Origin of the sequence: Rugosimonospora acidiphila, from assembly GCF_039543385.1 — a bacterium.
Lineage (GTDB): Bacteria > Actinomycetota > Actinomycetes > Mycobacteriales > Micromonosporaceae > Rugosimonospora > Rugosimonospora acidiphila.
Map to the genome: position 1 here is coordinate 115,344 of NZ_BAABJQ010000009.1, position 115,343 is coordinate 230,686.

At 71.6% G+C, this 115,343-nt stretch carries 98 protein-coding genes (2 of these 98 cut by a window edge); 52 read left to right on the plus strand and 46 right to left on the minus strand.

Annotated features, from left to right (window positions below; translation table 11 throughout):
• Positions 1 to 914, minus strand: the 5' portion of a protein-coding gene (locus ABEA87_RS17535; RefSeq protein WP_345630824.1) for a cytochrome P450. Its footprint begins 277 nt before the window's first position; only the first 914 of its 1,191 coding nucleotides appear in the window; the start codon lies at positions 912 to 914; its stop codon lies beyond the left edge, outside the window.
• 104 nt (positions 915 to 1,018) lie between these two features.
• Here ABEA87_RS17535 and ABEA87_RS17540 point away from each other — a divergent pair, with 104 nt between their 5' ends.
• Positions 1,019 to 1,654 (plus strand): TetR/AcrR family transcriptional regulator, encoded by a 636-nt coding sequence (locus tag ABEA87_RS17540; RefSeq protein ID WP_345630826.1) that lies wholly within the window; start codon positions 1,019 to 1,021, stop codon positions 1,652 to 1,654.
• 62 nt (positions 1,655 to 1,716) lie between these two features.
• Here ABEA87_RS17540 and ABEA87_RS17545 read toward each other — a convergent pair whose 3' ends face one another.
• The gene (locus ABEA87_RS17545; protein ID WP_345630828.1) at positions 1,717 to 2,415 is read right to left on the minus strand and encodes an HAD family hydrolase; all 699 of its coding nucleotides are present in this window, start codon (positions 2,413 to 2,415) and stop codon (positions 1,717 to 1,719) included.
• A 147-nt stretch (positions 2,416 to 2,562) separates the two neighbouring features.
• On the minus strand, positions 2,563 to 3,213 hold the full coding sequence (locus ABEA87_RS17550; protein WP_345630829.1) for a TetR/AcrR family transcriptional regulator: 651 nt from the start codon (positions 3,211 to 3,213) through the stop codon (positions 2,563 to 2,565).
• Positions 3,214 to 3,368: 155 nt separating this feature from the next.
• Between ABEA87_RS17550 and ABEA87_RS17555 the strand changes: the two genes are divergently transcribed.
• The 4 genes from ABEA87_RS17555 to ABEA87_RS17570 all read left to right on the plus strand — a co-directional run bounded on the left by ABEA87_RS17555 (position 3,369) and on the right by ABEA87_RS17570 (position 8,050).
• A complete protein-coding gene (locus tag ABEA87_RS17555; RefSeq protein ID WP_345630831.1) occupies positions 3,369 to 4,703 on the plus strand; it encodes a cytochrome P450 in 1,335 nt (444 codons plus the stop codon).
• Positions 4,700 to 5,677, plus strand: a complete 978-nt coding sequence (locus tag ABEA87_RS17560; protein WP_345630833.1) for an alpha/beta fold hydrolase — start codon at positions 4,700 to 4,702, stop codon at positions 5,675 to 5,677. The genes ABEA87_RS17555 and ABEA87_RS17560 overlap by 4 nt, the downstream gene beginning before the upstream one ends.
• 19 nt (positions 5,678 to 5,696) lie before the next feature.
• Entirely contained in the window at positions 5,697 to 6,509 is an 813-nt protein-coding gene (locus tag ABEA87_RS17565) for an SDR family NAD(P)-dependent oxidoreductase (protein ID WP_345631040.1), read from the plus strand.
• A gap of 62 nt (positions 6,510 to 6,571) precedes the next feature.
• Complete coding sequence (locus ABEA87_RS17570) at positions 6,572 to 8,050, plus strand: flavin-containing monooxygenase (RefSeq protein ID WP_345631041.1); 1,479 nt, start codon at positions 6,572 to 6,574, stop codon at positions 8,048 to 8,050.
• A gap of 45 nt (positions 8,051 to 8,095) precedes the next feature.
• On the opposite strand, the gene ABEA87_RS17575 is transcribed toward ABEA87_RS17570, so the two are convergent.
• The 6 genes from ABEA87_RS17575 to ABEA87_RS17600 form a co-directional block, all read right to left on the minus strand.
• Positions 8,096 to 9,310 carry an ROK family protein gene (locus ABEA87_RS17575; RefSeq protein WP_345630834.1) on the minus strand — a complete coding sequence of 405 codons (1,215 nt, stop codon included), beginning with the start codon at positions 9,308 to 9,310 and terminating at the stop codon, positions 8,096 to 8,098.
• Complete coding sequence (locus ABEA87_RS17580) at positions 9,307 to 10,275, minus strand: substrate-binding domain-containing protein (RefSeq protein WP_345630836.1); 969 nt, start codon at positions 10,273 to 10,275, stop codon at positions 9,307 to 9,309. Before ABEA87_RS17580 ends, ABEA87_RS17575 begins: the two co-directional genes overlap by 4 nt.
• 8 nt (positions 10,276 to 10,283) lie before the next feature.
• The gene (locus ABEA87_RS17585; protein WP_345630838.1) at positions 10,284 to 11,420 is read right to left on the minus strand and encodes a mandelate racemase/muconate lactonizing enzyme family protein; all 1,137 of its coding nucleotides are present in this window, start codon (positions 11,418 to 11,420) and stop codon (positions 10,284 to 10,286) included.
• A gap of 70 nt (positions 11,421 to 11,490) precedes the next feature.
• Positions 11,491 to 12,750: a sugar ABC transporter permease gene (locus ABEA87_RS17590; protein ID WP_345630840.1), complete on the minus strand. Its 1,260-nt coding sequence runs from the start codon at positions 12,748 to 12,750 to the stop codon at positions 11,491 to 11,493.
• Positions 12,747 to 13,562, minus strand: coding sequence for an ATP-binding cassette domain-containing protein (locus ABEA87_RS17595; protein ID WP_345630842.1), 816 nt, complete (start codon positions 13,560 to 13,562; stop codon positions 12,747 to 12,749). The genes ABEA87_RS17590 and ABEA87_RS17595 overlap by 4 nt, the downstream gene beginning before the upstream one ends.
• A 68-nt stretch (positions 13,563 to 13,630) precedes the next feature.
• Complete coding sequence (locus ABEA87_RS17600) at positions 13,631 to 14,722, minus strand: substrate-binding domain-containing protein (protein WP_345630844.1); 1,092 nt, start codon at positions 14,720 to 14,722, stop codon at positions 13,631 to 13,633.
• Positions 14,723 to 15,126: 404 nt separating this feature from the next.
• Here ABEA87_RS17600 and ABEA87_RS17605 point away from each other — a divergent pair, with 404 nt between their 5' ends.
• Positions 15,127 to 15,897 carry a HEAT repeat domain-containing protein gene (locus ABEA87_RS17605; RefSeq protein ID WP_345630846.1) on the plus strand — a complete coding sequence of 257 codons (771 nt, stop codon included), beginning with the start codon at positions 15,127 to 15,129 and terminating at the stop codon, positions 15,895 to 15,897.
• A 26-nt stretch (positions 15,898 to 15,923) separates the two neighbouring features.
• Here the strand turns inward: ABEA87_RS17605 and ABEA87_RS17610 are convergent, their stop codons facing one another.
• Entirely contained in the window at positions 15,924 to 16,484 is a 561-nt protein-coding gene (locus tag ABEA87_RS17610) for a dihydrofolate reductase family protein (protein ID WP_345630848.1), read from the minus strand.
• Between the two features lie 61 nt (positions 16,485 to 16,545).
• Between ABEA87_RS17610 and ABEA87_RS17615 the strand changes: the two genes are divergently transcribed.
• Positions 16,546 to 16,899, plus strand: a complete 354-nt coding sequence (locus ABEA87_RS17615) for a VOC family protein (protein WP_345630850.1) — start codon at positions 16,546 to 16,548, stop codon at positions 16,897 to 16,899.
• A gap of 14 nt (positions 16,900 to 16,913) precedes the next feature.
• Here ABEA87_RS17615 and ABEA87_RS17620 read toward each other — a convergent pair whose 3' ends face one another.
• Positions 16,914 to 17,231 carry a YciI family protein gene (locus ABEA87_RS17620; protein WP_345630852.1) on the minus strand — a complete coding sequence of 106 codons (318 nt, stop codon included), beginning with the start codon at positions 17,229 to 17,231 and terminating at the stop codon, positions 16,914 to 16,916.
• A 132-nt stretch (positions 17,232 to 17,363) separates the two neighbouring features.
• Here ABEA87_RS17620 and ABEA87_RS17625 point away from each other — a divergent pair, with 132 nt between their 5' ends.
• A complete protein-coding gene (locus tag ABEA87_RS17625) occupies positions 17,364 to 18,167 on the plus strand; it encodes a rhomboid family intramembrane serine protease (protein ID WP_345630854.1) in 804 nt (267 codons plus the stop codon).
• An 89-nt stretch (positions 18,168 to 18,256) separates the two neighbouring features.
• On the opposite strand, the gene ABEA87_RS17630 is transcribed toward ABEA87_RS17625, so the two are convergent.
• Positions 18,257 to 19,894, minus strand: coding sequence for an RICIN domain-containing protein (locus ABEA87_RS17630; RefSeq protein WP_345630855.1), 1,638 nt, complete (start codon positions 19,892 to 19,894; stop codon positions 18,257 to 18,259).
• 408 nt (positions 19,895 to 20,302) lie between these two features.
• Between ABEA87_RS17630 and ABEA87_RS17635 the strand changes: the two genes are divergently transcribed.
• From ABEA87_RS17635 to ABEA87_RS17655, 6 genes are all read left to right on the plus strand, one after another.
• A complete protein-coding gene (locus ABEA87_RS17635; protein ID WP_345630856.1) occupies positions 20,303 to 20,629 on the plus strand; it encodes a PadR family transcriptional regulator in 327 nt (108 codons plus the stop codon).
• Positions 20,629 to 22,659 (plus strand): hypothetical protein, encoded by a 2,031-nt coding sequence (locus ABEA87_RS17640; RefSeq protein ID WP_345630857.1) that lies wholly within the window; start codon positions 20,629 to 20,631, stop codon positions 22,657 to 22,659. The genes ABEA87_RS17635 and ABEA87_RS17640 overlap by 1 nt, the downstream gene beginning before the upstream one ends.
• 43 nt (positions 22,660 to 22,702) lie before the next feature.
• Positions 22,703 to 23,035, plus strand: a complete 333-nt coding sequence (locus tag ABEA87_RS42650; protein WP_425570907.1) for a dihydrofolate reductase family protein — start codon at positions 22,703 to 22,705, stop codon at positions 23,033 to 23,035.
• Positions 23,036 to 23,181: 146 nt separating this feature from the next.
• Positions 23,182 to 24,447, plus strand: coding sequence for an HNH endonuclease signature motif containing protein (locus ABEA87_RS17645; protein WP_345630858.1), 1,266 nt, complete (start codon positions 23,182 to 23,184; stop codon positions 24,445 to 24,447).
• 314 nt (positions 24,448 to 24,761) lie between these two features.
• The gene (locus ABEA87_RS17650; RefSeq protein WP_345630860.1) at positions 24,762 to 25,277 is read left to right on the plus strand and encodes an NUDIX hydrolase; all 516 of its coding nucleotides are present in this window, start codon (positions 24,762 to 24,764) and stop codon (positions 25,275 to 25,277) included.
• A 134-nt stretch (positions 25,278 to 25,411) separates the two neighbouring features.
• Entirely contained in the window at positions 25,412 to 26,329 is a 918-nt protein-coding gene (locus tag ABEA87_RS17655) for a sugar nucleotide-binding protein (RefSeq protein WP_345630861.1), read from the plus strand.
• 242 nt (positions 26,330 to 26,571) lie between these two features.
• Here ABEA87_RS17655 and ABEA87_RS17660 read toward each other — a convergent pair whose 3' ends face one another.
• Positions 26,572 to 27,240, minus strand: a complete 669-nt coding sequence (locus ABEA87_RS17660) for a MarR family winged helix-turn-helix transcriptional regulator (protein ID WP_345630863.1) — start codon at positions 27,238 to 27,240, stop codon at positions 26,572 to 26,574.
• Between the two features lie 108 nt (positions 27,241 to 27,348).
• Here ABEA87_RS17660 and ABEA87_RS17665 point away from each other — a divergent pair, with 108 nt between their 5' ends.
• The 3 genes from ABEA87_RS17665 to ABEA87_RS17675 all read left to right on the plus strand — a co-directional run bounded on the left by ABEA87_RS17665 (position 27,349) and on the right by ABEA87_RS17675 (position 35,459).
• Positions 27,349 to 29,664 carry an LLM class flavin-dependent oxidoreductase gene (locus tag ABEA87_RS17665; RefSeq protein WP_345630865.1) on the plus strand — a complete coding sequence of 772 codons (2,316 nt, stop codon included), beginning with the start codon at positions 27,349 to 27,351 and terminating at the stop codon, positions 29,662 to 29,664.
• Between the two features lie 262 nt (positions 29,665 to 29,926).
• The gene (locus ABEA87_RS17670) at positions 29,927 to 33,550 is read left to right on the plus strand and encodes an NHL repeat-containing protein (protein WP_345630867.1); all 3,624 of its coding nucleotides are present in this window, start codon (positions 29,927 to 29,929) and stop codon (positions 33,548 to 33,550) included.
• Positions 33,551 to 33,623: 73 nt separating this feature from the next.
• Positions 33,624 to 35,459 (plus strand): pentapeptide repeat-containing protein, encoded by a 1,836-nt coding sequence (locus ABEA87_RS17675; RefSeq protein WP_345630869.1) that lies wholly within the window; start codon positions 33,624 to 33,626, stop codon positions 35,457 to 35,459.
• A 125-nt stretch (positions 35,460 to 35,584) separates the two neighbouring features.
• On the opposite strand, the gene ABEA87_RS17680 is transcribed toward ABEA87_RS17675, so the two are convergent.
• From ABEA87_RS17680 to ABEA87_RS17695, 4 genes are all read right to left on the minus strand, one after another.
• Entirely contained in the window at positions 35,585 to 36,886 is a 1,302-nt protein-coding gene (locus ABEA87_RS17680) for a hypothetical protein (protein WP_345630871.1), read from the minus strand.
• 62 nt (positions 36,887 to 36,948) lie between these two features.
• Positions 36,949 to 38,490: an alkaline phosphatase D family protein gene (locus tag ABEA87_RS17685; protein ID WP_345630873.1), complete on the minus strand. Its 1,542-nt coding sequence runs from the start codon at positions 38,488 to 38,490 to the stop codon at positions 36,949 to 36,951.
• A 104-nt stretch (positions 38,491 to 38,594) separates the two neighbouring features.
• Entirely contained in the window at positions 38,595 to 38,987 is a 393-nt protein-coding gene (locus tag ABEA87_RS17690) for a DUF4259 domain-containing protein (RefSeq protein WP_345630875.1), read from the minus strand.
• Between the two features lie 144 nt (positions 38,988 to 39,131).
• Positions 39,132 to 39,977: a patatin-like phospholipase family protein gene (locus ABEA87_RS17695; RefSeq protein WP_345630876.1), complete on the minus strand. Its 846-nt coding sequence runs from the start codon at positions 39,975 to 39,977 to the stop codon at positions 39,132 to 39,134.
• A gap of 303 nt (positions 39,978 to 40,280) precedes the next feature.
• Here ABEA87_RS17695 and ABEA87_RS17700 point away from each other — a divergent pair, with 303 nt between their 5' ends.
• Complete coding sequence (locus ABEA87_RS17700) at positions 40,281 to 40,904, plus strand: hypothetical protein (RefSeq protein ID WP_345630878.1); 624 nt, start codon at positions 40,281 to 40,283, stop codon at positions 40,902 to 40,904.
• Between the two features lie 15 nt (positions 40,905 to 40,919).
• Here the strand turns inward: ABEA87_RS17700 and ABEA87_RS17705 are convergent, their stop codons facing one another.
• Together ABEA87_RS17705 and ABEA87_RS17710 are read right to left on the minus strand one after the other, a co-directional pair.
• Complete coding sequence (locus ABEA87_RS17705; protein WP_345630879.1) at positions 40,920 to 41,834, minus strand: NADP-dependent oxidoreductase; 915 nt, start codon at positions 41,832 to 41,834, stop codon at positions 40,920 to 40,922.
• A 271-nt stretch (positions 41,835 to 42,105) separates the two neighbouring features.
• Positions 42,106 to 42,678 carry a nucleosidase gene (locus ABEA87_RS17710; protein ID WP_345630881.1) on the minus strand — a complete coding sequence of 191 codons (573 nt, stop codon included), beginning with the start codon at positions 42,676 to 42,678 and terminating at the stop codon, positions 42,106 to 42,108.
• A 380-nt stretch (positions 42,679 to 43,058) separates the two neighbouring features.
• Between ABEA87_RS17710 and ABEA87_RS17715 the strand changes: the two genes are divergently transcribed.
• Both ABEA87_RS17715 and ABEA87_RS17720 read left to right on the plus strand, forming a co-directional pair.
• Entirely contained in the window at positions 43,059 to 43,679 is a 621-nt protein-coding gene (locus tag ABEA87_RS17715) for a ClpP family protease (protein ID WP_345630882.1), read from the plus strand.
• Positions 43,680 to 43,681: 2 nt separating this feature from the next.
• The gene (locus ABEA87_RS17720; protein WP_345631042.1) at positions 43,682 to 44,302 is read left to right on the plus strand and encodes a ClpP family protease; all 621 of its coding nucleotides are present in this window, start codon (positions 43,682 to 43,684) and stop codon (positions 44,300 to 44,302) included.
• Between the two features lie 104 nt (positions 44,303 to 44,406).
• Here the strand turns inward: ABEA87_RS17720 and ABEA87_RS42655 are convergent, their stop codons facing one another.
• A complete protein-coding gene (locus tag ABEA87_RS42655) occupies positions 44,407 to 44,820 on the minus strand; it encodes a helix-turn-helix domain-containing protein (protein ID WP_425570902.1) in 414 nt (137 codons plus the stop codon).
• A gap of 666 nt (positions 44,821 to 45,486) precedes the next feature.
• Here ABEA87_RS42655 and ABEA87_RS17730 point away from each other — a divergent pair.
• Positions 45,487 to 48,111, plus strand: coding sequence for a S8 family serine peptidase (locus tag ABEA87_RS17730; protein ID WP_345630884.1), 2,625 nt, complete (start codon positions 45,487 to 45,489; stop codon positions 48,109 to 48,111).
• Positions 48,112 to 48,245: 134 nt separating this feature from the next.
• Here the strand turns inward: ABEA87_RS17730 and ABEA87_RS17735 are convergent, their stop codons facing one another.
• Positions 48,246 to 49,262 (minus strand): extracellular catalytic domain type 1 short-chain-length polyhydroxyalkanoate depolymerase, encoded by a 1,017-nt coding sequence (locus ABEA87_RS17735; protein ID WP_345630886.1) that lies wholly within the window; start codon positions 49,260 to 49,262, stop codon positions 48,246 to 48,248.
• 688 nt (positions 49,263 to 49,950) lie between these two features.
• On the opposite strand from ABEA87_RS17735, the gene ABEA87_RS17740 reads away from it, so the two are divergent.
• On the plus strand, positions 49,951 to 50,277 hold the full coding sequence (locus ABEA87_RS17740; RefSeq protein WP_345631043.1) for a TetR-like C-terminal domain-containing protein: 327 nt from the start codon (positions 49,951 to 49,953) through the stop codon (positions 50,275 to 50,277).
• Positions 50,278 to 50,329: 52 nt separating this feature from the next.
• Here ABEA87_RS17740 and ABEA87_RS17745 read toward each other — a convergent pair whose 3' ends face one another.
• A complete protein-coding gene (locus ABEA87_RS17745) occupies positions 50,330 to 51,160 on the minus strand; it encodes a hypothetical protein (protein WP_345630888.1) in 831 nt (276 codons plus the stop codon).
• Positions 51,161 to 51,553: 393 nt separating this feature from the next.
• On the opposite strand from ABEA87_RS17745, the gene ABEA87_RS17750 reads away from it, so the two are divergent.
• Together ABEA87_RS17750 and ABEA87_RS17755 are read left to right on the plus strand one after the other, a co-directional pair.
• Complete coding sequence (locus ABEA87_RS17750; RefSeq protein ID WP_345630890.1) at positions 51,554 to 52,345, plus strand: maleylpyruvate isomerase family mycothiol-dependent enzyme; 792 nt, start codon at positions 51,554 to 51,556, stop codon at positions 52,343 to 52,345.
• A gap of 68 nt (positions 52,346 to 52,413) precedes the next feature.
• On the plus strand, positions 52,414 to 53,271 hold the full coding sequence (locus ABEA87_RS17755; RefSeq protein ID WP_345630892.1) for an aldo/keto reductase: 858 nt from the start codon (positions 52,414 to 52,416) through the stop codon (positions 53,269 to 53,271).
• A 132-nt stretch (positions 53,272 to 53,403) separates the two neighbouring features.
• Here the strand turns inward: ABEA87_RS17755 and ABEA87_RS17760 are convergent, their stop codons facing one another.
• Positions 53,404 to 55,161: an amidohydrolase gene (locus tag ABEA87_RS17760; RefSeq protein WP_345630894.1), complete on the minus strand. Its 1,758-nt coding sequence runs from the start codon at positions 55,159 to 55,161 to the stop codon at positions 53,404 to 53,406.
• A gap of 92 nt (positions 55,162 to 55,253) precedes the next feature.
• Positions 55,254 to 56,753 carry an FAD-dependent monooxygenase gene (locus tag ABEA87_RS17765; RefSeq protein WP_425570903.1) on the minus strand — a complete coding sequence of 500 codons (1,500 nt, stop codon included), beginning with the start codon at positions 56,751 to 56,753 and terminating at the stop codon, positions 55,254 to 55,256.
• Between the two features lie 79 nt (positions 56,754 to 56,832).
• Between ABEA87_RS17765 and ABEA87_RS17770 the strand changes: the two genes are divergently transcribed.
• From ABEA87_RS17770 to ABEA87_RS17785, 4 genes are all read left to right on the plus strand, one after another.
• Positions 56,833 to 57,462, plus strand: a complete 630-nt coding sequence (locus tag ABEA87_RS17770) for a TetR/AcrR family transcriptional regulator C-terminal domain-containing protein (RefSeq protein ID WP_345630898.1) — start codon at positions 56,833 to 56,835, stop codon at positions 57,460 to 57,462.
• A gap of 309 nt (positions 57,463 to 57,771) precedes the next feature.
• A complete protein-coding gene (locus ABEA87_RS42660) occupies positions 57,772 to 58,002 on the plus strand; it encodes an NAD(P)-binding domain-containing protein (protein ID WP_425570904.1) in 231 nt (76 codons plus the stop codon).
• A gap of 108 nt (positions 58,003 to 58,110) precedes the next feature.
• A complete protein-coding gene (locus tag ABEA87_RS17780) occupies positions 58,111 to 58,500 on the plus strand; it encodes a hypothetical protein (RefSeq protein WP_345630901.1) in 390 nt (129 codons plus the stop codon).
• 425 nt (positions 58,501 to 58,925) lie between these two features.
• On the plus strand, positions 58,926 to 60,203 hold the full coding sequence (locus ABEA87_RS17785) for an MDR family MFS transporter (protein WP_345630902.1): 1,278 nt from the start codon (positions 58,926 to 58,928) through the stop codon (positions 60,201 to 60,203).
• Between the two features lie 354 nt (positions 60,204 to 60,557).
• On the opposite strand, the gene ABEA87_RS17790 is transcribed toward ABEA87_RS17785, so the two are convergent.
• The 4 genes from ABEA87_RS17790 to ABEA87_RS17805 all read right to left on the minus strand — a co-directional run bounded on the left by ABEA87_RS17790 (position 60,558) and on the right by ABEA87_RS17805 (position 65,765).
• Positions 60,558 to 61,058, minus strand: coding sequence for a Rieske (2Fe-2S) protein (locus ABEA87_RS17790; RefSeq protein WP_345630904.1), 501 nt, complete (start codon positions 61,056 to 61,058; stop codon positions 60,558 to 60,560).
• A gap of 937 nt (positions 61,059 to 61,995) precedes the next feature.
• Positions 61,996 to 62,544, minus strand: coding sequence for a GNAT family N-acetyltransferase (locus ABEA87_RS17795; RefSeq protein WP_345630906.1), 549 nt, complete (start codon positions 62,542 to 62,544; stop codon positions 61,996 to 61,998).
• Positions 62,545 to 63,104: 560 nt separating this feature from the next.
• Entirely contained in the window at positions 63,105 to 64,748 is a 1,644-nt protein-coding gene (locus ABEA87_RS17800) for a glycosyltransferase family 39 protein (RefSeq protein WP_345630907.1), read from the minus strand.
• 246 nt (positions 64,749 to 64,994) lie between these two features.
• Positions 64,995 to 65,765, minus strand: a complete 771-nt coding sequence (locus tag ABEA87_RS17805; RefSeq protein WP_345630908.1) for an SIR2 family NAD-dependent protein deacylase — start codon at positions 65,763 to 65,765, stop codon at positions 64,995 to 64,997.
• A gap of 496 nt (positions 65,766 to 66,261) precedes the next feature.
• Between ABEA87_RS17805 and ABEA87_RS17810 the strand changes: the two genes are divergently transcribed.
• The 4 genes from ABEA87_RS17810 (at position 66,262) to ABEA87_RS17825 (ending at position 71,081) form a co-directional block, all read left to right on the plus strand.
• Positions 66,262 to 66,846, plus strand: a complete 585-nt coding sequence (locus ABEA87_RS17810) for a TetR/AcrR family transcriptional regulator (RefSeq protein WP_345630909.1) — start codon at positions 66,262 to 66,264, stop codon at positions 66,844 to 66,846.
• Between the two features lie 5 nt (positions 66,847 to 66,851).
• Complete coding sequence (locus ABEA87_RS17815; protein WP_345630911.1) at positions 66,852 to 67,586, plus strand: alpha/beta fold hydrolase; 735 nt, start codon at positions 66,852 to 66,854, stop codon at positions 67,584 to 67,586.
• A 192-nt stretch (positions 67,587 to 67,778) separates the two neighbouring features.
• Entirely contained in the window at positions 67,779 to 69,278 is a 1,500-nt protein-coding gene (locus tag ABEA87_RS17820; protein ID WP_345630913.1) for a serine hydrolase domain-containing protein, read from the plus strand.
• 192 nt (positions 69,279 to 69,470) lie between these two features.
• The gene (locus tag ABEA87_RS17825) at positions 69,471 to 71,081 is read left to right on the plus strand and encodes a replication-relaxation family protein (RefSeq protein WP_345630915.1); all 1,611 of its coding nucleotides are present in this window, start codon (positions 69,471 to 69,473) and stop codon (positions 71,079 to 71,081) included.
• 95 nt (positions 71,082 to 71,176) lie between these two features.
• On the opposite strand, the gene ABEA87_RS17830 is transcribed toward ABEA87_RS17825, so the two are convergent.
• Positions 71,177 to 73,171 carry a DUF2264 domain-containing protein gene (locus ABEA87_RS17830; protein WP_345630917.1) on the minus strand — a complete coding sequence of 665 codons (1,995 nt, stop codon included), beginning with the start codon at positions 73,169 to 73,171 and terminating at the stop codon, positions 71,177 to 71,179.
• An 88-nt stretch (positions 73,172 to 73,259) separates the two neighbouring features.
• Positions 73,260 to 73,832, minus strand: a complete 573-nt coding sequence (locus ABEA87_RS17835; protein ID WP_345630919.1) for a hypothetical protein — start codon at positions 73,830 to 73,832, stop codon at positions 73,260 to 73,262.
• Between the two features lie 241 nt (positions 73,833 to 74,073).
• On the opposite strand from ABEA87_RS17835, the gene ABEA87_RS17840 reads away from it, so the two are divergent.
• From ABEA87_RS17840 to ABEA87_RS17870, 7 genes are all read left to right on the plus strand, one after another.
• A complete protein-coding gene (locus tag ABEA87_RS17840) occupies positions 74,074 to 74,718 on the plus strand; it encodes a hypothetical protein (RefSeq protein ID WP_345630921.1) in 645 nt (214 codons plus the stop codon).
• Positions 74,719 to 74,804: 86 nt separating this feature from the next.
• The gene (locus ABEA87_RS17845) at positions 74,805 to 75,197 is read left to right on the plus strand and encodes a GntR family transcriptional regulator (protein WP_345630922.1); all 393 of its coding nucleotides are present in this window, start codon (positions 74,805 to 74,807) and stop codon (positions 75,195 to 75,197) included.
• Positions 75,198 to 75,244: 47 nt separating this feature from the next.
• Positions 75,245 to 76,204, plus strand: a complete 960-nt coding sequence (locus ABEA87_RS17850; protein WP_345630924.1) for an ABC transporter ATP-binding protein — start codon at positions 75,245 to 75,247, stop codon at positions 76,202 to 76,204.
• Positions 76,201 to 76,836: an ABC-2 transporter permease gene (locus tag ABEA87_RS17855; protein WP_345630925.1), complete on the plus strand. Its 636-nt coding sequence runs from the start codon at positions 76,201 to 76,203 to the stop codon at positions 76,834 to 76,836. The genes ABEA87_RS17850 and ABEA87_RS17855 overlap by 4 nt, the downstream gene beginning before the upstream one ends.
• A gap of 152 nt (positions 76,837 to 76,988) precedes the next feature.
• On the plus strand, positions 76,989 to 77,516 hold the full coding sequence (locus ABEA87_RS17860; RefSeq protein WP_345630927.1) for a PadR family transcriptional regulator: 528 nt from the start codon (positions 76,989 to 76,991) through the stop codon (positions 77,514 to 77,516).
• Positions 77,513 to 78,259, plus strand: a complete 747-nt coding sequence (locus ABEA87_RS17865; protein WP_425570905.1) for an ABC transporter ATP-binding protein — start codon at positions 77,513 to 77,515, stop codon at positions 78,257 to 78,259. The genes ABEA87_RS17860 and ABEA87_RS17865 overlap by 4 nt, the downstream gene beginning before the upstream one ends.
• Before the next feature lie 4 nt (positions 78,260 to 78,263).
• Positions 78,264 to 80,108 carry an FtsX-like permease family protein gene (locus ABEA87_RS17870; protein ID WP_345630931.1) on the plus strand — a complete coding sequence of 615 codons (1,845 nt, stop codon included), beginning with the start codon at positions 78,264 to 78,266 and terminating at the stop codon, positions 80,106 to 80,108.
• A 69-nt stretch (positions 80,109 to 80,177) separates the two neighbouring features.
• Here the strand turns inward: ABEA87_RS17870 and ABEA87_RS17875 are convergent, their stop codons facing one another.
• The gene (locus ABEA87_RS17875) at positions 80,178 to 81,461 is read right to left on the minus strand and encodes an apiosidase-like domain-containing protein (RefSeq protein WP_345630933.1); all 1,284 of its coding nucleotides are present in this window, start codon (positions 81,459 to 81,461) and stop codon (positions 80,178 to 80,180) included.
• A gap of 123 nt (positions 81,462 to 81,584) precedes the next feature.
• On the opposite strand from ABEA87_RS17875, the gene ABEA87_RS17880 reads away from it, so the two are divergent.
• The 8 genes from ABEA87_RS17880 (at position 81,585) to ABEA87_RS17915 (ending at position 92,064) form a co-directional block, all read left to right on the plus strand.
• Positions 81,585 to 83,219, plus strand: coding sequence for a type 2 periplasmic-binding domain-containing protein (locus ABEA87_RS17880; protein ID WP_345630934.1), 1,635 nt, complete (start codon positions 81,585 to 81,587; stop codon positions 83,217 to 83,219).
• A 2-nt stretch (positions 83,220 to 83,221) separates the two neighbouring features.
• Entirely contained in the window at positions 83,222 to 84,196 is a 975-nt protein-coding gene (locus ABEA87_RS17885) for an ABC transporter permease (RefSeq protein ID WP_345630936.1), read from the plus strand.
• On the plus strand, positions 84,196 to 85,089 hold the full coding sequence (locus ABEA87_RS17890) for a carbohydrate ABC transporter permease (protein WP_345630938.1): 894 nt from the start codon (positions 84,196 to 84,198) through the stop codon (positions 85,087 to 85,089). The genes ABEA87_RS17885 and ABEA87_RS17890 overlap by 1 nt, the downstream gene beginning before the upstream one ends.
• Before the next feature lie 4 nt (positions 85,090 to 85,093).
• Complete coding sequence (locus tag ABEA87_RS17895) at positions 85,094 to 87,664, plus strand: glycoside hydrolase family 2 protein (RefSeq protein WP_345630939.1); 2,571 nt, start codon at positions 85,094 to 85,096, stop codon at positions 87,662 to 87,664.
• Between the two features lie 49 nt (positions 87,665 to 87,713).
• On the plus strand, positions 87,714 to 88,727 hold the full coding sequence (locus ABEA87_RS17900; RefSeq protein ID WP_345630941.1) for a glycoside hydrolase family 26 protein: 1,014 nt from the start codon (positions 87,714 to 87,716) through the stop codon (positions 88,725 to 88,727).
• A 162-nt stretch (positions 88,728 to 88,889) separates the two neighbouring features.
• Entirely contained in the window at positions 88,890 to 89,633 is a 744-nt protein-coding gene (locus tag ABEA87_RS17905; protein ID WP_345630942.1) for a FadR/GntR family transcriptional regulator, read from the plus strand.
• A 9-nt stretch (positions 89,634 to 89,642) separates the two neighbouring features.
• Positions 89,643 to 91,157, plus strand: a complete 1,515-nt coding sequence (locus tag ABEA87_RS17910; RefSeq protein ID WP_345630943.1) for a hypothetical protein — start codon at positions 89,643 to 89,645, stop codon at positions 91,155 to 91,157.
• Positions 91,158 to 91,317: 160 nt separating this feature from the next.
• Positions 91,318 to 92,064 (plus strand): SDR family NAD(P)-dependent oxidoreductase, encoded by a 747-nt coding sequence (locus ABEA87_RS17915; RefSeq protein WP_345630945.1) that lies wholly within the window; start codon positions 91,318 to 91,320, stop codon positions 92,062 to 92,064.
• Here ABEA87_RS17915 and ABEA87_RS17920 read toward each other — a convergent pair.
• The 5 genes from ABEA87_RS17920 to ABEA87_RS17940 are packed head-to-tail and all read right to left on the minus strand — an operon-like array spanning position 92,051 to position 97,294.
• A complete protein-coding gene (locus ABEA87_RS17920; protein ID WP_345630946.1) occupies positions 92,051 to 93,280 on the minus strand; it encodes a four-carbon acid sugar kinase family protein in 1,230 nt (409 codons plus the stop codon). The two genes, ABEA87_RS17915 and ABEA87_RS17920, sit on opposite strands and share 14 nt — an antisense overlap.
• Positions 93,277 to 94,281: an NAD-dependent epimerase/dehydratase family protein gene (locus tag ABEA87_RS17925; RefSeq protein ID WP_345630948.1), complete on the minus strand. Its 1,005-nt coding sequence runs from the start codon at positions 94,279 to 94,281 to the stop codon at positions 93,277 to 93,279. The genes ABEA87_RS17920 and ABEA87_RS17925 overlap by 4 nt, the downstream gene beginning before the upstream one ends.
• Before the next feature lie 2 nt (positions 94,282 to 94,283).
• On the minus strand, positions 94,284 to 95,384 hold the full coding sequence (locus ABEA87_RS17930; RefSeq protein WP_345630950.1) for a transketolase family protein: 1,101 nt from the start codon (positions 95,382 to 95,384) through the stop codon (positions 94,284 to 94,286).
• On the minus strand, positions 95,384 to 96,268 hold the full coding sequence (locus tag ABEA87_RS17935; protein WP_345630952.1) for a transketolase: 885 nt from the start codon (positions 96,266 to 96,268) through the stop codon (positions 95,384 to 95,386). The genes ABEA87_RS17930 and ABEA87_RS17935 overlap by 1 nt, the downstream gene beginning before the upstream one ends.
• A gap of 36 nt (positions 96,269 to 96,304) precedes the next feature.
• Positions 96,305 to 97,294: an alcohol dehydrogenase catalytic domain-containing protein gene (locus tag ABEA87_RS17940; protein WP_345630953.1), complete on the minus strand. Its 990-nt coding sequence runs from the start codon at positions 97,292 to 97,294 to the stop codon at positions 96,305 to 96,307.
• A gap of 200 nt (positions 97,295 to 97,494) precedes the next feature.
• On the opposite strand from ABEA87_RS17940, the gene ABEA87_RS17945 reads away from it, so the two are divergent.
• On the plus strand, positions 97,495 to 98,916 hold the full coding sequence (locus ABEA87_RS17945) for a hypothetical protein (protein WP_345630955.1): 1,422 nt from the start codon (positions 97,495 to 97,497) through the stop codon (positions 98,914 to 98,916).
• Between the two features lie 383 nt (positions 98,917 to 99,299).
• Here the strand turns inward: ABEA87_RS17945 and ABEA87_RS17950 are convergent, their stop codons facing one another.
• Genes ABEA87_RS17950 through ABEA87_RS17975 form a run of 6 tightly spaced genes read right to left on the minus strand, consistent with a single transcriptional unit; the run spans position 99,300 to position 107,115 of the window.
• Positions 99,300 to 100,652: a sensor histidine kinase gene (locus ABEA87_RS17950; RefSeq protein WP_345630957.1), complete on the minus strand. Its 1,353-nt coding sequence runs from the start codon at positions 100,650 to 100,652 to the stop codon at positions 99,300 to 99,302.
• Between the two features lie 26 nt (positions 100,653 to 100,678).
• Complete coding sequence (locus ABEA87_RS17955) at positions 100,679 to 101,359, minus strand: response regulator transcription factor (protein WP_345630959.1); 681 nt, start codon at positions 101,357 to 101,359, stop codon at positions 100,679 to 100,681.
• Positions 101,346 to 102,662 (minus strand): cation:proton antiporter, encoded by a 1,317-nt coding sequence (locus tag ABEA87_RS17960; RefSeq protein WP_345630960.1) that lies wholly within the window; start codon positions 102,660 to 102,662, stop codon positions 101,346 to 101,348. Before ABEA87_RS17960 ends, ABEA87_RS17955 begins: the two co-directional genes overlap by 14 nt.
• 39 nt (positions 102,663 to 102,701) lie before the next feature.
• Positions 102,702 to 104,195, minus strand: coding sequence for a cytochrome P450 (locus ABEA87_RS17965; protein WP_345630961.1), 1,494 nt, complete (start codon positions 104,193 to 104,195; stop codon positions 102,702 to 102,704).
• On the minus strand, positions 104,192 to 105,286 hold the full coding sequence (locus ABEA87_RS17970; RefSeq protein ID WP_345630962.1) for an alpha-hydroxy acid oxidase: 1,095 nt from the start codon (positions 105,284 to 105,286) through the stop codon (positions 104,192 to 104,194). Before ABEA87_RS17970 ends, ABEA87_RS17965 begins: the two co-directional genes overlap by 4 nt.
• 14 nt (positions 105,287 to 105,300) lie before the next feature.
• The gene (locus ABEA87_RS17975) at positions 105,301 to 107,115 is read right to left on the minus strand and encodes an NAD(P)-binding domain-containing protein (protein WP_345630964.1); all 1,815 of its coding nucleotides are present in this window, start codon (positions 107,113 to 107,115) and stop codon (positions 105,301 to 105,303) included.
• A gap of 200 nt (positions 107,116 to 107,315) precedes the next feature.
• Between ABEA87_RS17975 and ABEA87_RS17980 the strand changes: the two genes are divergently transcribed.
• Positions 107,316 to 108,890, plus strand: coding sequence for a class I adenylate-forming enzyme family protein (locus tag ABEA87_RS17980; protein WP_345630966.1), 1,575 nt, complete (start codon positions 107,316 to 107,318; stop codon positions 108,888 to 108,890).
• 129 nt (positions 108,891 to 109,019) lie between these two features.
• On the opposite strand, the gene ABEA87_RS17985 is transcribed toward ABEA87_RS17980, so the two are convergent.
• From ABEA87_RS17985 to nudC, 3 genes are all read right to left on the minus strand, one after another.
• A complete protein-coding gene (locus tag ABEA87_RS17985; RefSeq protein WP_345630968.1) occupies positions 109,020 to 109,682 on the minus strand; it encodes an HAD family hydrolase in 663 nt (220 codons plus the stop codon).
• 335 nt (positions 109,683 to 110,017) lie between these two features.
• Entirely contained in the window at positions 110,018 to 110,677 is a 660-nt protein-coding gene (locus ABEA87_RS17990) for a GOLPH3/VPS74 family protein (protein ID WP_345630969.1), read from the minus strand.
• Positions 110,678 to 110,724: 47 nt separating this feature from the next.
• Complete coding sequence (nudC, locus tag ABEA87_RS17995) at positions 110,725 to 111,660, minus strand: NAD(+) diphosphatase (protein WP_345630971.1); 936 nt, start codon at positions 111,658 to 111,660, stop codon at positions 110,725 to 110,727.
• Between the two features lie 261 nt (positions 111,661 to 111,921).
• Between nudC and ABEA87_RS18000 the strand changes: the two genes are divergently transcribed.
• Positions 111,922 to 113,172, plus strand: a complete 1,251-nt coding sequence (locus tag ABEA87_RS18000) for an HNH endonuclease signature motif containing protein (protein WP_345630973.1) — start codon at positions 111,922 to 111,924, stop codon at positions 113,170 to 113,172.
• A 202-nt stretch (positions 113,173 to 113,374) separates the two neighbouring features.
• Here the strand turns inward: ABEA87_RS18000 and ABEA87_RS18005 are convergent, their stop codons facing one another.
• On the minus strand, positions 113,375 to 113,905 hold the full coding sequence (locus ABEA87_RS18005) for an HAD domain-containing protein (protein ID WP_345630975.1): 531 nt from the start codon (positions 113,903 to 113,905) through the stop codon (positions 113,375 to 113,377).
• A gap of 358 nt (positions 113,906 to 114,263) precedes the next feature.
• Between ABEA87_RS18005 and ABEA87_RS18010 the strand changes: the two genes are divergently transcribed.
• Both ABEA87_RS18010 and ABEA87_RS18015 read left to right on the plus strand, forming a co-directional pair.
• Positions 114,264 to 114,809, plus strand: a complete 546-nt coding sequence (locus ABEA87_RS18010; protein ID WP_425570906.1) for a VOC family protein — start codon at positions 114,264 to 114,266, stop codon at positions 114,807 to 114,809.
• Positions 114,810 to 115,320: 511 nt separating this feature from the next.
• Positions 115,321 to 115,343, plus strand: partial view of a hypothetical protein gene (locus ABEA87_RS18015; RefSeq protein WP_345630977.1) — the beginning only. Its footprint extends 2,431 nt past the window's final position; only the first 23 of its 2,454 coding nucleotides appear in the window; its start codon is at positions 115,321 to 115,323; its stop codon lies off the right edge, out of view.

The window sequence follows — 115,343 nt, forward strand, 5'->3', positions numbered from 1 at the left end:
CCGAGCGCGATGACGCCCTCGCCGGCGCGGATGAGCACCCCGCCGATCTCCACGTCCTGGATGGCGACCCGGGACACCGCGAACTCGGCGATGGTGAAGTACCGCAGCAACTCCTCGACGGCGCGGGGCGTGACCTCCGGATCCGCGCGCAGCGCCGCCAGTTGCGCGGGATTCTCGAGCAGGGTCATCACGCCCAGCGAAATCATGTTCGCCGTGGTCTCGTGCCCCGCCAGCAGCAGCAGGAAGCCCAGGTTCACCAGGTCATCCCGGTCGCCGGACTGCGCGAGCTGCCGGCTGAACAGGTCGTCCCCGGGGTCGCGCTCCTTCTGCACGAGCAGCTCCCGGATGTACGAGCGCAGGGCGCCCACCGCCTCCCTGCGCTGTTCCGGCGGCGTGGTGCGGCGCAGCAGCATGCCGGAGTTGCGCTGGAAGAACTCGTGATCGGCGTAGGGCACGCCGAGCAGTTCACAGATCACCAGCGACGGCACCGGCAGGGACAGCGCCTGGACCAGGTCGGCCGGGCGCGGCCCGGCGAGCATGGCGTCGAGGTGCTGGTCGACGATCTGCTGGATGCGCGGGCCGAGCGCGTTCATCCGCTTGACCGTGAACTCGCCGACCACCGCGCGTCTGGCCTCGCCGTGCTCCGGCGGATCCATCCCGAGCAGCATGCGCCCGGGCATGGCGGCCTGCGGGCGCCCGGAGAAGAACTGGGGGAAGCCCGGGTGCTGGCGGTCGGAGCTGAACCGGGGATCGTTCAGCATCGTGCGAACGTCCTCGAGCCGGCTCACCGCCCACACCGAGGCGCCGCTGGGCAGGGTCACGCGGGCTACCGGCTCCTCTTCGCGCAGCCGGACGTGCTCGGCCGGTGGCGCGTACGGGCAGGTACGGGTGACGGGAAACGCCGAAGTCGCCACAGTTCCACCTCAATCTGGCATGCGGACGAAATCCCTCCGGATTTCTCGACGGTATCGCAACCGGAAGGTTCTCGTCCACATCAGTGGAGTGGGAGAATCACATCATGACGGCGGAAGCGGGAACTCGGCTGCGGGCCGACGCGCGCCGGAACCGTGACCAGATCATGGCGGCGGCCAAGGAGGTCTTCGCCGAACTCGGCCCCGACGTGCCGATGGAGGAGATCGCCCGCCGAGCCGGGGTCGGCGTCGGGACGCTGTACCGGCGCTTCCCCGATCGCGAGGCGCTGATCCGCGCGGTGGCCCAGGAGAACTTCGGCGCGGTGCTCGACGACGCCCGCGCGGCGACCGCCGAGGAGCCCACGGCGTGGGACGCCCTGGTCCGCCTCATGCGCCGCTCGCGCGACCTGCGGCTCAGCGTGCGCCTCGCGGTGCTGTCCCCCTCGGCCTGGGCGGCGATGCGCGACGACCCGCAGATCCGGCAACTGCGCGACGGCATCATGGCCGCGCTGGACGACCTCGTGCGCGCCGCCCAGGCCGAGGGCGTGCTGCGTGACGACGTGGGCCCGGGCGATGTGGCCGCGCTCGTGTCGCTGCTGCTGCGACGGGTGCCCGCCGACAGCGACGCCACGGCGGAGCTGATCGCGGAGCGCGCGCTCGTGGTCATCCTCGACGGCCTGCGCGCCGACCCGGGCAGCCCGCTACCCGGCCGCCCGGTGACCATCCGGGATCTCGGCGACTGATTTCGGCCTCACCGCCGGGCGTGGCCGACCCGCGGACGCCTCAGGACTGCTCCGAAGGCGCCTCAGAAGTGCTCCAGCAGTTCGGCGAAGCCGGTCAGGACCAGCACGCGATCGTCCGTCGCGTCGATGTCGTCCTGCTCGAGCACCCAGGTGTGCTCGTGCGGGATGAACACCGCGTTCAGGCCGGCGGCACGGGCCGGGCGGATGTCGGAACGGGGCGAGTTGCCGATCATCCAGGTGAGTTCGGTCCGCAGGCCATGCCGGTCGATGAGCGCCAGGTAGGTGTCGACGTTCTTCTCCGGGACTATGTGAATGTGCTCGAAGTGGCGGCCCAGCTTGGACGCGTCGAGCTTGCGCTGCTGCTCTTCCTTGTCTCCCTTGGTCAGCAGCATCAACTGGTACCGATCCGCCAGGATCTCGAGCGTGGTGGAGACATCCCGGATCAGCTCGACCTCGTTGCGGCTCAACGCACCGGCCAACTCGTTGATGGCGGTGCGCTCGGCGGGATCGGCCGGGCGTTCGGAGAGCCGCTCGAAGCAGTCGTGCAGGCTGCGCAGCAACACCTTCGCGCCGTAGCCGTGCGTGACGGCGTTGGCCGCCTCGATCTCGTCGAGCACCGCGCGCATCTCGGTGAGGTCGCGCGTGGGGTGCGCCATCCAGCGCAGGAAGTCGTCGATGACCCGTTCGAAGAGAACGTTGTTCTCCCACAGGGTGTCGTCGGCGTCGAAAATCAACGTTCTGGCGGACGCGCTGGAAGTCACGGGCAGACGGTACCAAGGCAGGGTTCGGGCCGTCCCGCACGTCCAGGCGCAGGCCGGGGATGCGGTGGGGCGTGAGGGTCAGTGCTGTTCTCCTCGCTGGTCCTGGTCGAATGTCGAAGAACAACGGGAGGTTGCCGGCGATCGGCCTCAGGCCGCCGGTGCGGGCGGTCCGAGCACCGCGATCGAGGCCCGCACCGCCACCTCGGTGATGTCGCCGACCTCGCCGCCGTCCTCGACCGTCGTCGCGATCAGCTCGCGCAGCCCGCCGAGCAGCATGACGGCCAGTTGCCGGGGCACCGGGCCGACCCCGTGCGAGCGCCACTCGTCGGTGTCGCACAGGGTCTGCACCATCGTGACGAAGGACTCCATCACCTCGCGCTGCAGGTCCCGGGCCGCCTGGCCGAGCGAGGGCAGGTCGCGGATCCAGGCCAGGGTGATGGCGGGCGCCGACTGGGCGCCTCTGATCCAGGCCTCCACCGCCTGGCGCACTTGGGTGGCCCAGGGCGCGGCCGGGTCGACGGAGGCGGAGATGTGCCGCACCACCTCCGCGTTGGCGTCGGACAGCAGCGCGATCAGGCACGCGTCCCGGCCAGCGAAGTGCTCGTAGAAGGTGCGCCGCGAGGTGCGCGCCCGGCGCACGATGTCCGCCACCGTGGTGGCCCGGTAGCCGTCGGCCGCGATCGACGCGGCGAGGCCGTCGAGCAGTCGCTGGCGGAAGGCACCGGGATCGTCGGCCGCCGTTCCGGCGCGGTCGGCGGGGCGCTGGCGGCCCGCGGTCGCCCGGGACCCAGTCGTCACGATGGACCAGTCGTCGCGATGGACACCGTCGTCACGATGGACCAGTCGTCGCGATGGACACCGTTTCGCCTCCGCCCTCCGGGCCTTGAACGCGATGGTACTGCGGCGTACCGTCGGCTGGTACGCGACCGTACCAGCCGAGGAGGCGGCGGCCCATGGCCACGATGACCCTTCCTCCGGGGCCGACCAGCCCCCGCGCCGTGCAGGCCGTGCGGCTGACCATCATGGGGCGCGGCATGCCACGTCTGCGGCGCCGCTACGGCGACGCCTTCACCATCAACCTGCCCTACTTCGGCCGGACGGTGGTCATCAGCGACCCGGCCGAGATCAAGCAGCTGTTCCAGACCGGCCCGGACGTCGTCGACAACCTCGAACGCAACCTCGGCCGGGTGCTGGGGCGGGACTCTCTGTTCGCGCAGTACGGGCCGGATCACCGCCGGCAGCGCAAGCTGCTGGTTCCGCCGTTCCACGGCCGGCGGCTGGCCGCGTACGAGCGGATCGTCGAGGACGAGACCGTGCGCGAGCTGGCGACCTGGCCGCAAGACCTGCCGTTTCCCACGATGCCGTCGATGCGCCGCATCACCCTCAACGTCATCCTGCGTGCCGTGTTCGGTGCCCAGGGCACCGAGCTCGCGGAGCTGCGCGAGTTGCTGCCCCGGCTGGTCACGCTCGGCTCCTGGCTGGCCGCGCTGCCGGTTCCCGCCGTGGACCTGGGCCGGTGGAGCCCATGGGGCCGGTTCCGGATTCTCCGCGGGCGATACGACGCGATCATCGACCGGCTGCTGACCAAGAGCCATCAGGGCCCGAACCTGGACGGGCGCGATGACATCCTCGCCATGCTGCTGCAGAGCCGCTACGACGACGGCTCGCCGATGGGCCGGGGCGAGATCGCCGACCAGCTACTCACCCTGCTGTCCGCCGGGCACGAGACCACCGCCACGACGCTGGCCTGGGCCATCGAGCGACTACGCCGCCACCCGGACGTACTGCGCGACCTGGTGGCGGAGGTGGACGAGGGCGGCGGCGCGCTGCGCCAGGCGGCGATCGTCGAGGTGCAGCGCACCCGCCCGGTCATCGAGACGGTCGGGCGGCAGGTGCGGGCGGACAGTTTCCAGCTGGGCCGCTGGACGCTGCCCCGGGGCTGCGTGGTCCTCGTCGGCATCGCGCTCACCCACGAGGACGAGTCGGTCTTCCCGAACCCGCAGGCGTTCGACCCGCACCGGTTCCTCGACGCCAAGCCGGACCTTTACGAGTGGATCCCGTTCGGCGGGGGCACCCGGCGCTGCCTCGGCGCGGCCTTCGCGACCATGGAGATGGACGTGGTGCTGCGCACCCTGCTGCGCGACCTCACGCTGCTGCCGACGGACGAGCCCGGGGAGCGCCGGCAATCGCGCGGGATAGCGGTCGCCCCGGCCGGCGGCGGCCTGGCCGTGGTGCGCCGCCGGACAACGGCCGCCCCGGCCTCGAACCCGACAACGGAGAGCGCATGACCGAGCAGGTGGTTGACGTCGGGCGCGGCATCTCGCTGGCCTACGAGCAGATCGGTGAGCCCGACGCCGAGCCCATGATCCTGGTGGCCGGGCTCGGCCAGCAGCTGCACAGCTGGCCGACCGAGTTCTGCGAGCTGCTCGCCGGGCGGGGCTACCGGATCGTGCGCTTCGACAACCGCGACGCCGGCAGGTCGACCCACGCGACCTTCCGGCCGCCCAGCGTCGCCGCGGCGATCGCCCGGCGCTGGCCGGCGGAGCAGTACGACCTCACCGACCTGGCGACCGACACCGTCGGGCTGCTCGACGCGCTGGGCTACCTCGACGCCCACGTGGTGGGCATCTCGATGGGTGGCATGATCGCGCAGCTGGTCGCCGCGCGGTGGCCGCACCGGGTGCGTACCCTCACCTCGATGATGTCGATGACCGGATCGCGCCGCGCCGGGCGGCCGGCGCTGTCCACCTGGCGGCTGATGGCCGCCCGGCCGCCGGCGACCCGGCAGGGCAGCATCGACCACGCCATCCGGATGTTCCGGCACATCGGCTCGCGCGGGTTCGCCTTCGACGAGGCGGAGGTGCGCGAGCTGGCCGGCCTGGCCTACGACCGGGACCCCTCGCGCGCCGGGGTGGCCCGCCAGCTCGCCGCGATCTTCCGCTCCGGCGACCGGACCGCGGCGCTGCGCGCGATCACCGCGCCCACCCTGGTCGTCCACGGCGACCGGGACCGGATGGTCCACCCGTCCGGCGGGGAGGCCACCGCGCGGGCGATCCCCGGCGCCCAACTCGTGACCATCCCCGGCCTGGGCCACGACCTGCCGCGCGGCGCCTGGCCGACGCTGCTGGACTTCATCGACACACATGCCCACCGTGGCGGGATCGACACGCCCGCCCAACGTGGCGGGATCGACACGCCCGCCCACCGTCGGGGTGGGCGGGCCAGACTGACGGGGAGCGCCGATGCGCCGAGCGCGTCCTAGCATCACCGGCCGCCCGGTGATGATCACCGGTGCCGCCTCGGGTATCGGCCGCGGCCTCGCCCGGCGGCTGTCCGCGCTGGGCTCACCGGTGGCCATCGCCGACATCGACGAGGACGGGCTGGCCAAGACCGCGGCGTCGCTGTCCGGTCGGGTGCTGTCCCGGGTGCTCGACGTGCGGGACGCGGCCGACCAGGTGCGGTTCGCCGCCGAGGTACGCGCGTGGCTGCCGGCGCCGCTGGCGGCGGTGTTCAACAACGCCGGTGTGGCGGTGACCTCCAGCGTGCTGGACGCGGTGCCCGAGGACGACGACTGGCTGCACGACATCAATTTCAAGGGCGTGGTCAACGGCACCCGGGCGTTCCTGCCGATCCTGGTCGAGCAGGACGACGGCGTCATCGTGAACACGTCCAGCGTGTTCGGGCTCGCGGGCATGCCGTACCAGAGCGCCTACTGTGCCGCGAAGTTCGCGGTACGCGGCTTCACCGAGGCGCTGCGCCAGGAGCTACGCGGCACCGGGGTGCGCGCGGTCACCGTGCACCCGGGCGGTGTCACCACGAACATCGCCCGCAACGCCCGGATGCGCAAGGATCCGCTGGGCCTCGGCCGGACGAGGGAGCAGATGGCCGCGCAGTTCGAGGCCATCACCCTGACCTCCCCCGACAAGGCGGCGATGATCATCCATCGCGGGGTCGAGGCCGGCAAGGCCCGCATCCTGGTCGGCCCGGACGCGTACCTGTTCGACGCGTTGACCCGGGTGGCGCCCACCCACTACTACTCGGTCATCGCGCGCCTGCGCTCGACGCTCGGCGCCCGTCGTGGGGAGGCCGTGTGAACACCCCGACAGAACCCGTCGACGCGGACACCGCGACGGGACCCGTCGACGCGGACACCGCGATGGAGCACGTCGACGTGCTCATCATCGGTGCCGGCCTGTCCGGAGTCGGCGCCGCGTACCACCTCCAGTCGGCGTTTCCGCGGCGCGGCTACGCGATCCTGGAGGCGCGCGACGCCATCGGCGGCACCTGGGACCTGTTCCGCTACCCCGGGGTGCGCTCGGACTCGGACATGCACACCCTCGGCTACCGGTTCCGGCCGTGGACCATGGCCAAGGCCATCGCGGACGGCCCGGCCATCCTGGACTACGTCCGCGACACCGCGCGGAAGGCGGGCATCGACCGGCGCATCCGGTTCGGCCACCGCGCGGTGCGCGCCGAGTGGTCGAGCCGGCACGCCCGCTGGACGGTCGAGGTCGCACGCGGCGGCGAGACGGTGTTGATGACCGCGCACTTCCTGTACCTGTGCACCGGCTACTACCACTACGACGCCGGCTACCGGCCGGACTTCCCCGGCATCGGCCGGTTCATCGGATCGGTGGTGCATCCGCAGCACTGGCCCGCCGACCTGGACTACACCGGCAAGCGCGTGGTCGTCATCGGCAGCGGCGCGACCGCGGTGACCCTGGTGCCGGCGATGACCGACCGGGCCGCCCACGTGACGATGCTGCAGCGCTCCCCCACGTACGTCGCGGCCCGACCGTCGGAGGACCCGATCGCCAACCGGCTGCGGCGGCTGCTCGGCAACCGGGGAGCGTACCCGCTGACGCGGTGGAAGAACGTCCTGTTCGGCACGGTCTTCTACGAGCTCAGCCGGCGCCGCCCGCACCTGGTCAAGGGGCTGCTGCGCAAGGCGGCGACCCGGCAACTGCCACCCGGGTACGACGTGGACACCCACTTCGCCCCGCGCTACCAGCCCTGGGACCAGCGGCTGTGCCTGGCACCCGACGGCGACCTGTTCTCCGCCATCCGGGCCGGGCGCGCCTCGGTACGCACCGATGAGATCGCCGAGTTCACCGAGACCGGGGTGCGCCTGCGCTCCGGCGCGGAGTTGGACGCGGACATCGTGGTCACCGCCACCGGGCTGCGGCTGCTGGCCCTCGGCGGCATGCGGCTGAGCGTGGACGGGCGGGACGTGACGCTGTCGGAGACGATGGCGTACAAGGGCATGATGCTGTCCGGGGTGCCGAACTTCGCATTCACCATCGGGTACACCAACGCGTCCTGGACGCTCAAGGCCGACCTGGTCGGCGAGTACGTGGTCCGGCTGCTGCGCTACCTCGACGCGCACGGGTACGACCAGTGCGTGCCGCACAACGACGACCCGACGGTGACCGAGACGCCCCTGTTGGACTTCCAGGCCGGCTACATTCTGCGCGCCATCGACGAGTTCCCGCGCGCCGGTTCGCGGGCACCCTGGCGGCTGGGCATGAGTTACGCGCACGACGTGGTGAATCTGCGCTACGGCCGGGTCAACGACGGCGCGATGTGCTTCTCCCGCCGGTCCACGGCCCGCGAGGCGGTACCCCGGCCGGCCTGAGGACACCCCGACCATCGGCCGCCCCAACCATCGACCGATCCGGCCTCAGCCGGCGAGGTCGGCCCGGCACAGGTCGGTGGCCATGCAGGCGGCACCCATCACCTCGGCGCTGGTGCCCAGCGCCGAGACGGTCACCTTCATCATGGCGGTGGTGGCGGGCTGCGCGTACCGGTTGAGGGACTCGACGATCGGCTGGAGCAGCACGTCCCCGCAGCCGCTGAGTACGCCGCCGATGACCAGCGCACCGGGGTTCAGGTTGGTGCACAGATCGGCGATCGCCCGGCCGAGGATCCGGCCGGCGTCGCTGACGATGCGGCGGGCGAACGGATCGCCGCTTTTCACGAGGTCGACCACGGCGGCCAGGCTGAGCGGCACACTGGCCGTGGGCTGCAACAGTTCGAGGATGCGCCGCCCAGAGACCCGGGTGTCCAGGCAGCCCCGGCTGCCGCACCAGCAGACCGCGCCGTCCTCGTCGACGAGGATGTGCCCGATCTCGCCTGCTATCCCGGCGGCCCCCCGGTACAGCCGGCCGCCGAGCACGAGGCCGGCGCCCACGCCGCTGGAGAGCTTGACGTAGACGAGGTCCTCGGCCCCGGACGCGCTGCCGATGCGCGCCTCGGCCAGGGCGCCGAGGTTGGCGTTGTTCTCGATGGCGACCGGCATGCCCAGCCGGGTCTCCAGCACCTCCCGCGGCACCACGCCCGTCCATCCGTTGAGGATCCGGCCCTGGGTGAACGTGCCGGTCGCCCGGTTGATGGGCGCCGGCAGGCCGACGACCACCTGGCGCACGAGGTCCTTGCCGATGCCGGACTCCGCGAGCATGTCGTTGACGAAGCCGACCGCCACCGACAGCGACTCCTCGGCGAACTCGTCGACCTCCGCGACGGTGCTGGCTCGCTGAGCCAGCACCGCGCCGGTGAGGTCGGCCAGCACGGCGCGCACGTGGGTACGTCCGAAGTCGATGCCGATGACGGCGCCGGTCGATGGCGCCACCCACAGCAGCGACGCGCGCCGCCCGCCGTTCGGGCCGGCGACCCCCTCGCCCTCCACGATGGCGGCCTCGGCCAGCAGTTCGCTGACCAGTCCCCAGACCGTGGTGCGGGACAGCCCGGTGACCTCGCACAGCCGGGCCCGGGTCATCGGCCCGTACCGCATCAGGGCCTGCATGATCTGGCCGCCGGTGGCTCTGCCGGTCCGCCGGCGGGCGGGTACCGCGGTGAGATCCGCCGTCCGCCCGCCGGGGTCCAGGTTGGTGGTCACAACGTCGCCGCGATTCGCGACTCCAGGTCAAGGCCCCGCGCCCAGGCCCGGAACTGCCCGACGTTGTCCCGGTCTACCACCAGCGGCTGTGGCCGCAGCAGGTTTCCGGTCAGGTCGTCGGTGCGCAGTCCGAGCAGGGTCAAGGTCTCCTCATCTCCGAGCCGTGCCAGGTTCGCAAGCGCCGCGACGGCGTAGTAGCCGAAGTAGTACTCCCTGATCCATATACTCGCACGCACGGTGCCGGCCTCGATGGCGGCCACCGTCTCGGGCAGCATGTCGAACCCGATGATGGCGATGTCGTCGCGGCCGGCGGCCTCCACGGCGCGCGCCTGCACGGGTGCGTGGTAGCCGTACACACCGAAGAAGCCGCCGATGTCGGGGTGCTCGGACAGCAGCCGGTGGGCGTTGCGCTCGGCGGCGTCGAGGCGCTCGCCGTCGTTGTCGCCGCCGACCACCTCTACGCCGGCGGCCGTCATCACCTCGGTGAAGCCGGCCAGCTTGCCGGTGGCACCGTGCGCGTCCGCCGACCCGGTCTGCACCGCGACCTTGCGCCGCTCCCCGAGCGCGTCGAGCATCAGGCGGCCCGCCTGCCGGCCCATCTCGACCGGGGCGAGCATGCCGACGTACATCAGCCGGCCGCTGTCCGGGGCGTCCAGATCCATCGTGATGATGGGGACGCCCCGGCGCCGCCCGGCCGCGACGGTGTCGGTGAAGGCGGTCTGGCTGGTGGCCACGAAGGCCAGCCCGTCGACTCCCTCGTCGAGGTACCGGTGGACGAGGGCCAACTGCTCATCGAGGGACTCGTACTCGGGCGCGTCGGCCAGCACCGTGACGCCCAGCCGCCGCCCCGCGTCGAGGGCGCCGGCGTTGACCATGTCCCAGTAGGCGCCACGGTTCTTCTCGATGAGCGCGATCCGGGCGGGCGCCTTGCCCTCCCGCCCGGGTACGCGTGGTTGCGCGGTCATCGTCGACCTCAGGCTCCGAGCACGATGGACTCATCGGCCGGCAGGTCAAGGCCGAGCAAGGTCGCGGAGCCGATGCCGAGGCCCGGCCGGTCCGACACGTCGGCGATGCCGTTGGTGATGGTGACCCCGCCCTCGGTCACGATGTCGACCTCGAACAGGGTGTGGCAGGCCGTGCCGGTGTACAGCGGCGAGCGGGAGGCGACCGCCAGGTGCGCGACCGCCGTGTTGGCGACCCGCATCTCGTTGATCTCGTCGACGATGTAGTCGACGTTCGCCGCCTCGGCGACCTTGATCATCTGCTGGCACTTCTGGATGCCGCCGACCCGGCTGATCTTCAGGCTCACGATGTCGGCGGCCTCGTTGTCGATGACCCGGGTCAGGTCGCCCACGGTACGGATACCGTCGTCGGCCATCACCGGGAATCTGATCTCGCGGCGGATTCGGGCCATTCCGCGCACGTCGTTGGCGAGGATCGGCTGCTCGAAGATCACCTTCTGGTTCAGGCCGACCTCCCGCTCCAGGATCCGCGCGATGTAGAGGGTCTGGTTGACCGACCAGGCCTGGTTGGCGTCCAGGCTCAGGATGACGTTCTCCCCGATGATCGGCAGCAGCTCGCGCACGATGTTGATGTCGTACTCGGTGTCCCCGCTCATCTTCTGCTTGAAGACCCGGTACCCCTCGGTCATCAGGCGCGCCATGTCGGCCGGGGTGTTCTCGTAGGTGGCCGGCGTGATGTGGGTACGCACGCCCTGGTGCACCCGGCCGCCGAGCAGTTGGTACACCGGCACGCCGATGACCTTTCCGGCCAGGTCGTGCAGCGCGATGTCGATGCCGGCCTTGGCGGCGATGTTGCCGCCGAGCGAGTACCGGTCCATGACGGCGTTGGCGTGCGTCAGCTCCAGCGGGTCCAGGCCCACGAGTCCGGACTTGAGCAGTTCGATGCCGCCCACCGTGGCCGCGGCGGTCTCACCGTAGAGGCCGGGGGTGTGCGCCGCCTCGCCGATTCCCACCACACCCTCGTCGGTGTGTACCTGGACGATGACGTTGGCCTGGACCTCGTCCTTGACGTAGAACCGCTTGTCCTTGCGGTACTCGGGCCGGTACTCGGCGCGAACCACGGTGCCGACGATGTCGGTGATTTTCACGAATGACTCCTAGAACAGAACTGCGTGGAACTCTGACGGCGGACGACGCGGGGTGCGCGGCGGGCGAGGGTCAGGTCGTCCGGTGCCGGCGGGACACCGAGTCGACGACCACGGCCGCCACCAGCACCGCGCCGATCACCATGTACTGCAGGTCGGAAACGAGGTTGAGCAGGAACATGCCGTTGTAGATCGAGCCGATCACCAGCCATCCGGTGACCGCCGACCAGGCGCTGCCGCGACCGCCGAACAGGCTGGTGCCGCCGATGACCGCGGCGGCGATCGAGTACAGCAGGATGGTGTCGCCACCGAGATCCTGGGACGCGGCGCCGACGTAGGACGCCGACATCACACCGCCCGCCGCCGCCATGGCACCGGAGATCGCGAAGACGGACACCCTGATCCGGTTCACCTTGATGCCGGCACGGCGGGCCGCCTCGGCGTTACCGCCCACGGCCAGCACGTGATGCCCGTACCGGGTCTGCGTGATCAGCGCCCAGAACCCGGCGGCCAGCACCAGGAAGATGATCAGCGCTATCGGTACGCCGATGGCGCGATTCAGCTCCCACACGACGATGAACAGCACCACGGCGGTGGCCACGATCTTCACCGCGACCAGGCCGACCGGGTCGTGCGCGAGGCCGGCTCGCTGGCGCCTGCGGCGTCCGGTGATGGTCAGCGCGGCGAGCCCGATGACGGCCAGCGCCGCGAGCCCGTAGCCGGCGGCCGGCGTGACGCTGCTGCCCTCCAGGTTGGAGATCGCGCCGCCGAACGGGAACCGGATGCTGCCGTTGGTGCCCAGCAGCCACAGTTGCAGGCCGAGGAACAGCAGCAGGCCGCCGAGGGTGACGATGAAGGACGGCACGTTGAACTTGGTGCGGACCAGGCCCTGCGCGGTGCCCAGGATCGCCCCGGCCACGATGGCCGCGAGGATGCCCAGGTACGGGTTCCAGCCGTCGTGCTCCACGAGCACGCCGAGGACCGCCGCGCCGACGCCACTGATCGAGCCGATCGACAGGTCGACCTCTCCCAGCAGCAGGATCATCACGACGCCCAGGGATATCAGGCCGCCGTACGAGATCTGCCGGGCCAGGTTGTGCAGATTGGTGTCGGCCAGGAACTCGCTGTTGATGGACTGGAAGATGACCCAGATGAGGACGGTGGCGATGATGACCGCCGAGGACCCCAGGTCGCCGCGGCGCAGGGCGCGCAGTCGCATCGAGACGATCTCGCCCAGCGAGGTCGGGGCCCGGAAGTGTTCGGCGCCCTGGTCCGGGGTCTCGCCCCGGGTGGCCGGCGACGCCGCGGGCCCGTGGGCCTGTGTCTGCGTCACGTGTCTGCTCCTTGCCTGGATGCCGTCGGCTGCCCGGGCGCCGCGGCGGCCGTCGCCGGCGTGTCCGCGGCCAGGCCGGTGATCGCGGCGACGACCGCCTCCCGCGTGGTGTCCGCGACGGTGAAGTCGCCACCGTTGCGGCCCAGTCGCAGCACGCTGATCCGGTCGGCGACCGCGAACACGTCCGACAGGTTGTGACTGATCAGCACGACGGCCAGCCCACGGCGCTTCAGCGTGGTCGTCAGCTCAAGGACGTGCGCGGTCTGCGTCACGCCCAACGCGGCGGTGGGCTCGTCGAGCAGGATCAGCTTGGGCTCGCCCAGCAGTGCGCGCGCGATGGCCACCGCCTGCCGCTGGCCGCCGGACAGCGACTCGACCCGCGACAGCACGTTGGGGATGCGCGCGCCCAGACCGGCCAGCAACTCCTTGGCCTGCTGTGCCATGGACACCTTGTCCATCAGCGGAACGATCCGCCGGGTGGACTCGAACAGCCGCTCCCGACCGAGGAACAGGTTGCCCACCACGTCCAGGTTGTCGGCCAGGGCCAGGTCCTGGTACACCGTCGCGATGCCGAGCCGGGTGACGTCGGTCGGGGCCTTCGGGGAGACCCGCTGGCCGTCGAAGACGAAGGTGCCCTCGTCGGCGGGCTGTACCCCGGAGATCGCCTTGATCAGCGTGGACTTCCCGGCGCCGTTGTCGCCGACCAGCGCGACGATCTCACCCGCGCGGGCCGTGAAGCGGATGTCGGCCAGTGCGTTGACCGCACCGAACCGCTTCGACACGCCGGTGAGTTCGAGCAGCGGGCGACCCACGTCGACACCCCCACCCGCACCACGGTCTCCGGCTCCGCGCTCGGGAGGCCGTTCGCTGTGCGCGGACATCAGGAGATGCCGTCCTTGGCGCACGCCGTCGCGACGTCACCGGCGCACAGCGCCTTGGCCGAGATGAAGCCATCGGCCACCACCGTCGACTTGACGTTCGCCGCGGTCACGGCCACCGGCGGCAGGTCCTGCGTCTGCACCGTGTCACCGGTGCTGTTCTTCTTCGTCGACGTGCCCTGGGGCGACTGCCCGTTCACCATCTGGATCGCGATCTTCGCGGCCAGGTTCGTCTCAGACTTGATCGCCTTGTAGACCGTCATGGTCTGGGTACCGAGCAGGATGCGCTGCAGCCCCTCGTTCGTGGCGTCCAGGCCGGTGATCGGCGGCAGCGGGGACATGCCGGCCTGCTGCATGGCGGTGATGGCGGCGCCGGCGAGCGTGTCGTTGGCCGAGTAGACCCCGACGATCTGGTCCTTGCCCACCCGGGAGATCGCCTGGGTCATCTCCGTCGTCGCGGTGGTCGGCGACCATCCGGTCGTGTCGAACTCGGCCGCGATGGTGTAGCCGGACTTGTCCAGCACGTTGTGGGCGCCCTGCTTGAAGAACGCCCCGGTCGCGTCCGGCGCGCCGTTGAGCATGACGATCTTCCCGTTCGGGTGGCCGGCCGCCTTCATCGCCGTGACGAGCGAGTTCGCCTGCTGCTCGCCCACCGTCACGTTGTCAAAGCCGATCTGGTACGCCAGGGGGCCGCCCGCGGCGCGGTCGTAGGCGATCGTCTTGACGCCCTGGGCCTTGGCCTCGGACACGATGTTCGCCGCGCTGTTCGTGTCGGCGGCATCCAGCACCAGCACCTTCGCGCCCTGTGAGAGCGCGGACTCGGCCTGCTGTTGCTGCTTGTCCGCCGAGTTGGCCGCGTTGAAGTACAGCACCTGGCAGCTGGGGTCCTGCGCCTTGACCGCCGCCAGGAACAGCGGATGGTCGTCCGCTTCGTAGCGCGGCGTCGTGTTCTCCGGCAGCAGGAACGCGATTTTGCAAGGGCCAGGGTTCGATGTCGAGGTCGTCTTCGCCGTCGCACAGCCCGACAGGACGACCAACGCCGACAGGAAGGCGCCGGTTCCCCCGACGACCCACCGGCTTCTCGTGCGGAGCATTCCGCTCCTCCTTCAATCCCTATTATGTTCAGCATTGGACATAATTGATCAAGATCTGCCGAGTATCGTTGCCCCGCCCACACAGATCTGTCAAGGGTTTGACCCCAAGCCGGTGGCGCCGACCTCGCCCGTCGCCGCCGCGTCTCGACCGCCCAAACAGCGACATTTCAGCCAGGGAGCGCCATTCATCACCAGCACCACGGCTCGCGGGCGCGCCGTCAGCGGGGTGTGACCGGGCGTCACTTTTGTTCGTAGGCGAACAGATTACGATGCCGGGCCCGGTCGGTGTTGACGGTTCGGTCCCATGTGGACAGATCAAGCCCACGTCGTGGCGTCGCGCCGGCGGCGACCACTTCCTCGTTTACCTCGCGGGGGGGTCCGGACGGTCGACTATTGTGGCGCCGGTGGCGGAGTTCGTGCACATCACCACGGCGAGCGCGGCTCGACGCATCGAGCGCTCGGGGATCGCCGCGCGCAGCCACGGGCGGGCCGGCGAACGGGGCGTGTACTGCATGCCGGTGCTGCCGTCGTTCACGCTCACCCACCAATGGGTGCGCGAGCTGCGGCGCTGGCACCCGGGCGTGCTGGTCGCGGTGCAGCTGCGGCTGCCCGACGGCGAACCGGTGGCCGTCGGCCATTACGGCGCCCCGCTGCGTGAGGTCGCCGCCGCGGAGGCGGTCGCGGCGCTGCGCGAGCTCGACGATCCGCGCGGCTACGAGGTGTTCGTGCCCCGCGCCGTCACCGCCGAGGAGGTGCGGCGGGTCCGCGACGTCCCGCAGGGTATCGGCTGGCGGTACCTGCCCGCGGCCCACGGCCGGCGGCCCTGCACGTGCCCATCGTGCGCGCAGCGCGGCGGGTACAAGGTGGCGAGGCTGCGCCGACGGTTCCCGTACGACCAGCCGTCCCGGCCGAAGAGTGAGCTGATGGCACGGCTGCGCGCGGCGACCACCGCCGACGAGATCATCGACGTGCTCAGCGAACTGGGGCGTCGGCGGCGCGGCGGTGCCGAGGAGCTGGCCTACCTGGCCGATCATCCCGACCCGGACGTGCGCGACACCCTCGAGAGCGTCCTGCGGGCGTACCGCGGCAGCGAAGCGCGGCGGCTGCGCCAGCGGCTACAGCCGCCCGATCCGTCGACCCCCGATCCGTCGACCCCCGATCCGGCCGGCGCCTGATCCGGCCGGCGCCGGCCGCTTCTGGGTCAGGGCGAGGTCTGGTAGCGGAGGTACACGACGCCGCTGTCGAAGGCGCGCTCGTCCAGCAGCCGAAGGTTCAGCTGGAGCCGGTCGGGGAGGAACGGCGTGCCGCCGCCGATGATCAGCGGGTACACGAACAGGCGGACCTCGTCCACCAACCCCGCCCGGAACGCGTGGGCCGCGAGCCCCGAACCGCCGATGCTGAGATCACGGTCGGCCGCGTCCTTCAGCGCCCGCACGGCGACCGGGTCGAAGCTCCGCTCGATCCGGGTCCGCGCGCTGCTCGCCGCCCCCAGCGTCGTGGAAAACACGATCTTGTCAGCGGCCTGCCAGAGCTTGGCATAGTCGAGCACGACCGGCGGCTGATCGGGCCCCGTGGCCGCGGTCTCCCAGGCGACCATGGTCTCGTAGAGGCGCCGGCCGTACAGATAGGTCCCGACGGGGCGTTCGAGGTCGTTGATGAAGGCGTGAACCTCGCTGTCCGGCGCGAACCAGTCGAACGTCCCGTGCTCGTCGGCGATGTAGCCGTCGAGCGACGCCTGTGCGGTGCAGATCAGCCTGGCCATCCCGGCCCTCCCTCTCGTGATTCGGTAGATTCATGCACATCCGTCGTTGACAGGAGAGCACATGCGGGTAAAACGCATTATTGCCGACCTCCGAGTGGCCGACATTGAGGAAGCGAAGAGTTTCTACACCGGCTACCTCGGGCTGAGTATCGAAGAGTTCAACCTGGGGTGGGTCGCGCGCTACACCTCTCCCGACACCGGGGCGAACCTCCAGATCCTCACCCGCGACGCGACCGCCCCCGAAAACCCGGTCATTTCCGTCTCTACCGACGACATCGAGAGTGCCTACGAAGAAGCTCGAAGTCTCGGCTACGAGATCGTGCACCCGATCACCACCGAGGCGTGGGGGGTGCGCCGGTTCTACGTCCGGGCACCGGACGGCAACGTCATCAACGTCGTGAGGCATCGAGACTGAAACGGACCGGCGGTTCACGACCGATGGCCGCCACCGCCGTGGGGCGGCCGACCTCGCCCGTCGAGCCGGATCGTCCAGGCGTCGATCCCATCGATGCGCAGGTGGGTCTCGCTCCACGGGTCCCGGCCGAGCAGCTCCCGGACGGCCAGCTCGGACTCCGCCTCCATCACGAGCACCACCCGCAGTTCGTCGAGCGGGCCACCCAGCACGATCACCCCGTCGTCGACCAGCCGGTCCATGTAGGACGCGTGCTCGGCCCACCGGGACTGTCCTTCCATCGGCCGGCCGAAATCCCACCGCGGGCCGCTGTGCGAGAGCGCAACAAGGAACATGGGGCCGTCCTACCATCCCGGTCCGACACTTTCCGCCGTCACGGCCGGCGGACCGACCCGCCCGGCGAAACGGGCTCGCGCCCGTCGCGGCGAGGGTCGCGCCGGGGCGGCGGGTCGGGCACAGTGGTGAGTATGGTGATTCCCGTCCATGACGTGCTGCCGGTGCGCCGCACCCCCTGGATCACCTACCTCCTGATCGCGATCAATGTGGTCGTGTTCCTGCTCACCCCGGCCGCGCGCAGCACCGATGTGGGGGCCGCCGGCGTCGCGCAGCTGTGCCAGCAGGAGTCGTTCTACGACAAGTACTCGGCGATTCCGGTGGAGCTGACGCACGAGCAACCGCTGGCCCGGGTGCCCACCGGGGCCGTCGGGGTCGGGCGCGGCGGCGCGGTGGGCTGCGTGGTCGGGCCGCCGAGCTATCACAAGATCCCGGCGTTGTCCGTGCTGTACGCCATGTTCCTGCACGGCGGGTGGCTGCACCTGCTGGGCAACATGCTGTTCCTCTGGGTGTTCGGCAACAATGTCGAGGACCGACTGGGCCGCCTGCGGTACGCGCTGTTCTACCTGTTCTGCGGGTACGCGGCGACCTACGGCTTCGCGCTGGCCAGCCCGGATTCGTCGCAGCCCCTGGTGGGCGCGTCCGGCGCGATAGCGGGCGTGCTCGGCGCGTACCTGGTGCTCTATCCACGCGCCCGGGTGTGGAGCCTGGTCCCGGTGCTGCTGTTCATCCCGTTGCGGCTGCCCGCCTGGCTGGTGCTGGGCATGTGGTTCGTGCTCCAGTGGGTGTACTCGGCCGGGTACACGGTTTCGGCGGCGGGCAGCGTGGCGTACCTGGCACACGTGGTCGGCTTCGTCGTCGGCGCGCTGTTCGCCCTGCCACTGCGCGGCCGCCGGCCACCGGTCGGGTCCGGGTACGGGTACCCGTCGCGGCGCTGAGCCGGCCCGCACGTGTACGGCACCCGCGTACGGCACGCACGCGTACGGCCCGCGCGATGGCGGGCCGTACGTCGGTGGTCGGCGGTGGGTCAGGCCGCAATCTTGTAGAACTGCTGGTTGGTCGAGTTGTTCACGTACCACGTGTCGATCGGCGCGCCCACGGCGTAGCTGTTTCCGTTGACGTCCATGTTGCGCTGGTAGTAGTAGCTCCAGTAGTTGCCGTTGGAGTTGGACTGCCAGACCTCGCCCCATCGGCCGTCGCAGGGCTGCTGGGTGAGCCCGTCGCCGGTGACTCCGTCAGTGGACATGCACAGGCCGCTGTTCTCGTTCTGCATGATGAAGGTGCCATCGGGATTCGTGTAGAAGATCCAGTGCTGGTTGGCCGTGCCGTCGTCGTTCGCCTGGATGATGGCGGCACCCGCGGCGGTCGAGGAGTGGTCCACCCCGACGACCAGACCGCTGCTGACCGCCCGCAGCTTGTAGCGGACCGGGCTGCTCGCGGAGAACGCGGCGGTGCCGTTGGGCGTGCCGAGCCCGGTCGGGCCGTCCCAGCCGGACAGTGAGGTGCAGAGCGGCCAGCCGCACCACCCGTCGTTCCCGGTGGCCACGTCGAACAGGTTGCCCTGGTGGGCGTACGGGAACGACGACGGGTAGGAATTGTTCACGGCCGGGGTGGCGAGCGCGTACACCCCGGCGATGATCGGGGACGAGGCGCTGGTGCCGCCGTAGACCGACCAGCCGCTGCCGCCGTAGCCCTGGTACACGGCCACGCCGGTGCTCGGGTCGGCGACCGCGGACACGTCGGCCTCGGCCCGGTTGGAGCACCCGGTGAAGACCTGCTGCCACGAGGGCTTCGCGATCGCGATGGAGCACCCGGAGCCGGCACCCGTCCAGGCGCTCTCGCTCCAACCGCGGCTGGTGCTGGCCCGGTAGAGGGAGGTGCCGCCCACCGCCGTCACGTACTTGGAGGTCGCCGGGTACTGCACGCCGTTGCCGTCATCGCCGGTGCTGAACGTGATGGCCACGCCCGGGCGGTTGAAGTGCGGGTCGTTCGCGGCGTCGCCGCTGCCCTCGGGCCGGCCCCAGCTGTTCGAGACCACCTGGGCGTGCGCGGTCGCGTAGTCCTCGGCCGCGTACAGGTCGCCGTCGTAGTTGGTGTTCGCCTCCACCAGCAGGATGTGGCACGCCGGGCAGATGGCCGAGACCATGTCCATGTCCAGCGACCACTCCCCCGCCGCGGCGGCGTTCGCGGCCGGCAGGGCCGTGGTGGAGCCGGTCTGCCCGACCTTCTGGAAGCATCCGTTCGCGGTGGTGCACGCCGGCAGCCCGAACTGGGCGCGGTACACGGCGAGGTCGGCCTCTGCCGTCGGGTCGTCGTTGAACATGACTATCGCCACGGTTCTGGCGATGACGCCGGTGGCCGGCAGCTTGTAGGCGTTGCGCAGGTCCGACGGGCCGTACCCGGATGGCGTGCCGTTCGCGCCCGCCGGCCTGGCGAGGTGCGGCCCGGTGACCCGGTAGGCGTAGCAGGTCGAGGTGTCGGCGGTCGGCTTCGGACAGATCGGCACCGCGGTGGAGCCCGCCGGCACGGCGGAGGACGGGCTCGCACCGGGCGCCGGCGTGCCGCCGGCGATTGCTGGCTCGGCGAACGCGGGTGCGGCCGCGAGACTCGCGGCGGCGATGACCGCACCGGCCAGCACGGCGGTGAGGCGTAGAGCTGCGCGCATGGGCGTCTCCCTTGCCTTTCGAGGGGTGTGCCGGCACCCGGTCGTGCCGGCCAAAGCCCAATCTGGTCGCTAAGGCATCTGCTCCACATGAGACGGTTGCCCGCATCCGTGTCCGGCGGGCGACATAAGACAGTGCGGGGCGAATCTGAGGTGTCGGTTCGGTGACGAGCGCTTGCCCACCGGAAAACCGCCGCTCCCGCGCCGCCACCGGGCCGCGCGCCGCCACCGGGCCGCGCGCCGCCACCCGCCGCGCCCTTACCCTCGATGCGGCCGGATCGTCGAACGTGGCCACCAGCCGCTGGCCACCACCCGCCCCGCCGACCAGCGCAGCGTCCCGCGCCAGTGCGGTCGCCACGCCAGTGCGGGTCGCCGCTCGCCAGTCGGTGCGGACCTATGTAGAGTTTCGATATGAGCCCGAAACCGAGAATCACGGCGGTGGTTGCGACGGTGCTCGCGGTGTTCCTCGCCGAGCCCGACGCCAGCCGATATGGGTTGGAGCTGATGCGTGCCACTGGTCACGCGAGCGGCACTCTCTATCCGGTGCTCACCCGGCTCCAGGACGCCGGCTGGCTTGAGGCCGAGTGGGAGGACGCCGCGGTGGCCCAGGCCACGGGCCGCCCGCCACGGCGTTACTACCGGCTCACACCCGAGGGCGTGGTCGCTGGCCGCCGTGAACTCACGAAGCTGCATCGAGCGCTGGGACTGACTGGTCAGATCGCCGGAGGTCTCGCGTGATGGCCGGTGCGACCGAGTTCGTACTGCGATTCGCGGCTGATCGTTGGGTTGCCGCCGGGCGCCCCGATCCATTCGAGGAGTGGGCGGGTGAGCTGGCGGTACTGCGGGCCGAGGGCGGCGGCGGGACATCGCTGCGCTGCCTGTTGTTCGCGGCGAGCCTGGCCGTCAGCCGGGTACCGCGCAGACGGTCGCCCAGCGCCAGCGGATGGTTGCCGGGATGGGGTCGCCTCGCCGTCCCGGTACTGATCTTGCTGTTCCTGCCGGCGGTCGGCACCCTCGTCGGCGTTGCGGAGTTGAGGTTGCCGGACATGCTGGTCGTCACCAGCGACCCGAGCGATCCGTACTTCTGGCTGGCGTTCCTCGCGTCGGGTCTGCGGATCGTGGTGCTGGCCGGGCTGGCGGTGCTGTTCGCGGTCGTCGGTCGGGTCGTGGGCCGGCGGCTGCCGTTGTCCACGGTTTCCGGCGACAAATACCGGGTCACCGTTACCGCTGTGGTGACACCGGTGCTGGCCGCAGTCGGTATGGCCGCTGAGCTGATCCTCACCCGGCCACAAGCCGGCGCTGCGGCGATCGCCGGCGGGCTGGTGCTCTGGGTGGCCCTTACGGCGCTCACCGTTCCAGCGGTGCTACGGCCGCTGCGAGCGGGTCACTGGTGGCGGGCCGGGGTGCGGGCGATACTCGCCGCGCTGCTCACTGCCGACGCATGCGTCACTCTCGTGGCGCTGCCCAGGATACTTCCACTGCCGGGCGGTGCCCGGTCGATTCCCTGGTGGTTTCCCGGTCTGCTGCTCGACGGCCAGCACCTGATTACTCTCGGCCCGAGCTACCGGCACCTGCCGCTGGCGCAGGAGTTGGACATCACCGTCTCGCCGCTGCCACTGATGCTGATCGTCGCCGCCGCCTATAGCCTTGGTTACGCGTTGGCCGCGGCCCGGTCGCGGTCGCTGATGCCGAATCCCGGTCCGACCGCCGGGGTTGCTGCGGCGACATCAGCTCCGCCAACTCGGGACGCGGGCTGGTTCTTCGCCGCGTTCGGTGGGCTGACCTGGCTCGCGCTGGTCACCGGCATGACTCCACTGGCGGATCGACTCACCGCGGTCAACAAGGGCGGTGATGACGTACTGCTGCGCGAGGTGTTCGAGCTGCGCAGGCTCGCGGTACTGCTGACCTGCGGCGGCCTGATCGTAGCGCTACGACGAGTCGGCCCCGCGTGGCCGGCGGTCCTCACCGTCCCGGCGCTGCTGGTCGCGGACGCGATACTGAACCGCAACACACTGTCCACCTGGAAAGCCACGGCGGCTGTACTGCTCAGCCTAGCCCTCTGCGCCGTGGTCACCGCCGGCGCGACCCGGTTACTCGCTCGACCGGACCGGCGATATGGGCGGTGGACGGCGACGGTTGTCGCCATCGCCGGAGCTTACTGCGCGGCGGGCCCGGTGGAAATGTCCGACAGCACGATGCACACCCCCACAGCACTGGTCCCGCTGACCGTCGCGCTCGGTGCTGGAATCGGCGCGCTCGCCACCCACTGCATTGGCCTGGCCCGCACACCGCGACCAACCCGACTGAGCCGGGTCGCGCTGACCACACTGGGTGCGGTACCGTTCGGCGCCGCGGGCCTGCTCACCGCCCGAGCAGCTGACTGGTACCAGATCCCAGGGCTGCTTGGGCCATTCGCCGCCGTGCTGGCCGCCCTGCTGACGTACCCCGGCCAACGCAGCCGCAAGACACGCACCTGGCTGCTCCTCGCCGCCCTGCCGGCGGCACCGATGTTGGGCTTGATCGAGGTAGCCCTGTCGTTGGTCGCCGATGCCCTCGCACCACCCCGGCCAGGGCTGAGCGACGACGCCCCGCCGATCGTCATCGGCAGCCTTCTCGTCGCGGTCGCCCTCGCCGCAGTGCTACCGGCCGTGTTCAAACGGCCCAACGCCTCCGTGCCCGCAACACCGGCACCATTCCCACACCCCAGACCAACCTCCGGCTCAGTGTCGGCTCCCGCGACCCGGACAGAGGCGACGCGCCCCGGCTAGCACCTCGCGCCGACGGGGATGCGACGACGATCGCCGCCGGAGACTGGCCGAGGCCACCACCCGGCTCAAGCGGGAGCGCTCCGACGGATACCTGCTCGCCCACGGCGGGGCACGGTTCGCCCGATCGCTGGTCGAGACCGGCTTGATCGACGAGTACCGCCTTTGTCATCCACCCGGTCGTCCTGGGTGCGGGCGAGCGGCTCTTCGTCACGCCGCTCACCATCGAGCCGTTGACCACCACCGTCTTCAGCGGCGGAGGCGTCGCCCACGTCTTCGCGGCGCACGCGTGATCGAGCCTGATCGGCAACGCAGAGCGGACGCCGTCACCTCGCTGCAACTATTGCCGAGCATGCTCGACGCGCTGAACCGCGTCTAGCATCACCTGATCGTCGGCCCCTCGGGGATCCCGCGCCCGCCTCGTCTCGTCGGCTGGCTGCCAACACGATGATCTACGACTTATCGAACGGGCACCGAGGTCGCGAGAGCCGAAAAAGTGTCGTACCCCGTCGGTAGCGTTGGTTCGTGGACGGGGATCCGTTGATCGAGCTGGAACACGCGGTGCGGTCGCTCGCGCACGCGTCGGTCTGGGCGCAGTCCCCGCAGACGTTGATTGACCGTCTGGATCAGGCGTATGCGTTGGCGTCGCGGTTGGACGCGGTGCGACTGGGCCTGATTCGGGAGGTCGATGGGCGGGACATTGCCCGGCGGCAGGGTGCCACGACGACGACCGCGTGGCTACGCGACCGGTACCGGTTGTCCGGGGGTACGGCGGCGCGTCAGGTGAAACTCGCCGCCGCGCTGCACGGCCAGTTGCCGAAGACGGTGGAGGCGTTGGCCGCCGGGACGGTCAATCTTGAGCAGGCGCAGGTGATCGCGGCCGCTGTCCCGACTCTTCCCGCCGGGGTCCGCCCCGAGGGGGAGGAGTTTCTGGTTGGGCAGTGTGCGGTGTTCGGGCCCAGGGAGTTGGGTCGGCTGACCAGCCGACTGCTAGACGTGGTCGCCCCCGAGGTCGCCGAGGAACAGGCCGCGCAACAGTTGGCCCGGGACGAGGACCGTGCCCACGCCGACCGGTGCCTGTACCTGACCGACGTGCCCGGCCAGGCGAAGGTGCGGCTGACCGGGTGGCTGGACCAGGAGTCCGCCGCCGTGGTCCGGGCCGCGATCGACCCGTTGTGCGCACCCAGGCCGGCTGATGAGGCGGGGTTGCGTAGCCCGCAGCAGCGACGCGCCGACGCCCTGGTGGAGGTATGCCGACTCGCCCTGGCCGGCGGGGACCTGCCCGACAACGGTGGGGACCGACCGCAGGTGACCGTCACCGTCGACCTGGACACCCTACGCCGGCAGATCGGCGCCGCCACCCTGGACGACGGGACCGTCCTCAGCCCCGCCGCCGCCCGCCGCCTGGCCTGCGATGCCCGGATCGTGCCCGCCGTGCTGAGCGGCGTAGGTCAGGTCCTCGACCTCGGTCGGGAGCGGCGCCTGTTCACCGGCCCGATCCGCCGAGCCCTGGTGCTACGCGACCGGGGTTGCGCGTTTCCGGGCTGTGATCGCCCACCGAGGTGGTGCGACGGGCACCACCTCGTCAGCTGGCTCGATGACGGCCCCACCAGCCTCGACAACGGGGTCCTGCTGTGCGCACACCACCACCGGGTGATCCACCAAGGCGACTGGCAGGTCAAAATCGCCTCCGACGGGCTACCCGAGTTCATCCCACCCCGATACCTCGACCCCGACCAACAACCCCGCCGCAACATCTACCACCGCAACATCTACCACCGCAGGCAATGACACCCACCGGCAACGATCGCCACGGGTCGGGAGCGGTGATGCTCGCTGGCCGGTGATCTCTGAGCGATGTCTCGTAATTGCTGCCGGGCAAACGTGCAGGGATTTCCGGAGCGGCTCCCCATCATGAGACTTGCTGCCGTTCGCTCGGGTTGTCGGGCCTAAACGGCAGCGGACTGCGCCTCGGCGCGTTCCTTGGCCTGGTCAACGGCAGGGATAGCGACGACTTCACGTCGCCGCGCTTGATAAGTGACTTTGGCCGATGGGTGTGGGCGCCTACTCTCGCAAACGGTGGAGTCCAGTAGGGAGGCGGCGAGATGAGCACAACCGCGCTTGGCAGGATCGCGAGCGACCTCGAAGAGGTGGCGGTACCCGCCAATGGGGGCGAGTGGACGATGGCCTGGCATCCGCCCGGTGATGCGCCGACCGGGCTCCCGCACGGAGCCGGCGCGTTCTGCGTGACGGCCGACGACGAGGTCGTCCTCATCAGCACGGACGGTTCACGCTGGGGCTGGCCCGGTGGCCGCCCGGAGGCGGATGAGACCTGGGAGGACACGCTCAGGCGCGAAATGCTCGAGGAGGCGTGCGCGACGGTGACCGAGGCGCGGATGCTCGGGTTCATCCGATCGCGCTGCCTCAGCGGCCACGAGAAGGGGCGGGTCCTGGTCCGGTCAATCTGGCGCGCGCAGGTCACGCTGCTTCCGTGGGAGCCCGAATACGAGATCCCGTTCCGGCTGGTGGTGCCAGCTTACGATCTCGCGAAGCACCTGTGGATGGAGGAGGGCGCGGAGCCGATGTACTCGCGGGCCGCCCGGGAAGCGGGACTCGCGTAGCCCAGTGCGGGGCGGGTGAGCGCGGGCGGGCGGGCGCGGGGCGTTCGCGGAGCCGCGCACATCCATGGCCGCTGGACGGCGGGGGTACAACGTGGCACGGCGGGGCGGCCTGGCCGACGGTATCGTGCCACCCTGTGGGCGCGAGGATTCTGGTCACGGGGGGTACCGGCCATCTCGGCTCTCAGCTGACCCGACAAGCGGCGAGCGCCGGCTGGTCGGTGATCGGAACCTACTTCACGAGACCCACCGGCAGCGCCGACGAGCGGCTCGACATCCGCGACCCGGCGGCGGTCCACCAGACGATGCGACGCGTCCGGCCGGACGTGGTGGTGCACACCGCCGCCGGGCGGGACGACTGGCGGGTGATCGCCGACGGTGCCGCGCACGTCGCAGCAGCGGCGGCGGCGCTGGGCGCCCGGCTGGTACACGTCTCCAGCGACGCGATCTTCTCAGGCGACGATGTGCATTACGACGAGGCTGCCGCCCCCGATCCGGTGTACCGGTACGGGGCCGCGAAGGCGGCGGCGGAGACCGCGGTCAGGGCGATTGCCCCGGGCGCCGCCATCGTTCGGACCTCGCTCATCCTGGGCGACGGCTGGGGCGGATCGGGCGACGGCCGGGGCGGATCGAGCGACGGCCGGGGCGGATCGAGCGACGGCCGGGGCGGATCGAGCGACGGTCTCGGCGGACACGAGACCCTGACCCACCGGCTGATCTCCGGGCAGATCGACGGCGTGCTGTTCACCGACCAGATCCGCACGCCGGTGCACGTCGCGGATCTCGCGGACTCGTTGCTGGAACTCGCCGCTGGCGGGTACGCCGGCGTCATCAACGTGGCCGGCCCGGATGCGATCAGCCGCTACGACCTCGGTGTGCTGGTCGCCCGCCGCGACGGCCTGGACCCCACCCGGCTGCGCGCCGGAAGGGTGGCCGATCTCGGTTCCAGCGTCCCCACCGATGTCCGGCTACGAACGGCGAAGGCCCGCTCGATGCTCCGCACCCGGCTCCGGGGTGCTCACGAGTTCATGTCCGCCGCCCCGGGTACGGGCTGAGCGCCGCGGCGGACCGAAGGCTCACCAGTGTTGGCGTCGCGCGGCTTCCGGCCCCGCCGCCCCGCCGTTCGACACGGCCACGCCGCCGTTCGGCACGCGCTCACGCCGCCGTTCGGCACGGCCACGCCGTCGTTCAGCACGGTCACGCCGACGCTCGACGCCCGCTCGACGCGCGCTCACGCCGACGCTCGACGCCCGCTCGACGCGCGCTCACGCCGACGTTCGACGCCGGTTCGACGCGCTCACGCCGCGCCGGCTGAGCCCGGAGCGCCCCGGCCGCGCGGCTCCCGTGCGCCGCCGTCCGGCGATCCGCGTCCCGGCCCGGTCGGCGCATCCAGGACCGAGCGCACCGCCGCGCAGGGGTCGGTGCCCGGCGCCGTTTCGTGGATGCGCCGCGCGGCGCGCTGGGCCGCGTCCCGGAACTGGTCGCGCTCCGTGGGCGAGATCCCGGCGAGGAGCCGGTCCTCGACCGCCGAGACCCGGGACTGCGCCTCGGCCAGCACCGACCGGCCCCGTTCGGTGGCCACCACCCGGCGGGCGCGCCGGTCGTTCGGGTCGAGCCGGCGTTCCACCAGGCCGGCCTCGGCGAGGTCGTCGATCAGGTACGTCAGGATGGTGCGGTCGATCGCGACCCGCTCGGCCAGGGCGCTCTGCGTCGGCGGCCCGTCGTGGACCACGGTGGTCAGCAGGTGGTAGCCGCGGCTGCCGCCCGGCATCCCGTTCAGGACCTCGTCGACCTCGACTTCCCACCCCCGCAGCACCATCGCCAGCGCCCACCCCAGGTCGGGGGGTGTCCCAGCAGGTGTCTCGGCGGGCGACTCAGCGGGCATCGCGGACGGCGTGGGAGCGGGCGTTCCGGCGGGCATCGCGGCGCCGTCGCGCGGAGGGTCCAGCGATGACGGCCTTGTCATGCGTTCAACTCTAGCAAGATCTGCTGCCTCACAACTGTGTTGCTGGACAGAACATATTGTGTCTAGACTAGTTGGGGAGCAACACGTTCTCGCTGAGGGGCCCGACCAATGCCGGATTATGGACACGACCTGCTGTTTGGCACCTTCATCACGCCTGCCGCCAACAATCCGCGCAAGGCCGTCGCCCTGGCCGAGCTGACCGAGACGGCCGGCCTGGACCTGGCCACCTTCCAAGATCACCCCTACAACGCCGACTTCCTCGACACGTACACGCTGCTGACCTGGGTGGCCGCGAAGACCGAGCGCATCCGGGTCTCCGCGAACGTGACGAACCTGCCGCTGCGCCCGCCGGCCGTCCTCGCCCGGGCCGCCGCCTCGCTGGATCTGCTGTCGGAGGGCCGCTTCGAGCTCGGTCTGGGCGCCGGGGCCTTCCCCGACGCGGTACAGGCCATGGGCGGGCGGCGGCTGTCCGCCGGGCAGGGGGTCGAGGCGCTGGATGAGGCCATCGACATCATCCGTGGGGTGTGGGACGACAGCCTCCCGGGTCCGCTGCGGCACGAGGGCCGCCACTACACGGTCCCCCGGATGAAGCGCGGTCCGCGGCCGGCACACGACATCGAGTTCTGGCTGGGCGCGTACCAGCCGCGCATGCTGCGGCTGACCGGCCGCCGGGGCGACGGGTGGCTGCCGACCCTGGAATATCTGCGCTCGCCCGACCTGGTGGCGGCCAACCACATCATCGACGACGCCGCCCAGGAGGCCGGGCGGGACCCGCGCGAGGTGCGCCGGCTGCTCAATCTGATGTCGGTCGGGTTCTCCCCGCAGCGCCTCGGCCAGTTGCAGGGGCCACCCGAGCAGTGGGTCGAGGAGCTGCTTCCGCTCGTGCTCGAGCACGGGTTCTCGGCCTTCATCGTCGCGCGGGACGACCCGCGGCTGATCCAGACCTTCGGCCAGGAGGTGGCGCCGGCCCTGCGCGAGGCGGTCGCCCGGGAGCGCGGCGCCGCCCGGGAGCGCGGCACGGCCGGTACCCCGGGCGGGCCGTCGCGGCCGGCCGTCGACCTGTCGCGGCGGCAGGACACCATCGACTACGTCGCCGTGCCGCCGCGGCTGGCCGGCAAGGTGATCGAGCCGGGCGACGGCCGGTACGAGCGGGTCCGGCACACGTACGTCCGGACCGGCTCGCCGGCGCTGGTGATCCAGGCGGAAGACGCGGAGGACGTCATCGCCGCGCTCGGGTACGCCCGGGCACAGCACGTACCGATCTCGGTGCGCAGCGGCGGGCACGGCATCAGCGGCCGGTCCACCAACGACGGCGGCATCGTCATCGACCTGTCCCGGATGGACTCGGTCGAGGTGCTCGACCGAGCCACCCGGCGCATCCGGCTCGGCCCCGGCGCCCGCTGGGGCCACGTCGCCCGGAAGCTGGCCGAGCACGGGCTCGCGATGAGCTCGGGCGACTACGGCGACGTCGGGGTGGGAGGGCTGGCCACCGCCGGCGGGATCGGCTACCTGGCCCGCAGGTTCGGGCTGACCATCGACCACGTGGTGGCCGCCGAGATCGTCGTGGCCGACGGCCGGCTGCTGCGGGTCGACGCCGACCACTACCCCGAGCTGTTCTGGGCCATCCGGGGCGCCGGCGGCAACTTCGGCGTCGTCACCGCGTTCGAGCTGGAGGCGTACGAGCTGGGCGACGTCGCGTTCGCCAACCTGGTGGTGGACGCCACCGATACGGCCAACCTGCTGACCACCTGGGGTCGACTGGTGGAGTCCGCGCCACGGGAACTCAGCAGCTTCCTGTCGCTGTTCCCCGGCCGCCGCGGGGGCACGCCGCAGGCGGCGGTCACCCTCATCTACGCCGGTGACGACGTACCCGCGGCCGAGGCGGCGCTCACCCCGTTCCTCGAGGTCGGGCCGGTGGTGCAGCAGCAGGCGCAGCTCGTCCCGTACCACCTCACCGTCGCGCCGGCGAACGGCGCCCACCACGGGCAGGGGTTGTCGGACACGCGCAGCGGCCTGCTGGAGCACATCACTCCGGCGTCGGCCGAGGTGATGGCGAACATGATCAAGTCCGGAGATGTCCTGATGACGCAGCTCCGATCGCTGGGCGGCGCGGTCGGTGACGTCCCCGCCGACGCGATGGCGTGGTCACACCGGACGCAGAACTTCTCGGTGCTGGCCGCCTCCGCACCGTCCCAGGCGCCCCGGCTCAACCAGCAGTGGGCGCTGCTGTACCCGCACCTCAACGGCCTGTACCTCAGCTTCGAGACCGACACCGACCCGGCCCGGCTGCACGACGCCTTCCCGGAGCCCGTGCTGAGCCGGCTGCGCGCCATCAAGGCGCAGTACGACCCGGACGACGTGTTCAACCGCAACTTCGACGTCACGCCCGCGCCCCAGCCGGCCGGCCGGTCCACCGAGGGGTGACCGGCCGGCGCGGTCCTCGCCGGGCCGACGCCGCCCTGACCGCCGACGCCGCCTGACCGCCGGCGCCGCCTGACCGCCAGCGCCGCCCTGACCGCCAGCGCCGCCCTGACCGCCAGCGCCGCCCTGACCGCCAGCGCCGCGCCCGACGGGACAGCGCCGCGCCCATCGGGAGAGCGCGTGGGTCGGATTCCCGACGTCCGGATCGGGGGCAGTGGGCCGTCTTGCTTGCATCCGCACCGCCTCCCCGAGGAAGGACACCGCGATGCCAGCCGAGCAGACGATGCCGGGCACTCACCGGACCACGCGTCCGACTGAGCGCCGGACGCTCCACTTTGACCTGTCCCACCTGCCCGCCGACGACGACTACCAGCTGCAGGCCGCCCTGCGCACCTACCAGGTCCACGCGCACAGCGCCGAGTCGCGCCGGGACGCCCGACGGGAACTCGGGTTTCTCGCGGCGGTACCGGACCACCGGCTCACCCACTACGCGGACACCGAGCTGCCCTCCGACGCGGTGGCGCTGCTGCAGGTGACCACCCGGCCGCGGGACGACCAGCCCGAGCGCCTGGCCATGCTGGGCATCCACGTGCCCAGGCACGCCTACCGGCACGAGCAGGAGCGGCGCGCCGCCCGTCGGGTACCCGGCGATCCGGTGATGCACCCGAAGCTGGCCCGGCTGGACGTGACCCCCGAGCGGTACCGGGCGCTCACCGGTGAGGACCCGGCGCCGTACCCGAAGGACATCGACTCGTACCGGGACGCGTCCGACGCGGCGGTCGCGCTGCTGTTCCACCACCGGGAGATCCTCAACCTCAGCACGGCGGAGCACGGCGCCGCCTACCTGATCCAGCAGTACTGCGAAAACAACCCGGGGCTGTCCGACATAGCGGTGACCATCTTCCTGCTGGGCAACGACTGGACCCACCCGGAGCCGGTGCTCGACCAGGACGGTCACCAGATGCACGACGAGCACGGCAATCTACTGTGGACCCCGCAGATCCACCCGGACGTGGACCGGGCGCTGGCCGGCCCGCTGCAGTGGGCGATCCGGCGCATCATGGACGACTCCGCGCTCAAGGGCAGCCACTGGACCGTCCAGCACGCGGTGACCACGAACGACTACAACGCCCGGGTCGACGGCGAGGACCAGCGGGTCGCGGACGCCTCCGGCCAGGTGCGCATCGACCTGCCGCGGCGGCCCACCGGGCGGGACGCGCAGCGTTCGGTGGACGATCGGGCGGCCGGTGCGGACGAGGTCGCCTGGACGGTCGACAACCTGTCCTCGACCAATGGGCTGAGCATCAACCCCAGGGTGAGCTACGAGCCGGCGCCGACCACCGCCTCCTGGTCGGCGAGCGGCGCCTGGGCGCAGCCCTCCTCCGACAGCGGCGACTGGCCTTACGCAAGCAAGCTGCTGGCCGGCGAGGTGTACCTGAAGGTGATCTCGGCGACGCACCCCGACGGCGTGCGGATCCAGCTGGTGCCGGGCGCCCCGAGCCCCTCGGACGAGACCGTCCCGTTCACCGCCGACCTCCGGCCGATCGGCGGTTCCAGCCGGGCCACGCTGACCCTCAACGCGCTGCGCGACACGCTGGCGTACCAGCTGACCCTGCGCGGTGACTGGCTGCGGGCCGAGTGGGTGGCGGCCAGCTTCTGCGACGCGAGCGACACCGACCTGTTCTCCATCCCGGTGGTCAGCTCGGCCGGGTACGCCACCGTCACCATCGAGTGCACCAACCACTGGCTGCGCCACCTGAGCCTGCACGTGCAGTTCGCCGGCGCCGACGGCCGGGTGTTGACGCCCGCCAACTGGGACGAGCAGCTGCCCGAGGCGATCCGGGGGATCTTCCAGCCCGACCCGACGAAGAAGTACCTCGACCTGATCCCGCCGGTGGACACCCTGTTCGGGGTGAAGCTGCCGGCGCGACCGACCACCGTGCGCATCCCGGTACCCGACGACGCCAGCGAGATCCGGCTGCTCTACGGCGGCCTGGGCACCGGCACCTACGATCCCGCGGTCTGCGGCATCGGCATCGCCACCACCGTGGTCTGCGAACTGGCCCTGCCGGTCATCCTGCTGGTCGCCGGCCAGGCGATCACAGACTCCCGGCCGGTGCAGGCCCTGCTCGCCGACAAGGATCTGCTGTTCGGCGTGTGCGCGATCGCCGGGTTCCTGGTCACCGCGGGCGTGGCCACCGACATCGCGGTGCGCGGCGACGTCCAGCCCGCGCTGCTGGCCCTGGGCAAGTCACTCGGGCCGCTGCTGCTCAAGACCGGGCTGAACAAGTTCATCGCGATGAAGTTCGCCGCCGGGACGGCGGCCCGCGCCATACCCGGCGTCAACCTCGCCTTCCAGATCTTCAACGGCGTGGTCACCGCCGCGCAGCTGCTGCAGACCACCATCGACGTGCTGCAGTCCCCGTTCGTGTACCGCACCCGGGTGTCCCGGACCGTGGACCTGGCGGTCACGCTGCGGCCCGACCCGCGTACCCACCAGTTCCCGCCCGCCTCGGCCGGTGGCCAGTGGCGCCTGATGGTGCTCTACGACAACGACGCGACGTTCGGCGTCTGCACGACGAAGCTGCCGCCGACAGTGCGCAGCGAGCCGATCGAGGTGACCCTGTACGCGTGCCCGGCGGCGGGCCGGCTGAAGGTCATGGCCATGTTCTACACGCCCGAGGGGTGGCAGGCCGGCCAGGGGCAGAGCGGCTGGGTCCGGGCGGTGGCCGGGCGGGTCACGGTACCCGACGTGACCATCGACACCAACGAGGTCCCGCTGTCGGCCCAGTCCGGGTACCGGCACCTGCAGAAGCTCGCCTGCGTGGACAACACGCACCGGTGGGTGGCCTCCGCCGCGCCCACGGACACCCCGGCCACCCGGCAGCGCTGGGTGGATCAGGGCAAGCAGGTCATCAACTGGAGCGAACTGACCCTGGCCCAGCGCCCCGCCCAGCTCGCCACCGTCTACCAGGCGCGCGGTCTTCCGGACGCGCCCGGCGGCGAGGCCCGCTACACCGTGCGCAACCTGTCGGTGCTGGACAAGCCCGACCGCAAGTACGCGGTGACCAAGCAGACCTTCGGCGCACCGGCCGGCGCGGTGTACGAGCTGATCAGCCCGGACGACGGCACCGGGCGCAACTTCGTCGTCGACCCCGGCGCGGGCACGTTCGATCCGGTGCGCAACCCGGCCGGCGGCAACCACCTGCGCATGGTGTCGCTGTCCTCGGCCGGTGGCCCACCCGAGCTGCCCACGGGTACCGGCCCCAGCTGGGGACGGTTCACCCTGCACAACGACCGGTACGTGGTACACCCCAAGGGGTACATCGTCGGCATCAACTACGCGGCGTCCAAAATGGAGATTCTGCAGCTGCCGGACGGGCCGGTCGACGACCCGCACGCGCCGTTCGCCACGATGAGCTCGGGCGTCGGGTTCCGCGACGGGCTGATGAACGGGCCGCGCGCACTGGGGTGCACGATGGACGGTCGGGTGCTCGTGCTGGAGACCGGCAACAACCGGATCCAGGCGTTCGCGGTGGACGGCACGCCGGTCAGCTGCTTCGGCCCGGCCGACGCGCCCCAGGTCTGGATGCCGCTGCGCGACCCCGAGGGCGACCACTACCTGGACCTGGCGGTCGAGCCCAAGGGCTACATCTACGTGCTGGGCCATTCCGGCGACGGCAGCGAAGCGTCCACCTACTTCCTGGACGTCTACGAGCCCGACGGCGGCTGGCTGTTCCGCACCACGGGAATGGTCGCCGCGAAGATCGCGGTGGATGAGCTGCGCTCCCTGTACACGCTCAACTACGAGGTCATTCTCGGCCCGGACGCCCGGCCCGAACCGTCGGTGAGCATGTGGCTGCCTCGGCCGCCGGCCGTGCGGCACTGAGCTTTTCTCCCCGCCGGAGGCCGGTCACCCCCGTACCGGCCTCCGGCACCTACCCGCGTACGGAGGCTCGACCATGGAGTATCTCGGCACGTTCGTCCTGCGATCCGGATCGAAATGGTTCTACGTGACCAAGCAGGACCCGTACAACCCGCCCTTCTGGAACCGGCTGCACCTGACCGATCGAGATCCGGGCCTGGCCGGGCGTTTCCTCATCTACGACGTCGGCGGCGGCTGGCTGTCCCTCCAATCGTCCAACGGGGGGTGGGTGAACTTCTGGATCGGTGAGGCCTGGGAGGAGTGGATGATGACGGTGCTCCAGGCCGACACCGACCCCTCGGGCGGCACCCGGTTCACCAAGGACTACCTGGACATCCCCGGTAAGCGGCTACAGCTGATCACCCAGGCGTACGGCGGCTGGTACACCATCATCGAAGCGAGCGGTCTGGGTGCCGAGTGCCGCTGCGAGTGGACCTGCGCCAACACCCGGTACTGGTACAGACCGTTCACGCTGGAGCAGGTCACGCCGGGCGTACCGCAGATCAGGGCCGGCGGCTGTGCCGGCGTCGACTTCGGGCCGGTGGGCGACGCCCGCATCGACCTGTCCGGCGCCGACCTGTCCGGTGTCAACGCCTCCCGGGCCCGGTTCGGCGGTGCGATCCTGCGCGGTGCGAACCTCAGCAGCGCCGATCTGAGCGGCGCGGTGTTCACCGGGGCCGCCATGGACAACACCGAACTTCGCGGTGCCAACCTGACCGGCGCGGTGTTCACCGGGGCCGCCCTGAACAACACCGACCTGCGCGGCGCCGATCTGACCGCCGCGGTGTTCACCGGCGCCGCCCTGAACAACACCGACCTGCGCGACCTGTCGACGAACCAGAAGACCCGCCTCGCCGGCGCCGACTTCAGCGGCACCACGGTCACCAGCGTCTCTTTTCCCAGCCCGCTTTCCAGCGACATGACCGGCGAACGAGTGTTGCTGCGCAACGCCACCGCTTCGATCGGCTGCCTCGGCATGAACTGGTCCAATGTGGACCTGACTGGGGCGACGATCCTCGACCTTCCGCGCGACCAGAACGGCGCGGTACAGCTGCCCGAGCTGGTCGGCCGCCGGATGAAGTGGCCGAACGCCAACCTGCACGGCGCCAACCTGCGCAAGGCCGACCTGCATCAGGCCGTGCTGTCCGGGGCCAACCTGGTCGAGGCGGACCTGTCCAACGCCGACCTCGGCGACGCCTGGCTGGAGGTCACCGACGACCTCCAGCACGCGGCCAACCTCTCCGGCGCCATGCTGCTCAACGCCAATTTCAGCAACGCCCACCTGAGGGGCGTGCACTTCATCGGCGCGTACCTGTTCGGGCTGAGCGCGACCGTCACCAACGCCACGCTGACGCTGGCCAACTTCACCAACGCCTACCTGGCCGGCATGGACTTCTCCAACATCCGGGACCTGAAGATGCAGTCGGTCACCTTCGTCGGAGCCTGCCTGGTCAACTGCAGGTTCAAGGGCTCGCAGCCGCGCCCGCTCGACGGCTCCGACGCGGCATTCAACCACGCCTGCCTGCACGGCGCCGACTTCACCGACTGCACGCTGGCCGGGGCCAACCTACGCGAGGCGGCGGTGGCCACCCAGCCGGGCAAGCTGCCGGTCACGCTGACCATCCGCGGCCAGCGGCAGCAGATCGAGGTCAGTTACGAGGCAACGATACTGCCCCAGTCGATCACGAACGACAAGACGATCTGCCCCAGCGGCGCGATCGGGCCCTGCGACCCGGCGAAACAGGTGGCGAAGAACCCGCCGACCCAGTGGCCGTCACCGGTGTCGTACCTGACCGGCGAGCGGCGCCAACTCCCGCCGCCGTGGGCCCGCCGGGACGGCACGCTCGTCGCGACGACGGGCTGTGGCTGCTGATGGGGCTGTGGCTGCTGACCGCCTCTGGCTGCTGACGGACACCCGGCATGGCCGTTGACAGGCGTGGCCCGCTGACAGGCACCGGCCGGCGCCCGGGGTACCGACCCCGGGCGCCGGCGCGATCCTCACCAGTCGGAGTCGCTGCCGCCCAGGCCCAGCATAATCTGGTCCCAGCCGTTGCCGTCGTGGTCGTCCGTGTACGAGACGGCCAGCTGACCGAACGGGGACACCGCCACCGCCATACCGTCCTGCCGCCCGGTCGTCACCTGGCTGGACGACTGGCTCGGCAGCCGGCCGGCGGTGGTGCCGTCCGGGTTGAGGCCGCGGGCCCACACCGCCGGGTCGGTGCCGGCCACCGACCAGCCGACCACCGCGTCGCTCTGGTCGTCGATGCCGACCGAGGGCGAGCCGGCGCCGGTGCCGGTCGAGACCTGCACCTCCGGCGACAGGCCGGTGCCGTCCGCGCCGAACGAACGGGCCCACACCCCGGTGGTACCGGTGTGGTCGGACTCCCAGGACACGACGAAGTCGCCGTTGAAGTTGGCCGCGACGGACGGGTGCTCCTGCTGCCCGTCGGTGATGGTGTTGGCCGAGCGCCGGGACAGGATCACCGCCCCGTTCGCCTTGGCCAGGCGGGTCAGGCCGACGTTGTAGAAGCCGTTGCCGTCGGTGTCCTCGTCCCACACCACCGTCGCGTTACCGGAGGCGTCCACGGCCACGTCCGGCCGGTGCTGCGATCCGCCGGCGGCGTTCACCGTCACCTCGTACGCTTTGGTCGCCGTACCGGTGTATCCGGCTGCCTTCACCGTGGCCGCCGCGCTGCCCTGGATGTCCTCCCAGACCGCGGTGAAGGCCACCGCGGTGGTGCTGTCCGGCGCCCCGTCCGGGTCGACGGCCACCTTCGGGTTGATCTGCTGGCCGTCGGAGTTGCCGTTGGCGTGGCCGGAGCCGAGGACCTTTCCGGCCGGTGAGACGACCCGGTAGGCGACGTTGTAGAAGCCGTTGCCGTCCGGGTCGTCGGCCCAGACCACCACGGCGTCACCGCGGTCGTCCAGCCCCACGTCCGGGGTGATGTGCCGCCAGTTGGTACCCGCGGTGCCACCCGCGGAAAGCTTGATCTCGTAGCTGGACACTCCATTGTGGAACAGCCGCAGGTAGATGTCGGAGTGGGTGGTGTCTGTGGGGGTGGTGGCGGTGCGGTCGTCCTGCCACGTGACGGCCACGTCACCGTTACGGTTGGCGGCGACGGCCGGCAGGCTCTGCTCCCCGGTCGAAACGCTGTTACCGACCAGCCACGTGGTCACGCCCGCGGCCTGCGCGGGGGCGGCGGGCACCAGCAGAGCCGCCGCGACCGCCGATGCCGCCAGTGCGGAGACGGCGACGGTCCTGACCGGTGCGTGCGCGCGCATACGGTTCCCCTCAGACATTGCGAGTCCCTCAGACATTACGGCTCTCAGACATTGCGAGTCCCTCAGGCATTGCGCGCCTCTCAGGCATTGACGAGCCCGGGCTGGCCGTCTTCGATGACGAACGAACGGGTGGTGGTCGCCGCGGCGCCGTGCTCGCTCACCTTGGCCACGCTGCGGAAGTCGACGGCGAGGTGGGTGGGGGTGACGGTGGCGCGCACGTAGCCGCGGCGGTCGGAGTAGAACTTGACGTGCGGGTTGGTGGCGGCATTGGGGATCGTCGTCGAGCCGCTGCCGTCGCCGTCCGAGCTGATCGAGGTGGCGACGAGTTCGGTGCCGATGACCGCCGACGCCGGGTTGGCGTAGTCGGCCAGCAGGTTGTTCGCGTACGAGCGGTGCACGTCGCCGGAGAGCACCACGGGGTTGCGTACCGCCCGGTCGACCCAGCCCTGCTGGATCCGGGAGCGGGAGGCACGGTACCCGTCCCAGGCGTCCATGTTGCCCGCCCCGGCGGCGGTGAACTCGCGGGCGAAGAACACCTGCTGCCCGATGATGTCCCAGGTGGCCAGGTGCTGCCCGAGCCCGTCGAGCAGCCACGCCTCCTGGGTGGCGCCGGTGATGGTACGGGTCGGCAGGTCCGCGTCGGCGCACACCTTCGAGCCGTCGCCGCACGACTGGTCGTCGCGGAACTGGCGGGTGTCGAGCATGTGGAAGGTGGCCAGCTTGCCCCAGGGCAGCCGCCGGTAGAGCTGGATGCTGATGCCGCTCGGGATCGACAGCGGCCGCAGCGGCATGTTCTCGTAGTATGCCTGGTACGCGGCGGTGCGCCGGGCCGTCCACTGCGCGGCCGTCAGGGCCGGGCTGCTGTCGGCGCGCACCATGTTGGCGTAGTTGTTCTCCACCTCGTGGTCGTCGGGCACCACTATCCACGGCGCGATGGCATGCGCCGCCTGCAGATCCGGGTCGGACTTGTACTGCGCGTAGCGCCGGCGGTAGTCGGCCAGCGACACGCACTCGGCCCCGAGGTGCTGGCGTACCGAGCCGGCGGTGGCGGCGTCCTCGTAGATGTAGTCGCCGAGCTGCAGGATCAGGTCGGGGTTGTCGTCGGCCATCCGCCGGTAGGCGGTGTAGTAGCCGGACTCGTAGTGCGCGCACGAGGTGAACGCCATCAGCAGGTTCCGCCCGACCGTACCGGCGGCCGGGGCGGTGCGGGTGCGGCCGACCGCGGAGATGTAGCCCTGCGCCCGGAACCGGTAGTAGTAGTCGGAGTCGGGAGCCAAGCCGCCGGCGATCACGTGTACGGAGTGCGCGCTGGCGTACTGCGCGGTGACCGTACCCGAGGCGACGAGCGTGGCGAACGTGGTGTCGGCGCTGACCTGCCAGTCGACGGCCACGTTCGCGTTGGGCATGCCACCCTGCCCGTCGGCGTTGGTGGGATTCGGTGCCAGCCGGGTCCATAGCACGACGCTGGACGAGTCGGGATCGCCCGAGGCCACCCCGAGCGTGAATGGGTAGGGTGTCACGGCCGCCGCGGCGGCCGTCGCGAAGGTTCCGGCGGAGAGCGCGCCCGCGCCGGCAGCCCCGAGACCCCCGAGGACAAAGGTTCGGCGGTTCAGCTTGGTCATAACACGAAATTTTGAGATCAATAAATTGATTCGAATCGGCGCGGTGACGACCAACGGATGACGCGCCGATGGCGGTAGTTACGCCGGGACGTTACGGCAGACGATCATGCCTGGTCACGCGCCGCCAACCCGATCAGCCGGTCGAAGGTCGCGACGAGCACGGCCCGCCGCCCCGCCTCGAACTGCCGCCCCGCCTCGAACTCCGGACCCGGGTCGAGTTCGTCGATGCTGCCGTCCCAAACCGCGAGGTACGCCCGCTTCCACGAGCGCACGGTGTCGGCGGCCGGCAACTGCACTCCGACGATCCGCTGCTCCGCCAGCAGGCACAGCAGTTCGAGGTCGCAGGGCACCGCGACCCCCCAGTACTCGTCGGGCTCGAGCTCCTCGGGATCGCCGGCCATGGCCCGCTCGACCTCGCCGACCAGCCGCGCCACGATGCCCGACACGTGATCGGCCGCAGTGTCCTCGTCGAAGTTACCGACACCCCACCGGCCCACGGGTCCTCCCTCAACGGCGCCGCCACGTGAGCCGTGACGGTACCAGCCGGCCAGCGGCGTCAGTTCCACACCGCGGTCGCCGCGGCGGCAGGTCCCCAGCGCGGTTCGCCGCGGCGTCACGTCCCTAGGTCCGCCGCCGCGGTGTCAGTTCCAGAGCGCCTTGACGGCGACGGCGGAGGCCGCTCCCACCGCGCGACCGGCGCGGGCCGCGGCTGCCCGGGCCGCCGGCGAGAGCAGGTTGCTGCCGAACGCGTCGATGGATGCCTGGTCGGCGTTGATGACGTGCGCGTCGACCCGGCCCAGGGTGGCCAGTTCGGCGTCGAGGCTGCCCCACAGCTGAGGAGTACCCTCCAGCACGGGCCGGATGACCAGCACGCGCTCGGCACCGGCGGCCAGGTCGGCGTTGGCCATCGACCGGGTGCCGCCGTCGATGTAGTGGCGACCGTCGATCGCGACGGGCGGCCAGATCCAGGGCACCGCGGCGCTGGCGGCCACGGCGTCGAGCAGGGTGACCCCGGATTCACGGGTAAAGACCGCCAATTCGCCGGTCTCGGCGTCAACCGCGGACACCAGGACCCTCCGGTCCGGCCACCGCTTGACGGGCAGCCTCGCGTCGACCGCGGCGAGCCGGACGGCCGGGTCCACGGTCTTCGCGGCCAGCGCGAGCGCACCGATGCGGCGACCGCCCTCTTCCGGCCCCGATGCGCCGTCCACCGCCGCACTGAGTTCGGCGAAGCGCTTGTCCTTGTCGAAGTCGGGCTCGAGTTCGGCGGACTCCGGGCACAGCTGGGCCGCGTACAGCTCCTCGAGTGCGACGCCGCTGGTGACCTGCGCGGCGACCGACGCTCCGGCCGAGGTGCCCACCACGAGGTCTGCGGCGAGGACTCGATCAGCCAGATCCGGGTCGGCGTCGGCGATGCCCCGCAGGACGCCCAGTTCCCACGCGATCCCGGTCACTCCACCCTCGGCGAGCACCAGCGCATTGATCATCGGAAGAGTCTCGCATGGACCTCCATCGCCACGAGTGGAGGGTGATTGGCGGGAGCTGGATGGATATCTGACGATTGGCCGCCGGGCGAGCTAGCGTTGATCGCCGCGGGAGAACTAGGCGAATCGCGGGGGCCAGCAATGGCGACAAAGAAGCCCAACGGGGGCGGGATGCCCAACGGGGACAGAAATTCCAACGGGGCCGGACCTTCCGGCGGCGCAGCTCGGCGCGCCAGGGGGGCGGACCGGCAGGCCCGGATCGCGGCCGCCAGGCAGGCCACCGAACGGGCACGCCGCCGCGGCCGGATGACCAAATTCGGCATCGGCGGCGGGATCGCCGCGGCGGTGATAGCGCTGATCGTGGTCGGCGTGCTCGCGCTCGGCGGGGGCGGCGGCAAGCCGGCCACCACCGCCATCCCGGCCACCCCCGCCACCACGGCCAGCGGTCGCGACACCTCGCCGCCCTGGGCGGTGCCGGCCAACGTTCCGGCGGCGGTCCACGAGGCCGGGCTGCCGATGCTGGGTGCGGAGGGGACGACCCTGCACATCCACGCGCACCTGGACGTCATCGTCAACGGAGCGCCGGTCACCGTGCCGGCCGAAATCGGCATCGACAACGCCGACCAGCAGATCAGCCCGCTGCACACGCACGACACCACCGGTGTCATCCACATCGAGTCGCCGACCCAGGCCCAGTTCAGCCTGGGCCAGTTCTTCACCGAGTGGCAGGTGTCCCTGTCGGCCGACCACATCGGCAACCTGGGCGCCGACACCACCCACCAACTGCGGGCGTACGTCAACGGCAAGCCGGTGACCGGCGACCCGGCGGCGATCGTGCTGCACGCGCACGACGAGGTGGCGGTGGTCTACGGGACGGCCGCGCAGCAGCAGAACGTGCCGTCCTCATTCGCCTTCCCGGCCGGACTCTGAGCCTTCCGCCGTCGGCTACGGCACCAGCACGAGCTTGCCGGGCACGGCGCCGGCCTCGACCCGGCGGTGCGCCTCGGCGGCCTCGGCCAGCGGCAGGGTGGCCGCCACCCGGGTGCGCAGCCGGCCCTCGGCCACGTCGCGCAGCAGGGCGGCCAGCGCCACCGGGTCCGGCCGCACCAGGACCACCTCCTGCCTGACCCCGCGCGCCGCGTCCACCGGCGCGGTGGGCCGGGTGGTCACCACCGTGCCGCCGTCCGCCACCGCCGCGGCGGCCCGCGGGCCGAGCGGGACGGCGTCCAGCACCGCCGGGATCGGGCCGGTCGCCGCGAGGTCGGCGTCGCGCGCCAGCACCACGCCCGCGGCCGCGCCGCGCACCCACTCCTCGCCGCCCGTGCCGGCGACGCCCAGCACCCGGTGCCCGGCGCCCGCGGCCAGCTGCGCACCGAACCCGCCGACCCCGCCGCTGGCGCCGGTCACGAGCAGGGTGGTGGGCTCGGCCAGCGCCAGAATGTCCAGCGCCTGGCGGGCGGTGAGGCCATTGAGCGGTACCGTGGCGGCGGCCACCTCGTCGAGACCGTCGGGGATCGGCGCCAGCCAGGCCGGGTCGGCCGCCACGAGTTCGGCGTACCCGCCCGGCCGGCCTCGGGTGATGAACCACGGGATGAGCCCGGCCACCCGCTGCCCTGGGCGGTACCCGGTGTCCGGCCCGCCGACCGCGACCACCTCACCGGCGATGTCCCAGCCGGGCACCACGGGCAACTGGTCGGGCGGACCGGGCAGGCTCCCGGTGCGGGCGGCGAGGTCGGCCGGGTTCACCGTGGTCGCGCGCACCCGCACCAGCACCTGTCCCGACCCGGGCACCGGGTCGGGCTGCTCAACGACCCGCAGCACCTCCGGGCCGCCCAGGTCGCTCACCACCACCGCGCGCACGGACCCTCCCCCACTCGACGACATACCGCTCGACGACGCACCGCCCAACGACGCACCGCTCAACGACGCACCGCTCAACGACGCACCGCGTCAGGATGCCGCAGCCGGGCCCCCGCCGCTGCCCCGCCGGGTCAGCTCGGATTGACCGGGGTCGACTCAGACTCGCCGACACCGGCCCGGATTCGCCGGGGCCGGCCCTGATCCACTGGAGTCAGCTCGGATTGGCCGGAGTCAGCTCGGATTCACTCGACCGGCTGGGATTCGCTGGGGGTCAGCTCAGGTTCGCGGCGACCCAGTCGGCGAGCGCGCGGGCGCAGTCGTCCACCGACTCCCGCCAGGTGCGCGCCGCGCCGTCGCCCGCGTCGTCGCTGACGTGCTTGATCAGGCGGATCGGGACGCCCGCCTCGGTCGCCACCGACGCCAGCGCGTACCCCTCCATGTCGACCAGTTGCGCCCGCTGCGCGATGCGTGCCCGCGCCGCCTCGTCGGCGACAAAGACGTCGCCGGTGGCCAGGACCGGACCGGTACCCGCCAGGGTCAGCGGCGCGCCGTAGGTCTGCCCGGTCAGGGTGTGCAGGAATTCCGTGTCCAGATCGTGCTGGATGACCCGGCTCGCCTCGAGGGTGCCGTACCAGCCCGGTCGCACCGCCCCGGCCGTACCAAGGTTGATCACCTGGGCGGGCCGGTCGTCGCGAGCGAGGACAGCGGTCAGCGCCGACGCGGCGTTGACCTTGCCGATGCCGGTCAGCAGCACCGGCAGGCTCTTGTCGAGGTACGCGGCCTCCTCGGCGACCGCCAGCACGAGCAGCGGCCGGTCCGGACTGATCACCCCGAAAAGATCCACGCGACCGATGCTAACGGCCGGCACCGCCCCGGCCGGCCCGCTGTGATGGCCGCCTCACCGGGCTCACCTGGCCGCCCGGCGACCGGCCCGCCGGGCGGCGGTGCCGCGGTGCCGCGGTGTCGCCGTGCCGCCGTGTCGCGGTGTCGCGGTGCCGCGGTGCCGCCGCGCCGCCGTTCCGCCGCGTCGCCGTGCCGCCGTGGGCGCGCACCGGTGCCGGCTTCGGTCGGACCGCGCGTGCCGGACGGTCCCGGCCGGCCCGCGTCGCCGGGGACGCGGTTCGTCTGCTGCCAGCAGATTGCCTTGGCCGGCGGCCGGCGGCGAACCCATCATCGGTGGTGCGACCGGAATCTCCGGCATCGCTTCTTCAGACAGGAGAACTCATGAGAATGGCCGTCGCTGAACACTCAGGCACCGCCGGTACGCTCGACGACCGGTTGGCCGACCGGCTCCTGCACCAACGCATCATCGTGCTCGGGGCCGAGGTCGACGACCCGATCGCCAACCGGATCTGCGCGCAGCTGTTGTTGCTGTCGGCCGACGATCCGCGCGCCGACATCAGTCTTTACATCAATTCACCCGGCGGCTCGGTCAGCGCGGGATTGGCCATCTACGACACGATGCGGCTGATTCCCAACGACGTCAGCACGTTGGCGGTGGGGCTCGCCGGCAGCATGGGTCAGTTCCTGCTGTGCGCGGGGACCGCCGGCAAGCGGTTCAGCCTGCCGCACGCGCAGATCCTGATGCACCAGGGTTCGGCCGGCTTCGGCGGTACCGCGGCCGACGTCGAGATCTACGCCGGGCAGCTGGAGCGGGTCGGGGCGACGTTGACCAGGCTGATCTCGGAACACACCGGGCAGCCCGCCCAGACGATCGAAAGCGACAGCCTGCGTGACCGCTGGTTCAGCGCCGAGGAGGCCCGCGAGTACGGCATCGTCGACCACATCGTGGAGCGCCTCGATGACGTGCGCCCCGCGTCCGGTCACCGGCGGATCGGACTGTGACCATGAGCCAGTACACGATTCCCACCGTCGTCGAGCGGACCCCGACCGGCGAACGCGCCTTCGACATCTACTCGCAGATGCTCGCCGAGCGCATTGTCTTCCTCGGTACCGAGCTGGACGACGGCGTCGCCAACGTGGTGATAGCCCAGCTGCTGCACCTGGAGTCGGTCAGCACCGACCTTGAGATCAAGCTTTACATCAACTCGCCGGGCGGATCCTTCAGCGCCCTGACGGCGGTCTACGACACCATGCAGTTCATCCGGCCCGACATCGCCACCTTCTGCGTTGGTCAGGCGTCGTCGGCCGCGGCGGTACTGCTCGCCGCCGGGGCGCCGGGGAGGCGGTCGGTGCTGCGGCACGCGAAGGTGCTGTTGCACCAACCGTCGAGCCAGGCCCGGGGAACCCTGCCCGACCTGGCCATCCAGGCGAAGGAACTGGCCAAGGTGCGGGCCGAGATCGATGAGATTCTCAGCCGGCACACCGGCCATCCGACCGAGAAGATCAGGCAGGACACCGACCGCAACCTGACGTTCGGCGCCCAGGAGGCCGTGGGCTACGGCCTCGCGGACCGGGTCATCACGTCTCGCGCGATGAATCCGGTGAGGTGGCCCGGCGATCGCTGACCGCGCGGCCGGCCGGCCCTGGCCACCGATCGCCGCGGCGGGCGGGCCGCCGTCACCGATCACCCGCGCGGCCGGGCCGCGCCTCACGGCCGGATAGCCCCGCCTCAGGCGGCCAGCAGGCACCTGACGTCGCCGGCCGGGCCCGGTCGCGCCGGCGCGTGACGACTGGGGCGCAGGTCCACCACCGGGGCCGGGGCCCGGCGGGAGCGCAGATCCACCACCGGGGCCCGGCGGGAGCGGGCGTCGACCAGGTCGCGCCCGACCTCGGTCAGCACGTCGGACAGCTCGATGCGCAGCGCGTCGCAGACCGCGGCGAGCACCTCGGAGGACGCCTCCTTGCGCCCGCGCTCCAGCTCGGACAGGTAGGGCGTGGAGACCTTCGCCGCCCCGGCCACGTCGGCCAGGGTGCGCCCCTGCTCGCGGCGGGCGCGGCGCAGCACGTCACCCAGGACGGTGCGCAGCAGGGGCCTGGGCCGCCGCTCGCGCGACCCCAGGCCGATCACGGCCGGATCCGGCATTGCCGTCCCTCCCCACCACGGCGACGTTAACGTTCGACACGGGCACCATACCCAGGCCGTGAGCGGCCGAGGAAATCGTTTCGCCAGCGGCGTAAGGCATCCGGTGTAGTGGCCGCCGCCTTTCGATTCCCTACAGCTGTCGAATCGCACGGGACAACGGCTGGTATTTCTATTCTCGGGGCTCACGGCAAAACGCAGTCAATGCGGATAAGCGTCGCAGTGACCCAGGTACCGTGAGGATCTTATTGATGGATTCCTCTTCGGCGTACGGGTGTTGCCACGCCTGACGGGTAGGCGTACGTTGATGTCTCAGCGCGATGATCTATCTAGTGTCATCGCGCGGGCTCGTCTGGCGGTGTCCGGGGACGGGGTAGGCAGATGCTTTGTCACATCGGTAACGCGACGTACACCTCGCGCGGCGGGTCGTTCGGGAAAGGCCCGTCGAGGACGTAGCGCGACGGGCAGGGCGTGATGGGCAGGGGTCGCGAGAGACCCTTCCCAATACCCTTTCCCCACTCATCTCATCCCATCTGGCGTTGACCGAACGCGGTGTCCGGCCGCCGACGGTCCATTCATGGTGTCCCCACCAACCCGACCAGTTGCCGCACGACACAACGAAAGTAGGGACAGGTGCGCAGACCTCGTTTAGCTACCGTAATCACGTCAGTGACGCTGGGGGCGGCGTTGCCGGTGCTGGGCCTCGTGGCACCCGCCGCGGCGCAACCCAGCCCGATGGCCCCCGCCGTCAACGGCGCCGCCTCCGGCGGCGCGGTCATCGTGGTGCTCAAGGACCAGCACGCCAACCTTCCGTTGAAGACTTCGGGCGCGCAGCGCACCGCGACCACCCGCGCCGACCAGCAGTCCATCGTGTCGGACATCAAGGCCAACGGCGGTACCGACGTCACGCAGCTGGTCAGCGTGAACGCGGTCGCCGCGCACCTGACCGCGAGCGAGGTCGACCGGCTGCGGAGCAACCCCGCCGTCAGTCAGGTGGTCCCGGACGACCAGATCCTGGTGGCGCCCGCGGCCAGCGCACCGCAGTCCTCGGCGGCGAAGCTGAACCCGAAGGTGTGCCCGACCGATCCGTCCAAGCCGCTGCTGGAGCCCGAGGCGCTGGCGGTCACCCACACGGAGACCGACGTGAAGGGCGACAAGCAGCAGGCCTCCCTGGTCGCCACCGGCAAGGGCGTCATCGTCGCCAACGACGGCATCAACGCGCTGGCCGGCAACCCGAACTTCGTGCGGGCCGACGGTTCGCACGTGGTGCTGGACGCGCCGGACTACACCCGGGACGCCAGCGACGGCGAGTACTACGGTGACGCGTCGTCCATCGCCGGGCAGGGCCTGGTGACCTACGACTTCGCCACCGAGCTGCCGCTGTCCGGCCTGCCGGCCGGCTGCACGTTCCGGATCAAGGGTGTCGCTCCGGACGCCTCGCTGGTCGACACCTCACTGATCGACACCCCGCCCAGCTCCGCCGGTCAGGCGCAGCCCGAGTCCGAGTCGCAGATCGTCGCCGGCATCGACAACGCGGTCGTGCAGGAGCACGCCGACGTCATCTCCGAGTCGTACGGCTTCCGCCAGCAGCCCGGCCGGTACTCGGTCTTCTACGCGGCCAACGACGCCGCCGTGGCGGCCGGCGTGACGGTGGTGGTGTCCTCCGGCGACAGCGGCGTGTCCGGCACGGTCTCCTCGCCGGCCACCGACCCGAACGTGATAGCGGTCGGCGCCACCAACACCCTGCGCCTGGTCAGCCAGGCCTACGGGTACTCCAACTGGACCAACAACAACATCACCCCGCTGTCCTCCGGCGGCGCCGCGCCCAACAACCGCGTGGTCGACCTGGTCGCGCCGGGCTACGGCGGCGAGGCCGCGTGCAGCCCGACCGGCAGCGACTGCCCGACCAACACGCAGACCGAGGCGTTCGGCGGGACTAGCGAGTCGTGCCCGCTGGTGGCCGGCGCGGTGGCGGACGTGATCCAGGCGTACGCCGACTCCCACAACGGCACCAAGCCGAGCCCGGCGCTGATCAAGCAGATCCTCACCGGTACCGCGGACGACATCGGCGCGCCCGCCGACCAGCAGGGCGCCGGCCAGCTGGACGTGTACGCCGCGGTGCGGGCCGCGCAGCAGGAGCCGGGTGGCAGCGCGAAGAACCTGCTCGCCGGGTTGTCCTCGCCGAGCCTGATCGCCTCGCCGAGCCAGCTGGACGTGACCGCGGCCGCCGGGGCCAGCTCGCAGTCGGTGACGCTGTACAACACCAGCAGCCTGCCCACCGTGGCGACCGGGACGTACCGCTCGCTCGGCGACGCGTCGCAGATCGGCAAGACGGTCACCGAGGCGGTCAGCGCGCCCGACCCGAGCCTGCCGGTGCCGGCCGAGGGGGCGACCGCGGCGAAGCCCATCACGTTCACCGTGCCGCCCGGACTCGACCGGTTGAACGCCGACATGATCACCCCTGATCCGACCAACGGCACCATCCTGTCGTTCACCCTGGTCGACCCGAGCGGCAAGCTGACCCAGATCTCCTACGACTACGGCACCCCGGCCACCAGGGCCGGGCAGCTCGGTTCGGTGCCCAACATCCAGCATGTCGAGGTCACGGCGCCGAAGGCCGGGAAGTGGACCGCGAAGGTTCTCTGGGCCAACGGCCGGGCGCACCTGCAGTCGGCGCCGAACGTGCCGGGCTCCTACACCGGCGACATCTCCTTCCGGGTCACCGGGCAGCACTACGTGACCAGCCTGGCGGCCCCTCTGGTCATCCTTCCGGGGCACTCGAGCGTCAAGGTGCCGCTGCGCATCGCCATGCCGTCGGCGCCCGGTGACCACCCGGAGTCGGTGCAGTTCGTCGCCCTCGACGGGGCGCGGACCTCGGTGCCGGTGGCCCGCCGGACGCTGATCCCGTCGGCCGGTGGCGCGTTCAACACGACGATCACCAGCACCGTCGGCCGGGGCATCGGGCAGATCAGCACCTTCAACCTCGATGTGCCGCAGGGCAAGCAGGACCTGGACGTCAGCTTCCACACGGCGGACGCCAGCGCCGACAACAAGTTCACGTTCTTCCTGATCGACCCGAACGGTACGGTCGTCAGCCGCGCGACGACGCCCACGACCGACGCCTCCGGAGCCCCGGTGGCCGACGCCACCCTGGTGGCGCCGAACCCGGTCGCCGGGCGCTGGGAGATCGACGTGGAGTTGAACCTGACGGTCAGCGGCAAGGAGTTCACGCAGGTCGTCAACGGTACGGTCGGCTACGACCAGGCACCGGCCCCCGCACCCAACGCGGGCTGACCCTTCCGTCGCGCCGTTCAACGATCGCGCCGTTCAACGATCGCGCCGTTCAACGATCGCCCCGAGAACCCGGATCCGGGTTCTCGGGGCGATCGGCGTGAGAGGTCCACCGGCCGCGAGCCGGGCGGTCGCGCTCAGCGGTGATGCGCGGTGAGGCCGAAGAACCGCACGGCCAGGCGCGCCCAGTCCGGATAGTCGAACCCGAGGTTGTGCGTCTCACCGTCCACGCTGTACGCGTCGACCTCGACCCGGCCGGAGGAGTCGCGGTACTGGGTGTGCGTCCAGGTCGGCTGCGGGTGGTTGACGACGGCGCGGTGGGCGTGCAGGACCTCGGTCCACTGCTTGACCTCTTCGCCGAAGTTCGGGTAAAAGAGCGTCGTGTCCGCGGTGCCGTGCCAGAGCTGCATCCGGGGGCGCGGGCCGCGGTAGCCCGGGTCGGCGGCGCGGACCAGGTCCGCCCACTTTCGCGGGGTCTTGATGAGGTCACCGTTGGCGCAGGTGGAGTTCCACATCGAGCCGTCGGTGGTGGCGAAGCAGCCGAACGGTACGCCGGACATCGCCGAGCCGGCCTTGAAGACGTCGGGGTAGTCGCCGAGCAGGACGTTGGTCATCATCGCGCCCGAGGACAGCCCGGTGGCGAAGACCCTCGCCGCGTCGGCGTGCTGGTGTCGCTCCACGTAACGGACCATCGACACGATCCCCACCGGGTCGCTGTCGCCGTTGTGCCGCAGGGCGCCCGGCGACGAGACGTCGAAACAGTGCCCGTCGCGGGGCGCGGACGGGTAGACCACGATGAAGCCGTACCTGTCCGCGAGCGACGCGAACTCGGTCGCCGCGAACATGTCCGGCCCGGAGCCGGTGCAGTAGTGGATGGCGACCACCACGGCCGGGTGTGGCCGCACGTGGTGGGGCACGTACAGGTACATCTCCAGGCCGGTGGGGTTGGCACCGAAATTGGTCACCTGGGTCAGGGCGGCGGTCGGCGGCGGCAGCGGCGCCGACGCGGCCTGTGCGGAAGAGGCCTGTGCGGGCGCGGCCTGTGCGGAAGAGGCCTGTGCGGAAGAGGCCTGTGCGGAAGAGGCCTGCGCGGGCGAGGCCGGCACCAGCAGCGCGCCGCAGGCCACGGCGAGGCCGGCGGCCGCGGCGATCAACGCCCGGCGCGGGCGGCGGCCCGTTCTTTGGCCGGCTCTGTGGGCTGCTCTGTGGGCTGCTCTGTGGCCTGGCCTTTGACCGGGCCGGTGGTCCGGTCCGTGGAAGGCTCTCGGTAGGGCATGGGACACGAGTTGGAGCACGGCGAACTCCTTCGGACGGGGCCGGCGGCCCCCGGTCACCCGTGGCGGAGGCATCGCCGGGTTGTCTCGACAAACATGCCGAAAGTTTTCGGAGCGGTACGGTGTGAAATATAGCAGCGTCAATGACTTGAGCCAATCCCGAAGGCGGACCGTTCCGGCTGAACGAGCGCGGTTCCCTGTCATAGTCGCGATCCGGCGGCCGATCGGCGTCCGAGAATATCCGAAAACTATCCGAAAATTTTCGCAGCAGACAGCGCTGCCTGCGCCCGCCAGGCACGCCGAGGTGGTTCCCGCGCCGAGGTGGCCCGCCCACGCGCCAGGGTGGTTCCCACGCGCCGAGGGGCCTACCCGAGGCCCAGGGGCGGCCGGGCGAGCCGGCGCGGTCGCGGCCGGGCGAGCCGGCGCGGTCGCCCCGCTCGGAGGCGGCAGCTGATCTCTATGCCGTCCTCGACCGGGAAGGTGACGCTCTGGTAGCCGTTGGCCGGGTCGCGCACATAATCCAGGTAGGGCCGCAGGCCGCTGAGCGCGACGTCACCTCGACCGCGACCTGCGCGCGTACCTGGGGCGGCTGGCGAGTTTCCTCGGCCGGTCCGACGCCGGGGCGGTCTTCCGGGCCCTGATCGCCCAGGCCCAGCACGATCCGGTGTTCGCCGCCGACTTCCGGGCCAGGTACCTCGACGAGCAGCGCCGGCGCGACCGGCTGCCGCTGGAGCGCGCCGTGCATCGCGGGCAGCTTCCCGCCGGGCTCGACCTGGCGGCCGAGACCGACCAGCTGGTGGGCCCGCTCTACTTCCGGGTTCTGGTCACCGACGAGCCGATCGGCCCGGACTTCACCGATCGGCTCGTCGACGCGTTCCTGCGCCGCGTGCGCTGACGCCGTCCGGCGCGGTCGTCGCGTTGGGAGTCACGGCGTCGGGCGTCGGGAGTCACGGGCTGCGATGGGTACCCACGTGGTGAGAGCTGATCAGCAGCCGGATCGCGGCAGTGCCGGTACCGATGATGAACACGCACGCGATCAGCGCCAGGCTGTACCGGAACCCGCGGTCGTCCGTCAGCGGCGTGACCGGCCAGATGAGCGGCGGGCCGGCCTGTGGCACCGGACCGGTGGGCACCTCCGGTGGGAACTCGGCGACCGACTCCGGTTCCGACGTGCCGACGGTGGGCGTCGGGGTCCGGCCGTTGTTGTGCCGGTTCGTCCGGGACGACGAGTGCGGCGCGGGAGCCCTCGCCGGCGCGGTGCCCGTCGCCTGGGTGGGCCGCGGGTGCGGCGCCGGCTGGGGCCGCGACGAGGATGGCGGCGCGGTCGTGGCCGGCGGGCTCGGCTGGGGCGGTGGGGCGGTGGCGCTCGGCGCGGCGGAGGGCGTCCCGCCCGGGCTGTCGGGGCTGACCCTGATCGTGAGCGGGCCGATGTCGGTGAGTGGCAGCGGGCAGACGGGTACCAGTTGGACGGTCTCGGTCCCCTGCGTCGCGAGCGTCAGCCGGCTGCTCTGGTCTGGGCCGATGCTGTCCGTGCCCTGGCCGTCGAGCATCAGCGTCGCCTGGACCCCGAGACGGTTGACGACCCACAGTGCCGATCCGGCGGTCAGGTCCAGACTCGCGGTGTCCGGCTGCGAGGTGGCGCCCAAACTCAGCACCTTGCAGCCGCCGGTGAAGTCGACGCTGAGCTCGTCCGCCAGCGCCAGATCCGGCATCAGAGTCCCGGCACCGCCGGCGAGCGCGAGGGCGACAACGGCGGCGGACCCAAGCCGGAGGCTCACCGGGCCGACCCGCCCGCGACGCCGCGATCGGTCGGGCCAGGATCGGTCGAGTCCGGATCGGTCGGGTCAGGATCGGTCGAGTCCGGATCGGTCGGGTCAGGATCGGTCGGGTCCGGACGGTTGCTCGGCGGCCGAGGGAGCCGGTGAGGGGTCAAGAGCAGGCACCTTTGATGCATTCGATTCCACGTCCAACCGCGCCTATACCGAACGCGCATGACGGACTACCCTAAGCGATTCCCATCCGGATGGAAAGACCGTGCCGGCCGTCGTAGGGGGTACCGGTATCGATGGGGGCGGCACCGGATGCCGATTGGCGGAACGCGGCCGAGGGCCGCGTCGGCGGCGGGTCCCGGGGCGGTAGCGTTGCGGCACGGATCAGTTGACAGGAGAATCATGGCTACGCTCGCCGATCAGACCATCGCCGCCCTGCGCTCGGGCCACGACGCGCTCGCGGCGCGGGTACGCGCCCTCACCCCAGACGATCTCATCAGTCCCTCGGGCGCCAGCGAATGGCAGGTTTCCCAGGTGCTGAGCCACCTGGGCAGCGGGGCCGAAATCGGCCTGGCCGGGTTGAACGCCTCGCAGACCGGTGGGGCAGCACCGGACATGGACTTCAACCGCTCCGTGTGGGCGCGGTGGGACGCGATGGCCCCGGCCGAGCACGCGGCCGCGTTCCTCGAGGCGAACGAGCGGCTCGTCGAGGCGTACGAGTCGCTCGACGAGGCGACCCGGGACAGCTTGAAGATCAACCTTGGCTTCCTGCCCGAGCCGGTCGACGTCGCCACCGCCGCGCGGTTCCGGCTCAGCGAGTTCGCGCTGCACCAGTGGGACGTCGAGGTCGGCTTCGACGCCGGCGCGACGGTGGCCCCGGAGGCGGTGAGCCTGCTGCTCGACCAGGTCGGTGGCATGCTCGCCTGGACCGGCCGGCCCGACGCGCTCGCCGGACGGCAGGCGACGCTGACCCTGCGCCTGACCGCCCCGGAGCGGACCGCCGGGCTGCGGCTCGGCGAGCGGATCGAGCTGACCGACGTACCGCAGCAGCCGGACGGTGAGCTGTCCGCGCCCGCCGAGGCATGGCTGCGGCTGGCCACCGGCCGGCTGGGGACCCGGTACACCCCGGCCTCGGTCGAGGTGACCGGCCCGGTGAGCCTGGACGACCTGCGCCGCGTCTTCCCCGGCTTCTAGACCCGACGGCCCGGGCCGCGTCGCCGACCAGCGGCGCGGCCCGGGCACCGACGCGTAAGCTCGATCTCATGATTGATCGCGCCCCATTCGGCTCCACCGGCCACGTCTCGACCCGTGCCATTTTCGGCGGCGCCGCGTTGGCCCGCGTCTCCAAGAGCGAGGCTGACCGCGCACTCGACGCGCTGCTGGCGCACGGCATCAACCACCTCGACGTGGCCGCCAGCTACGGCGACGCCGAACTGCGGGTCGCGACCTGGCTGCGGCGTAACCCCGGCACCTTCTTCCTCGCGACGAAGACCGGCGAGCGGACCTACCGCGGGGCGCGGGAGCAGATCCGCCGGTCACTCGACCGGCTCGGCGTCGACCGCATCGACCTGATCCAGCTGCACAACCTCGTCGACGTCATCGAGTGGGAGACCGCGCTGGGCCCGGGCGGCGCCCTGGAGGCGGCCATCGAGGCGCGGGAGGAGGGCCTGGTCCGCTTCATCGGGGTCACCGGGCACGGCCTGTCCGTGCCCGAGATGCACCGGCGCAGCCTGGAGCGCTTCGCGTTCGACTCGGTGCTGGTGCCGTACAACTACGTCCAGATGCAGGACCCCCGCTACGCGGAGCGGTTCGAGGCGCTCGCCGCGGTGTGCGCGCAGCGCGGCGTCGCGCTGCAGACGATCAAGAGCCTCGCCTGGCGCCGGTGGGAGGGCCGCCCCGCGACCTCCGCCACCTGGTACGAGCCGCTGACCGAGCAGGCCGACATCGACCTGGCCGCGCACTGGGTGCTTGGCCGGCCGGAGGCGTTCCTGCTCACCTCCGGTGACGTCGACATCCTGCCCCGGTTGCTGGACGCGGCCGACCGCTTCGAGCGCCGGCCCTCCGACGAGGAGCTGGCCCAGCTCGCGCAGCGCCGCGAGATCTCGCCGCTGTTCGTGTAGTCCGCGACGGGCTCCGCTCCGGCCGGGGTGTCGATGTCGCCCCGCCGCCGACGAGACCGTCGGCACGGCGCACGGCACCGACCGGCCGGAGCGGAATCACGCATCAGTCCGTTGCGGTCAGGTCAGCGACGATCAGGTCAGCGGCGGGAGGTCCTGCGGAGGCAGCGACGGACCGAGGTCCGCGAACTTCTCCTTCGAGATGATCTTCGGCCGCGGCCAGGTGATGTTCGGCGGCGGCCAGTGCTGGCCGGTCCGCTTCAGGAACCAGTCCGGCGGCTGGTACATCGGCGGCTCGAAGTCCTTCGGGAACAGCGGCTCGTAGGTCACGTTCTTCGTCCGCTTCGCGAACTCGTCCTTCATGTCGCCGAGGATGTTCGGCTGCGTGTACAGGTCGACGGCCGTCGCGGCGAGGTACTTCGCCGCCGACAGCAGGGCCTTGTGGCCGCCGGAGGACGCCGCCGATGACGCGACCGCCCAGGTGTGCGACTTGAAGCCCTGCGGCCAGACCGGGGTACCCATCTGGATGGTCGGCGCCTGCCAGCTGATGTCCGCGACGTCGGTTGAGCCACCGCCGAGGAAAATCGGGTCCGGCGGGCTCAGCGCCGAGACGGTCGACGAGTAGCCACCGCTGCCGAGGCCGATATTGCCCTGCAGGGTGGTGGCGAACTTCTGGTCGGCGTCGGAGAAAACGGGGGCGCCGATCTGCTGCATGTTGTCGTACATCAGCTCGGCACCGCGCTGCGACGGCAGCTTGTTCCAACAGCCACTGGTCACCTTGTACACCAGCGACGTCTGGGTCGCCATCGCCGCGGCCTTGGCGCAGTTCACCACCTTGTCGGCGAGGATTTTCACCCGCGCCGGGCTGCCCTCGCGCACGTAGTACCAGACCTCGGCGAGTTCCGGAGTCACGTTGGGCGCCTGACCGCCGTTGCGGATCGCGTAGTGGATGCGTCCGGACGGCGCGAGGTTCTCCTCGCGCAGGAACTCCGTCAGCATGCCGGTGATGGTGGCCGCGTCCAACGCGCTCTTGTTTCCCAACGGCGTGCCGCCGTGGCCGGCGATGCCGAGGAAGGTGAAGGAGATGGACTGCATCGCGTTGGACGAGCCCCACCCGGTGGACGTGTCGCCGCCGGGGTGCCAGTCGACGAGCGCGTCGAGCCCCTTGTAGACGCCCCTGGACACGGCGTACGCCTTGCCGAGCAGGTACTCCTCGGCGGTGGCTCCGTACACCTTCACGGTGCCGTCGGTGCGGCTGGCGGCGAGCCCCTTCGCGGTCGCCACGGCCGCGTAGATCGCCGCCGTCCCGAGCGCGCAGTGTCCGCACCCGTGACCGACGCCGTAGGTCGGCGAGAACGCGTCGTCGATGTACTCCTGCGGGTCGTGATAGGGCACGCCCTTGTTCTGCGACAGGCCGGGCAGCGCGTCACACTCGACGCTGAACCCGATGGTCGGCTTGCCGCTGCCGCTGACGTACGTCGCCACGTACGCGGTCGGGAACCCCGCCGCGCCCCACTGCACCTTGAACCCGTTTTTCTCCAGGAAGGTGGCCTGCAGCAGCGAGGAGTTCCACTCCTGCAGCGACAGCTCGTGGTGGGCCCACACCTCGTCGTTCATCCCGAAGACGCCGGCGGAGTTGTTGTCGAGCCAGGACAGGGCGGAACTCTTCGCCCGCGAGTCTTTGGCCAGCCCGGTCGGCGGCTCGTAGCCGGCGTTGCTCGCCGGTTGAGTCTTGTCGTCGAGTGTCGCGCCGGTCGCCGCGGCAAGCGCCGGATCGATGATGGTGCCGGCGGCCGCACCGGCTCCGACAGCACCGATGGCACCGAGGATCTGGCGGCGGGACAGGCCGCTCTGTTCGGTCTGATTCGAGAGCAGGTGATCGGTGTCGCACATACGCGGCTCCTCAACGTGACCTCGTCGAATATGAACATGTTCTTCAATATTACGAAGATAGATACGGTGAGGTCAACGCTGCGTACGCTGGGTTAACGCGGGTGGCGCCGGTGAGCCGGCCGGCCGAACCAGCGCCCCAGTGCCTCACCGAGGTCCCCGACACCGGCCCACGCCACGTACCCGTCGGGCCTGACCAACAGGGGTTCGGTGGCGCCCTCGACGGGGCGGGCGGTGACGACATCGACCCGGTCCGCCCAGCCGGCGGCCGTCTCCCGCACCTGGGCATCGTCGGCGAGGTCGAGCAGCACGGGCCGCCCGGCGGCGAACAGTTCCCGGACGCGTACGGCGGCTCCGGCGCCGGGGCGCAGGGTCAGGTCGGGCACGAAGCGGCCGACCAGTGGATGCCCCGCGCCCGGCAGGTCGTACCGCACGCCGACGGCCGAAATCAGCTCGGCCAGGTATCTGTTGACGTCGCCCAACTCCATCAGCTCGCCGAACAGTTCGTAGAGCGGGGTCGCACGGGAGTCGGGATTCATGAGCGCGACCTGGGCCCTGGTGTTGTGCAGCACGCGGGCGGCGACCGGCCGGCGCTCGGCCGGGTAGCTGTCGAGGAGCCCCTCGGGCGCCCAGCCGGCCACCGTGGCGGCGAGCTTCCAGCCGAGGTTGACGGCGTCCTGCAGGCCGAGGTTGAGCCCCTGGCCGCCGAAGGGCGAGTGGACATGGGCGGCGTCGCCGGCCAGCAGCACCCGGCCCCTGCGGTAGTCGTCGGCCAGGCGGGTGTTGTCGGTGAAGCGGGTCATCCACCGGGGCTGGGCCGCGACCTCGATCGGGCGTCCGACGATCCGGCTCAGGCTGGCCGACAGCTCCGGTACGGTGACGGGATCGTCGCGGTCGGCGGGCGGTCCGTCGAACTCGACGGCCAGCACCCGCCCGGGAAGCACCTGCAGGATCCCGCTACGGCACCGGTGCCAGCCCATGCCCGGATCGGTCATGACGTCGGGCACCGCGACTTCGGCGAGCCGGCCGGTGATGGTCGGATCACTGCCGGGGAACCCGAACCCGGCGAGCCCTCGCACCGTGCTGCGACCTCCATCGCAACCCACCAGGTATTCAGCGGTGCAGAAATCACCGTCCATAGTGGACACCATGATGCCGTCGTCGTCCTGGGTCAGGCCGGTGACGGTGACGCCCCGGCGGATCACGGCACCCAACTCGGTGGCCCGCGCGCCGAGCACCGCCTCGACGCCCGTCTGCGCGATCGCGAACATGCCGGGCCTGCTGGCCTCCAGCGTGTCGAGGCGGACCGTGCGGATGCCGGCGAAGTGAGCCAGCGGGATCCCCGCCCGGAAAGCCGGGGAGACGCCCCCGACCATCGGAGTTCGCGCCGCCTGCGCGGTAAGGCGCGGCAGCAGCCCGCGCAACTCCATCGTCTCGGTGCTGCGCGCGTGCAGCCCGAACGCCCGGGAGTGCGGCGACGGCTCGGCCAGCGACTCGATCACCAGCACCCGCACGCCGCGCAGACCCAGCTCAACCGCCAACATCAGCCCGACCGGGCCCGCCCCCACCACGATCACTTCGGCATCCACGGCCATCTCCTTAACGCGTTAAGGAAGCAATGCGGTAAAGGATGTCCCTAACGCGTTAAGGTGTCAAGCGGAAAGGGGGCTCGGCTTGGCCATCGACAAGGACCTGGTGGTCCGCACGGCGCTGCGGATGCTCGACCGGGAGGGCCTGGAACGCCTGTCGCTACGGCGGATCGCGGCGGAGCTGGACGTAAAGGCGCCGGCGCTCTACTGGCACTTCGAGAGCAAGCGGGCACTGCTCGATCACATGGCCGACGCGGTACTCACCCCGGCCCTGCCGGACTTGGAGGACCCAGGGGACGCGGCGCGGTGGCCCGACTGGCTCGCACACACCGCCGACCTGATCCGGTCCCGGCTGCTCGCGCACCCCGACGGCGCCCAACTGGCCCTCGGCGCCGACCTCACCCGCGCCACCGCCCTGCTGCGCATCGTCGAGCGCACGGTCGAGGTGCTGCACCACGCGGGATTCGGCCTGGCCGACGCCTCCCGCGCGGCCGCCTCGTTCCTGTGGTTCGTCGTCGGCCGCACGGTCGAGGAGCAGACGCTGCCCGACCCGGCGTCGATGCGGCGGCAGGCGCGGGCCAACCCCTCGATCCTGTCCCGGGCCATGGCCGAACGCACCGCGCCCGACGATCAGGACGTGTCCTTCCGCTTCGGCGTCCGCATCATGGTCGCCGGGATGCGCGCCCTGATCGAGGAGGAACGTGCGGTCGGGTAGCCGGGTAGCGCCGGGAGCCGATCACGGCTGTTCGTAGCCGATCGTGGCCGATCCTGGCGGCCGGTATCCACCTGATAGTCCCTAAGTTTCCGGACTCTCCGTTTCTGGGGTGCCCGGACGGCCGTCCGGTGCCCCGGCGCAGTGGCCCTGCCGCTCCCAGGAACCCCGGGGGCACTGCCATCCGAGCCGGGGCCGGCACAGACTCGGAAGCAACGCCGGGCTCGCCGCCGACAGATCGCGCGACGGCGTCGACTCCACCGCGCACGACAGCGTCGCGCAGCTCGCCGCCGCGAGCCAGTTCGTCGCCCTGTGGCTGCGCGAGGACTCCGACAACCGCGACGTCGCGGTGGACGGGGGCCTGCTCGCGCACCTGCGCACCGGCGCCGTGCTCATCAACCACGGCACCGGCTGCCCGGCGCTGCCCGGGAACTCGCGCAGCGCGCCGCCCCGTACGGCATCGAGGTCATCGACGCCCCGGTGGCCGGCGGCCGCACCGTGGCCCTCGCCCGCCAGCTCACCACGGTCGCCGGCGGCCGGTAGGACGCCGTCGAGGCGGTCACCCCCAGCTTCAACACCTTCTCCGAGCGGATCATCTACCTGGGACCAACCGGCTCGGGCCAGCTCGGCAAGCTGTTCAACAACGCGCTCATGATGATGAACCACCAGAATGTCATCGACGTGCTGGCCGTCGCGCAGGCGCTGGAGCTTCCGTTGCCGCCGCTGGAAGTGCTCCGATCCGGTTCGGCATCCAGCTTCGCCCTCATGGCGTTCGGGTCGGCCATCACGTCATCGAACGCGCAGCACGTCAGCGAGCTGGAGCTCATCGATATCGACCTGTTTGATCGGGCGGTCGAGTCCGTCCGCGAGCAGGCCGGATCGGTCGTCGAGCGCGCCCGGGCCGGCGCACAGGGATTGCCTCCGGTGGGGCAATCGAACCCCGCCGGCATCGCTCGTGTGATGGCCGGTCGTACCGGGGGCCTCCACATCGGACAGCGCGCGCCGACCAACCCGAAAGCCGCGGGACGGTGTGTCCAGTAAGGACGGCCGACCGCACGGAATCGCCGCCCCGCGGCGGTACGCACCGAGAGGGGTCCCTCGCGATCCGTGCGCACGCACTCTCCGCTTGATTGGAATTTGGTGAGAACGACGTAAACAATGATCTTCGCTCTTCCCAAGCAGCCCATGATCGCTATGCTGAGCATCATGAGCACGGCACTCCGGTGTCGTGGGTTGCGTAAGGAGTCGTGGGAGCACGTCGAACGTCAAGCAGCTGAGGCAGGCCTTTCCCATCGCGTGACGTCGAGTCCGCGTCGATCCCGCCGGTCCCCGGCACCTGCCTGTGTTCCCCATCCAATCCGCGTGGAAATCACCTACCCGCGCTGATTCATCGCGTCCCCAGACGGGCATCGGTCATCCGGCCGTGCCCGCGATGCCGCCATCCCTGATCACGTACCGGAGCTGACATGTCCGTAGCCGCCGCCACTGGCCCGGCACCGACAGCCCAACGGCAGCGCACGCCGCGCTATCCGTGGCAGTACTGGGTGCTGGTCGTCGGCTTCGGGATCAGTCGCGTCGGCGGCGTCGTCGTGCCGTTCCTGACCCTGTACCTGGTCACCCACCTGCACCTGAGCGCGGCGGCGGCCGGTGAGGTGGTCGCGGCGTTCGGTGCCGGATGGGTGGTCGGCGAACCGCTGGCGGGCGTGGCGTCCGACCGGCTCGGGCGCAAGCCCACCATCGTGGTCTCGCTCGCACTGACCGCCGGCGGCTACCTCCTGCTGCCGCACGCGACCACGCCGCCGACGCTGATGACGGTGGCCGCCGCGATCGGCCTGGTCTTCGACGCCGGACGCACCGGTATCAGTGCCTGGATCGCCGATCTGGTACCCGACGACCGCCGCACCCACGGCTATGGCGTGCAGTACTGGATGCTCAACGCGGGCTCGGCCGTCGCCGGTGTGATTGGCGGATACCTCGCCACCTCGCACATCACGTGGCTGTGCTCTCTCGACGCCACCGCCACGCTGGGCTTCGCCGCCGTCGTACTGATGCTGCCGCGCCACGGCGCACCGACCGACGCCGACGCCCAGCAGGAGGCGGCCGAACCCGTGCCGTACCGCAAGGTGCTGGCCGACCGGCGGCTGATCGCCGTCACGGTGTGCTCGCTGCTCACGATGGCCATCTGGCAGCAGCTGGAGTACGGCCTTCCGTTGACCATCCACGCGGACGGGCTCTCCGCCGCCACCTACGGCGCGGTCAACGCGATCAACGCAGTGGCCGTGCTGGCACTGCAACCCCTGCTGCAGCCGCTGCTGGACCGCAAGCCAGCGGCGCTGTCATCGAGCGTCGGCGCGCTCATCATCGGCATCGGCATGGGCGTCAACGGCCTGGCGCATTCGACGGCGGGCTTCGCCGGTGTGACGGTCATCTGGACCGTCGGAGAGATCCTGTTCAGCGTGGGCGCGGCCACCTACGTGGCCGCGATCGCGCCGCCCGCCGCCCGCGGACGCTACCTCGGTCTCTGGGGCGTCTGCTTCGGCGGGGCGGCGCTTCTCTCGCCCATCATCGGAGCCGGAGCCCTGGCCGCCGGTCAGGGCTGGCTGTGGGGAAGCCTGCCGGCTCTCGGTGCCGTATGCGCCGCCGGATTCTTTCTTCTGCGGCCTCGGCCCGTCCGCGGTGCGGCGCCCGGCCGGCTCGAAGCGGAGGGGCAGCCCGTCCCCACCCCCGCGCATCAGTCCGCGTGACGGATGAGCTGCCACCGTCTCGGCGGCGGCAGCCACCGTCTCGCCCGAACCACGGCCCCGGCAACGACCGGCGGCCCCGCACCAGGAAGGAGGCACCGACATGGCTCGCCCCAAGCTGCGCCCCCGCCGCCGCCCGCGGTAACTGATCACCGCCACAGCGGTGACAACTAGAACCCAAACCACGGCCCCGGCAACGACCGACGGCCCCACACCAGAGAAGGAGGCACCGACATGGCTCGCCCCAAGCTGCGCCCCCGCCGCCGCCCGCGGTAAAGGCAGACAAGGCCGCTGCCACCGCTTCGGCGGTGGCAGCGGCGTCTCCAACGGGGGTTGAGGTACCGATCGCCACCGGCCTCACATCAGATAGACGTTTCCCCCTCGCACGGTGACCGTCCTCCGCGGCAGCGGCTTGACGGCCGGCCCGGCCTTTACCGAGCCATCGTCGGCGGAAAACAGGCTGCCGTGGCACGGGCACTTGATGACGCCGCCCTCCACCGTGGACACGATGCACCCGGTGTGCGAGCAGACGGCGCTGAAACCCCTGAACTCTCCGGGGGTCGGCTGAGTCACCACAACCTGCTGCTTGCCGAAAATTTTTCCGCCACCGACCGGGATCTCGCTCGCGCTGACCAGATCCTGGCCGATCCCCACCGAGCTGGACGCATCCCCTCGATCGGGCGTGCCCGTCGGCGAAGACGTGGCGTGGCCGCCGGTAGATTCGGCAGCAGGGTGTTGCTGCTTACTGGACACGGCGTTACCACAGCCGGCAAGCGCCGCGACAACGCCGACCATCCCGGCTCCGGCAAGCACCGCCCGCCGCTGCGCGGTCCCGGAAGCTTCCTGGTTGTCGGTCAACTGAATCCTCCCTCACTTGGGTCGGTCGTGCTCGACACGCGGTGAGCCGTCGCTCATCATTCGGTGAACCCGGCTCGCCGTTCCTCGTCAGACCTCGAAGTGCACGCGTGATCGGCGGCCGCGGGGCCCGGGCTTCGGGCCACGACGCGCGGTCCACCTTTTGCCAGTCGACGTAGATGGTTGCCGGGACGGCGTCACGTGGCCGTCAAGAACGCCGAGGCCCTGTTCACAACCTCCCAGCCACCCGGCGCGAGCCCATCCCCCGCCGCCGGCACCATGGTGAGTCCACAATGGAAGCTCACCCCGGCGGCGCCGCGACGTCGTCATCCGACCGGCGTGGCGCCGCGGTACCACGGGCCGGACTCGAGTTCATCCCGCGGTACCGGCATCCGTCGCGTCGGCGCCCATAGGTTCGACCCGAGCATTCCGAACCAACGCCCGAGGAAAACTTCATGATCGAGATCCGCGAACTCGTCAGCGGCACGGCGAGAAGGCCGCCGTGGCCGGCCTGAATTGATGTGCGCCCCGGTGTGGTCACCGGCTTCCTGGGCACCAACGGCGCCGGAAAATCGCATGGTCATGGGGCTGGACGCGCCCACCAGCGGGTACGGCGACCGTCAACGGCCGCCGGTACGCGCGGCATCCGGCACCGTTGCGGGAGATCGGTTCCCTGCTGGAGGCCCGGTCGATCCACCCCGGCCGGACCGCTGGGCCTCGACCGATCCCCGGCTGAAGCCGCTGACCGTCCGGGAGCCTGACCGCCGCCCTCCGGCCGTCCGGTGCCCCGGCCACCCGCCGGGGCACCGGGCGCGTCCCGCTCCAGCCCGGCGGCGAGCCGGCGCCGGCGTGGGGCTCTGGAACCGGACGTACCGCGCCTGTCGCGGTCCGCTCCTCCGCCCGCCGGAGCGCCCACCGGGATCACGTTGGGTGTGTGCTCCTACCGGGCGTCGAGGTCGTGGACCCAGATCAGGCAGTCGTGCCACCCGTCGCGTTCGGGGTCGTCAACCGTCCAGCAGCGGCAGTGCCGCGGCAGGCGTTCCTCGAACCGGTACCCGGACCGCCGCGCCAGCCGCAGCGACGCCTCGTTGTCGGGATTGATCTCCAGCCAGACCCGGCGCACGCCGGCGGGTTCGTGCGCCCATCGCGTCACCGCGGTCACGGCACGCGACCCGATCCCCTGGCGGCGCTGTCCGGGCCGGACCCAGTACGCCAGCTCGGCGACGCGTTCACCGCTGGGCATGAGCCCGACCGCGGCGACGAGCCGGGAACCCCGCAGCACCCCGAAGGAGACCGGCCCCGCCGACTCGGGATCCCAGGCCCGCAGAGCGGTTCGCGCGTCCGTTGACGAGTACGGCCCGGCGGGGCGTGGACCCCACAGGGCCGCGGCCGACTCCTCGCCGGTCGCCTCTACGAGCAGGTCCGCGTCCGCGGCGCCGAGCGTGCGCAGCCGCAGTTCGTCGAGGCTCAGCTTCATCGGCGGGTACATGCCCCCGATTCTGCCAATTCCTCAGGATCCGGCGCTGCCCGTGACGGGCGGCGTCCAGGAGTCTCGGCACATCGGCGAGCGGACCCGCGGGTCGAGAGCCACGGAAGATCGGCGGCCACCGAGGCCGCCGCGTGCACCAGGGCCGCGACGGCTACCGAGCGGGAGTGCTGCGGCCACGCGACGGTGAGCGTCGCGGTCGGCCCTCCGTCACCCGGCGATAGACCAGGCCCGCTCGCGGATACCGCAGGGTGACGGATAGCGGGAGCAGATACACGATACTGCCCATTTCGACGAGTTGGAGCAACTGGGCGGGGTCGCGGATCCGATGGGTGTCGGCGGTCCGGTCGAGGTACTGCTGAAGGTCGTGCGGGCCGACCGGTTCCGGGACGGGCAGTTGGAGGTCGCGCACCCTGCCGGTGCCCGAGCCGGCCCGGGCCCTGCCGTCGCGAAGGCCGGCAGGGCCGCGACGAACGCACGCCCGGCGGCGAGCGGTCAGGGCGGCGGCTCGACCCCGCTCGCCCGGCCCCGGCGCCGCCCTCACCGGCCCCGATCCTCGGCCGTCACTCGTCGTGGGTGAGGTGCGGCCACAGGGCGGCCCAGCCGGCGACCGGGCCGGTGCAGACGCTGAGGTCCAGATCGGTGTAGTCGTTGTGGATGCCGTAGGGAGCGTCGTAGGTGCTCAGGTGGCGGCAACGGGCGAAGTACGGGCGCAGCCGGTCCGCCGCGTCGACGGACAGCACGGTGGCGTCTGAGGCGCTCCCCGGACCCCACGTGCCGAAGGCGTTGTGACCCGACAGCACGGGCGGGAGCTGATCGGCGGTGCCGAGCACGTCCAGCGCCGCGGCCTCCCCGTAGTAGCCGGTGAACACGGCGGTGGGTGGGCGGCCGGCCCGGGTCAGCGCGGCGTTCTGCGCCACCACGGCGCGGACGAGCTGCGGCCAGCCGGCGGTGTCGGAGACGTTGGCGGTCTGCTGTTCGGCGCTGGAATGCCGGGACAGGTCGCGCACCGGCCACAGCGGCATGAGGCTCGGCAGGATGACGAGCATGCTCAGCACTATCGCGCCGTACGCGACCGCGCGGCGCGTGCCGGGCCGGCGGGCGCGGGCGATCCAGCGCTCGGTCGACACGGCCCCGGCCGCCAGCACCACCGGCAGCACTCCGGACGCGTAATACGCCTTGCCCGGAATCCAGGCCAGCACGTAGACGTAGACGACGGTGGCCGTGATCGCGAGGAACCGGAGTTCCGGCATCCGCCAGAGGCGCACGACACCCGCGATGGCCACCGGTATCGCCAGCAGCCCCGCGTACACCAGCTGGGTCGGCAGGCCGGCGAGGTAGTCGATCGCGGAGTCGTTCTCCCGGCGCAGCGCGGACGCCATGACAAGCTGCGGCCAGCCGTGCGTCGCCTGCCAGAGCAGGTTCGGTGCCCAGATCGCGGCGGCGACGGCGGCGGCCAGCCAGGGCCACCGGGTACGCAGCAGGCCGGCGCGCCCGGACAGCAGCAACCCGAGCGCGAGCGCGACCATCAGCAGCGCCACCAGGTTGTTGGTCTGCAGCCCGAGTCCGGCCGCAACGCCCGCGCCCAGCCACCAGCGCGGGCGATCGCGCAGCACCGCCGTGCTGGCGCACAGCACCACCACGGACCAGGCCAGCAGGGCCGGCGAGGTGGTGTTGGCGAGGTGCGACGCGCCGAGGAGCACCGGGGTACACGCCACGGCGAGCGCGGCGAGTACCCGCCCGGTGCGGCCCGCGCCCAGCAGCGCCGCCTGCCGGGCCGCCACGACCGCGACGGCCCCTCCGGTCAGCGCCGGGAGGACGCGGATCATGGTCGGGTCGACGGCTATCGCGGCCGGGATCCGGGTGAGCAGCGGAATCAGCGGCGGCTGGTCCACGTACCCGAGCGCGAGGTGGTGCCCGGCGACGAGGAAGTAGAGCTCGTCCTGTTGGAAGCCGTAGCGCCCGGCGAACGCGAGCTCGACCGCGACGAACAGCGCCGCGATGACCCACACGAAAAGCGGCAGTCGGTCGGCGGTCGGCACGAGCGCCGGCACGGGTCGGGCAGGCGCCACGAGTCGAGACGGGTCCGTGTCCGGCGCGAAGGCCCCCGGTTGGCGTTGGGGGTGCTCGCCCACGCCAAAACCCTGTTTCGGCTGCGTTCCCCCTGGGCTGCTCTCCTCGGCGGCGGGCGCGGCGGGCTGCTCCATGGCGACACCTCCATCACGCGGCCCGCCATAGTCGGCAGGGGCCGAGCACTAGCAGAGTGATATCACATTGATAGTACACAGACGGCCCGCCCCGATCTCGCTACGATCGGGTAACGGACGCAGCGGCTCGCGGTCGCCCAGGGCTGAGACTCAGACTGGGCCCGGGGCCGGGGGCCGGGGGCCGGGGCCGGGGCCGGGGCCGCCACGGTCGAGGTGGCACCTCCCGACCGGTGCGGCGCGACCCGGCTAACGCCGCGCGGCGGCCGACCTCAGTCGCTCCCGCACGATGCGGGGCAGCGCCTCGCCGATCGGCTCCCGGATCACCTCGGTCGCCAGGTCGTCGTAGGGAGTGGGATCCCGGTTGATGATGACGAGGCGGGCCCCGGCCTCGACGGCGACGGCGCACAGCGAGGCCGCCGGCTCGACCAGCAGCGAACTGCCGACCGCCAGGAGGAGCTGGCACGCGCGGGCGACGTTGCCGGCCAGCGAGAGGGTGTCCGGGTGGAGACGCTCGCCGAACAAGACGGTCGCCAGCTTGAGAATGCCGCCGCACGCCGTACAGGCCGGGTCGGCCTCGCCGGCGGCCACTCGGGCCAACGCGAGGGTGCTCGGCGTCCGGACGCGACAGCGGGTACAGACCGTATCGTGCATGCTGCCGTGCAGCTCCACCACCTTGCGCGGGGTGGACCCGGCCTTCTGATGCAGCCCGTCGATGTTCTGGGTGAGGATCCGCGTCGCCGAGCCGTGGCGCTCCAGCTCCGCCAGCGCGCGATGCGCGGCGTTGGGCTCCGCGTGCCACGCGGAGTGCCCCAGGTAGCTGCGCCAGAACCGGGCACGCACCTGGGGATCAGACATGAACGAGGAGTAGCTGAACGCGGCCGTGGCGGAGGGATCCCGGGTCCAGACCCCATTCGGCCCACGGTAGTCGGGGACGCCGGAGTCGGTGGAGATGCCGGCGCCGGTCAGCACCGCGATCCGGCTCACGTCGTCCATCCAGTCGGTGGCCTCGGCGTTCACAACGGCGATGTTAGGTACGGGCAGGCCGGGCCGCCACTGGGTTTCACCGCCGCCATGACCTGGGTGGCCCGGCCCTTGCCGGGGGTGCGCCCCGGCGAGGCTCGCCGTGGCTCGCCGTGGCTCGCCGTGGCTCGCCGTCCATTGTGGACCGGCGAGTCTCGGGCGGCCGTTCGAGAAGTCGAGGGCTCGGTGCCGGGCGTCCGCGTCGCCGCGCCGTGGCGGGTCGGCCTGATGCGGGTCGCCCCGCTGGTGCGTGCCGTGCCGCGCACCTCCCGAGGACCCGGGTCCGGGGTTTCGCGGTGTCGAAGCCGCGGGCTCGAAAGCCCCTTGCCAGAAGTATCCCCGAACTTCGCACCGGGAGGTGCGGCACGCACGAACCTAGCGGCCGCCCGGAGGATTCGCGAGCCAGTTTTCGCGCGGCCCGGGACGGCCGGCGTGGCCGCCGGCTCGACCGACGGAGTAGACACCGTCTACTGCGCTCTGGTAGACAGAGCGAATGAGCGATGCAGACGACGGCCTGCGGGCCCGCCTGGTGCGGGTCGGCGTCGACCTGCTGGCCCGCGACGGGATGCAGGCGTTGACGCTGCGGGAGATCGCGCGCCAGGCGGGGGTGTCGCACGGGGCTCCGCGCCGATACTTCCCCACTCATGTGGAGCTGCTGTCGGCCATCGCCCGCGAAGGCTTCGCCGACCTGGGCGCCGCGATTCACAAGGTGCTGCGGGATCGCCGACGAGACCCCCGGGCGCGACTGGTGACGCTGGCCCGGCGGTACCTGGAGTTCGCGCGGACCAATCCCGGCATGTTCGAGCTGATGTTCCGTCATGATCTGCTGGAGAGCAACCGCCTCGGGCTGCGTGAGGGCAGCCTGCCGCTGTTCACCGCGCTCGTCGACCTCGTCGAGCAGGCACGACCGGTCTCCGGCGCGCCGCCACAGCGGGTGGCCGCCGCGCTGTGGGCCAACCTGCACGGCATCGCGCTGCTCTGGGGCTGGGGCAGCCTCCAGCTGGCGACGGGCGACCGCGACGTCGAGCCGCTGCTGCGCACGGCACTGGAGGCCCACCTCGGGCCGGGGAAGCGGTGAGCCGGGTGACCGGGCCCGCCGCGGGCGTCAACACCGCCGACGTCGCCGGCACCACCATCCGCTACCGCGAACTCGGCGACCCCGGCGCGGCGCCGGTGGTTCTGCTGCACGGCGGCAGCAGCAGCGCGGCCACCTGGGATCGGCTCACCGTCGCGCTGGTATCGGCCGGCCGCCGCACCATCGCCGCCGATCTGCGCGGCCACGGCGGCAGCTCGCGTACCCCGGCCTATCCGCTCGACGGCTTCCGCGACGACATTCTCGGGCTCCTGGACGCCCTCGACCTGGGCCGGGTGGCGCTGGTGGGGCACTCGCTGGGCGCGCACACCGCGTCGCTGATCGCCCAGCGGCAGCCGGAGCGCGTCACGCATCTGGTCCTGGAGGAGCCTCCCGTGCCGGCCCGCGAGCCGTCCGGCGATCACGGACTGTCCACCGCGCGGTTCCTGCTGCCCGCACTGGCCCTGCTCACCCTGCGGCGCGGCTTCGATCCGCGGGCGGTCACCTCGCCGGTGCGGCAACTGCGCGCCGCCGATCCCGCGTGGTGGCACCGGCTGGCGTCGATCGCCTCGCCCACCCTGCTGATCTCCGGTGGCCCGCGCAGCCACACGCCGGCGCGGCGGCTGGCGGAGGTGGCCCGGACGATCCCGCGCGCCCGGCTGGTCACCATCCCGGTGGGTCACCGCGTGCACAGCCACGACCCCTCGGGGTTTCAGGCCGCCGTGGTGCCGTTCCTCACCGGCTGAACCCTTCGCGGCGCGGACCTCGGAGGCGGGTTACGGGTGGCCGGGGCGGGGGGTATCGTGTGGCTCGGCGGGTTCTCCGGCCGCCTCTGGGTCCGCGGGCAGGGCTGCAAGCTCACCGGTTTGATCACACCACTGACGGCAGGTCTTTCCGGCCCGATGTCGCGGACCCGCGGGCACCGAGGAAGGACTGCCATGTCCGATCGATCCCGTTCGCTGCCCGATCAGCCGAATCTCCGGTACCTGAAGATCGAGGCCAAGCGACGCCTGTCCGCCGGGGAGTTCCCCAGCCTTCACGATGCGCAGCTGGCCATCGCCCGCGAGCACGGGCTGTCGAGTTGGGCCGCGCTGAAGGCGACCGTCGAGGCCGCCGAGGCCCGGTTCCCCGCGCTGGGGCACGTGCGATGGGTGGCCGACCGCTTCGCCGGCGCCGACGACCCGGGCTGGGCCGCGCCCGAAGGCGACGAACTCCGCGACCACTTCGATGAGCACTACCTGTCCCTGGTTCCGGCGCAGAAGCTGATCGGGACGCTGCGCTCGTTGGCACCGCGGCTGCGCGCGGACCTCGTCGTCTCCCACACCACCCCGTTGGCGGTACGCGCGCAGATCGCCGACCTGCGGGTCGAGGCCGCGGCCCGGCCCGACCCGCCGCACCGGCTCGCCACGCTGAGCGTGTACCCGCTGGGCCAGCGGGTGACCGACCCCCGGACCGCCGCACCGGCTACCCGCTCCTCCACCGGGGCGCCCGCCCGGGCGGTGCGGGTGGCGGAGGAGTCGTTCGCCGAACTGGGTCTGGTCGGCCTCGCGCTGGCCGGTCGCGACCGGGACGATGAGACTCCATTGTGGACGGTGGTGCGTGGCTGGGCGCAACTCGACCGCAACGAGCCGCTGCACGCCGACCACCGGTTCCCCGCGTACGGGGTGAGCAAGCTGGTCACCTCGACGGCGGTGCTGCGGCTCGTCGCCGAGGGCCGCGTCGACCTGGACGGCCCGGCGAACGCGCACCTGCGCACGCTCCGGCTGGACGACGGCGGAGTCACCGTACGGGAACTGCTCACTCACACCGGCGGCGTGGTCAGCCCGGACGAGCGGTTCGCCGACGCCATTATCGACCCGGTGGCGCCGCTCGGCCACACGGTCTCCTGCGACAACCGCCGCGGCAGCCTGGTGCCCAGCGACGGCGGGTACGCGGTGCTCGGACAGCTCATCGCCGACGTCACCGGTGCCCCGTACCCGGAGGCGGCCGCCGCCCTGGTGCTGGAGCCGACCGGCATGGTCGGGTCGTGGTTTCCGGTGCGGTGGCCGGAGAACGACGCGATCGGCGGTCACCTGCTGTCCGGCGACGGCTCGTTCGTCGGCGCACCGCGCCAGGTGTGCACCCTGCCGGCCGCCGGCGGCCTGTGGAGCACCGCGCCGGACCTCGTGCGCTTCGGCCTGGCCTGGTCGTCCCTGCTGCCCGACGAACTCGTCCGGGAGGCACTGCGTCCCCAGGTGGCGCAGCCCAGCGGCGCGAGCGTGGGCCTCGGCTGGCTCATCAACGAGGCGAAGGACCTGTACGGGCACCCCGGGACCGGCCCCGGCGCCGCCGCGTCGCTGACCATCCGGCTCGGTACCGGTGCGGTCACGGCCGTGTGCACCAACCGGCAGGTGCCCATCGAACCCGTCAACGCCCGCCTCATCCGCACCGCCGGCTGAGCCCGGGCACGATCGGCGGCGTCCCGGCCGCGGTACCGCGGTGGGTCCGGCCGCGGTACCGCGGTGGCTCCGGCGGCGGTGGGTCCGGCGGCGGGTTGTGCGAGCGGTGCCGGTCGTGGCCTACTGGCTGGGTGCACCGCTATCGGCGAGCTACACCCGGTCCGTCGCCGGGCAGGCGGGGGCGCGGCGGCGATGCCTGAGCCGGACCTCGTCACCCGCATCCGCACCAAGGGCGGCCCGCTGCAGGATCTGCTGGTCCAGCTCGACCTGCACCGGGTCCTCACCGTCGCCCAGCTCGCCAGGGCCACCGGCACGACCGGGCGCACCGTGCGCTCCCGGCTGGAGCGCCTGCGGGGGGCCCGGCTCGTCGACGGGACGCCCGACTGGACACCCGACGGCGGAACATCGCACTGGTGGCTGAGCGCCGCCGGCGCCCGGCTGATCGAGGGCACCCGCGTGGGTTACCGCTGGATCGCGCCGTCGGGGGTCAGCGCCGTGCACGCGGCCGCGACCGCGGAGGTGTGGCTGGCGCTGCGCGAGTACGGCCCCGCCGCCGGGATCGAGCTGACCGGCTGGCGCAGCGGCCCGGCCGGCCGGCAGGGGTGGGAGCCGACCGACCGGAGCCCCGGGCGGCTGTGGCTGACCCCGGACGCGGTCGCCCGCCTGAGCCTGACCGGCCCGGACCACAACGGCGCCGGCACGGTGGCGTTCATCGAGGTCGATCTGGCCTCGACGAACGGGGACGCGCTGCAAAAGCGGGTCAGGCGCTACCTGGCCTACGCCCGGGACCAGGCGTGGGCCGAGACGTATCCGCACTGTCCGGCCCTGTTGCTGCTGACCACCACCGAGGCTCGGGCCGCGAGGTTGGCACGCGCGGCCGGCCGGTTGCTCGACGCCGATCCGGACACGAAGGATTCCCTACTGGTGGCCGCCTGCGCCGCCGTACACGAACCGCACCGCGCCGTGCGGGAGGCGTGCTGGACGGTACCGGGCCCGACCGACGCGGACGTGACCCTCGCCGAGCTGCTGGGCCACCGGCTGGCCGCCGCCGCGATCGCCCGCGACCGGGTCGCCGACCCCGACCGCGCGGACCAGGCCTGGTGGCTGTGGCGGGCGGCCGTCTCACCCCGGGCCCAGGAGCAGCTGGCCGACGAGGCCGCCACCGAGGCGCTGCGCTACCTGGCCGCCGATCCCGGCGGGCTGCTGGACATGGACCCCGAGCTGGCCGAGCAGGTGTTGGCCTGGTGGGCTCCGCACGACGGGCGCGGACTGCGCGACGCGCCCCACCGGCTGCGGCAGCTGCTGCACGAGCGGCACCGCCAGCTGTGGATCGAGCACGCCCGGTCGCTGCTGGTTGCCGCCGGTTCGGCCACCGGCGACGACCCGCTCCTGGCCGGCATCGCCCGGCAGCTCGCCGAGGGCCGGCTGCTGTCCGCCAGCCAGGTGGCCCAGTTGGACCGGCCGGCGGGCAGCGTCCGGACCCGGGTCCAGCGCGCGGTGCTGGGAGACTACGAGGCCGGCCGGGACCGAGCGGTGGACGCTCAGATCCAGGCCCTGGGCTGGCGGGCCCGTCGCCGCGCCGACCGCGCGCAGTTGGCCGACGCGTACGACGCGGCACGGCTGCTGGTCTGCGACACGTGCGCCCTGGTCTACCCGCGTCACGACGATGCCGGTGCGGAACGGTACATCGCCGGTGACGGCTGCGCGCACTGCGCCGTGGGCCGTCTCACCGGGTACGGCCGGGCCACCGCGGTGCCCACCCTCGCCCGGCGGCTGGACCTCATCCGGGGCCAGCTGCCGTAACGGCGGGTCGCGGGTCGGCGGGTCGCGGGTCGCTCAGGCATTCGAGAAAAGCGACGGACAGACCGCCGGCTGAGTCGCTCGGCGGAAACCCGGCCTCATCCGTCGCGAACGTCGAGGCGGGTACGGGTGCGGACGCCGTCGGGCCACTCGACCCGCACGTCCAGCCACTCGCCCGCCCCGTCGAGCGTCGCTCGGCAGGCACCGGATCGCGACGGTCCATCCACACCGGACAGTTCGACCAGCGCCGCCACCCAGGTCGCCGGGCGGACCGGGTAATCCAGCCACGGCACCCGCACCGGAGCGCCGAGCGGACCGCCGTCCTCATGAACGGTGGTGCCCTCGGTGCCCTCGCCGATCAGGCTCACCACGCGGGAGGTGAGGCCGCCGGTGACCGGCCAGCCGCCGACGCGCAGCCGCACCGTGGCCGGATCGAGCCCGCCGGCCGGCTCGCCCACCCGTACCAGGCGCACCTCGTGGGCGCCGCGCACCAGCGAGAAGACGGTCAGCCGGGCGGCCGGGCGGCACCGCCCCGCCCGACCCTCCCCGTAGTCGCGCTGCCCCGGTTCGATGGTCACCCAGTGCGCCATCGTGGTCGACCCGGCCACCCCCAGCGCGGCATCACTCCCACCCTTTTCGGGAAGGCCGCCGCCCTCCCCCAGAAGGCCGTCGTCGGGGGCGCTCGCGACGTCGTCGGGGGCGCTCGCGACGTCGTCGGGGGCGCCGTCGACGCGGACGGTGAGCGTGCGCATTCCGGTGCGGTGCGTCGTCGCGCCGGCATCGTCGACCAGGACCACCGACTGGTCGACCGGCGCGGCCCAGCCCCCGTCGTCGAGCAGCGGACTGGTCGCGGTCGAGTAGCCGAGCCGCGCGTACAGCGGGGAATCGGCCAGCGTCCGGCCCTCGTCCGCGTGGTCCGTGCCGTGGTTGACGACCCGCACTATGCCGTCGGCCCGGGTGCCGGCGATCAGCCAGCCCGGCGCGGCCACCGCGCGCAGCACGTCACCGGTCTCGACCGGCAGCGGCTCGGGCGGCGCCGTCCACACGGGATGGTCGGCCGGCAGCGCGATGCCCAGCAGTCCCTTGCTGGCCCAGTACGGCGAGGCGGGGCCCGAGTACGACTGGGCGAGCCGCGGCCACGACGCGTGCCAGCCGACGGTGAGCAGGCCGCGATCGTCCGGCGCACCGTGCCGGATGAAGTGCCCGACGACGCGGGCCGCGGCGTGCCGCAGCTGGCCCGGCGCCACGGAGGGCACGCCCGCCAGCGCACCGACCCAGAACGGTGCCGCCGCGGCGAACCGGTAGGTGAGGCTGCGTCCCTGGATCAGCGGGGAGCCGTCCGCGCCGACGAGCGTCACGGCGTCGCGCAGGAAGGCGTCGAGCGCCCGGACGTCGGCGTCGCGCCGCGCGGCGGCGAGGTCTGCGGCGCCGGACATGCGGGCCCACAACGCCGGGTAGAGGTGCAGCGCCCAGCCGCCGTAGTGGTCGTACGCCCGGGTGGGCCCGTCCGACAGCCAACCGCCCGAGCGCCGGAACGAGTCGTGCTCGGCGAGGTCCTCCGCCATCTCCCGGGCCGACCAGGGGCCGCCGACCGAACGCAGGAACGTCTGCACCACCAGCCGGAACCAGAGCCAGTTGGTGTGCGGGTACGTCGAGTCGCCCACCGCCGGCGACAGGTATTCGACCACCCGCTCCTGTACCCCCGGGTCGAGCCGGTCCCAGATCCACGGCCGGGTCAGGTCCAGGATCAGCGCTATCGACGCGGCCTCCACCTTCGCCTGACCGTGCTCGTCGAGCCGGACCCACCGCTCGGGCGACGCCGCGTCGGTCCCGGTCGCGATGCCGGTCGCGTACCAGTCGGCCAGCTCGTCCAGCCCGGCACCCCGCTCGCCGGCGATGCGGAAGCCGGCGAGCAGGAACGTGCGGGCGAACCCTTCCAGCCCGTCAACGGCCCGCCCGTACCCGCCCGGACGGCCGGGCGGCGTGATGCGGGCGTGCCCGGGCGAGGCGTAGGGCCGGACGGCGCCCAGAATCCGGTCGGCGAACCCGGTCCAGTCACGGCGCGACCAGCCGTCCACATCCGGCGCGCTCACCGCTGGCCCGCGCTGACCGCTCACCGCTGGCCCGCGCTCACCGCTGGCCCGTGCCCACTGCTCACCGCTGGCCCGCGCTGGCCCGCGCTCACTGTTCGCACGCGCTGACCATCGGGGCGAGCAGCCCGTCCAGCTCACGGACCAGCACGCCGACCGTCCGCTCGGCCAGCTCGGGCAGGTCCGGCGGTGGCGCGTCCGGCACGGGCGGAAGCTGTTCAAGCGGCAACGGCGCGTCCACCAGCAGCACCGGTCGGACATGCGGGAAGCGGCTCAGCTCCCGCTGGGACGGGGCGAGGAACTGGCCGAAGGTCGTCGGCCAGCCGCGCCAGCCGCGATCCTGGGTCCACACCCGCGACCGGCTCAGCGCCTCCGGTACCGGCCCGGCCACCTGCACCCGGGCCAGCAACGAGCCGTCCCACTCGTTGCGCGCGCACTCGGCGGACAGGATCCGGCGATGGAACCGGACGTACCCGGGGTCGAGCCGGGGTACCGTCGCCAGCCGCCAGACCGTGCACGCGAACCTCACCGGCGAGATGTCACCCCAGCAGTCGTCGAACTCTCCGGCGTTACGCCGCACGTGTTCGACGAAGCGGCCCGAGCCCGCAGTCGCGCTCCCCCGGTCGTACTGGCGGTCGATCCAGCAGACATCGAGTACGGTCACCCGGCCAGCCTATCCGCGCTCCCGGGGCGGCGGCGGCGCCGACCTCGGCGAGGTGCGCCGGGTCGTTACGCTGGCGCCCGGACCTGTGCAGTGCGCGAGCCTGCGCACTGCGCGAGCCTGTGCACTGCGCGAGCCTGCGCACTGCGCGAGCCTGTGCACTGCGCGGATCTGTGCTGTGTGCGAGCCTGTGCACGTTGGACCGGCGGGTTTGGGCCGGCGGGTAGGGCGCGAAGGGAACAGCATGGATCGGTACGGCCGGGCGACGGAGCCGGAGTCGCAACCCACCCAGGATCCGGCCGGAGCCAGGGACGCGCCGCGTCCGCCGAGCGTGCTGCGCACCGCGCTCGGCGTCCTGTTCTCCATCGGCGTCCTCGCGCTGGCGACCTGGCTGATCAGCCTGACCGTCGGCGGCTTCGCGTACGCCACGAAGCTGGCCGGGGTACCCGGTACCTTCGTCGCCACCCGGTGCCACACCACCGGCGCCGGCAAGGCCCGCGTGCGGACGTGCAGGGGCACGTTCACCTCCGTGGACGGTGGCCTCGTCGACCACTCGGCCAGCATCGACAACGCGAACGTCGATGTCGGCAAGCCGGCCCAGCTGCGGCGCGAGTCGGGCGGCGGGTACACCCAGCCGCGGGCGGCGACCGCCGCGCTGGAGGTCGCGGGCACCTTCGGGATCGTGGCCGGGGCGGCGGTGCTGCTCTGCGTGCCGTGCGTGATGGTGAGGCGGGTGAGGATCGGCGACGGCGTACCAGTGGGGACGAACCCGCCGCCGTGGGGGTTCCTGCTGCGACTGCTCCCCGGGCTGTTCGCGGGCTTCCTGGTCCTGGCCGCGCTGTCGTTGGTGGCGGCCCTGCTGATCGGAGTCGTCGGCGCGTTGATCTGAGCCGATCCGGCCCGCCACCACTGTTCCGTCTGTATATACTGTCCATGTACAGTCAGAACAGGTCGGTGCGGGATCGGAGGACTGTCGTGCGGGTGGTGTTGTCCAACAACGCTGGCGTGCCCCTCTACCAACAGATCAAAGAGCAGGTGGGCACGGCCATCCTGTCGGGCGAGCTCGCCGAGGGCAGCGCCCTGCCGTCGGTCCGCGCCCTCGCGCGTGACCTGCGGATCAGCATCATCACCACCACCCGCGCCTACACCGAGTTGGCCGCCGAGGGCTTCATCGCGACGATCCCCGGCAAGGGTGCCTATGTCTTGCCGATGAACTCGGAACTCGTGCGGGAGCAGCTTCTGCGCCAGGTGGAAGACGGGTTGCAGGCCGCCCTGAACGCCGGCCGACACGCCGGCCTCCGGCGTGACGATCTCATCGAGATCCTCGACGGGCTGATGCGCGAGGACCAGCAGGACGCCGTCCGTTAGCAGGCCACCATTCAGGGCATGCCCGAGACTCAAGGAGGACCTAATCGATGTGCAGCGATCTCGCGTTCGCCCTGCGTGGCGTGCGCACCACGGTGGGCGACAACTTCGCCTTACGCGATGTGAGCTTCGAACTGCCGACCGGCTACGTCATGGGCCTGATCGGCGCCAACGGCGCCGGTAAGACCACGACCATCCGCTGCCTGCTGGGCATGCGTCCGATCCAGACCGGCGAGATCGAACTGCTCGGCCATCGGGTACCGGGACCGGTCGCGCTGCGCCAGGATGTCGGGGTGGTGCTCGACCACACCTATCTGGTGGGCGAGTGGCGGCTGGTCGAGGTCGAGCGGGCGCTGCGCCCCTTCTACGACCGCTGGGACGGCTCGCGCTACCGGCAACTGCTCGACACCTTCGGCCTCGACCCGCGGGCCAAGGTCAAGGACCTGTCGCGTGGCATGGCGATGAAACTCATGATTACCGTCGCGCTGTCGCACCAGGCGCGGCTGCTCGTCTTCGACGAGCCGACCAGCGGCCTGGACCCGGTCGCCCGCGACGAGCTCGTCGGCATCATCGGGGACTTCCTGCTCGACGAGGGGCACAGCGTCCTGTTCTCCACGCACATCACTCCCGACCTGGACCGCATCGGTGACTATGTGACGCTCATCCACGACGGTCGGATAGTCCGGACCGGCACCAAGGACGAGGTCCTGGATGCGTACCGGATCGTACGTGGCGGCCCGGACGACCTGAGTGGACTGGTCGGCGTCCAGCTGATCGGCGCCCGGCGGACGCCGACCGGGGCGCAGGCTCTCGTGCGCACCGAGGAGGCCGATCTCCTGGCCGAGCGGGTCCTCGTCGAGGCTCCCACCCTTGACGACATCGCCGTCCACATCGGAGCCCGCGTTCCCCACCCTGATCCGGGCAACGGCGCCAGTCGCGGCCCCGAACCACGCCGTGGCGCCGGCCGGCGCCAGTCCGATTCCTCGATGCCCACCCGGGAGATCGCATGACCGCCATCGCCCGCACGGTCGTGTTGGACCTGCGCACCGCCGTGGCATACCGCAGCCAGGCGCTCCTGCTGTTCGTCGTGGTGGCCCTGATCGAGTTCAAAAACCCTATCCTGCTCGTGCCGGCGCTCGCCCTGCTCGCCATCCCCGCGATCGCCGCCTTCCCGCTGCAGGCCGCCGACAAGGCGGGGTTGGAGACGCTGTACGCCGTCCTGCCCGTGCCCCGCCGCTCGGTGCTGTACGGGCACTACGCCTGGGCGCTGGCCACCTATCTCGCCCTCGCCGCCGCGGGTGCGATGTTCACGCTTGCCTTCGCGCGGGCCCAGGCCGACGCGTTCGATGGTCGCACCCTGCTGGTGGTGCTGACGCTGTCCTGGGCGGTGTTCGTCGTCAATGTCGCGATCCAGTTCCCCCTGTTCATCCGGTTCGGACACAGCCGGATCGGCGGCCTGGGCACCGTACTGCCGGTAGCGTTGATCATGGCGGTCATCATCAAGCTGCATCTGACCACCCGGCTGCACGTGACCGTCGCGTCGGTCCAGGCGTGGCTCCCGCTTGTCTGGGTGGCCGGCGCGGTCGCGATCGTGGCGTCCGTCGCCGTGGCCATCGCCGCGGACACGCGGCGCGTGCGCTAGACCCGCTCGCCACGCCGCGACCCCACCACCCGCCGCCGACGCGATCGGAAGCGGCGAGGGCCTCCCGTCACGACCATCTTCGTCGTCATCGAGGGTGCTTGACATCGGCGGGGATAACCGTTAGCTATATTAGCTAACGGTTAGGGGGTCCGGTGCGACAAGAAGTAGTCCTGGCGATGCTGGCCAAGGAGCCCTCGCACGGTTACCAGCTGCGCACGCGGCTGCGCGACGCGCTCGGCCCGCTCGGCGAGGCGATGAACGCCGGACAGATCTACGTCACGCTGACCCGGCTGGAGAAGGCCGGACTGTTGGCGGTCGAGAACTCCACCGACGACGCCGACCGGTCGGATCGCAAGGTGTACGCGCTCACCCCCGACGGCCAGCAGCGGGTCGCCGAGTGGGTCGCCGAGCTGAGCTGGCCGCGGCCCGACCTCGCGGAGTTCCACCTCAAGCTGGTCGCGGCCGCGTCGGCGGGACTGGCCGACCCGCTCACCATCGTCGACACGCAGCGCCGGGAGTTGCTGCGGCGGCTGCGGGACGCCCAGCGCGCCGCCATGGCCGAGCCGGCCCACTCGACCGCGGCGCTGTTGCTGGAGGGCATCGCGCTCCGGTTCCAGGCGGATCTGCGCTGGCTTGAGGCATGCGAGAAGCACTGGATCCACCGGAGGAGCGGCTCGTGAGCCACGTCGCCGACGCGCCCGTACTCCGCGCCCGCGGGCTGCGGAAGGAGTATGGCAAGGGGGCGGGATTCGTGCGCGCGGTCGACGGCGTCGACCTCGATGTCGGTGCGGGAGAGACGGTGGCGGTGATGGGGCCCAGCGGCTGCGGCAAGTCCACACTGCTGCACCTGCTCGGCGGGCTGGACCGGCCCTCGGGTGGCGAGGTGTCGCTGGACGGCCGCCGCATCGACGGCATCGGAGAGCGGGCCCTGGCCCGGGTGCGCCGCGGCGCCGTCGGCTTCGTCTTCCAGTCCTTCCACCTGATGGAGGAGCTCACCGCCGTGGAGAACGTCGAGCTGTCGGCGCTGCTGGCCGGGCGATCGTCGCGAGCCGCCAGGCGGCGCGCGAAGGAGTTGCTGGAGCAGGTCGGGCTCGCCGAGCGGGAGCGTTTCCTGCCCTCCGCGCTGTCCGGTGGTCAGCGGCAGCGAGTCGCGATCGCCCGGGCGTTGTGCAACGAACCGTTGCTCGTGCTCGCCGACGAACCGACCGGAAACCTGGACAGCGCCGCCACCCTGGACGTCCTCCAGCTCTTCGAGAGCCTGCACGAGGCAGGTCAGGCGCTGGTCATCGTCACGCACGACGCGCGGATCGCGGCCACCGCGGACCGGATGATCTCGATGCGCGACGGCGCGTTCGTGGACGAGACCAGGTTGACCGGTGGCACCACCGGACGGCTCGGCTCGCTCATCCGGCTGGAGGACTGAGGCGATGGGCCGCATCGTGCTCATTGGCCGCCTCGCCGTGCGTGACCTCCGGCGGCGCCGGGTCGAGACCGCGCTGCTGCTGCTCGCCATCGTGGCCGCCACCACGACGTTGACGCTCGGGCTCGTCCTGCGCGACGCGGCCAGCGACCCGTACCAGCGCACCCGGCAGGCGACCAACGGGCCCGACGTGGTGGCCAGCGTCAGCCGGTCCGAGCGACTTCCCGGCCTCGAGAAACTGGCCAGCGCCTCCGGCGTCATCGACCACAGCGGACCGTACCCGGTCGCTCCGGCGAAACTGGGGACGCCCGATCGGACCTCGGATGTGCAGGTCGTGGGGCGCGACGCCGAGCGCTCGTCGGTCGACGCGCCCGAGCTGGTGCGGGGCGGCTGGGTCGGGGACGGCGGCGTGGTGGTCGAGGCCGCCTTCGCAGGCGCGCTCGGGCTGCGCGTCGGTGACCCGGTGACCCTGAACGGCCGGTCGTTCAGGGTCGTCGGCATCGCGGTCACCGCGGCCATGGCGCCCTACCCGGCGACCTCCTGCGTGGTCGCCGTCGGTTGCGTCAACGGCGCGGTCCCCCCGGATCAGGCCGCCGAACTACCGCCGGGATTGCTGCGCAATCCCGGACTTGTCTGGCTCACCCGGGCGGACGTGCTCGGTCTCACCCCCGACCCGGACTCCCTCTCCTACGTGATGAACCTGAAGCTGGCCGACCCGGATGACGCCCAGTCGTTCATCGACGCGCACCACGGCGAACACGACGGCGCCACCCCCATGCAGTCCTGGCGGGACGTCCTCCAGGACGCCACCGAACTGGCCGGAGACTCCCAGATCATCCTGCTGATGGGATCCTGGCTGCTCGGTCTGCTGGCCGTGGCCAGCCTCTCGTTGCTGGTCGGTGGCCGGATGGCCGACCAGATCAGGCGCGTCGGGCTGCTCAAGGCGGTCGGCGGCACCCCGAGCCTGGTCGCCGTGGTGCTGCTCGCGGAGTATGTGCTCGTGGCGATCGTCGCGGCGGCGGCCGGGCTGGCGATCGGCTCGCTGGCCGCACCCCTGCTCACCGCGTCCAGCGCCGGCCTGCTCGGCAGCCCGGGCACACCGCCGATGTCCGCCTCGACGGTCGGCCTGGTGACCGCCGTGGCGGTCGCGGTCGCGGTGGTCGCGACCGCCGTTCCGGCCCTGCGCGCCGCCCGGCTCAGCACGGTCAACGCGCTGGCCGACTCGCCGCGTCCACCCCGGCGCGTCGGCTGGCTGATCGCGATCTCGGCGCGGCTGCCCGTCGCGCTGCTGCTCGCCGTGCGGGTCGCCGCCCGCCGGCCGCGCCGCATCGTCCTGGGCGTGGTCAGCATCGCGGTCACGATCAGCGGGATCTACGTCCTGCTGGTACTCGACTCCGTCCTCGCCACCCAACCTGTCGCCGACGGGTACGACGCGGCCCAGATCGGCGTGCTCCATCACGTGCTTCTGGTCTGGACGGTCATACTGCTCTGCCTGGCGGCGGTCAACGCCGTCGTCATCACCTGGGCGACCGTGCTCGACAACCGGCGCTCGTCGGCGCTGGCGCGCGCCCTCGGCGCGACCCCACGCGACGTGAGTGCGGCGCTGGCGGCCGCCCAGGTGCTGCCCGCGCTCGTCGGCGCCGCCCTGGGCGTCTTCCCCGGAGGCCTCGGACTGTTGACCGCGATAAACGTGATCACCGGTGGCGACAGCGACCGGGCCACGCTTCCCTCGCTCGGGCAGTTGCTGGCCGTGGTGCTGGCAACCGTACTCGTGGTGGCGGGGCTCACCGCCGTTCCCGCGCGCCTCGGCGGCCGGCGCTCGGTGACCGAGGCGCTCGCGTCCGGCGGGTGACCGGGCCGGCTGTTCGCGGGCGCGGCCGGTGGCCCGGCCGCGCCCGCGCGCCGGCGCGCGGCGCGGTCGTCAGCCGGTGAACAGGAAGAGGCTGTCGGAGAGGAACTCCGGCTGCTCGATCCGGGTGCGGCCGTCCTCGACCGTCAGGTTGGGCCGGTCCCGGTTGCGGGCGCCGAGGTTCCAGCACTCGACCTGCCAGCCGGACAGGTCCGCGTCGATCGTGACGGCGAAGGGGTGCGGCAGGTACAGGGCGGCGCGCCGCGGGCTTTCCTGCAACCCGAACCGGGCCCCGCTGCGATCGCCGACCACGAGATCCTGCCTCGACGCCAGGTCGTGGAGCCCGTGCGCCTCGACGAGGCGGCGCAGCAGGCCCACGTCCCAGGCGCCGTCGAAGCGCAGCGCCACGTCGGCCGGGAACGGCGTGCCGGAGAAGTGCTCGCCGTTGAACGGCTCCCCGGGCCGGTGCCAGGACCAGACGCCGTGCGCCCCGTACCCGAGGCCGGCTCCGGCACCGGCGAGCACCGACGACCACGAGGCGAGCCGGACGTCGGCGGCGGTGTGCCGGCCGCTGCCCTTGCCGTACCCGTGCCCCTCGTAGCACGGCTCCATGCTGACGATCGGCCGGCGGACCGGCATGGCACGCAGGCCGGTCGCCTGCTCGCCGGGCTGAGTGTCCCACCCTTCGTCGTGTCCGGCCTGGTACGAGTAGTAGTCCATGAGGTCGCCGCCGGTCAGCTGCGGCGGCTGCGTGACGTAGACGCCAGGGTGCAGCGTGAGCAGTGTGTCGGGTGCCTTTTCCCGCAGCCGGCGCAGCACCCGCTCGTACCGGTCGGCCGAGCGCGGGTCGGTGAAGTTGTCGTCGCCGCTGGCGGCGAAGGTGACGCCCAGATCGGCGAAGGATTCGATGACGAGGTCGACGTACCGGTCGGTCTGCTCCTCGGTGAGCACCAGCTCCGGGGTCAGCGCCGCACCCCAGGTGCCGGGGACGTAGTTGCACCAGAGCACCACGAGGGTCGGCACCATGCCGTGCTCGATGGCCAGCTCGAGCATGGCCCTGGCGTTGGCGAAGTAGGCCGGGTCGGGTCGGTCCAGGTCCCAGGAGCCGTCGGCCGCGGGCAGGAACGGCGAGCGCTCCACACCGGCCACCGTCGAAGCGCTGCGGTCGTGCGGGATCGACAGGATGTTGATGTTCAGTGCGTTGAATCCCTGGCGGCGGCGCAGCCGCAGGTAGGCGCGCCACTCGCCGAGAGTCGGGCGGGCGAAGGCGCACCAGATGGTGTCGGACAGCAGGAACTGGGGCTCGCCGTCGACGAGAAAGCGGGGCGCGCTCGAGTCGATGGTGACGCGGGGCATGGGACTCCGTTCGGCCGCTGCTGAGTTCGGGGTCGCGAAACCCGGTGTTTACATCCGGGGAACTGGCATGTCAGCATACGGCATACCACTTGATGTGTGACCCGTTGAGGAAGGTGAGCAACGATGAATCGCCTCAACCGGAGGAGCTTTCTGGGTCTGACCGCGGGGCTGGCCGGCGCCGCGGCACTGAGCGCGTGCGGCGGCGGCTCCTCTGCGTCGCCCGCCGGAGCCCCGAAGGACCTCCTCCTACCTGACTCCGTGACGCCCCCGGCCCTGCCCGGACAGTTGAGCAGCACGGTCGGTGGAGTGCTGCCGGCCTACACGCAGTACCCGGCCAGCCCCAAGCCGTCGGTGAGCGCGCCGCCCGGCTCCGGCGGCGACATCACCACCATGCAGGTCAACTACAACGCACCGCCGCCGGCGCTGTCCGGCAACATCTGGCAGCAGGAGCTGAACAAGCAGCTCAACGCGAACATCAAGGCCACCCTCGTCACCGACGCCGACCTGGCGCAGAAGACGCAGACCTTCATCGCCAGCGGCGACATCCCCGACATCTTCTACCTGAACCTGCAGCCGAACAAGGCGCCGGCCGCGCTGGGCGCGGTGCTGCAGGGCGCCTTCATCGAGCTGTCGCCCTACCTCGGCGGCAGCCACTCGAAGGACTACCCCAACCTGGCGGCGCTCCCCGCCGTGTCCTGGAAGAACTCGGCGATCCAGGGTGGCCTCTACGGCGTGCCCCGCCCGGTACCGGCGGCCAACACCGGGCAGCCGCTGTTCCGCGCGGACTGGATGCAACGGCTGGGCGGCAAGGCACCCACCAACGCCGACGAGGTCTACGCCATGCTCAAGGCGTTCTCCACCAACAAGACCTGGGCGTTCGGCGCGGTGACCCCCTGGGACCAGGAGTTCGTGCTGTCGATGTTCGGCGTGCCCAACAACTGGCGGCTCAACTCCGACGGGACGCTCACCAGCTACATCGAGACCGACGAATTCGAGGCCGCCCTGGAGTTCCTCGTCAAACTCTGGAAGGACGGCGGCTTCCACCCGAACGCGGCCAGCAACAACTACTCCCAGGAACAGGACCTCTGGACGGGCGGCAGCACCGGATTCTTCGGCGGCAACATGCTGGCGTCCCTGACCTATCTGCGCGGCACGCCCATCAAGGGGGTCGCCGACATGGTGGGCAGCATCAAGCCCTTCATCGCGCCCGGCAAGGACGGCGGCGCGGCCGGGTTCTACCAGGGGCCGGCGAGCTACGGCATGTTCTCCATCCCCAGCACGCACGCGAAGGACGAGAAGAAGGTCCGAGAGCTGCTCAGTGTGCTCAACTACTTCGCCGCGCCGTTCGGCAGCGCCGAGTACACGCTCATCAACTACGGTGTGGAGGGGCACAACTACACGATGAAGGACGGGATCCCTACCCCGTCGCAGAACCCGGCGATGCTCGCCGAAATGGCCGGACAGTACGTACCCAGCCCGATCGAGGCGTCCATCTACGACCCCGGACCGCCCAACGAATCCGCGACGATCCAGAAGTACTTCGAACAGGTCACCCCGTCGCTCGTCCCGGACCCGACGATGACGAAGGTGTCCCAGACCCGGGTGGCCAAGGGCGCGACGCTCGACAAGCTGATCCAGGACGAGTTCAAGGCCATCGTGAGCGGACAGAAGCCCCTGTCTGAACTGGACACGTTACGCAAGAACTGGAAGGCGCAGGGCGGCGACGCCGTACGCCGCGAGTTCCAGGACTCGAAGTAGCGATGACCGTCGCCACCACCCGCCACACCGCCACCGCGGGCACGCCGTCCCCGACCGATTCGCGCTCCGCGCGGTCGGCGGGGACAGTGTCCCGGATCCTGCGGGAACGCTGGATGTACCTGTTCATCGTTCCCGGGGTCGCGTACTTCGTGATTTTCCAGTACGTGCCGCTGTTCGGAAACCTGGTCGCGTTCAAGAACTATTCGCCGTTCCTCGGGTTCAACGCGAGCCCGTGGGTCGGCCTGCAGAACTTCACCGACCTGTTCAGCGATCCCGAGTTCCTGACGGCGCTGAAGAACACGGCGCTGATCAGCCTGATGCAGATCCTGTTCGCGTTCCCCGCGCCGATCGCCCTGGCGCTGATGCTCAACAGCCTCATCTCCGAGAAGGCGAAGCGGCTCGTCCAGTCGGTGGTCTACCTGCCGCACTTCTTCGGCTGGGTCATCGTCATCTCGATCTGGCAGGCGGTGCTCGGCGGGGTCGGCCCGATGGCCAGCCTGCTGAACAGCCTCGGCCACGGCCACGAGAACGTGATGGCCGACCCGCACACGTTCCTGGCGCTGGTCACCGCGCAGGTGGTGTGGAAGGAGGTCGGCTGGGGGACCATCATCTTCTTCGCCGCGATCTCGGCGATCCCGGTCGAGCGGTACGAGGCGGCGGCCGTCGACGGCGCGAACAGCTTCCGGCGCATGTGGCACGTGACGCTGCCGGGCATCAGCAACGTCATCGTGCTCCTGCTGATCCTGCGGCTGGGCACCGTGCTCTCGGTCGGATTCGAGCAGCTGCTGCTCCAGCAGGACGCCGTCGGCTCGGGCGCGGCTGAGGTGCTGGACACGTTCGGCTACTACCGCGGCGTCATCGGCGGCCAGTGGGGCCTGGCCACGGCGGCCGGCCTGTTCAAGGGTGTCATCGGCACGGTACTGGTGATCAGCGCCAACCGGATCGCCAAGCGCACCGGGAGCGGAGGGCTGTTCTGATGAGCGCGATAGGCCGACCGCCCTGGCAGAACCGCCCGACCTGGCCGGTGCAGACCCTCAAGGGCATAGTCATCGCGGGCATCGTGTTCGTGATGCTCTACCCATTCGTGTACGTGGTGGCCACGAGCTTCTCCGGCGACACCACCAGCGTCTCGGGAAATGGCCTGCTGCCCACCCACTACTCGTTCGCCGCGTACAAGGCGATCTTCTCCGGCAACGTGGTGCTGCGGTCGCTCATGATCTCCATCGGAGTGACCCTGGTTGGCACCGCCCTGTCGATGATCATCACCATCGGCATGGCCTACGGGCTCAGCCGCACCCGGGATGTGCCGGGCACCCGCTTCGTGCTCTACGCCGTGCTCGCCACGATGCTGTTCACCTCGGGCATCATCCCGAACTACCTGCTGATGAAGTCGCTCGGGCTGCTCAACTCGTACTGGTCGCTGATCCTCCCCGGGGTGGCCAACGCATTCAACATGGTGGTGCTGCGCAACTTCTTCATGGAGATCCCCGCCGACCTTTTCGACTCGGCGCGCATCGACGGCGCCTCCGAGTGGCAGATCCTGACCCGCATCGTGCTGCCGCTGTCCAAGGCGGTGCTGGCGGTCGTCGCGCTGTTCTACGCCGTCGGGTATTGGAACGACTTCTTCAACGCGCTGCTCTACCTGAATGACAGCACCAAGTGGCCGATCCAGCTGGTACTCAACCAGTACGTGATCCACGGCCAGAATCTCGATCAGGCCGGCGCCCCGGCCTCCGGTCAGCTCCGGGTGGCGGCGCAGTCCATCCAGATGGCGGTCGTCGTGGTCGCCACCGTCCCGATCCTCGTGGTCTACCCGTTCCTGCAGCGATACTTCACGAAGGGCGTACTCACCGGTGCGATCAAAGGTTAGCCCGTTGGATACCGGCTGGACGCTGCGCGCACCGGACGGCAACGAGTACCCCGCGACGGTGCCGGGTTGCGTGCACACCGACCTGATGGCCGCCGGGGCCATCGAGGATCCGCACCTGGGCGACAACGAGGCGCGCACCCAGTGGATCGGCTGGGCGGACTGGCGCTACCGGACGCGCTTTGTCGCCGAGCACGCGCCCGGCGACCAGGTCGACCTGGTCTTCCACGGGCTGGACACGGTCGCGGCGGTCAGCCTCAACGGCACACCCCTGGGCCGGACCGAGAACATGCATCGCGGCTACCGCTTTCCGATCGCCGCCCTGCTCGCGCCCCCCGACGACGAGGCCGGCGACGAGACAGCCGCCGACGAGACAGCCGCCGACGAAGCAGCCCCGGCCGAAGCGGCCGGCGTCGACGCGGCAGCCTTCGAGGAAGCGGCCGGGCCGGCGGTCAACGAGCTGGTGGTCGAATTCGCCTCGGCGGAACGGTTCGCCGAGGCCCGCAGCGCCGAAACGGGCGGCCCCCGGCCGAATCCGTTCGGCCGCACCTATCCGGCGATCCGCAAGATGGCGTGCAACTTCGGCTGGGACTGGGGGCCGGACCTGGTCACCGCCGGCATCTGGCGACCCGTCGAGGTGCACCGCTGGCGGATCGCCCGGCTCGACGAGGTCCGGCCGGTGATGCGCCACGACGAAGACGGCTGGACGGTCGAGGTGACGGTCGACCTGGTGTACGCCGGCGATCCGGCATCGGTCACCGTGACGGCGCGGGTGGCCGGGGCGCAGGCGAGCGTCCAGACGGCCGGTCGCACCGCGGTGCTGCGGCTGGCGGTCGACTCGCCCGACCTGTGGTGGCCGACGGGGTACGGCGAGCAGCCACTGTACTGGCTACGGGTGGACGTGCGGCGCGACGGCGAGGTGCTCGACGAGTGGCGCCGCCGCGTCGGCTTCCGCACGGTCGAGCTGGACACCTCGCCCGACGAAATCGGCTCGGCCTTCGTGCTGCGGGTCAACGGCCGGCCGGTGTTCGCCCGCGGCGTCAACTGGATCCCCGACGATACCTTCGTCACCCGGGTGGGCCCCGCGCGCTACCGCGAGCGGCTGGGCCAGGCGCTGGCCGCGAACGTCAACCTGGTTCGGGTGTGGGGCGGTGGGCTCTACGAGTCGGACGCGTTCTACGACGTGTGCGACGAACTCGGCCTGCTGGTGTGGCAGGACTTCCCGTTCGCGTGCGCCGCCTACGCCGAGGACGAGCGGCTGGCCGCCGAGGTCGAGGCCGAGGCACGGGAGAACATCGTGCGGCTGTGCCCGCATCCGAGCCTGATCCTGTGGAACGGCAACAACGAGAACATCTGGGGCTGGTTCGACTGGGACTGGCAGGCGTCGCTGGCCGGCCGCACCTGGGGCGAGCGTTACTACCTCGAGTTGCTGCCGCGCCTGGTGGCGCGGCTCGACCCGAGCCGGCCGTACTGGCCCGGCAGCCCGTACTCCGGCTCCATGGACATCCACCCGAACGACGACCGGCACGGCGTGAGCCACGTCTGGGACGTGTGGAACGAGAAGGACTACCTCGCGTACCGGCAGCGCACGCCGCGGTTCGTCGCCGAGTTCGGCTACGAGGGGCCGCCGACCTGGTCGACCTACCGCCGCGGGATCGGCGACACCGGAGGGATGCACCAGAAGGCCCTGGACGGGAACGCCAAGCTGGAGCGTGGGCTGACCGAGCACTTCGGCAAGGCCGGCGACTTCGACGACTGGTTGTTCCTGACTCAGCTCATCCAGGCGCGCGCGATTCAGGTTGGCGTCACGCACTTCCGGTCCGCCCAGCCGAGGTGCATGGGCACCATCTGGTGGCAGCTCAACGACTGCTGGCCCGGCCCGTCCTGGGCGGTGGTCGACGGCGACGGGCGGCGCAAGCCGGCCTGGTACGCGCTGCGAGACGCGTACCGGCCGAGGTCGTTGAGCATCCAGCCGGCCGACAGCGGGCTGAAACTGGTTCTGGTTAACGACACCGACCTGCCCTGGACCGGTACCGCCACGGTGTCCCGGTACGACTTCGACGGGACGGTGCGCGCCAGCCGCGAGCTGGTGGTGGACTGCGCGCCTCGCGGTGTGAGGCGGGTACCCCTTGACAACGTTGTCACCGATCCGGAGCGGCCAGACCGGGAACTCCTCCGCGCCACGCTCGCCGAGGCCACGGTCCCGGGTCCGGCTCCCGCCCCGGGCTCGATTTCAGGCCCGGCCCCGATTCTCGGGCCGGGCTCGGTCTCCGGCCTGGCCCCGGCCGACTGGTTCTACCTGCCCGACCGCGAGCTGAGCTACCCGCCGGCCGAGTTCGAGGTCGAGGGCCGGCCGGTTCCGGACGGCTGGGAGGTCGACGTCCACGCGGCCACCCTGCTGCGCGACGTCTGCCTGTTCCCGGACCGGCTGGATTCTTCGTCCACAGTGGATCACATGCTCGTCACGCTGCTGCCCGGGGAGCACGCCCGGTTCCGGGTCCGCTCGACCACGCCGCTGCCCGGCGCCGACCTCGGCCGGTCCCCCGTGCTGCGCTGCGCCAACGACGCACAACGGTGACCGGGACCCCACCCGGCTCACCCACACATACCGTACGAGGAGGTCGTTCGTGGCACCATCCAGCCTGAAACGATGGCTCGCGAGACCCGCCATCGCGCTCGGCGCCGTACTGTTCCTGATCCCCACCGCCGCCAGCGCCGCCGCGGCCTGCCCGCCCACCGGGAACCACCCGCCCACCGGGGGCCACCCGTCCACCGCGTACCACCCGCCGATCCGCTCCGGCCTGCCGTGGGCCAGCGGCGCCTACGTCGACAGTTGGACGCCCTCGGACACCACTGCGTTCGGCGACTGGCGCGGGCACAAGATGGACGTGGCGGTCACCTGGCCAATGCGCACGCACTGGGCCGACTTCACCGAACCCAACGCCAACTACGACGCGTACGCGGGCAGCCCGTGGACCATGGTGTTCGGGGTGCCGCCCATCCCCGAGGACGGCAGCGCCACCCTCGCCGGCTGCGCGGCCGGCGACTACACCCAGCAGTGGCAGACCTTCGCCCGCACCATGCGCTCCTACCACCTGGACAACAGCATCATCCGGCTGGGCTGGGAGTTCAACGGGAACTGGTACGTGTGGGGGGCCGACGCCACGGACTTCGCGGGGTGTTGGCGGCAGATCGTGACCACCGTGCGCCGGATCGCGCCTGGGCTCAAGTTCGACTGGAGCGTCGACCGGGGCTCGGCCGCCGGCCTGCCGGGTGACGAGGTGCTCGCGGCCTACCCCGGCAACGCCTACGTGGACATCGTCGGCGTCGACTCGTACGACTTCTGGGGCGACCTCGACTCCCAGTTCAACGGAGCGTACGGGCTCAACTACTGGCTCGCGTTCGCCAAGGCGCACGGCAAGCGGCTGTCAGTACCGGAATGGGGCGTCTACCCCGGCGACCCCAACGGCAACGGTGACGACCCCGCGTACATCAAGGCCATGCACGACTTCTTCGCCCATAACGCGCGCGATATCGCCTACGAGAGTTACTTCGACGAATCCGCCGCGTACTACGGCGGTTCGATCTTCGACCCGGTACAGAACCCGAACGCGTCGGCCGAGTACCAGCGCCTCTGGTAGGCGACCACCCGTGATCCGACCCGGTCACCGCCGCGTCGGGCCCCGGCCACCGCCCGACCGGCGGTGGCCGGGGCCCGGCCGTCGCGCGCGGCGCACCACGATTCCCCGTGCCGGCTGGATAATCTGGCATGATGGAATACCACGATTCCTTGAGAGGCAACCGTGAATGCCGAGAATGTCCAGTACCCCACCCTGCAACGCAGTCCGACGCTCTCGGACCGGGTGACCGACAGCGTGCTCCAACTCATCACGAGTAATGCCCTCAAGCCGGGCGATCGGCTGCCCTCGGAGCGTGATCTTGGCGTCCGGTTCGGGGTTTCCCGCACCGTCGTACGGGAGGCCCTGCGCTCGCTGGCGGCCAAGGGCGTGCTCGACGTGCGGTCGGGCAGCGGAGCGATCGTCGCCCGGGTCGACGTCGACACGGCCAGCCAGGCCCTGCGGCTGTTCGTGCAGGGCTCCCGGGAGGGCGCCGACGGGGACCGGGTCGAGTACGAGCAGATCAACGACGTGCGGGAAATGCTGGAGACGCGGGTGGCGCGGATCGCCGCGCGGGCGGCACAGGACACCGACCTGGACAGCCTGCGCGACCTGCACGACCGGATGAAGGCCGCGAAGACCGACGTGGAACTCTCCTCGTCGCTGGACGTGGCGTTCCACCGGGGCATCGCGGTGGCCACCCATAATCCGCTGTTCGTGGTGATGCTCGACTCGATCGAGCCCGCGCTGCTGGAGATCCGGCGCAAGACGCTCGGCTCGCCCGGGCGCCCCAACCGCGCCCTGCGCGCGCACGCACAGATCCTCGAACGCATCGCCGCGCGGGACCCGGAGGGCGCCGAGCAGGCGATGAACGACCACCTCGCCGACTCGCGGGCCGTCTGGCGCCGCCTGGGCGGCACCGTCAGCTGAGGAAGCCCGTTGCCGCATACCGAACTGCGCGCCGAGGGCGCGTGCCTTGCCGTGGCCGGCGACGCCCTGCGGGACGTCCGGATCTGGGGACACCGGGCGCTGGACGCGATCTACGTGGCCGCTCGGGACGAGGAGTGGGGCACCTACCCCGCCGACGTCCGGCTGATGTCGCTCACGCACCGGCCCGGCGGCGTGACCGCGATCCTGAGGGGTGAGCACGGCGGCGACGATCCGGTGTTCGCCTGGGAGGGTGTGGTCGACGTTGACGTCGCGGCGGTGCGGTTCACCATGCGCGGCCGGGTGCTGCGCGACCTCTCGAGCCAGCGGATCGGCGTGTGCCTGCTGCACCCGCTCGACCTCGTCGGCCGCGACTTTCAGACGGAGACGGACACGGGAACGTTCTCGGCGGCGGTCAATCCCCGGCCGCCCGCGTCCGGGTTCAACTCGCTGCGCTACGACGCCGGCTGCCCGATCGACATTGTGCTGGACGGCCCACCATTCGAGATGGAGGACCACCGCAACTGGTCCGATCCGGGGTGGAAGAGCTACTGCCCGCCGCTGGGCGACCCGTCGCCCCGGCGGTTCCACGCCGGCGAAGAGATCATCCAGGCGGTGACGGTTCGTGGCACGGCCAACGTGGTACCCGCGATCGGCGGGTTCGCGGCGGACCAGGGCGCGTACCGGCATGTGGACCTGGTAGAGGGCGCCCCCTGGCCAACCCTGCCCGCGGACGTACCCCTGTCGATCGGCCTGATCCGCGAGTCCCCGGGCTGGTTGGACGAGGCCGCCGCCCGCATCGCCGGGCACGGTCGCACCGCCGAGTACGGCCCCGCCGGGCACGGTCGCATCGAGCGGGTGTCCGTCTTCGACCGGGGGTCCTCGACCACCCGCCCGGGGGACGCCGGGCGGGTCCGCGCCGTGCTCCGGGAACTCGGCTGCGGGGCACCGGTCGGCGGCGGCTCGCGCGCGCACCTCGCGGAGCTCAACCGCCTCGACGCGCCGACCGATGACTGGGATTTCTGCACGTTCCCGGTCACCGCGCAGGCGCACCACAGCGACACCGATTCGATCATGGCAACCGTGCGGGCTCAGCCGTACGCGATCGAACAGGCCCGCCGGGTCGCACCCGGCATGCCGGTCGTCGTCGGTCCGCTCGCCTTCCGCGCGCGGGCGGGCGCCAACTCCCCGGCCGCCCCGGACGATCCGGTCGATCCACGCGAGTCCGATCCGTTGTCCGCCGCCTGGCTGCTGGCCAGCGTCATCGCGCTGCGCCGGGCCGAGGCCCTGACGGTGCTGCTCGACCCGGCGGCGCCCACCACGGCCATCCTGCGGCGGCTGCGTACCCTGGCCGGACGCCGGCTGGACGTGCTCGACACGGGCCGCGACCACCTCCTCGCGGCCACCGTCGTCGTGGACCCGCCGCTGACCCTGGTGGCCAACCTCGGCCCCGAACCGGCCGGGTTCGACCGTGGCAGCACCCACGCGCTGGTGCCCGGCCGCACGGCGGCCGTGCTCGACACCTGAACGCGAACCACGTAACCGCGGACATGCGAGCGCACGACACGGCAGCGCTCGACGGGGAAGCGCCCGGCAAGGCGCCCCTCGACCCGGAAGGCACTCGACAAGACAGTGCTCTACAAAGGAAGCGCTTTTACAAAAGAGCGCTCGACAAGGAAGGTCGCGCATGAACAGGTTGGTCGGCAAGGCGGGCGTGGTGACCGGTGCGGCCGGCGGAATCGGCTCCGCGGCGGTACGCGCGTTCGTCGCCGAGGGTGCACACGTCGGGCTGATCGACCGTCCCGGCGAGGCCCTGGACGCGCTCGCCGCCGAGCTGGCCGGGTCGGTCACGGTGCTGCCCGCGGACGTCACCAGCGAGGCCGAGGTGGCCGCCGCGTTCGCCCGGTGGGGTCGGCCGGCCGACTTCGTGTACGTCTGCGCCGGCCAGCAGCTGCACCACGTGGACGGCCCGATCGCCGAGGTGAGCCTGGAGACCTGGGAGCGCACCATCGCGGTGAACCTCACGGGCGCGTTCCTGACCGTGAAGCACGCGATGGCCGCGCTGTGCGCCGCCGCCTCGGGCTCGCTGATCCTGTGCGGCTCGCCCACCGGCCTGACCATGTCCGGTGCGGGCAACACCGCCTACGGCGCCTCCAAGGCCGGCATGATGGCGCTGGCCCGGATCGTCGCCGCCGACTACGCCGCGCAGGGCGTACGGGCCAACGTCATCGTGCCAGGCACCACCCGTACGCCGCTGATCACCCCGCTGCTCGACGACGAGGCCACCCACGCGGCGCTGCTGGCCGGCACGCCCCTCGGGCGTCTCGGCACCCCGGACGACCTCACCGGCGTCGCGGTCTTCCTCGCCTCGGACGAGTCCCGTTTCGCGACGGCGGCCCTGTTTCCGGTCGACGGCGGGCTCACCCGCCGGTGAAGTACCGCACCATCCTGGCGAGCGTCCCCGCGTCGCCGATGTTGCCCGGCACCACCGCGACCGGCACGTCGCCGACCTGCCACAGCGAGATGCCCACCTCGATCTGACCGAGTACCGTCGCCTCGCTGGCACCCAGCCCGCTCGTGACGACCTCCGCGGAGGTGATGCCGCCCTTCGCCACGATCGCGTCGACCTCCGGCGCGAGGCAGCGGGTCACCGCCATCAGGCCGGCCATCACGGTCGCGCCGTCCGACAGTGCCCCGTGCTCGGGCCGGCGCCGCCGCTCGGTGGTGACCACCGTGACGCCCGTCCCGGCCAGCTGCCCGCGGGCGGCCTCGACGACCGACCGCACGGCGTCCTGCCGAGCCTCGCCGAACAGCGCGTCCGTGGGTACCACCAGGTGCGGCGGCGTGAGATCACGGACCCCGTCGAGCTGCGCGGTCGCCGCCGCGGTGTGCGAACCGCACACGATCAGCAGCCGGGTGGCCCCGGCCTCGGACGGCGGCACCAGCCGCCCCGGCACCCCGGCGATCAGCGCGGCCAGCGGGGCGGCGCAGCGGACCACCACCCGGCGCCCCCGCAGCCGGGCCGCGCGCAGCCCGGCCATGATCGGTGCGAAATCGGTGTCCTCGCACACATCGGGCACGACGATCCCGCCGTCCGGGGTGCCCAGCAGCGCGTCGCGGATCGCGTCGGCGCGCTCGTCGCCCGGGGCCGCCGGCCCGACCAGCTCGACCGGGCGCTCACCGCCCAGTTCGGCGACCCACTCCCGCATGGTGCGGGCGGAGAAGCCGAACACCGGGTCGCGGGCGAATTCGGTGTCGGCGACGTTCACCGGCGCACCACCGGTGGTCAGGTAGTGCACGCCGCCCAGTGTCACGCGCCCCGCTGCCGGGAACGCCGGCACGATCAACCCGACCGCCTCATCCAGCCCGAGCGCCCGCATCTCGGGGAACACGTGCCCACGCAGCGTCGAGTCGCCCCGCAGTACCAGTTCGACGCCGGGCCCGGCCCGGTGCCGCGCCGCGGCGACGAGCGCGACCGCCTCCTCGCGGCCCAGGGCGCGCGTGTTGGTCAGCAGGTACGCGGCGGGCCGGCCGCCCAGCGTCGGGCTGACGTCCGCCGGCCGCAGCAGGACCGGTACGTCGGCAGCGGCCTGGGTGCCCGTCGGGTCGTCGTCGAGCACCAGCACCGGCGGTCGCAGCGGATCGTTCACAGGTTCCTCGCCATCAGATCGTCGCGCATCGACGCGGTGGCCCGCTGCCAGGAGTCCACGATCGCCTCGTACCCGGCGCGCTGGGCCGGATCGACCGGGCGCGGCACCCGGTCTGGCAGGCCCCGGGCGATGCCGTCGGCCCACGCGACGGTGCTGGCGAAGCCCAGCTCCCGGGCCGCCGCCGAGCAGTCGAAGACGTTGTCGTACTGGAAGTTCCGCACGCACCAGTGGGCGGCCCGGGGCGCGCAGCCGCCCAGCACGTCGGCGGGGATGTGAACGAACCGCGGGGTCACGCCGAGCGCGTCGGCGACGGCCCGCCAGTACCCCTCGAAGGTCAGCGCCTCGTGTCCGGTCACGTTGTACGCGCGGCCCCGCGCCGCCGTCGCCGTGGCGGCCACGAACGCGCGGGCCACGTCGTCGCGGTGGCACGCCGCCCACCGGCTGCCGCCGTCGCCGTGCAGGATCACCGGCGCCCCGGCCATCAGGCGCTCGACGGCGAGGTCGAACGACCCGATCGACGGCACGGCCGTGTCCAGGTAGGTGGCGGCCGGACGGATCAGCGTCAGTGGCAGGTCGCCCCGGGCGTGGGCGGCCAGCAGCAGCTCCTCGCACCGCGCCTTGTCGTACCCGTACCGGAACGCCGGCGTCGGCTCGCGCTCGTGCCGCTCGTCCACCGGTAGGTATCGGGCCGGTTTGGAGTACACGTCGACCGTGCTGCACATGATGTAGTGCGGCGCCGCCCCGCCGAAGGCGAGCAGCGCGGCCCGCACGTCGTCGGGCGTGAAGCACAGCATGTCGATGACGGCGTCGTGCCCGCGGCCCCAGGCCGCGCGCAGCGCCGCGACGTCGCCCCGGTCGCCGCGCACCGTCGTCACCGCGGCACCGAAGGCATCCGCTCCGGTGCCGCGGCGCAGCAGCGTGACATCGTCTCCGCGCGCCAGTAGCTGGCGGGTGATCCCGGTGCTGATCAGCCCGGTGCCGCCGAGGACGAGGACCCGCATGGTCAGCGCGGCACCCCGAGCCGCGCGTAGACGTCGGCCCGATCCTGATCCGTCCACAGTGGATCGGCAACCAGTGGGGTCGGGCTCTTGCGGTCGAGCAGCCGGCGGGCCACGGTGGCGATGCCGTCGCCGGACAGGCCGTAGTACCGGTAGAGGTGCGTCGGCGGGCCGACCAGCGCGTACTCGTCGCGCAGGCCGTGCTTGTGCACCGGGGTGGCGACGCCCGCGGCGGCGAGCGCCTCGACCGTCATCGTGCCCAGGCCGCCCTCCACCGTGTGCTCCTCGACCGTGACCACCGCCCGGTGCGCGGCGGCGAGTTCGGCGACCGCCTCACCCGGAAAGGGCTTGAGCGTGTGCACGTCAAGAACGCTGGCGCCGATGCCGTCGGCGCGCAGCGCCTCGGCGGCCGCCAGACACTCCTGCACCATGACGCCCGTGGCCACGAGCAGCACGTCGTCGCCGCGGGCCAGCACCGTCGGCCGATCCAGCCGGAGCTGGTCGACCGTCTGGTACACGGCGGTCTCACGGCCCCGGCCGACGCGGAAGTAGATAGGCCCGTCGTGGTCGACGGTGCCGCGCAGCAACGCCTCCGTGGCAACCGGGTCGCACGGCGACAGGACGGTGAGGTTCGCGACGGCCCGCAGCGCGGCGATGTCCTCGGTGGCGTGGTGCGACGTGCCGAAGAATCCCATGGAGATGCCGGCATGCGTGCCGAGCACCCGCACCGGCAGTCTCGGGTAGGCCAGATCGGTGCGGAAATTCTCGTAGCCGAGGATGGCCGAGAAGCACGCGAACGTGCAGACGTACGGGATCAGGCCCGTGGTCGCCAGGCCCGCCGCGGCCCCGATCATGTTGCGCTCGGAGATGCCGTAGTAGAGGAAGCGGTCGGGGTGCCGGGCGCCGAACGTGGCCAGCCGGGTGACGTAGGTCAGGTCGGCACAGCCGACCACTATCCGGGAGTCGTGGTCGGCCAGGTCGGCCAGCACCCCGCCGGCGGCGAAGGTCGCGCCGGCGTCGCGCCCCACGTGATCGAAGGAGGCCGGGTCCCGCAGGTCCGCGGCGTTCCTGGCACCGTCGGGCGCGATGGCCATCGCTGTACGCACTACCGGTCCTCCTGGCTCTCGTTCGTGAACATCCGGCGGATCGAGGCGATCGCGCGTTCCCGGTCGACGCCGCCGAGGTAGCCGACGTGCCACTCCGCCATGCCCTCGATGAAGTCGATGCCCTTGCCGGCCACCGTGTCGGCCACCAGGACGGTGGGCGGCCCGTCCGGCTCGGCCGCGCGCCGGTCGTCGAACTCCCGGTAGGCGGCCAGCAGGGCGGTGTGGGAGTGCCCGTCGACCCGTTGCGCCACCCAGCCGAAAGCGGCGAACCGACGGTCGATCGGTTCGAAGGAAAGCAGGTCCGCGGTCGCGCCGTCCACGCTGACCTTGTTGGCGTCCACGATGGCCAGCAGGTTGGACAGCCCGCGATGGCTGGCGTACGCGGCGGCCTCCCACACCTGGCCCTCATTCAGCTCGCCGTCACCGAGCAGCACCACCACGCGCGAGTCCCGACCGGCGAGCCTTACCCCGTCGGCCATGCCCGTGCCGATCGACAACCCGTGCCCGAGCGAGCCGGACGAGAAGTCGATGCCGGGAATCTTCCGCATGTCGGGGTGGTCCCCGAGCATGCTGCCCAGCCGGGTGAAGGTTTCCAGCCGGGCATCGGGGAAGAAGCCGAGGTCGGCGAGGATCGGGTAGAGCGCGGAGCAGGCGTGGCCCTTGCCGAGCACGAAGCGGTCCCGATCCGGCCAGGCCGGTTCGTCCGGCCGCACCCGGAGAAGGCCGTAGTAGAGCGAGACCATGATCTCCATACAGGAAAAACACGGTCCATAGTGGCCGGATCCGGCGGTCTCCACGAGCCGGAGATTCGCCAGGCGCATCTCGACGCTGCGGTCCTGCAGCATCGAGACCACGTCGCGATCGGCGGCGAGCACCTCAGTCATTCAGCATCTCCCTCCAATTGGTAGGTTGGCATGCCATCAGTCCGCCGCGCAAGAGATGACCACCTTCTCCACCAGGTCCGGGTTCGCGCGGGCGAACTCGATGGCCTTGGGCACCTCGTCCAGCCCGAAGGTGTGCGTCACCCAGCCGGCCAGAACGTCGGCCCGGCGCATCACCAGATCGACCGCCGCCGGGAACTCACCGGCGCTGTTGCGCGATCCGAGCAGGTTGATCTCCTTGCGGCTCAGGTCGCTGACCCTCAGCCCGACGTCGGCGGTGGAGATGCCCACCACGACCACGGTGCCGGAGTGGGCGACCAGGTCGACCGCGAGCCTGACGAGTGCGGGCACGCCGGTCGCCTCCACCACCACGGCGGGGCCCCACCCGCCGGTGAAGGCGTCGACCGCCTCGGCCAGGTCCTCCGAGGCGGTGTCCACCACCCGCTCCGCGCCGGCCCGCGCGGCGGCCTCGAGGCGGCTGGCGATGCGGTCCGCCACCAGCACCCGGGCCCCCCGGTCGACGGCGGCCAGCGTCGCCGCCAGGCCGATCGGTCCGGCACCCGTCACCACCACCCGATCCCCGTCCGCGATGCCGCCGCGATTGACCGCGTGCAGCCCGATCGCGACCGGCTCGGACAGCACGGCGAGGTCCGCCGGCAGGCCGGCGGCCGCCACCAGTTGGTCGACCGGCACCGCGACGTGGTCGGCCAGCCCGCCGGGCAACTGGACGCCCAGGACCGTCACGTCGACGCAGCAGTTTGGCCTGCCCCGGGTGCAGGGGAAGCACCGCCCGCACCCGCGCAGCGGGTTCACCACCACGCGGTCGCCCGCCCGGTGCGGCCCGGAGTACCCGTCGGGCAGTTCGGCCACGACCCCCACGAACTCGTGCCCCTGAACCTGAGGAAACACCGCGTAGGGGTGGGTGCCGTCATAGATGTGGTAATCCGAGCCGCACAATCCCACCCGTTCCACCCGTACCAGCGCCTGATCTGGCCGCGGTGCCGGAATCCCGCCTTCTGAAAGTTCCATCCGTTCCGGTGCGAGCGTCACGACGCGCCGCGATGTCGTCTCCATGGCATGCCAGCATACCGATCTTGGTCCGCTCCGGAATCCCTTCGGCTACGCGACGTTCATCATCGTTGACAGACTGCATGCGGCATACCATCATACGGATCAATCAAGAAGGGAGTGGGACATACATCGATCAAACCTGTGACGGGAGGTAGTGCGTGAGACTACGGAAGTGGATCGCCGCGACGGCCGTGCTGGGCACGGCGCTGGGTGGCGTGGTAGGCGTCGACTGGCCGGCCCAGGCGACGGCGGCCACGACGACGACCATCCAGGACACCGCGCGGGGCACCGGCGTCGGGCAGGTGCAGTTCTCGGCGGGATGGAGCCCGTGCTCCGGCAACTGCGCCAAGGCGCCGGACAGCAGCTTCCAGTGGACGTCGACAGTCGGGGCGAGCCTGACCGTACGGTTCACGGGCCATCAGATCACCCTGTACGGCATGAAGGAGCCGTGGGACTACATCGGTACCGTATCCCTCGACGGCGGCTCCACAGTGGACGTCGACTACTACGCGTCGGCGGTCACCGCCACGACCGTGCCGGTGTACTCCTCACCGGTACTGACCGAGGGCACCCACACGCTGGTGCTCACGATGACCAACCGGAAGAACGCGGCGTCGGCCGGCGGCCAGTCCATCACCTTCGACCGCGCCGAGGTCGCCACCGGCACCCCGACCCATGCCAGTGGGCTGCCGTGGAGCTCGGGCGTCGCGCCGCAGTCCCAGACGACCGCCCGGGCCGACCAGTTCGCGGCGTTCCGGGGAGCACCGGTCGACAACGTGGTGCTGTTCCCTCCCCGCGACAACTGGGGCACCCTGTCCGATCCCGCGTGGATTTCGGCGGGGCTGCCGACCGGCTTCAACGCCGCGCGCGACGACCTCGTCATGACCATTCCCCTGTGGCCGGGCAGCAACAGCGTGACCAACACCGGCACCCAGGCGCAGTGGCAGAACCTCGCCAACGTGATCAAGGCGGCGGATCCGAACGCCTACATCCGGCTGGGCTGGGAAATGAACCTGGGCAGTTGGTACGACAACCTGAACAGCGCCAACGAGGCGGCCTGGCAGAGCGACTTCATCCAGGCCGTGCAGTGGATGAAGGCGGTCGCGCCCAACCTTCAGATCGTCTGGAACCCGAACAAGGGCGCGGACCAGACGTCGGGCTGCACGAACTGCAGCCGCACCGTGTTCCAGGCGGTGAAGAACTACGTCGACGTGTACGGGATCGACTCGTACGACTCCTGGCCGCCGGACAACAGCGCGGCCAACCAGAGCACCCACCTCAACGACCTCCTCGGCGAGTCGCTGAGCTATGCGACCAGCAACGGCAAGAGGTTCGCGGTGCCGGAGTGGGGCATCGCGTGCGACACGTCGGGCTGCCAGTGGCAGGGCAACGCCGGCGGCGACAACGCGCAGTACATCAACGACTATCTCGGCTTCTTCAAGGCACACGCGGCCAATCTGGCCTTCGAGTCATACTTCGACGAGCCGGGGTCGTACATCCGCTCGGCGCTGGACGTCACGCCGATCGGCCCCAACGCCCCCGCCGCGTACCGGGCGGACATCCTCGCCGACATCCAATAACCGGCGTACCGGTCACCGGGCGGCGGGGGCACTCCCCCGCCGCCCGGCGCGTGTGCGCCGACGGGACGATGGATTGACGGTCGGGCCGGGCCGGTAGTGGATGGTCTGGGCGTGGGCCGGCTACGGGCGGAGGGTGGATGACGACATCGTTGGGGCTGCGCTGGGCGCGCGCCGTCGTCTTCGCCGTCGCCGTCCGTACGCCCGGCTGGCCACGCCGGAGGTTGTGTCACCCCTCGGACCGCGGCCGGTGGTGGCGACGCTGGTCGTGCCCGTGGGTGACGCCGCCTGCCAGGCGCTGATGGCCGCCGCGTTGTGCGTGGCGCTGCTGGCCCCGCGCCGAACCCGACCCGGCCCGAAGCTCGGCCGGGCGGATTTCGCTGGTGTCAGCCCGGCTGCCGCGCCCGCCGCAGCCAGGCCGGAAGCGGCCAGCGCAGCCGGAACCGGGCCGTGCCGGACGCGGGGATCGGGTCGGGCGGCTCGCGCGAGGCGGGCGGCTCGCGCGAGGCGGGCGGCTCGCGCGAAGGCGGCGGCTCGCGCGAGGCGGGCAGGCGGACCGTGAAGCAACTACCCTCGCCGGGGCGCCCGTCCGCCTCGACCGTGCCGCCGTGCGCCAGTACCACCTCCCGTACCAGCGCCAGGCCCAGCCCGTGCCGCCCGGCGGAGCCGTTGCTGCCCCGGTTGAAGCGCTCGAACACCCACCTCCGGTCGGCGGGGTCCAGCCCGGTGCCGTCGTCCGCCACCACCAGCTCGACCAGCCGCCGGCGGTCCGGCGCGGACACCGTCAGCCACACGTGGCCGCCCGGCCGGCTGTGTCCTATCGCGTTGTCCACCAGCGCGGACACCATCCGGCGCAGCGCCGACTCGATCCCGGTCACCACGGCGGGCCGCGCATCGCGCCGCACCTCGATGGACACGCCCGCCTGCCGGGCGCACACCTGCTCGGCGTCGGCCACCGCCTGCGCCACCGCCGCCAGGTCCACCGGGCCGCCCGCCGGCCGGCTCGCGTACAGCACCGCCGAGCTGAGCAGGTCGTCGACGATCTCGTTGAGTTCCCGGGTACCGGCGACGATGCGGCGCAGGTCGTCGACCACCTCGGGCGGCAGGTCCTGCCGGCGCTGCACCAGCAACTGCGCGCGGGTGTGCAGCCGGGTCAGCGGAGTGCGCAGCTCGTGGCTGGCGTCGGCGACGAACCGCCGCTGCTTGGTCAGCGCCTCGTCCAGTGGTGCGATGGCCTGACAGGCCAGTAGCCGGCCGGTGACCGCCGCGACGAGCAGGCCGACCAGTTCCGCCATCGCCAGCGCGTCCATCAACTGCCGGCGGTCGGACAGCGGGAACCGCTCATCGAAGGCCGCCTGGCGCACCTGGCCGCCGTACCGCTGGGTGCGCACCGCGTACTCGGTGCCGCCGGCGCGTACCCGCACGGTGCTGGCGGGCGCGCCGGCCAGGGCGGCGTCCACCTGGGGGCGCAGCGGCAGCCCGGCCGGGGCCTGGTCGGCACCGATCAGCCGCCCGTCCCGCAGCACGAACAGCCACGAGCACGGGTCGACGCTGCCGGTGCGATCCTGACCGAGGACGTACCCCAGCGTCATGCTGACCTGTTCCCGCTGGCGGTGCACGGTGACGAGGTAGGCCAGACCACCGACCAGCACGACGATGGCGGTGATGGCACCGGCGAGCCGGATGGAGAGCATGAGCCGACCCCAGCGCAGCGCGCGCTGCTCCGCCGAGGAGTTCACTGTCCGGTTCGCCCGTGGCGCGGCCCTCACAACGTGCCGATCTGGTACCCGAAGCCACGCACCGTACGGATGACACCGCTGCCCAGCTTGCGCCTCAGGTAGTACACATATGTGTCCACAATGGACTCAGCGCTGGTGTCCTCGAACAGGCGGCTGCGTAGCTGGTTGCGGGGGTGGATGGCACCCGGCCGGACCGCGAGCACCCGCAGCAGCTCGAACTCCCGCCGGGACAGGGCCACCCGCCGGCCGTCCGGCAGGGCCGCCTCGTGGAGCGACATGTCCAGGAACCCGTCCCCGACCGGTACCAGCTGTGCCTCGTCGAGAAAACGGCGGTCCAGCGCCCGCACCCGGGCGACCAGCTCGTCCACCTCGAACGGCTTGACCAGATAGTCGTCCGCCCCGGCGTTGAGCCCGTCGACCCGGTCGGCCAGGTCACCCAGCGCGGTGAGCATCAACGCGCGGGTGGTCACCCCGCGCCGCCGCAGCCGGATCAGCACCTCCAGCCCATCGATGGCCGGCAGCCGACGATCGATCAGCATCACGTTGTACCGACGACTCAACGCGAGGTGCAGGCCGCGTTGGCCGTCCTCGGCCACATCGACCGCGTAGCCGTTGCCGCGCAGGAGCCCGGCCAGCATGCCGGCGAGCTCACCGTCGTCCTCCATGACCAGCAGACCCGGGGGCTCGGCCCGGCTATCCTGCGTCATGCGGCAATGATGCCATCGACCGCCCCTCGTGGTCGGTGATGGAAGGCACGCCGGACGGCGAACCGGCGGGCGGCGGGCCGTCCGCCTGGGACGAGCGCCGGTCGAGCCAGCTCAGCAGCGGCGCGGTCATCGTGGTGGTAATCAACGCCACCAGCACCAGCGCGGTGAACATTTCCCGGTTGACCAGGTGCGCCTGCAGCCCGACGTTGAGCGCGATGAGCTGCATGAGGCCGCGCGCGTTCATCAGCGCACCGACCCGCGATGCCACCGCCGGGGGCTCGCCGCGCAGCCGGGCGGCCAGCCAGCAAGCGCCGAACTTGCCGGCGACCGCCATCACCACCGCGCCGAGCGAGAACAGCAGCAGGGCCGGGTCGGTCAGCAGGCTGAACCGGGTGTTCAGGCCGGAGTAGGTGAAGAACATCGGCACGAAGACCCAGGTCATCGCGTTCGTCGTCGGCTCCACCCGGGCCACCGACGGCGCGTCGGGCAGCGCCAGGCCCACCGAGAACGCGCCGAAGACCGCGTACAGCCCGATCTCGTCGGTGAACCAGGCCGCGGCGAACAGCACGGACAGGATCAGCAGGATCACCGTGCCGTCGGCCACCCCGGGCCGGATCAGGAACCGGGCGAGCAGCGGGCGCACGAGCACGACCAGTACCACGCCGAAAATGACCGCGCCGCCCACCGCCTTGACCACCGGCCAGGCGTGCCCGGACGCGACGCTCAGCACCGCCGCGAGCGCCACCCACGCGACCGCGTCGTCCACCCCGCCGCTGGCCAGCGCGAGCGAGCCGTACCGGGTCCCGGCCAACCCACGCTCGTTGATGATGCGGGCCAGCATGGGGAACGCGGTGATGGCCAGAGCCACGCCCACGAAGGCGGCCGACACCCCGATCCCGACGCCGGGTACGAAGATGTCGACGTGCCCGCGCGCGGCCAGGGTCAGTGCGACCCCGAGCACCAGCGGCACGACGATCCCGCTCGCCGACACCAGCCCGGCGGTGCTGGCCAGCCCGCGCCCCAGGTGCGTGCGCAGCTCCCGACCGGCCTGGAACATCAGCGCTACCAGGCCGATCTGGCCGGCCACGTACAGCACCGGGCGCAGCGCCTCCGGGAACAGCGCGGTCTCCAGGCCGGGCGCCAGGAGCCCGAGCAGCGACGGGCCGAGTAGCACGCCGGCGATCATCTCGCCGACCACGGGTGGCTGGCCCAGCCGGCTCAACCCGAGGCTGACCAGCCGGCAGACGAGCAGGATCACCATGGCTGCGATGAAGAACCTGGGTGCGAGTTCGTTGGCGGACATGGCCTGGCTCCCTTCCGGGGCGGGCGAGCGGCTTAGCCGTCAGCCGGCGGGTGGTGTGGCGGTCGCGGCGCGCGGGGTCTCCTGCGGGCCGAGGTGGGCGAAGTAGGTCCCGCACAGCCGTTGGCGGCGGGCGTCCATCACCATGTACGTGCCCAGCACCAGTTGCACGAGGCTGCGGGTGACGTCCTCCCACCGGTCGCGCAGGCGCATCAGCGCCAGCCGGGCGCGCGGTCGCGGCGCCACGCTGGGGGGTGCGCCGGGCGTTCCCTCAGGCCCGGTCGGCGGTTTCCCCGGCCCGGCCGGCAGTGGGGACAGCAGGCACGGGCCCCGATTGGGCAGCGAGCGGGTGTGCGTCGCGGACGTGGCCAGCGCGAACCGCGCGATGACCGCACTCGCCACCACCCGCATGCTCAGTGGGGCGATCCCCCGGGCCGGGCAGGGCCGGTTCGCGCTGATCCCGAACGGGATGAAGTTCGCCTCGCCCGGCCGAAGGCGCTCCCACCGGTCCGGGTCGAGGCGGTCGCCGTCGGGCAGCCCCGCGTGCTGGTATTCGGCGTAGTTGAACAGCAGCACCGAGCCGGCGGGCAGGGTCGGCAGCCCGTCCAGCGTGATGTCCGCCGAGGTGATCCGGTGCGCCACGCCGAACAGTGGGTACACCCGCATGGTCTCGTCGATGACCCGGTCGAGGTACCCGCCGTCGCCGGCGCGCAGCCGCCGCTGGAGGTCCGGGTGCTCGGCGACCACCATGAGCAGATGCGCCATGGCCTCCGACATCTGCACGACGGCGGTGTTGAAGAAGGTGCCCTGCAGGTACCAGGCCTGTTCCTCCGGAGAGAACATCGACGGCAGCGGCACGCCCACCGTGCCGGCGCCGATGCGCCCGCGCAGGTACCGGGTGAGCCGGTCGCGCCGGCGCAGGTGCCGCAGCCGGGTGCATTTCAGCGCGCTGACCACGTCGTCGGCGTTGGCCACTATCAGGTCGCGCACCGGCTCCGGGCACGGCTGCCCGAATACGGCCTCGTAGTAGACCTCGGCCCAGATCGGCATCATGAGGTCGCGCAGCCGCACCGCGTCCCACCGCGGCCGCCGGCCCGGCCCCATCGCCGCCCGCCGCCCTGGCTCTACTGCGGCGAGTCGGGCGTCGAGGCTCCGCTCGGCGCACCGGCCGACCAACCGCTCCCACTCGTCCTTGCGCAGGCGGGCCAGGATCTGCCGGGTGGTGCGGGCGGCCTCGTCGTAGCGCGGCCCGGGCTCCAGGTGCTCCTGGTGCACCTGCGGCCCGGGCGCCAGCCAGTACCAGAACAGGTCGGACAGTGCAGCGCCCCGGCTGCGGCCGTTGGCGGCCGGGTGCGCGTACAACCGCCGGAAGTCGGCGAGGCCGACCTGCCGGCCGGGTACCGGCACGCCCTCGTCGCCGTTGACCCGGGCGAAGATGCGCACCCGCAGCCCGACCACGAACCCGGGCAGCCAGTACGGCGCCGACACCACCAGGGCGAGCGCGACCACCGCGACCGTGAGCCGAACCGCCGTCATGAACGTCTCCTCACCAGGTCGGGCGTCAGGTCGCGCGGGGACCCCGCGCCACACAGGGCGAGCGCGGCGTCCACCTCCTCGCGCAGCAGCTCCAGTACCCGCCGCACGCCCCGCTCGCCGTCGGCGGCCAGCCCCCACAGCACGGGCCGGCCGATACCGACCGCGCTCGCCCCGAGCGCGAGCGCCTTGACCACATCGGTGCCCCGGCGCACCCCGCCGTCCAGGATCACCGGCATCCGGCCGCCCACGGCCGCCACGATCTCCGGCAGCAGGTCGATGGTGGCCGGTACCGTGTCCAGTTGCCGCCCCCCGTGGTTGGACAGCATCAGCCCGTCCACGCCGTGACGCAGCGCCAGCCGGGCGTCTTCGGGGTGCAGGATTCCCTTGAGCACGACCGGCAGCGAGGTGGCTTGGCGCAGCCAGTCGAGGTGATCCCAGCAGATCTCCGGCGACATCGCGATCGGGCGCACCGCGTCCGGCTCACCGCCGGGCAGCCCGCGCATGTTCTCGCAGGCCATACCGGCCGGCAGATCCAGGAACCCGTTGCGCCGGTCGCGTTCGTGCGCACCGAACACCGGCGAGTCGACGGTGACGACCAGCGCCCGCGCGCCGGCCGCCGTGGCCCGCGCCACCAGCGCCTCGGTCACCTCCAGGTCCGGCTGGATGTACAGCTGGAACCACAGCGCGGGATCACCACCGCCGACCACCCCGCCGACCACCCCGCCCGCCGCCTCGCGGGCCGCCGCGGCGATGTCGGCGATCGCGACCGTGGCGGCCATGCTGGCCACCATGATGGTGCCGGTGGCCGCGGCGGCCCGGGCGGTCGCCCGCTCGCCCTCGGGGTGCACCAGCCGGTGGAACGCCGTCGGCGACATCAGCACCGGGCTGGCGGCGTGGCAGCCGAACAAAGACACGTCCAGCTCAGGCTTGTCGCGCCCGCGAAGCACCCGGGGCAGCAGCCGCAGGCGGCCGAACGCCGCCTCGTTGTCCCGCAGCGTCACCTCATCCCAGGCGCCGCCGGCCAGGTAGTCGTAGTGGACTCGGTCCACCGTGGACGCTGCGGCGGCCTCGAACTCCCGCAGGTTGAGCATCCCCCGCCGGCCCGTCAGCCCACGGCCGGGGCCGGCGCCTGCTCCGCGCCCGAACCCGGTACCGCGTCCGGGCCCCGCGCCGGCCCCACCACGCCGTTGGGCTCGGCCGCGCCGTTGGGCCCGGCCGCGCCGTTGGGCCCGGCCGCGCCGTTGGGCTCAGCAGGCACGGCGAGTTCCCGCGCGAAGAAGTCACGCAGCGGCCCGCGGTGCGCCAGCGGCTTGTTCCACTCGTTCTCCAGATTCTCCGCGACGTGATGCGTGGCCACGAGCCGGCCGCCCTGGTGGTGCCGGATCACCGGGTGCAGGTAGCTGGCGTCGTGCGCGTCGGCCGCCGCGTCCTGCGCGGTTCGCCGCACCGTGATGTCGAAGGGGTCGACCTTGTCGTGGTCGGGCCCGTACTCCAGCGTCACGGCGAAATACTCGTCGCCGAACACCCCCTGCGCGGCGTAACCCACCGGCACCTCTTCGAAGTAGCGCGCCCCGCTGGTCGCACGTTGGAGGTGCTCGCCTCCGCCACAACCCGGCTCCGGCTGCGCTCCTCCGGTAACATGTTGGAGGTGCTCGCCTCCGCCACAACCCGGCTCCGGCTGCGCTCCTCCGGTCACAAGTACCACCAGGTCGCCGAGCACGCCGAACTGCTGCCACAGCGCGGAGGTGCGGTTGACCCGGTCGAGCACCGCGTCGGCCAGCGCGTCCGGGTCGGCCGCGACCGGGCGGTGCGGCCAGGGCAGATCGTGATGCCGCTGGCGCAGGATGTGGTAGAGCGCCCGGACCGAGTAGCGGAAGCCGTGGATGAAGCCGCTGGTCGACTTCTTGAAGTCGCGCTGCTGCATCAGCGTGCCGGCGAAGTACAGCCCGGGGACGTTGACCGACTCGTACGCCGGGCTCAGCGCCGCGAACCGGTCGTTGTACATCAGCTCCGGACGGCAGTTTTCGTCGAACGGGGACGCGTCGAACCGGAATCCCGTACACGCGATGACCCGGTCGTACCAGAGCTCCTTGACCACCTCGTTGGCGCGCGAAAAAGAAAACCGCACCCGGTACCGGTCGTCAACCCGTTCGATCGACAGCACGTTGCCGTCCAGGATCGCGTTCTGCGACTTGAGCTGGTACGTGTCGAGGAAATTGTTGTTCACCGCGCGCAGGTGCCCGACGTAGTGCGTCTTCCACGCCAGGCGCATCGAACTGGGGCCGGCCACGTGGATGACGGCGGCCGTCTCGATGAGGTTGTCCGCCGTCTCCAGCGCGGAGTTACCCTTGCCCAGGATCAGCACCCGCTGGTCGACGAAGTCGTCCGGGTCCACCGTCACGGTCACGTACTGTTCCGCCGTCTCGATTCCGGGGATCGGCGGGACGTACGGACGGCTCACCCCGGTGGCCATCACCAGGCGCCGGGCCCGCCACACCTCGCCGGCCTGGTCGGTGACCGCGAAGCCACCGTCCGCCCCGGCGCGGCTCACGCGCACCGCCCGGGTGCCGTACCGGATCGGCAGGTCGAACGCCGCCGCGAAGTCGGCCAGGTACCGGACCATCTCGTCGGCGGGCGGGAAGTACCGGCGGGTGTACCGGGTGAACAGCAGGTCAGGGTCGTTTGACAGCAGCGAGTTCCAGTCCATCCGCAGGTTGAACTCGCGGTCGTCCGTGCCGGTGTGCCGCTTGTTGCTGGAGATGAGGGTGCGGTGCCTCGGGAACGTGCGGAAGAACGTACCCGGCGCCTCGCCGGCCTCCAGGATCTGGTAATCGTGGCCGCCTTCGGCCAGCAGCGCGCCGAGTTGGAGCCCGGCCGGGCCGGCCCCGATGACCAGGTAGTCGCGAACTTCGTTGGACACACCGACCTCCGGTCCGTGACGACAGCAAACCGCCAGGCAATGGACCTTTGTCACTGAATCTCAGAACCACCTCAAAGCCGGGGCGGCGCAGGACGGCCTCGATCGGGCGCCGCCGCACCGTTGCGGCACGGGGCGGCGAGGTCGCAGAATGAGCGGGCCTCAACCCACCGGGACATCGCCGAGCGGCGAACGGAAGTGTGATGCGCACACAAACCTCACCGACCTACCCGCAGGCCCTCGTCGACCTGCTGGATGAGGCCGGGGACCGGCCCTGCTTCGAGCACGGCGACCGGATCGTCACCGCCGCGCAGACGCTGGCCACGATGCGACGGCTGGCCGGCGCCATGCGCGCCGCGGGATTCGGTCCCGGCACCGGGATCGCCCTGATGCCCGGCGTCTCGCCCGAGGGCTTCGCGGCCATCTTCGCCGCGTACGCCCTGGGCGCGCGGGTCAGCGCCGTGCGACCTGGGCTGACCGCCGGGCAGTTCGCGCACCTGCTGGGCGGGGGCGTCGACGCCATCGTGTTCGACCCGGCCGCCGCGGGCAGCGACCTCATCCCGGTGGCCGGCCGCACCCCGCTGTACTCGCTGGGCGCCCACTCCGGCGCCACCAACCTGCTGGCGCACGGCGCCGGGGCCGGTGGGCGGGACGACCTGGACGGCAGCCCGCTGGTGGCCGCCGGCCGACCCGAGGACATCGCCCGCGTCACCTACACCAGCGGCAGCACCGGCCAGCCCAAGGGCTGCGCCATCACCTACGGTGCGCTGGCCGCCGACTGGACCTGCGCTCCCGACCGGTGGACGCCGTCAATGGCGCGGCTGGCCGACGGCCTGGATCGTTGCCTGCTGTTCGGCACACTGTCCAGCCCCGTGGTGATGAACTACGTGCTGCTGAGCCTGTTTCACGGCGGGGTGGCGGTCATCCCCGAGGAGTACCCGCGGCCGTTCTTCCCCGGCGTCGTGGCGCGATACGGCATCACCGGCACCATCATGACCGTTCCCCGGCTGTACCAGCTGCTGGACACTCTGCGCGACGATCCGGTCGACGTGAGCACCCTGCGGTCGGTGATGGTGTCCGGCTCACCGCTGAACCCGCGCCGGCTGGCCGATGCGACCCGGCGCCTTGGTCCAGTGGTCTTTTCCGCTTACGGTCAGTCCGAGGCCGGGTCGCTGACCCTGCTGACGCCCGACGAGCTGAGCCGGTACGGCGAGCCCGCGCTGGCCTCGGTCGGCCGGCCGCACCCCGAGGCCGAGGTGAGCATCCGGGACCGGGACGACCGGCCGGTACCGCCGGGCGAGGACGGCGAAATCTACGTCCGCACGCCGTGGCAGACCTCGGGGTACTGGGGCGACCCGGAGCAGAGCGCGCAGGTGTACGTCGACGGCTGGGTGCGCACCCGCGACCTGGGCCACCTGGACGGCGACGGGTTCCTGCACCTGGTGGGCCGCACCCGGGACATCGTCATCGTCAACGCGATGGTCCACTACGCCGGCCCCATCGAGCAGGTGCTCGCCCTGCACCCGGACGTCGACGAGGCATTCGTCGTCGGCGCGCCCGACGAGCGCACCGGCGAGGCCGTACACGCCCTGATCCGGCCCGCCGCCGGCCGCACCCCGCCCCGGGAACAGCTGACCGCCCTCGTCCGCGACACGCTGGGCGATGGCAGCGTGCCGGCCACCATCACCTTTATCCCGGAGGTGATGGTGGCGCCCAGCGGCAAGCCGGACAAGCGCGCGATGCTCGCCCGGTACGGCGCCGCACCGCCGGCCGGCTGAACCCGTCGCCACCCGCCAGGCGGGTCAACCCGTCGCCACCCGCCAGGCGGGTCAACCCGTCGCCACCCGCCAGGCGGGTCAACCCGTCGCCACCCGCCGGATCGGGTGCCGGTGCCGGCCGGCCAGGAGTCAGGTCGCCGCGAGGATCACCCCGACCGCCTCGGCCACCGAACCGACGGTGAAGTCCGGCGCCGCGGCGGGCCGGGACGAGGGCTCGGGTCGGTGTTTCGGTGGCAACCAGATCGTGCGCAGCCCCGCCGCGCGACCACCGGCGATGTCGAGGTCGAGGCTGTCACCGACCATCCAGCCACCGCCCTCGGGGCTGGCCCCGCAGCGCCGGGCGGCGAGCCGGAAGATTTCGGGGTCGGGCTTGCGGATGCCGACCTCGTCGGAGATGCACCACGTGTCGACCAGTGCGTCCAGCCCGGTATTACGGATCTTGGTGAGCTGGTTGTCGGTCATCCCGTTGGTCACGATCCCGATCCGCCATCCGGCCCGCCGGAGGCGTCCGAGCGCATCGAGGTCCTCGGACCGGCAGGACGCCAGCTCGGGCATGCGGCCGCGGTACCGCTCCCACAGCTGCCCCGGCCGCTCGGCGAGGTCGAACGTCTCGCGCACCGTCGCGAAGTAATCGTTCATCGGGCCGGAGTGGCCGGCGTCGGTGACCACCAGAAAGGTGAGCGCTTTTTCGTCGAGTCCGTGAGCGGCGACGAACTCCTCGGCCCAGGCGTTGAACGCCTTACCACGATCGACGAGCGTGTCGTCCAGGTCGAACAGGGCCAGCGCCTGCATGCCGGCACGATAACAGCCACGGCCGACCCGAACCGGGTCCCCGCGCGGAACCGCCCACCCCCGGCGGGTCTGCCTCCGTCAGCCGCGCACCGCGGCGATCGCGAGGTCGGGCAGCTTGTCGACGGGCTTGGTGCCGCGGGTGCGCGCCCACTCATCGACGGCGTTGTTGAGACACGCCAGCGCCGCCGACACGACCGCGTGGCGGGCTTCGCGCCGGTACCGGCGGCCGAGGTCGCGCTCGCCTACCCGCGCGCCAGCTCGAATCCGTTCACCGGCCGCATCCCGAAGCTGCACAAGACGGACAGCTGAGCCGCGGATTGTCTCCCGTGGGGCCGTCAGCCGGCCGCGGTGATGACGGCCACCACGGTCAGCGCGGCCACCAGGGCCGCGTCCAGCTCGGCGACGGCGCGCTTGACCGACTCGGCCGCCCAGTCCCCCGTCCCGATCTCGGTGAGTCGCGCCGCGACGCGGTCCTTGGGCAGGTCGCCGAAGACCTCCTGCTCGAGCCTGGAAGCGCGGACCAGCGCACAAAGCGCGGCGGCGCGCTCGTCCACCGGTCCGTCGCCCTCGATCGCGTCGAGCAGCCGCCGGCGTATCTCCACCTCCGCGGGCGGCTGCTCCCCGGACGCCGAGGGGTACCGGGTGGCCGGGAACACCCACAGCACCCTGCCCGGCTCGCGGCGCAGCACCCCGGCCCCCACCAGCCGACCGAGGATCTGTTCGCGCAGCCCGGTGCGGAGATCGCCAACCCAGTCCTTCGGCGTACGCGGGGGTTCGCGCTCGGCGATCCGGGCCAGGGTGGCGTCGAGCACCGGGTCGCCGGTCGGCGCCCGGTCGACCACGGTGAGCATTCCGTCCGCCACCTCGACCCGGCCGGCCAGCGCGAGTTCGACCAGGACCGCGCCGGCGAGCCCGAAGTCCAGGCCGACGCCGGCGACCACCGGATCGCCCCGGTCGCCGTACCCGAGCAGGACCAGCTCCTCCGCCAAGATCATGGGCCTAAGGTAACGCCGGCACACAACCCGGCGGCGTCCCGCCCGGGTCAGCCGGCCGGGGCCTCGCCGTCGTCCAGCCCCGCCCACGAACGCATCAGCCAGCCGCCGATGGAGTCGGGCGGACCCGAACCCGGGCCGGCGACGATGCGCCGCACGAGTTCGTCCCTGGTGAACCAGCGCGCCTCCTGCAACTCCCTGCCGTCCACGTCGATCCGGTCGTCGAGCGCCCGCGCGACGAAGCCGACCATCAGCCCCGCAGGGAACGGCCAGCCCTGCGAGCCCCGGTACGTCACCGTGCCCACCGCGACGCCGGCCTCCTCCGCGACCTCGCGGCGTACCGTGCCCTCCAGGCTCTCCCCGATCTCCACGAACCCGGCCAGCAGCGAGAACCGGTCCGGCCCCGCGCCGTGATGGCGGGCGAGCAGGCACCTGGCAGGCGGGCCGGGCGCCTCCACCAGGACAATGATCGCGGGCTCGATGCGCGGAAAATGCTCCCGAGCGCAGCCGGCGTCGGAGCACACCCGGATGTGCCCCCCTCCGCGGACGACGGTGGACGCACCGCAGGAGCCACAGAAGCGCTGATTCCGGTTCCAGTACAGCACGCCACGGGCGTACGCCAGGGTCGCCGCCTGTGCCGACGGCAGCGCGGCCGCCAGCCCTCGGATGTCCGCCGTCGCCCGCGCACCCGTCACCCGCAGAGCCTCGGCCTCGTCCAGCCGTGACAGGTCCGCGGCGAAGACGGCCCGCGCCCCTTCCAGGCCGAGCAGGGCCACCTGCTCGGCGGCCTCGGCGGCGGCCCGACCGGCCGTGCCGGTGAGGGCCGCCGGCGCGCCGCCGACGGACAGCAGGCAACGGTCGCGCCACATCGGGACCACCTGCGTGTCGTCCCGCGCGAGTTGGTGGGCGGTCCACCGCGGGTCGCCACGGCGGTCCGGCGCCCGGTCGTACGGCGTGGCGGTGTATGCCAGGCCCTCGTATCCCATAGCGCAATCCTGCCGGACGCGGACGGAAAAAGCCCGCGTAGCCGTGGCGCAGAAACACGGCCCCCCATTCGGCAGTCAGGGCGCCCGGGCGGATGCATCCGATGGTCCCGCCCGGTCCGGACCCGCGGTCGCTGGCGCACGCCAGCAACGGATGTCAGCGGCCAAGACCCAAGCCACGTTCGTTCATCATTCGCACACATGCCCGGCGGATCGGTCGGCGCGACCCGAAAAAGTGTCGTACCCCATCGGTAGCGTTGGTTCGTGGACGGGGATCCGTTGATCGAGCTGGAGCACGCGGTGCGGTCGCTCGCGCGCGCGTCGGTCTGGGCTCGGTCCCCGCAGGTGTTGATTGACTGTTTGGATCAGGCGTATGCGTTGGCGTCGCGGTTGGACGCCGTGCGGTTGGGCCTGATTCGGGAGATCGATGGGCGGGACCTTGCCCGGCGGCAGGGTGCCACGACGACGACCGCGTGGCTACGTGACCGGTACCGGTTGTCTGGGGGTACGGCGGTGCGTCAGGTGAGGCTCGCTGCGGCGTTGCACGGCGGGTTGTCGAAGACGGCGGAGGCGTTGGCCGCCGGGACGGTCAATCTTGAGCAGGCGCAGGTGATCGCGGCCGCTGTCCCGACTCTTCCCGCCGGGGTCCGCACCGAGGGGGAGGAGTTTCTGGTTGGGCAGTGTGCGGTGTTCGGGCCCAGGGAGTTGGGTCGGCTGACCAGCCGACTGCTGGACGTGGTCGCCCCCGAGGTCGCCGAGAGGCAGGCCGCGCAACAGTTGGCCCGGGACGAGGACCGTGCCCACGCCGACCGGTGCCTGTACCTGACCGACGTGCCCGGCCAGGCGAGGGTGCGGCTGACCGGGTGGCTGGACCAGGAGTCCGCCGCCGTGGTCCGGGCCGCGATCGACCCATTGTGCGCACCCCGGCTGGCGGATGAGGCGGGGTTGCGTAGCCCGGAGCAGCGACGCGTCGACGCCCTGGTGGAGGTGTGCCGGCTGGCGTTGGCCGGCGGGGAGTTGCCCGACAATGGTGGGGATCGGCCGCAGGTGACCGTCACCGTCGACCTGGACACCCTGCGTGGGCAGGTCGGCGCCGCCACCCTGGACGATGGGACCGTGCTCAGCCCCGCCGCCGCGCGCCGGCTGGCGTGTGATGCCCGGATCGTGCCCGCCGTGCTGGGCGGCGTAGGTCAGGTCCTGGACGTGGGTCGGGAGCGGCGCCTGTTCACCGGCCCGACCCGCCGAGCCCTGGTGCTGCGCGACCGGGGTTGCGCGTTTCCGGGCTGTGATCGCCCACCGAGGTGGTGCGACGGGCACCACCTCGTCAGTTGGCTGGATGACGGCCCCACCAGCCTCGACAACGGGGTGCTGCTGTGCGCACACCACCACCGGGTAATCCACCAGGGCGACTGGCAGGTCGGGATCGCCTCCGACGGGCTACCTGAGTTCATCCCACCCCGATACCTCGACCCCGACCAACAACCCCGCCGCAACATCTACCACCGAAGGCAATGACGGGGCCGTACACCTCATCCGCGGTAACCCAGACACGGTCAGCCCCGGTGGAGGCCGCGAGTCGGCGTACCCGAGGATCGTTGCCGGCGCTGGCAACGGACGATCGCGACGGGATGGTCGCTGCACTCCCGGTCACACGACCCGCCGATGGCTGCCATCGACGCGGCTCGTACCTCCTCCGCACGTGATCCGGTGCCATGGGTCACGAGTCATCGCCGCGGTCATCCAGCCACCGCTCAACCCGCGTGAAGTCGGCCGAGGTCAGGCCCACCTCGGGGTCTACCCGGTGCAGCAATGCCCGGACCGGATGGTGCCGGGCGACCCACCGGCGATCCGCCTCGGTGAGCTCGTCGTCGAGCCATACGAACGGGCGCCCTGCCGCCCACGCGACGAGCGGCGCGGTCTTCCAGTGCAGCCCGGGCCCGATCCGATCGTCGGTGTCCGGCCACCCCACGACCGGCAGTTCGGGAAGGCCCAGCCGCGGTGCGACCACCTCGTTCGCGTCGCCCATCCAGGAGGTCGCCCAAACCAACTGGCACTTGAGCGCCAGCAGTCGCCGCCCGTCGCCAGGGTCGAGTCGCTCCAACAATGGGTTGCCACCGTCGCCGTCGGGGTGACGGCCGGTCTCCCGACCGCCCGGGGGATGCCCTTCGGCGACCGGCCGCGACCGGAAGGGGATGAGGGGACCGTCGACGTCGAGGAACACGAACGGGCGCTGCGTCAAGGTCGACATCACCCCCACCGTACCGACCGGCCCGCACCGACCGCCCGTGCTGGCCGCCGCATTGGCCCGCGGCCCGCGGCTCGCGTCCCGGAAATCCTCGCCCGAAATCTCGAACAAACGGCGACGCGTCATGCCTACCACTGGCCGGCATCCGCATCAACTAGGTACCCGGCGACCGCCGGCCCACCCCGCGCCAATGCGCCGCCTTTCAGCCAAGAATGTATTACAACCTGGTCGGCGTGCTTCATAAATATTCAACATAGCCGTTTCACATCGCAATGATCCTTCTCGCCGGGACGAGGACGGGCCGCCGGCCACCGGCGAACTGACCCGGCCGTGCGGCGACGCGTCAGATACCGTCTCCACCGTGGACGAACCGGATGGCACGCGTGAACCGGGTGGCACGCATGGACCGGATGGCACGCATGAACCGGGTGGCACGCATGGACCGGGCGACACGCGTGGACCGGGCGACACGCGTGGACCGGGCGGCGGGGCGGAGCGGCCCGCCACCGGCGCGCTGCACCACATCGAGGTGTGGGTGCCCGACCTCGATCGCGCCGTGGCCAGTTGGGGTTGGCTGCTGGGCGCGTTGGGCTACGCCACGTTCCAGGACTGGTCCGCCGGGCGCAGTTGGCGCCTGAACGACACCTATCTGGTCGTCGAGCAGTCACCGGATCTCAGCGCCACCCATCACGACCGGTGCCGGCCGGGACTCAACCATCTCGCCTTCCACGTCGCGGACGCGCGGCTGGTCGACTCGCTGGCCGCCGAGGCCGCGGAGCACGGCTGGAGGCTACTGTTTCCCGACCGCCATCCACACGCTGGCGGCGCCGGGCACTACGCCGCGTACCTGGAGAACGGTGACGCCTTCGAGGTCGAACTCGTTGCCCGCCGCACGGACCCGGCCTGAGTTCACCGCGGCGTCCACTGCGGCCCGCGACGCTGTTCTCGCATGGGCGTGCGAGCACGGTCCACGGCTGGGCGCGGGACGCGGCACGATCACCACCGTAGCCCGCGAGGGCCTGTCCAACATCGACGTATAACTATACTATGCGGCGAATTCCCATTCGCCATGCCTTCGCCTTCGACAATTGTCGGTCTTGAGGCCGAATAGGTTCAGGTATATAAATGCTCCTGGCGCGCCGAATCGGACAAGGAGAACCCAGACAAGGGGAAGCTACGTGAGGGTTAGTCCTGGCACGTCAATAGATTCGGCAAATTCGTCCCGAAGAAGTCACTTTCGGCGCACCTCGGCCGCCGCGTTCTTGTCCCTAGCAACGACCGTCGGATTGACGGGGTTGGCCGCCGTAGCACCGGCCCAAGCCGCCGTAGCGCCCGCCCAAACGGCCGCAGCATCTGCGCAGGCGGCCCTGGATGCGGCGCCGTCCTCGTCCTACAACGGCCTGTCCCTGACGCCGCCAATGGGATTCAACGACTGGAACGC

What these genes read in the sequence shown, in the direction of transcription:
- ABEA87_RS17540 (WP_345630826.1), top strand. Translation starts at nt 1,019, where the DNA reads ATGACGGCGGAAGCGGGAACTCGGCTGCGGGCCGACGCGCGCCGGAAC.
- ABEA87_RS17555 (WP_345630831.1), top strand. Translation starts at nt 3,369, where the DNA reads ATGGCCACGATGACCCTTCCTCCGGGGCCGACCAGCCCCCGCGCCGTG.
- ABEA87_RS17560 (WP_345630833.1), top strand. Translation starts at nt 4,700, where the DNA reads ATGACCGAGCAGGTGGTTGACGTCGGGCGCGGCATCTCGCTGGCCTAC.
- ABEA87_RS17565 (WP_345631040.1), top strand. Translation starts at nt 5,697, where the DNA reads ATGATCACCGGTGCCGCCTCGGGTATCGGCCGCGGCCTCGCCCGGCGG.
- ABEA87_RS17570 (WP_345631041.1), top strand. Translation starts at nt 6,572, where the DNA reads ATGGAGCACGTCGACGTGCTCATCATCGGTGCCGGCCTGTCCGGAGTC.
- ABEA87_RS17580 (WP_345630836.1), bottom strand. Translation starts at nt 10,275, where the DNA reads ATGACCGCGCAACCACGCGTACCCGGGCGGGAGGGCAAGGCGCCCGCC.
- ABEA87_RS17600 (WP_345630844.1), bottom strand. Translation starts at nt 14,722, where the DNA reads ATGCTCCGCACGAGAAGCCGGTGGGTCGTCGGGGGAACCGGCGCCTTC.
- ABEA87_RS17610 (WP_345630848.1), bottom strand. Translation starts at nt 16,484, where the DNA reads ATGGCCAGGCTGATCTGCACCGCACAGGCGTCGCTCGACGGCTACATC.
- ABEA87_RS17615 (WP_345630850.1), top strand. Translation starts at nt 16,546, where the DNA reads ATGCGGGTAAAACGCATTATTGCCGACCTCCGAGTGGCCGACATTGAG.
- ABEA87_RS17620 (WP_345630852.1), bottom strand. Translation starts at nt 17,231, where the DNA reads ATGTTCCTTGTTGCGCTCTCGCACAGCGGCCCGCGGTGGGATTTCGGC.
- ABEA87_RS17625 (WP_345630854.1), top strand. Translation starts at nt 17,364, where the DNA reads ATGGTGATTCCCGTCCATGACGTGCTGCCGGTGCGCCGCACCCCCTGG.
- ABEA87_RS17630 (WP_345630855.1), bottom strand. Translation starts at nt 19,894, where the DNA reads ATGCGCGCAGCTCTACGCCTCACCGCCGTGCTGGCCGGTGCGGTCATC.
- ABEA87_RS17635 (WP_345630856.1), top strand. Translation starts at nt 20,303, where the DNA reads ATGAGCCCGAAACCGAGAATCACGGCGGTGGTTGCGACGGTGCTCGCG.
- ABEA87_RS17640 (WP_345630857.1), top strand. Translation starts at nt 20,629, where the DNA reads ATGGCCGGTGCGACCGAGTTCGTACTGCGATTCGCGGCTGATCGTTGG.
- ABEA87_RS17650 (WP_345630860.1), top strand. Translation starts at nt 24,762, where the DNA reads ATGAGCACAACCGCGCTTGGCAGGATCGCGAGCGACCTCGAAGAGGTG.
- ABEA87_RS17660 (WP_345630863.1), bottom strand. Translation starts at nt 27,240, where the DNA reads ATGACAAGGCCGTCATCGCTGGACCCTCCGCGCGACGGCGCCGCGATG.
- ABEA87_RS17665 (WP_345630865.1), top strand. Translation starts at nt 27,349, where the DNA reads ATGCCGGATTATGGACACGACCTGCTGTTTGGCACCTTCATCACGCCT.
- ABEA87_RS17670 (WP_345630867.1), top strand. Translation starts at nt 29,927, where the DNA reads ATGCCAGCCGAGCAGACGATGCCGGGCACTCACCGGACCACGCGTCCG.
- ABEA87_RS17675 (WP_345630869.1), top strand. Translation starts at nt 33,624, where the DNA reads ATGGAGTATCTCGGCACGTTCGTCCTGCGATCCGGATCGAAATGGTTC.
- ABEA87_RS17680 (WP_345630871.1), bottom strand. Translation starts at nt 36,886, where the DNA reads ATGTCTGAGGGGAACCGTATGCGCGCGCACGCACCGGTCAGGACCGTC.
- ABEA87_RS17685 (WP_345630873.1), bottom strand. Translation starts at nt 38,490, where the DNA reads ATGACCAAGCTGAACCGCCGAACCTTTGTCCTCGGGGGTCTCGGGGCT.
- ABEA87_RS17695 (WP_345630876.1), bottom strand. Translation starts at nt 39,977, where the DNA reads ATGATCAATGCGCTGGTGCTCGCCGAGGGTGGAGTGACCGGGATCGCG.
- ABEA87_RS17700 (WP_345630878.1), top strand. Translation starts at nt 40,281, where the DNA reads ATGACCAAATTCGGCATCGGCGGCGGGATCGCCGCGGCGGTGATAGCG.
- ABEA87_RS17715 (WP_345630882.1), top strand. Translation starts at nt 43,059, where the DNA reads ATGAGAATGGCCGTCGCTGAACACTCAGGCACCGCCGGTACGCTCGAC.
- ABEA87_RS17720 (WP_345631042.1), top strand. Translation starts at nt 43,682, where the DNA reads ATGAGCCAGTACACGATTCCCACCGTCGTCGAGCGGACCCCGACCGGC.
- ABEA87_RS42655 (WP_425570902.1), bottom strand. Translation starts at nt 44,820, where the DNA reads ATGCCGGATCCGGCCGTGATCGGCCTGGGGTCGCGCGAGCGGCGGCCC.
- ABEA87_RS17750 (WP_345630890.1), top strand. Translation starts at nt 51,554, where the DNA reads ATGGCTACGCTCGCCGATCAGACCATCGCCGCCCTGCGCTCGGGCCAC.
- ABEA87_RS17755 (WP_345630892.1), top strand. Translation starts at nt 52,414, where the DNA reads ATGATTGATCGCGCCCCATTCGGCTCCACCGGCCACGTCTCGACCCGT.
- ABEA87_RS17760 (WP_345630894.1), bottom strand. Translation starts at nt 55,161, where the DNA reads ATGTGCGACACCGATCACCTGCTCTCGAATCAGACCGAACAGAGCGGC.
- ABEA87_RS17765 (WP_425570903.1), bottom strand. Translation starts at nt 56,753, where the DNA reads ATGGCCGTGGATGCCGAAGTGATCGTGGTGGGGGCGGGCCCGGTCGGG.
- ABEA87_RS17780 (WP_345630901.1), top strand. Translation starts at nt 58,111, where the DNA reads ATGATGATGAACCACCAGAATGTCATCGACGTGCTGGCCGTCGCGCAG.
- ABEA87_RS17785 (WP_345630902.1), top strand. Translation starts at nt 58,926, where the DNA reads ATGTCCGTAGCCGCCGCCACTGGCCCGGCACCGACAGCCCAACGGCAG.
- ABEA87_RS17795 (WP_345630906.1), bottom strand. Translation starts at nt 62,544, where the DNA reads ATGTACCCGCCGATGAAGCTGAGCCTCGACGAACTGCGGCTGCGCACG.
- ABEA87_RS17800 (WP_345630907.1), bottom strand. Translation starts at nt 64,748, where the DNA reads ATGGAGCAGCCCGCCGCGCCCGCCGCCGAGGAGAGCAGCCCAGGGGGA.
- ABEA87_RS17810 (WP_345630909.1), top strand. Translation starts at nt 66,262, where the DNA reads ATGAGCGATGCAGACGACGGCCTGCGGGCCCGCCTGGTGCGGGTCGGC.
- ABEA87_RS17820 (WP_345630913.1), top strand. Translation starts at nt 67,779, where the DNA reads ATGTCCGATCGATCCCGTTCGCTGCCCGATCAGCCGAATCTCCGGTAC.
- ABEA87_RS17825 (WP_345630915.1), top strand. Translation starts at nt 69,471, where the DNA reads ATGCCTGAGCCGGACCTCGTCACCCGCATCCGCACCAAGGGCGGCCCG.
- ABEA87_RS17840 (WP_345630921.1), top strand. Translation starts at nt 74,074, where the DNA reads ATGGATCGGTACGGCCGGGCGACGGAGCCGGAGTCGCAACCCACCCAG.
- ABEA87_RS17850 (WP_345630924.1), top strand. Translation starts at nt 75,245, where the DNA reads ATGTGCAGCGATCTCGCGTTCGCCCTGCGTGGCGTGCGCACCACGGTG.
- ABEA87_RS17855 (WP_345630925.1), top strand. Translation starts at nt 76,201, where the DNA reads ATGACCGCCATCGCCCGCACGGTCGTGTTGGACCTGCGCACCGCCGTG.
- ABEA87_RS17870 (WP_345630931.1), top strand. Translation starts at nt 78,264, where the DNA reads ATGGGCCGCATCGTGCTCATTGGCCGCCTCGCCGTGCGTGACCTCCGG.
- ABEA87_RS17875 (WP_345630933.1), bottom strand. Translation starts at nt 81,461, where the DNA reads ATGCCCCGCGTCACCATCGACTCGAGCGCGCCCCGCTTTCTCGTCGAC.
- ABEA87_RS17880 (WP_345630934.1), top strand. Translation starts at nt 81,585, where the DNA reads ATGAATCGCCTCAACCGGAGGAGCTTTCTGGGTCTGACCGCGGGGCTG.
- ABEA87_RS17885 (WP_345630936.1), top strand. Translation starts at nt 83,222, where the DNA reads ATGACCGTCGCCACCACCCGCCACACCGCCACCGCGGGCACGCCGTCC.
- ABEA87_RS17890 (WP_345630938.1), top strand. Translation starts at nt 84,196, where the DNA reads ATGAGCGCGATAGGCCGACCGCCCTGGCAGAACCGCCCGACCTGGCCG.
- ABEA87_RS17915 (WP_345630945.1), top strand. Translation starts at nt 91,318, where the DNA reads ATGAACAGGTTGGTCGGCAAGGCGGGCGTGGTGACCGGTGCGGCCGGC.
- ABEA87_RS17925 (WP_345630948.1), bottom strand. Translation starts at nt 94,281, where the DNA reads ATGCGGGTCCTCGTCCTCGGCGGCACCGGGCTGATCAGCACCGGGATC.
- ABEA87_RS17935 (WP_345630952.1), bottom strand. Translation starts at nt 96,268, where the DNA reads ATGACTGAGGTGCTCGCCGCCGATCGCGACGTGGTCTCGATGCTGCAG.
- ABEA87_RS17940 (WP_345630953.1), bottom strand. Translation starts at nt 97,294, where the DNA reads ATGGAACTTTCAGAAGGCGGGATTCCGGCACCGCGGCCAGATCAGGCG.
- ABEA87_RS17955 (WP_345630959.1), bottom strand. Translation starts at nt 101,359, where the DNA reads ATGACGCAGGATAGCCGGGCCGAGCCCCCGGGTCTGCTGGTCATGGAG.
- ABEA87_RS17960 (WP_345630960.1), bottom strand. Translation starts at nt 102,662, where the DNA reads ATGTCCGCCAACGAACTCGCACCCAGGTTCTTCATCGCAGCCATGGTG.
- ABEA87_RS17965 (WP_345630961.1), bottom strand. Translation starts at nt 104,195, where the DNA reads ATGACGGCGGTTCGGCTCACGGTCGCGGTGGTCGCGCTCGCCCTGGTG.
- ABEA87_RS17970 (WP_345630962.1), bottom strand. Translation starts at nt 105,286, where the DNA reads ATGCTCAACCTGCGGGAGTTCGAGGCCGCCGCAGCGTCCACGGTGGAC.
- ABEA87_RS17980 (WP_345630966.1), top strand. Translation starts at nt 107,316, where the DNA reads ATGCGCACACAAACCTCACCGACCTACCCGCAGGCCCTCGTCGACCTG.
- ABEA87_RS17985 (WP_345630968.1), bottom strand. Translation starts at nt 109,682, where the DNA reads ATGCAGGCGCTGGCCCTGTTCGACCTGGACGACACGCTCGTCGATCGT.
- ABEA87_RS17990 (WP_345630969.1), bottom strand. Translation starts at nt 110,677, where the DNA reads ATGATCTTGGCGGAGGAGCTGGTCCTGCTCGGGTACGGCGACCGGGGC.
- nudC (WP_345630971.1), bottom strand. Translation starts at nt 111,660, where the DNA reads ATGGGATACGAGGGCCTGGCATACACCGCCACGCCGTACGACCGGGCG.
- ABEA87_RS18005 (WP_345630975.1), bottom strand. Translation starts at nt 113,905, where the DNA reads ATGTCGACCTTGACGCAGCGCCCGTTCGTGTTCCTCGACGTCGACGGT.